Source organism: Plantactinospora sp. CNZ320 (genome assembly GCF_002846275.1).
In genome coordinates this window covers 4,807,810-4,921,726 of record NZ_PJMP01000001.1, presented here as the reverse complement: position 1 = coordinate 4,921,726, position 113,917 = coordinate 4,807,810, and the positions used below count along the sequence as shown (strand labels likewise).

Below are 113,917 nucleotides of genomic sequence, written 5' to 3'. Positions count from 1 at the left end.
GTCGATCGCCCGGAGCGCCTCGCCCAGCTCCAGGTGGTCGCGCGGGTTCTCGATCTCGGGCCGGGTGCCGACCTCGCGGAGCACCACGAAGTCGTCCTCGCCGCCGGGCGGGGTGCCCTGCTCGACGACGTTCGGGATCGCGTACTGCGCCTGGCGCAGCGCCGCCTCGGCCGCGCCGACCGCCGCCTCGGCCGCCTTCACCTCGGTGGAGAGTTCCTTGGTCCGGGCGAGCAGCCCGGCCTTCTCCGCCGGGTCGGCCTTCGGCATCCGCTTGCCGAGCTGCTTCTGCTCGGCCCGCAGCGCCTCGAAGCGCCCGACCGCGGCCCGCCGCTCCTCGTCGGCGCGCAGCAGGTCGTCGACCGCTGACTCGGACTGGCCACGGGCACGCTGGCTGGCACGTACGGTGTCCGGATCGTCGCGGAGCAGACGCAGGTCAATCACGGGAACCGAGCCTACCGGTGCGGGGCCGCGAAGGTGTATCGAGATAGTTCCGTCCGGCTCCCCGCGACCGGGGAGCGGCTCAGGACGTGAACGGCTTGGTCGGGGTCACCGTCAGGTCGATCGGCGGCGGGCGGCCGTCGTCATCGTCGGGTTCCTCCATCGCGCCGGCCGTGCGGGGGCGGCGCCACGGCCAGTCGGACTCCTCCGCCGGCACGGGACCGGTCGGGGCGCCCGGCCCGGCGGCCGGCGCCGGGTCGACCGCGTCGCGCCGGACGAACCGCCCGGCGAGCAGCAGCGCCAGCCCGAGCCCGCCGATGCCGACGTAGGCGAGTACCAGGCCCTGGCCGTACTCGATGACCATCCCGTCGAGCTGGCCGTACATCTGCCAGCGGTCGCCGAGGGTGTCGAGCGAGCCGGTGGTGGCGAGGAGTACCCCGAGGATCGCCCCGGCCGCGGCCAGCCCGGCGACCCGGGCGTTGTGGCGTATCCCGGCTGAGCCGAAGAGGACCAGCGCCAGGCAGCCGAGCACCCCGAAGACCCCGACCAGGTACGCCGTGCCGAAGCCGGACATGTCCGCCACCCCGCTGCCCAGCGCGACGACGTTCTCGGCCCCCTCGACAGTCATGCTGGTGACCGCCCAGTCGCTGATCAGCGAGGCGAAGACGGCTGCCGCCCCGGCGACACCGATCACCAGCACCAGGCGACTGTCCTGGCCGAGCCGGTGCAGGGCGAGCCCGGCCCGTCCGCCGGTACGCGGGCGGTCGCCCCACGACACGACGCTGGCACCGTCCGGTGTGGTTTCCGCCCCGTCCGTGGTCCTCGCCCCGTCGCCCGACCGGGCCGGTTCCGCCCGCCGACCGTCCCGACGGTCGTCCGGGGTGTCCTGGCGGGGGATGGAGACGTCGTCGGGCATCGCTGACCCCTTCCACGGCGGACTCCTGGATCGATGATGGCACAGCACCCGGGTGCCGGACCCGTACCGAGGTCGCGGTGGTCCCGCGTCTTGGCCGGGGTCGTCGCGCCGCCGGTCGCCATGAGCTAGCGTCGGCAGCATGCCTATCCGCACCGCATCCGCCCGCTGGCAGGGCAATCTCACCGAAGGTTCCGGCACGATCCGCACCGGCAAGGGCGGGTTCCAGGGGAACTACTCGTTCAAGTCCCGCTTCGAGGAGGGCGAGGGCACCAACCCGGAGGAGCTGATCGGGGCCGCGCACGCCGGTTGCTTCTCGATGGCCTTCTCCAAGGCCCTCGCCGACGCCGGGTTCACGCCGACCTCGGTCGAGACCACCGCGCAGGTGCACCTCGACAAGACCGACGCGGGGATGACGGTGACCCGGATCGACCTCGACACCGTCGGCGACGTGCCGGGGATCGACGAGGCCGAGTTCAACAAGCTGGCCGAGGCCGCCAAGGCGGGTTGCCCGATCTCCCGGCTGCTCTCGCCCGGGGCCGAGATCTCGCTGAACGCGCGCCTCTCCGCCTGATCCCGGCGAAACCCCTCCGACCGTCTCCCGGTCGCGGTGGTCAGGTCGCCGCTGCGGTACGTCGCCGAGAGCGGCGCCGCCGGCCCTGATCATCGCGACCGTCGACGCGGTGGCCCGACCGTCGCGGCCCGGGTACGGCACAATTGGCTGGTGCCGGTCGAGATGAGCCGCGAGCGTTTCGAGGAACTGGTCGCCGAGGCCCTCGACGAGGTGCCGGAGGAACTGCTCAACCTGATGAGCAACGTCGTCATCCTGGTCGAGGACGACTCGCCGGAGGACGGCCCCGAACTGCTCGGCCTCTACGAGGGCCACGCGCTGACCAGCCGGGGCTGGGACTACGCCGGGGTGCTGCCCGACCGGATCTTCATCTACCGCCGGCCGATCCTGCGGATCTGTGACGACGAGGACGACGTCGTCGACGAGGTCGCGATCACCGTCGTACACGAGATCGCCCACCACTTCGGCATCGACGACGACCGGCTGCACGACCTCGGCTGGGCCTGACCTGCGAGAACGGGTACCCCCGGAGGCTGTCTTGTTGCGCCGGTTGCCTACCCTCGGTCCTCCACCCGTCAGGAGGAAAGTGATGCGCAGCTCGCTGTTCTCGGCAGAGAACCTGGAGAAGGAGTCACACCAGCCCGGCATGCGGCTGCAGAACTCCAAGATGCTGAAAATCGAACTCAACGGCGAGGCAATGGCCCGGGTCGGCTCCATGGTCGCGTACCAGGGGCAGGTGCAGTTCCAGGCACTGGGCTCGGGCGGGCTCGGCAAGTTTCTCAAGCAGAAGCTGACCGGCGAGGGCGTACCGCTGATGAAGATCACCGGCCGGGGTGACGTCTTCCTCGCCGACTACGCGGCGGACGTGCACATCATCGACCTGGAGCCGGGCGACGCGCTGTCGATCAACGGCTCCAGCGTGCTCGCCTTCGACTCCACCCTCCAGTACGACATCAAGATGGTCGGCGGCGCCGGCATGATGTCGTCGTCCGGCCTGTTCAACTGCGTCTTCACCGGCTACGGCCGGATCGCGATCACCACCAAGGGCACTCCGGTGGTGCTCAACGTCGACGCGCCGACGTACGTCGACCCGCAGGCCGCGGTCGCCTGGTCGGCGAGCCTGCAGACCGGCTACCACCGGGCGGAGCAGCTCGGCCTCGGCACGCTGCTCGGCCGGCGTACCGGTGAGGCGTTCACGATGAGCTTCGCCGGCCAGGGATTCGTGATCGTCCAGCCGTCCGAGGAGCCGCCGATCCAGGGCATGGGCCGCCAGGAGCAGGGCGGTGGCGGCGGACTGCTCAACCAGTTGATGGACTGACCGGATGCCGGAGGCGCCCGTCCCGGACGGGGCGCCTCCGGCCCAGGCCGGTACGGCCGGTTCAGAACCGGCCGTACCGCCCGGCGGTGACCCCGGTCAACACCCGGGTCGCACCGGTGATGCTGCCGCTGTCGTGGTAGCCGCCGATGCCGGCGCCGCTCACGCTGCCCCCGGTGTAGATGTCGTACCGCTGGCCGTTCGTGATCCGGTTCGACGAGAAGACGACCTCCCGGATCGTCCGTGACGACCGGAACGACGCCAGTACCGTGCTGCCGGAGACGACGTGCACGATGGTGTTGGCGGCGAGGGTGGTGCTGAACCGGGGGGCCACCCAGCCCTGACCGGTGTTCGGCACCGTCCGGAACACGGCCAGCGAGGTCAGGCCGGCGCCCACCACCGTGCCGGCGGTGAAGGTGATCGGCCCGTCGGCGTCCAGCGCGCCCTCACCGCCGCCGATGGTGCTGGAGCCGTTCGCCACCACCGTGCCGCCCTCGAAGAGAAGCGACCCGTTGGAGTCGAAGCCGTCGGTCCCGCCGGTGGCCACGATCGTGCCGCCGGTGACCCGGATGAACGCGATCGTGGACGGGACCATGTGCCCGAGACCCTCCTCGGCGGCGTTCACCGCGTCGTCGCTCGCCACGACGTTGATGCTGCCGCCGCTGATCGTCGTCCGGAGTCCCTCCAGCGCCTCGGTCGACCTGGTCACGTTTATGGTGCCGCCGGTGATGTCCAGGACGTTCTCGCCCTTGACGGCGTCGTCGGCGACGGCTGCGGTGATGGTGCCGTTGGTGATGGTGACGACGCCCTTGCCGGCCTCGGTGTCGTTGGACTTGAGCCCGTCGCCGCCGCTCGACGTCACGTTGATGGTGCCGCCGTTGACGGTGAGCGAGTCCTTGCCCCGGATGGCGTCGTCGACCGCGTTGACCGTGATCGTGCCGGAGTCGATGACCAGGTCGTCCTTGCTGACGATCCCGTCGGCGTAGTTGGCGCGTACGTCAAGTGATCCGGTGCCGCCGATGGTCAGGTCGGCCGCGCTGAACAGCGCGGCGTCCGGCTCGCCGGTGTTGGTGTACGTCGACGCGTCGGTGAGACTGTTGCTGGTCCCGGCGGCCAGCGTGACGGTGACCGCGTCGGCGTTTGTGACGTAGAGCGGGGCGGATGTCGAGTTCGTGATCGAGGCGCCGCTGAGCACGAGTTCGACGTTTCCGGTGACGGTGCTGTCCACCTCGACGTAGCCGTCGTTGAGCGTGCCGCTGATCTGGTAGGAGCCGGGGGCCGTGATGGTGACGGCGCTGCCGGAGACGGTGACGTTGCTGCCCGAGACGCTCGCACCGGACCCGTTGAGGGTGATCGTGGCGTTCGGGGCGGCGACGGCCGCGACGGCGAGCGGGCCGGCCAGCAGGGCGGTGGCGAGCCCTCCGGCGAGGATGATCCGGCGTACCGCGGATGTCATGAGCGGTCCTGTCTGTCGGGGACGGAGGCTGGACCGAGGCGAGGTGGGGGTGCCTCGAACACCGGCGGCGGAACGTGAACCGCTGATGAACCAGGAGTGTCCATCGACAAGTGTAAATGAATGAGGGCGTCTTGGGCGATGCCTGACACCTCGCCGGATGTCGCCTGAGACTCAGCTGAGTTCGCCGGCCCGCAGCCGGGCGAGCCAGGCCGCCGCGTCGGCGTAGTCGACGTCGGAGAGCCCGGCCGGCGCCGGGACCGGCGCGTCGGCCACCGCCGTGGTCCCGCGATGCCTCGGGTACGACCCCAGGAAGCGCACCTCGGCGCAGATCCGGCGCAGCCCCTGGAGCGCCTCGCCGACCCGGTCGTCGGCGACGTGTCCGGCGCAGTCGAGGAAGAACGCGTAACGGCCGAGCGCCTCACCAGTGGGCCGGGACTCGATCCGGGTCAGGTTGACCCCGCGTACCGCCAACTCCATCAGCACGGCGAGCAGTGCGCCGACCCGGTCGTGCGCGATGTACACGGCGAGCGAGGTCAGGTCGTCACCGGTCCGGGGCGGCGGCGGTCCCGGCCTGCTGAGCAGCACGAACCGGGTCACCGCGTCGTCGTGGTCGGCGATCTTGTCGGCGAGTACGTCGAGCCGCTGCCGGGCGGCGCCGATCGGCGCGCAGATCGCGGCGTCCTGCTGGCCGTCGGTCGCGGCGAGCGCCGCCGCGGCGTTGGAGAGCACGTCCACCACCACGGCGTCCGGCAGGTGCTCGCGGAGCCACCGGCGGCACTGGGTGGACGCCTGCGGATGGGCCGCCACGGTCCGCACCTGCCCGAGGGTCCGACCCTGCGGGGCGGCGAGGACGAACTCGACAGGCAGCACCACCTCACGGGTGATCACCAGCGGCTCGCCGTCGACCATCTCGTCGAGGGTCACCGCCACCGCGCCGCCGATGGAGTTCTCCAGCGGCACGAGTGCGGCATCGGCGTCACCGGCCCGGACCGCGTCCAGCGCCTCCGGGACGCTGCGCGCGGGCGTACGGGTGCCGCGCTCGGCGGCCGGGATCGTCCGCAGCGCCTGCTCGGCGAAGGTCCCCTCGGGCCCGAGGTAGACGAATCGGGTCGGCGGTGTTCCGGGCATGCCGCCAGCCTACAAACCGCCGAAGACCGGCGGGGGCGCGTCACACACCGTCGTCCGGAGTGCGGCCGGCGCCTCGGCCCGGACGGTGATGGTGCAGACGTCGGTGCCGGCGGTGACCAGTCGCAGGTTGCCGGGACGACCCCGGGTCACCGCCTGCAACGGCTCCCGGTTCGCCACCGTCACGACGCTGTACTGCCAGTCCTGCACGCAGAGCGGCCCGGATTGGAAGGTGACCTGGCCGGACCGGGGCAGGTTGGCGGTACGCCGCAGCAGCGCGGTCACCTGGTCCCGGCTCGGCCGGCCGGCCGGGCAGGCGACCAGGGCGGTGGGGCTCGGTGCCGGCGTCGGCGACAGGCTCGGAGCGGGCGTCGGCGTACCTGTGGGACCGACCGTCGGGGTGGGGGTCGGCCGGGTGGGGGTGGCCCGGGGCTCCCGCAGCTCGGGCGGCACTCCACAGGCTGCCAGGGCGAGACAGCAGGTCAGGGTCAGGCAACCGAGCAGGGCGCCGACGGCGCGGAGCCGGCCCGTGGTGGGCTCGGGCGACGGGGAACGGGGCACGGCCGGATCCTCGGGCATAGGTGGCTGCCGTGGGTGGTGCGGGCGGATGGTCCGCCAATGGTAGGGCGTCGGCCTGACCGGGCACCCCTCAGGTGGTGATCCGGTGCCCGTACTGGCGCAGCGCCGCGAGCGCCTCGACGAGCCGTACCGAGGGGACCAGCAGATAGTCCGTGTCGAATGTCGAGAACGCCACGATGTTGACCCGGGCGTCGGCCAGCGGGACGACCAGCGAGGCGAGGATCCCGGTCAGCGCCAGGTCGAGCGGGCCGGCCACCTGGAGACAGCGCCACGGGGTCTCGACGGTGGCGTCGGCCGGAACCTGGTCGGCCCGGCAGATGATCGACAGTTCGGAGCCGCTCCGGGTCACCGACAGGACGCCGGAGTCCACGGGCGGGCTCAGCAGGCCGGCCGGCACCGTCGAGCCGGCGGGCAGCCGGCACACGGCGTACTCCTCCGGCAGCAGAGCGATGTCCAGCATGAGGAGACCTTACGGTCAGCGTGGTCGCGGTCCAACACCGCCGGCCGTCGATCGGCCCGATCGCGACGAGCGTCACCTGCCCGGCGAACGCCGCGAAGGGCACGCGGCACGGTCCGAGAGGCGCCGGTCACACTCCGCGCTGCTCAGACCTCGGCGACGCGGTGGTCAGACCTCGGCGAAGAAGGTGAGCGAGCCGGCGACCTGGCCGTCGGTGAGGATCGGGGTGGCGATCGCGTCCACGGTGGTTGCCTTCGGTCGCTGTGCCTCGGCGCGGCGCACCCGGAGCAGGCCCCGGGCGAGCCGGCCCGAGTGCAGGGCGAGCAGCGGAGGGATCTTCTCGACCTCCTGCTCGGTCAGCTCACCCCGGGCGGCGGTGAAGTCGAGCAGCCGCAGGTCGCTGTCGAGCAGCGGGAGGCCGAGCGCGTCGAGCGGGGCGCCGAGGCCGAGCAGTTGACAGCAGGACGGCGAGACCGCCGCGATGGTGGTCTCCCGGTCGATCAGCAGGCATGGCTCGGCGGCTGTCGAGACCGTCTCGGACCACCGGGTGAACCCGTCGAGGTGAACCCGTCCGTCGGCGTCGTCGAAGCCGGTGGGCCCGTGCCCCAGTGACGGGGTCACCGGCGTCGGGAACGCCTCCGAGATCGAGAGTTCGACGTGGGCCACCGCGCCTCCTATTTGCCACACCACGCCCCACGCTAGCCGGTGGTTACCGGGGGCGCGACCCCCGCGACCGCCGGCCGGTCGGGCATCCCGCAGTCCCCCCGTCGGCTCGGCCCACCCCTCGCGCACGCTCGGGCGGCGACGGGGCGCCGCCCGACGGGTGGCGTCGGCTGGTGACGCTACCGGCGACCGGCGTGCTTGTCAGCGGCCGTTCGGCCCTCCTCGTACCACCGGTAGTCCGCCGCTGACCGGTACGGTGCGTTGAGCCAGGTGGCGGGGGACTGGGCGACCCGGGAGAGCTTCTCCGCGGTGGCGGCGCTGATCCGGTTGCCGCCCGCGACGAGCAGCCGGTCGAGTTCCCGGTGGGTCGCCACCAGGCACTCCTTGGGCAGTCCGTAAACGCTGATCACCCCGGAGCCGACGAAGGTCAGCACCGGGGTGACCGGGATGTTCAGCCCGACGGCGTTGGAGAGCGCCTTGGCGGCCCGCTTCGCGTCCCGCCGCGCCTCCGACACGTACGCCGGGCGCTTGCCGTTGATCTGCACGACGTCTCCGGCGATCAGGACCCGGGACCGGCCGTGGTCGGCCACGGTGACCGCGAAGAGGCCACTGGGACCGATCGCGAGGAAGCCCGCGCGCTCGTCCCGGGAGCGGTAGTCCAGGTCGAGCAGGCTCGACTCGGTCAGCTCGGTGCGCGGCCACTCGACCACGTGCCACGATGGACCCAGATGGTCGAGTCGGCTCAGTGCCCGTGCCCCGGCCGCCTCGATGCGGCGGGCGTCCCGTTCCGCCCGGCGCCGACGGGCCCAGTCCATCGGCGTCGGCCGGACGGCCTCCAGGGTGGGAAGTTGGTTGACCGGCGCGGGCGGAAGGGCCCGGGCGGCGGGAACCGCTGATCGTGCAGAAAAGACAGTCATCGTGACCTCCGGCAAAAGGTCCCTCGAAGTTATCTCCTCACTACGGTACGTGGCCAGTACTAGGGAGCGGCAAGTCGAAGCACCGGAGTGAGTGTGGATGAATGCCCCATTCATCCGAAGCCCTTTTTCCCGGATGGTGCCAAGTGCTGCCCTACGCTGCGAGGATGACCCATTTCGTGGACAGTGAGGTCGGCCGGCTCGGCACTGTGCTTCTGCATCGCCCGGGACCTGAACTCGCCCGACTCACGCCCCGGAACAACGACTCGCTGCTCTTCGACGCGATCCCCTGGGTCGGACGGGCACAGGAGGAGCACGACGCGTTCGCCGCCGCGCTGACCGAGCGCGGCGTCGAGGTGCTCTACATCGGAACCCTACTCGCCGAGACGCTGGCCGTGCCGGACGCGCGGTCCGAGATGACCGAGCGGATACTCGCCGACACCCGTCTGGGTGACACGCTGCGCCGCCGGGTGACGGAGCACCTGTCGTACCTCGATCCGGCCGCGCTGGCCGACGTGCTGATCGCCGGGCTCGCCCACGAGGAGCTGCGGCTCGGCGGCCGTGGCGGCGGCCTGGTCTACCGGCTGATGGACCGGTTGGATTTCGTGATCGACCCGCTGCCGAACCTGCTCTTCACCCGGGACTCCTCCACCTGGATCGGTGACCACGTCGCGGTGACCAGCCTGGCCATGCCCGCCCGGGGCCGGGAGACCAGCCTGACCAACGCGATCTACCGGCACCACCCCCGGTTCGCCGGCACCTCCTTCGTGTACGGACCGGGCCTGGAGCACCTGGAGGGCGGCGACGTACTGCTGCTCGCCCCCGGGGTACTGGCGGTCGGGGTCGGCGAGCGCACCACCCCGGCCGGGGCGGAACGGCTGGCCCGTCGGGTCTTCGACGCGGGACTGGCGCACACCATCCTGGTGGTGCCGATCGCCCAGGAGCGGGCCACCATGCACCTGGACACCATCTGCACCATGGTCGACGTCGACGCCGTACTCATGTACGCGAACATCGCCGACACGCTCTCGGCGTACACGGTGGTGGCCGGTGCCGACGGCGATCTCCAGCTCGACGGGCCGGCGCCGTTCCTGCGGGCGGCGGCCGACGCGATGGACCTGGACACGCTCCGGGTGATTGACACCGGCCTGGATCCGGTGACGGCGGAACGCGAGCAGTGGGACGACGGCAACAACACCCTGGCGCTGGCGCCCCGGCTCTGCGTCGCGTACGAGCGGAACGTGGAGACCAACGCCCAACTGGAACGGGCCGGCATCGAGGTGATCCCGATCGCCGGTTCCGAACTCGGCTCGGGTCGGGGCGGTCCCCGCTGCATGTCCTGCCCGCTCGTCCGGGAGCCGCTGCGGCGGGGTTGACGGCCAGTCCTGGCCGGACCCGCCGGCGCCTCAGTGGCGGCGTGGGATCCAGTGCAGGAGCTGGCCGACGATCAGCGTGGGGTGCCGGTCGGGCAGCACCTCAAGTGCGCGGGCGAGGTGTGCACCGAGGTACATCATCAGCCCGACCCGGTCGCCCGCGAAGCCGACGAGCAGTGACAGTCGTGCCTGCGGGCAGGGCCAGGGATGCTCGCACTCGCGACAGTCGTAGGTCTCGGACGGGAAGTGCCCGCCGACCTCCCGCTCGCGCCTGCGTCGCCGGGCGGCGAACCGCTCCCAGCGCGCGTTCGGCCCGATCACCGGTCACGCCCTCGTGTTGGGCCGGGCGTGGTGTTTCCGCCCGAGGGAGTGGGCTCCGGGGCGGCCCGGCGTGACCTTGCGGCGGGTCTCATCTGTCTGCCTTCCGGTCCCAGGGATGTGGACGGGGGCGGCGCCGGTTCGGGTTCCGGCACCGCCCCCGTTGGTGTTCCGCCCGGGTGGAAGGTCACGGGGGGCCGGGCGGTTCACCTGCCTTCCAGCCTGGACTCCTGACTCCGGGTAGTGGAAGATGAGCGCCCAGCAATATAGACATCTGTAGCGTTCCCTCCTAGATGTGGGAGTAGTACGTGAATGAACTTCGGGAAGTCCTCAGAAGGCATCGGCTCGGCCGCCGGATGACCCAGGCGCAACTCGGCAGGGCGGTCAAGGTGAGCGCGTCGCTGATCGCCGCGATCGAGCAGGGCCGGCTCATCCCCCAACCCGAGACGGCCGCCAGGCTGGACCGGTTCTTCGACTGCGGAGACGAGATCCAGCAGGCCGCAGCCCGGGCCCGGCAAGATGCCCGACCGCCCTGGCTGCGCCCGTGGACCGAACACGAGGAACGCGCCACCCTGCTCCGCTGGTGGGAGCCGCTGCTCCTGCCGGGCCTGCTCCAGATCGAGGAGTACGCCCGGGCCGTGCTGCACGGTGGATGGTTGTCGGATGAGGTGGTCGACCGGGCCATCGACGTCCGGCGGGAGCGGCTGGCCGCCACCGTCGACCGCCCGAAGCCGCCGACGCTGTCGGCGATCGTCAGCGAGTTCGCGCTGACCTTCGGGCCGCCCGAGCTGCGCCGCGCACAACTGCAACACCTGCTCGAACTCAGCCAGCGACCGAAGGTCCAGGTTCTGGTGGTACCGCGCACCGCCGGCCTGCATGCCGGCCTGGCCGGTGCGTTCGTGCTGGCGACGCTCCCCGCCAACCGGCGGGCCGGCTACGTCGACGACCAGCTCCAGGGTCGGCTGGTCACGGACGGCGGAGATCTCGACCAGTTGGAAGTATCGTGGGAGATTGTCAGCGGGCTTGCCCTACCGGTGCAGCCGTCAAGGGACCTTCTCAAGAGAGCGGTTGACGATGACGAGTGACGTGGCGCCCCGGTGGCGCAAGAGCACCCGTAGCAGTTCCAACCAGGGTGCCTGTGTCGAGGTGGCTGACAACCTGCCCGGTCGGGTGTTGGTGCGGGACAGCAAGGATCGTGACGGAGGCACGTTGGCCTTCGGGCCGGCGGGTTGGCAGGCGTTCGTCGAGCTGGCGAAACAGATCGATCGGGTCGGCTGACCGTCCTGTCCCGACAGACGAGGCCCCCGGCGCTCTGCCGGGGGCCGTCTTCGTGTGCCTCGGGTCGGGCGCGAACTGCTACCCGGTGGTTCGCCGGGCGTACACCTCGATCTCGATTTTCATCCGCGGGTCGGCGAGGCCGCAGACGAGCATCGTGGCGGCCGGCCGGACCTCACCGAAGGCGCGACGCAGCGTCGGCCAGCAGGGCTCGAAGTCGGCCCGGTCGGGCAGCAGATAGCGCACCCGGACCACATCGGCGAAGCTGCACTTCGCCTCGGTCAGCGCGGCCTCGATGTTGCGCAGGCACTGCTCGGCCTGCTCCACCACGTCGTCGGAGATGGTCATGGTGGCGTAGTCGAATCCGGTCGTCCCGGACACGTGCACCCAGTCGCCGTCGACCACGGCGCGGGCATAGCCGATCTGCTCCTCGAAGGTCGAGCCACTGAGGATCGCACGTCGCTCCGTCATGCGCGGAAGGCTAGGCGGCCAGCGATCAGACGTCCAAATCGGCTGCCGACCGCCCGGGCGGGCGTGATGCCCGGTCGACGTGGTGCCAGGGTGTCACCAAGGTGACATCGTGGCACCACGCGCACCGGCAACAGCCGCCACGCCCACCGGCCGCTGCCCGTCACACCGGGTCGGGTCCGGTACCCCAGAACGTGTCGACGAGTCCCACGGACCGCAGGTATTCCTTGGCCGCGGACGGCTCACGCCGGACGTAGCCACGGTCGAGGCGCCCGTCGTACCAGTGCGAGGCGAGCCGCCACAGGGTGCCGAGGTCCAGCACACAGCCGCGCTTCGCGCTCGTCGCCCGACACCAGGAGTCGACACAGGACTCTGCGCAGAACAGGCGCTGGTGCCGGCAGGTGTGCACGACGTCGTCCCACATCCGCGAGGCCGGTACCAGAAAGTGCGCGACCTGGTCCCCGGCGGGTGGCCGCTCGGTGCCGACGTTCCAGGCGTGCGGGCGCGAGCACGCCGGGCATCTGGTCGAGACCAGGACCTCGCCCTCCTCGGGCAGCAGATGCGGCAGCGCGAAGGAGTCCCAGGCACAGCCGCCCCACCAGAGGGTCCGGGCGCCCATCACCGCGAAACCGAGCGGTACGGCGGAGAACGGGTGTGCCATCACGATCCGGCCGGCCCGGTCGAGAGCGAGGTGACGGGCCCGCGCCAGCTCCGTCAACCCGTCCTGCACCGTTCCGTTGTCGAGCCCGAACCGCTCGGCCAGCTCGTCGGTCCCGGGCGCACGGCCGAACCGGGCGAACGAGTGATAGACGGCGAGCCGTAGCTCCTCGAGATCCATTCCGGCATCTTCGCAGCAGGTGAATCCGGCTGGATCGATCAGCATGGGCAGATGAGTGTGCCGATCGCTCCGCCCGAGGTGACCGTACGCCCGGTCGTGCGCTGGTAGCGCCGGATGAGGTCCTGGCCGCGTGCCCGTCGGCCGATCCGGCGCTCGGCGCGCAGCAGCGGGTTGCGTGACGGCGGTGGGAAGGCGTCGGCCAGATCGGCGAGCACTGTCGAGGCGCCCACGCCGACGGCATCCAGCACCCACCGCACGCCGGGGTCGAGCGCGACGAGGCAGAGGGCGAGGTGCTCCGGCCGATGTTCGCGGTCCCGACGGGCGAGGGCGAGTCGGAGTGACGCCTCGTACGCGGCCTGGGCGTCGAGCCCCAGCGGTGGGCTCGTTCGGGCGCATCGCCGCCGTGCCTCGGCCGATCCGAACGGCAGCAGCGGCTCGGCTGCGGTCGCCCGGTCGAGTACGCCCGGAGTGAGCCGGGACAGAAGTCCGTCCACGTCGATGCCGAGGGGCGCCAGCGTGTCGCGGTCGGCGGCGGCTCCGGCGCCGAGCGGCGCGGCCCGGCGTACCGCTTCCCGGACGGCCGCCTCGGTGGCGCCGTGCCGGCCGAGGAGGGCGCCGATGGTGTGCCCCGGGGCGGTGAGGGCGAGCAGCAGATGCTCGCTGCCGGCCCGGGGGTGGCCGAGTTCACGTGCCACGCCCAGGGCGCGGGTCACCGTACGACGGAGTTCGGGGTGATCGCCTCGGAACATCAGCCCTCCTGGTCGTGGCGGTATTCGTCGTGGCGGTATTTCCGGTGCACGGTCTGCTTGGTGACGCCCAGCCGGACGGCGATGTCCTGCCAGGACCAGCCGGCCCGGCGGGCCGCCGCGACGTGCTCGGCCTCCAGTTGTTCGACCAGGCGCCGCAGCCGGGCGACGGCCCGCAGGGCGACGTCGGGGTCGCTGCCGTGCACGGCACGGTCGAGATCGGCCATCGCGGACATGTCGTCAGCATATGCTGACGCTGGCGCACCGTCAACATATGCTGACGGCGTCCGCCTTCTCGTCGGCCGGATCGGCGCTGGGCCGCCCCGGCAGAAGGGCGCTGACGGCCACCAGGACGACGGTCGAGCCGGTCAGGAACCAGTACACGGCGTGGAAACCGGCCAGCCCTCGGCCGGCGGTGTCCAGGACGAGCGCGACGACGGCGACGCCGATCGAACCGCCGAGCTGGTTGAGCATGTAGAGCACGGAACTGCCCTGCGGCACCAACGGACCCGGCAGGGTGCGATACAGCGAGCCCATCGCGGGCGGGCCGACGAAACCCAACCCGACCCCGACGGCCAGGCCGGCGACGACCAACCAGACCTCGCCGGTCTCCGGACCGACCCAGGTGAAGGTGTACGAGGCCAGCGCCGCCACGCCTGCACCGACCAGCGCGAGGTTCCGGGACCCGATCCGGTCGCTGATCCGGCCGGCCAGTGGCGCGGCGACGGCGGAGCCCACGCCGAGTGGTGCGACCAGCAGCCCGGCCACCAGTGCACCGTGCCCGCCGGCCTGGAGGAAGTGCAGCGGCAGCACCACCAGGTTGGCGAACATCGCCATGCCGGTGAGCGCCATGACGGCAACGCTCGCCGCGAAGCCGCCACGCGTGAACAGCCCGAGATCGACGAGCGGCCGGGTACTGCGTGCGGCGTGCACCGCGTAGAGGGCGAGCAGGGCGACACCGACCACCAGCGGGACGAGTACCGGCCAGACGAGGAACTCGGCTCGGTCGGCGGTCTGGGAGAGCACCAGCAGCAGGCCGGCGAAGCCGGGACCGAGCAGCGCGACGCCGAGCACGTCGAGCCGTACCCCTGACTGCTCCGGCTCCGGCGGGTCGGCGGGCATGACCCGACGGGCGAGGACGATCGCGAGCCCGGCGAGCGGCACGCTGAGCAGGAACATCCACCGCCAGCCCATCCCCTGGAGTACGACACCGCCGACGACCGGCCCCAGCACCGGGCCGAGGGAGAGGACGGCGGCCATCAGTCCCATCACGCGTCCGGCTCGACGCGGGCCGGCGGCGCGCACCAGCAGGGTCAACACGAGCGGGTCGAGGATGCCGGCGCCGATGCCCTGGAGCACCCGGAACCCGATCAGGCTCTCGACGTTCCAGGCCAGCCCACAGCCGAGCGAGCCGAGCAGGAACAGTCCGAGGCCGACGAGCCACATCGGCCTGCCACCGAAGCGGTCCACCGCCCAGCCGGTGACCGGAATGGTCACCGTGACCGCGAGCAGGAAGCCGGTCGACACCCAGCCGACCGTGGCGAGCGAGGTGGTGAACTCGCCGGCCAACTGGTCGATCCCGACCGCGACCATCGTGCTGTTCAGGATGCCCAGTGCCCCGCCGAGCAGGATCACTCCGATCCGGCGTCGCAGTACGGGATCGAAGCGGTCGTCAGGTGTCGTCGTCATGTCCCCGTCCTCGTCCCTGTCCATGGCTAGACTCGCCGGTCTGGTTTTCCAGTCCAGCGAGTTCGCAGACTAGCACGACTGATTAACTAGACTCATCAGTCTGGTTGAGTGAACGGTGGTTATGCTGACGAGGTGCGTGCAGCAGGTGCCGCCGCCTCCGCGCGGGGCCGGATCGACAAGCGACAGGCGATCCTGGACGCCGCATTCACCGTCTTCGCCCGAGAGGGCTACGCGCATGCCGGGGTGGACGTCATCGCGGCCGAGGCGGGCGTGGCCAAGGCCACCGTCTACAGCCACTTCGGCGACAAGGAGACCCTGCTCCGCGAAGCCGTCGCGGCCTCCGCCGACCAGGCGCTGGCCGAGAACCTCGCCGCGGTCGAGAAACTCGTCGGAGTCGAAAACCTCGCTGCGGTCGGGAAGCCCGCCGAGGGCGGGAAGCCCGCCGCGGTCGGGAAGCTCGTCGACCGTGGCAGCGGGGAGCTGCCTGCCACGCTGGAAGCCGTCGGCCTCCGGCTGCTCCAGTGCTACTGCGACGACCGATCCTGGGCGTTACGCCGACTGCTCGCCGCAGAGATCAACCAGTTCCCCGAGCTGCTCGACATCATCCACACCCGGGCGGTCGACCGCGTCACCGAAGCCCTGGCCGACCGGCTCGCCCGGCTCACGGTCGCCGGGCACCTGCACACCCACGACCCGCTCCTGGCGGCGGAACAGTTCTTCGCCCTGCTGACGGGTCCGCTGGACAGGCGCGCCCGGCTCGGTACCCGGCCCGTGACCGTCGCCGAACTTCGCACCCTCGCCGGAGCCGCGGTGCACACATTCCTGCGGGCGTACGCCGCAAAGCCGACCGACGCGGCCTGATACCAGATCTTCGGCGCTAGGCCACCGGCGTCGTCCTGTCCGCCTCCGCCACGGTCTGCGCCAGCCGGGCGAGGGCGTGGGCCTCCCGACTGCCCTCCTCGGCACTGAACACGTGCAGCACCAGGCCGGTCACGCCGGGACCAACCGGCACCTGCATCGTCGTGTAGTCCAGGGTGAGCGGCCCGGCCACCGGATGCCGCAGGCGCTTACGTCCAGCCGTGCACATCGTCACCACGCCGGCAGCCCAGATCCGGCGGAAGTCGGCGCTGCGTGCGGACAACTCGGTGACGAGGGCGGTCAGATCCGGGTCATCGGGGTACCGCCCGGTAGCGACCCGCAGTTGCCCCACCGTCTCGGTGGCCCGGTCCTCCCATTCGGGGTAGAGGTCGCGGGCGGCTGGGTCGAGGAAGAGGTACCTGGCCTGGTTGGGGTCGCGGCGGCGCGGCTCGGCCAGACCGCCGAGCAGCTCGGCGCCCAGCCTGTTCCAGGCCACCACATCGAGCCGGTCGTTCACGGCGACCGCCGGAGAGCGGGTGAGATCGTCCAGGAGCCGCCAGATCAGGGGGGCGGCTTCGGCCCGCGGAGCCGGACCGCGTCGGGCGGTGGCCAGGGTGCCGAGGTGCTGCCGCTCCGCCGCGTCGAGGCCGAGCACTCGGGCCAGCGCGTCGAGGATCTCGGCGGACGGTTGACCGGCCCGGCCCTGTTCCAGGCGTACGTAGTAGTCCACGCTGATCCCGGCGAGTTGGGCCAGCTCCTCGCGGCGCAGCCCGGGTACCCGGCGGCGTCGCCCGGCGGTGAGCCCGACGTGCTCCGGTGCGACACGCTCCCGCCGGGCCCGCAGGAAGCCGCCGAGTCCCCACCGGACGCCTTCGACTGCCATGGACTCAAGTATGCGGCGGTCCAGGTGAGGCACCGAACACGCATGACGGTGGTACTGACAACACCAGGATCACCGTTCCTCCGGTTGAACCGGGTCCTGGTTACCCGGCCCGACCTGACGGAATCTGGCGGCATGACCGAAGCCAACGCCGCCGTTCGGCGGAAGATCCTCATCGTCAGCGCCCATCCCGACCCCCGTTCGTTGACCGCCGCGCTGACCGCCTTCGCGGTCGAGCGACTGCGCGCGGCCGGACACGAGGTCCAGGTCTCCGACCTCTACGCGATGAAGTGGAAGGCACAGGTGGACGCGGACGACTTCCTCGACTACCTGCCGGAGCGCCGACTGGACGTGCTGGCCGTGTCGGGGGAAGCCACCCTGGCGGGGCGCCTGTCGCCGGACATCGCCGCGGAGCAGGAGAAGCTGCGCTGGTCGGACGCGCTGATCCTGCAGTTCCCGATGTGGTGGTTCTCGGCGCCCGCCATCGTGAAGGGCTGGATCGACCGGGTCTTCACACTTGAGTTCGCCCACGGTCCGACGGTTCCACCCCCCTACAGCGAGGGCGCTCTGGCCGGGCGCCGCGCACTCGTGTCGGTGACAGCCGGCGCCCGGGAGACGGCGTTCACCGACCGGGGCATCCACGGACGGCTGGCAGACCTGCTCTTTCCGATCCAGCACGGCCTGTTCTGGTTCACCGGTATGACTCCGCTCGAGCCGTTCGCCGTGTACAGCTCGCTCAAGGTGTCCGACGAGCAGTTCGAGGCGGCGAAGCAGGCGTACGGGCGACGGCTCGACGGGCTCTTCACGGACGAGCCGGTCGCCTTCCGGTCACTCGTCGGCGGTGACTACGACCATGACATGCGACTACTGCCAGGGGTGAAGGTGGCGGGAACGGACGGACTGCACCTGCACCTGCGGCCGGCTGGCTGAGCGACGATCGTTTCCGGGGTCTGATCGGCCGCTTTCGGTGCGGGTGGCGTCAGCGGAGGGTGAGCTGGCGGCCGAGCAGGCCCTGCTTGGCCCGGCGGCCGGCGGCGTCCAGCGGGGCCGGCTCGGCGAGGGCGGCGGCGTACCGCTTCGCGAAGTCCGCCAGCGGAGCCTCCCAGGAGTCGGGTGCGGCGTCCCGGGGAAGGTCCCAGACGGGTACCAGTCGACCGTGTGCCCTGAACATCCCGGCGAACTTCGTCTGCGGGCCGAGCGGCAGCTCACCGGCGGCGGAGATCCGGGAGAGGGCGTTCAGCGCGGCGTCCTCGTCGTCGGGGAGTACCCAGCGGACGTGGCTCTTGTCGCTGACCTGGCACCAGTATGCGGCTGGCGCGGCACCGAGCCGGACAGTCGGGTAGATGGAGGCGTCGGCGCGCTCCAGCGACGCCTTGACGTTGGGATCGTCGGCCGCACCCGGATCGAGCCAGAACTCGAACCCGTCGTGCAGGGTGATGTCCAGCGGCCCGTCGACGATCACGTCCGGCAGCCGGGGTCCCTCACCGGGCAGCGCCGGCACCGAGACCGTACCCCCCGGCTCGGTGCGCAGCGCGCAGAGCAGCGCCTCGGCCAGGTCCCGGGAGACGTCGCCGGACTGCACGTGGCGCTGGAGGCCGATCATGACCCGGCCGTCCGCCTTGCTGATCGCGGGGGTGGCCATCGGCAGCACGGTGGCCAGGGTGACCTGGCGGTCGCCGTACTCCTCGATCAGGTGTGGCGCCAGGGTCAGCGGGGCCGAGGCCGCCGGCACCAGCTCCCGGAGCGCGATCCACTCCACCTCGTCGGTCAGCCCTTCGAAGGGGCGGGGTACGAAGATGTCCCGTACCTTCACCCGCTTGCCGGTCTGGTTCTCCCCGCTGGCGGAGCCGCTGGCGTCCGCGACCGCGGACCGGGAACTCTTTCGACGCTTGCCCACGGCGAGACAGCCTAGCCAACCGGATCGCCGGGGGCGCGCTCGGCGGGACTGCTCCGAGCGGCGGTACTGCGCTGTGTGGCTTCGGAGGGCCGGGTGGCGTCGGGGTGCCGGGCGGATTGCGTCGCCGACCGGGCCAGGCGGAGCAGCCCGGACCGTATCCGTTCTTCGCCGAGTTCCGGCAGGAGTGCGGCCACGTGCTCGGCGGCCAGGGCGGCGAGCAGGGCGTGTGCGGTGTGTTCGGGGTCGGGCGTACTGGCGAGCAGGATCGCGATGTGCCTGTGCCAGAACTGGTACGCGCCGATCCGGTACCGGGCGCCGGGTGTCGCGGTCTCCGACATCCGGACCAGAGCCAGGTGTTCCAGCAGGTAGTCGAGGTAGGCGTCGATGAACGCGGCGAGGCGTTCGCCGGGCGGTGCGCCGGGACCGAGGGGTGGTGGTCCGTGCAGGATCGCCTCCTGCAGCACCCGTTCCCGGGCGTCCAGGAGCGCGACGGCCAGCCCGGACTTGTCGCCGAACCGGCGGAACAGGGTGCCCTTTCCGACGCCGGCCGTGGCGGCCACCTGGTCCATGCTCACCGCGTCGACCCCGTGCTCGGCGAAGAGCCTCGCGGCGGCCTCCAGCACGGCCAACCGGTTGCGTGCCGCGTCCGCCCGCTCCTTCGGCGGCGGGGTGCGCAGAAGCTCCAGCGGGGTTGCATAACTGGACTGCGGTCCGTTAATCTCGTCCGACACAAGCGGACTATAGTCCAATTTCCTCCGGAGGTAGTGGCATGACCACACTCATCAGCCGCGACGAGCTGAAGGCGGCGCTCGACGCGGGCGGCGTCACAGTGCTGGACACCCTGGGCGGTGACTACTACGCCAAGCAGCACCTGCCCGGCGCCATCCCGCTGGTCCTGGCCGACGTCGACGCCCACGCTCCCGAGTTGCTGCCCGACCGCGCGGCGGCGATCGTCACCTACTGCTCCAACCCGGCGTGCCCCAACAGCGGACAGGTCGCCGACCGGCTCACCGCACTCGGCTACACAAACGTCCGCAAGTACCGGGAGGGAATCGAGGACTGGGCACAGGCCGGGCTTCCGACCGAGTCCGCCTGATCCGTTCCGCGCTTCCCGGCGACGCGGTTGGCCGACGGCGGTGCCGTCGGCCGGCCACGGGTCCGGCAGGTCGGACCGGAGGTAGCGCGCGGCGGCGAGGCGTTCAGCGCAGGTGAGCAGGCCGGCTACGCGCCGCCTCGGGGTGCGTCACGCGGTCATGTGTCGGGGCTGACCAACCCGGTCTGGTAGGCGATGACTGCTCCAGCCCGCGCATCTGGGTTATCTGGGTCGTGGCCTGAATTCCGTCCACTTTCGGCATACGGATGTCCATGAGGACGGCGTCGGGGCGGGCGGAGCGGGCCTGTTCGACGGCTTCGGCACCGTTGGTCGCTTCTCCGACCACGGTGATGTCCTCTTCGACGTCAAGCAGCAGTTTGAACCCGGATCGTACGAGCCCTTCGTCATCGGCGAGCAACACCCTGATCGGGGTGGCGGCCGACGGTGCCACGGATACCGTGTTCACAGGCTCGATCCGGTCGGTGCGAGGGGCAGCCGGGCGGTGATCTCGAACCCGCCACCCGGAGTCGGCTTGGCGTCGAACTCTCCGCCGAGCAGTTGACAGCGCTCGCGCATGCCCAGGATTCCGCGGCCGGCGTTGGTCGACGTCTTCGTGCCCTCGCCGCACGATCGGTTCGCGGAAGCGTGGCCGGATCCGGTGCGGCGGCCCTCGTCGGTCACGCGAATCTCCAGGGCGTCGATCCCAGGGGTGAGCGCGACCGTCACTTGGGTCGGGCCGACATGACGGATCACGTTGGTGATCGACTCCTGAAGAATTCGGTAGGCGGCACTACCCACCGCGCTCGGCAAGGGCGTCATGGGCGAGGTCGCTTCGAGCGTGACGTCCAGGCCGGCCTCGCGTGCCTTGGCGGTGAGTTCGTCGAGTTGCTCCAGGCCAGGGTGTGGCACGCGGCCGTCGTTGTCGTCCCGGAGCACGCCGAGGATGGCCCGCATCTCTCGCAACGCCCGGGAGCTGGTCTGCTCGATTGCTTGCAACGCTTCGCGTGCCCGTTCCGGGCGCTTGTCGAGCACGTGCGCGGTGACCCCGGCCTGTACGTTGATGATCGCGATGGCGTGCGCGACGGTGTCGTGGACTTCGCGGGCGATCCGGAGCCGCTCGGCGTCGACCCGCCGACGCGCTTCTTCCTCACGGGTCCGTTCGGCCAGTTCCGCACGCTCCTGAGCTTCGGCCGCGATGACCCGTCGGGACCGGACGGACTCGCCGAGAGCAGCGCCCATGATGGACACGCCGATGCGGAAGAACACCCAGCCGATGGTGGCGCGTGGCTGGTCGGCCGCCGCGAACAGCCAGCAGATGGAGAGCACTGTGGTACCCACACCGGCGATCACCAATGACCAGCGTCCGTCCCCGAGGGCGGCGAGGGTGTACAGGGCGACGAAGAGCCCGAGCCAGCCGGGCCCGTCGGGAAAGTCGAGACCGTAATACAACAAGCTGGCGAGGGCGGTGGTGACGAACACCGTCTTCGGCCACCGGCGGCGGACGGTGACAACCAGGCCACTCACCAGCAGCAGCGCGAATCCGAGGTTGCCGAAGTCGGTGAGCGGGCGCGGTGCCCCCTCGACGGCAACGCGGGCGACCGTGCCCTGCACCTGCATCACGGTGACGAAGAGTGAGAGCACCACGTCTTGTGTCACCATGCGCAGGCGCGCCGACACGGTGCGGTGTGCCATGTAGTGATCTTACTTTTTCCGTAGGGACAACGCTTCGCCCGAGCGCGCGCCCGGCTACACCGACAGTTGTAGCCGGGCATGGATCAGGTACGCCCAATCGCGTAGACGCCGCCGTCCGCTGTCGGAGGCCACGGCGGCCTTGTTGGCGCGACGATCGCGGTCATGAGCGTTCACCCCCACCCATCTCGAGGAGCGCGCCATGCGTAGAGTCGTCGCCGTCCTGGCGGCCCTGCAGGTGCTGGCCATCGGCGTACAGTTCTTCCTGGCCGCCAGCGGTGCGTTCGACACGGCACCAAACGACGAGTCCTTCCAGCCACATCGCATGCTGGGTGTCGGAATCGTTCTGATCGCGGTCCTGGTGACCATCGTCGCCGCGATCGCCCGGATGCCCGGCCGGCTCATCGGGATGAGCGGCCTGGTCGCCGGGCTCGTGGTTGTCCAGATCGTGATCGCGGTGATCGCCAAGGCGTTCGACGGCACCGGCGGCAGCACGACCGCCGGCGAGCTGGTCTTCGGTCTGCATGCCGTCAACGGTCTCGCCATCCTGCTGGTTGCCGGGAGGATCGTCCGCCAGGCCGGACAGCTGCCGGAGCAAGCCACGCGGGCGCCGCAGACGCCATGACAACCAGGCTGTGGATCATCCTGGACCACGTCGTCGTGCTGCTGAGCATCGCCACATGGTTCGCGACCGGCGTGACGATGGCGCTCCGACGCACCCGGCTGGCGCTCACCGTCGGGGTCGTGGCGATGCTCGTGACGCTAGCCCGGATGGTCACCGTGGCGATACTGGCCGGCCGGGGCTGGTGGTTCGTGCAGGAGAAGGTGCTGCTGGGGCTGCCGATGCTGGCGGTCGCCGGGACTGGCGCCGTACTGCTCGCCGGCCGGCCACTGCTCGCGGCGAGGCGGGGGCGAGGCGACGGTTGGTCGACCGGCGGCGTGGTCTCGGTACTCACCGCGGCGTACGCGGCGTTGGCCGGCTTTGTGGTGACCTTCTTGGTCGGATACCCGCTCACCCTGAGCGCAGCCCTGATCACGGTCTCGCTGGTGTGCGCCGGTGCGTTACTGACCGCGCGAGTTGTCGCGCCTTCCGTCGAGAACACCACCGATGCGAGCGCTGCGCCGGTGCCGGCGGATCGACGCGCGATCTCACGCCGCCGGTTCATCGGCTGGACCGGTGGCGCGGTCGTGGTGACTGCGGCCGGTGCCGGCACCGGGCTGTCATTCCTACCCACAGAAACGGTGACCAGGGGAGGCGGACCCGGACCCTCGTTCCGAGCGCCCATTTCAGTGGCCGACCTGCGCGGCTCCAGCACACCCGCACCCGGTGGCACCGCGCGGCGGCACGTGCTCAACGCGAAGAAGGCCACCGTACGGCTTCCGTCCGGACGAGAGATCGACGCGTGGACCTACAACGGCGAGGTACCGGGTCCGGCGATCACGGCGGCCCAGGGTGACCTGATCGAGGTGCGGCTGCACAACGTCGACATCGAGGACGGGGTGACCCTGCACTGGCACGGCTACGACGTGCCGTGCGGCGAGGACGGCGCGCCGGGCGTGACCCAGCCGACCGTGGGACCCGGTGCGGAGTTCGTGTACCGGTTCCGCGCCGACCAGGTGGGCACCTACTGGTATCACACCCATCACGCGTCCCACGTCGGAGTGCGCAAGGGGTTGTACGGAACCCTCGTCGTGGCACCGCGCGACGAACGTCGAGCCGACGAGCAGGCCACGGCGGAGTGGGTGGACCTGACCCTCCCGGTGCACACCTTCGACGGTGTCGTCGTGATCCTCGGCAGAGACGGCCAGGCTGAACACCCCGCCACACCCGGTACGCCCGTGCGGCTGCGATTGATCAACACCGACTCGGATCCGCACCGGATCGTTCTCGTCGGAACCCGATTCCGGCTGGTGGCCGTTGACGGCCGAGACCTCAACGAACCCGGTGAGGTCGGCGATGTCGGGCTCCACCTGCCCGCGGGCGGACGATACGACCTGGTGTTCCGTATGCCGGAGACGCCCGTGGCACTAGTTGTCGACGGCGATCGTGATGGCGGAGTGCGCCTGCGCCCGTATGGTGACGCCCGCGGTGAGACGCCCGTCGAGGACACGTCCGACCTGCCGGAACTCGATCTGCTGCGGTACGGAGCTCCGGCCGCCGTGCCCTTCGACGCCCGCAACGCCGACCGGCACTTCACCATGGTTCTCGACCGCGGAGTCGCGATGGTCGACGGTCGACCGGCGTTCGCGCAGACGGTCAACGGTCGAGGCCATCCCAGCATCCCCGACCAACTCGTCACCGAAGGCGACATCGTCCGGTTCACCGTCGTCAATCGAAGCCTGGAAACGCACCCCTGGCACCTGCACGGCCATCCCGTTCTGGTGCTCTCCCGGGACGGGGCGCCGTCGACTGGCAGTCCGCTGTGGATGGACACGTTCGACGTTCGACCGGGCGAGACGTGGGAGGTCGCATTCCGTGCCACGAACCCCGGAATCTGGATGAACCACTGCCACAATCTGCCCCACGCGCATCAGGGCATGATGCTGCGACTCCGCTACGACGGCGTCACGACACCGTTCGACGGTGCGCACTCAGCGAGCCCGGGTCATGGCCACTGACCAGGTCCGCACCGGGGATGCCGTCCCTCTCCACCGCTGACCTGGCGGTCATCGACACGGCGCTGGAATACCTCGCCGAGTCGGTAGTTCTCGGTCGGCTGCCGAAACGCTCCATGCGACAGCGCACCTCTGCTGACGCGCATCTTTGACGCCGGAATGAACGAGTCGAGGAGTAGTTGATGACAATAGAGAAAGCCCGTACGGATGGAGTTCTGGCCGGACTGGCCCGGTTCTGTTACCGGCGCCGTCGCCTGGTCCTGCTGGCCTGGATCGTCGGCGTCGTCGCAGTGTCGTTCCTTGGCTTCAGATTCGGAGCCGCCCCCGACAACGATTACTCCGGTGGAGACTCCGATTCCGCCAGGGCGCAGGTTCTGATCGAGAGACATTTCCCCGAGCAGCGGGGGGACACCCTGACCCTCGCGATCAAGGCAGAGCGGGGGATCGACGACGCCGCCGCCCGGCAGAAGATCGAGAAGATCATCGCTGATCTGGACGCCTCACCCATCACCGGACCGGTGATCTCGCCCTATCAGGACGAGAGTCTGGTGACGGAGGATCGTCGTATCGCCCGTACGACCATCCCGCTGACCGAGAAGAATGTGGAGAAGACCAAGGTCAAGCCACTGGTGGACGCGGTCAAGGACGCTTCCGGCGACGGCGTGACGCTGGGGCTGGGCGGAGAGCGGGCGGAGAAGGCGGAGACGCCCCCGCAGGGCCCGGCCGAGGGTGTGGGCCTGCTGACGGCAGCGGTGATCTTGTTCATAGCCTTTGGATCGCTGGTGGCGATGGGCCTGCCGATCGTTACCGCGCTGCTGGCGGTCCTCGGCGGTGTCGCCCTGATGAAGCTGGTGGCGCACCTGGCCCCCTCGCCCGACTTCACGGTGCTCGTCGCCGTGATGATCGGGCTCGGTGTCGGCATCGACTACGCGCTGTTCATCCTGACTCGCTACAAGGACAGCCTGCAGGAGGGCGACGACTTCGAGAGCGCTACGGTCAAGGCCATCACCACCGCCGGTCACGCGGTGCTGTTCGCCGGCATCACCGTGATGATCGCGCTGTTGGGCCTGATCGTCATGGGGCAGAAGATGATGACCGGCGTGGCCATCGGTGCTTCGGTGACGGTGCTGGTGACGATGATCGCCGCCGTGACCCTGCTGCCGGCGTTCCTGGGCTTTGCCGGCAACAAGATCCACTCGCTGCGTACGCCCCGTCGCACGCCCCTCGGGCACTCGACCGACGGCATACCGGCCAGGGAACGTCGTACGCTCGCCGAGCGCTGGGCCGGTGTGGTCCAGCGCCGGCCGCTGATCGCCGCGGTTCTGGCGGGCGCCATCCTGCTGGCGCTGGCCGCTCCGGCGCTGTCGATGCGGCTGAGCCTGCCCGACGCCAGCGTCCAGCCCCACGACCGGAGCAGCTACACCTCGTACCAGATCCTCTCCGAGGGCTTCGGCCCCGGTTACGGCGCACCTCTGATCTTCGCCACCGAGGTCGACTCCACAGGGGCCGAGCTGAGTTCCGTCGTCGAGGCGGTCCGGCAGACCGAGGGCATTGCCTACGCCACGCCGCCTCGGTTCAGCCAGGACGGGCAAGCTGCCGTCTTCATGGCCTTCCCCGAGACCGGCGCACAGGAGGAGGCGACCGCCGCCCTGGTGCACGAGCTTCGCGACAACGTGCTGTCCCGAGCGGCCGGAGGGCAGGAGGTCTACGTCGGCGGCCCGAACGCCGGTGGGATCGACCTCGCCGAGGACACCAGCTCGCGGCTGCCGTTGATGATCACGGTCGTACTCGCGCTGTCCCTGCTGCTGCTGGTCGTGCTGGTTCGGTCGGTCACGATCGCGCTGCAGGCCGCCGTGATGAACCTGCTGTCGATCGGGGCCGCCTACGGCGTGCTGGTCGCCATCGTGCAGTGGGGCTGGCTCGGTTCGTTCCTCGGGTTCCCCACCGAGATGCCGATCACGACCTGGGTGCCGATGATGATGTTCCCGGTTCTGTTCGGCCTGTCGATGGACTACGAGGTCTTCCTGATTTCGCGAATCCGCGAGGAGTACGAGCGCACCGGCGACACCCGCAGGGCCGTCACCCACGGTCTGGCCCGGACCGCCAAGGTCATCACCGCCGCCGCGGCCATCATGATCGCCATCTTCACGACCGCGCTGCTCGGTCCCGACGTCTCGATCAAGCAGATCGGTCTGGGCATGGCCATCGCGGTGTTCATCGATGCCACAATCATTCGGATGATTCTCGTGCCTGCGGTGATGGAACTGTTCGGCAAGGCCAACTGGTGGATGCCCGGACGCCGGGCCCCGAAGGCGACGGCGGTCATACCGCCCAGGGTCAGCGAAGAGGCCAGCGTCTGACGCTTCCTCGCGTCGAGGTGCGGGAACCCGGTGGCGGGGTTCCCGCACCTTCGCCTAAGCGCCCTTGACCCGGGTGACGACGACCCGCCGCACCAACCCACGCTGTTTGCGGTAGTCGGACGACCGCGATGGCGGTAAGCGGTGCCCGGCTGTGGCGAGGCAGAACCTCACCGGACGGTGAGGGCGTGCCGGACCGGATGCACCAGCCGGGCCCAGACGCTCTGCCCCAGCCCGTCCCGCTCGACTCCCCAGTCGGCGGCGAGCGCGGCCACCAGGAAGAGCCCGCGACCGTCCGCCGCATCCGGCCCGACCTGCCGGACCCGGGGCGGGCCGACGGCACCACCGTCGGTCACCCGGATCTCCACGGTCTGTGCGGTCGGGGCGGTACGCAGCAGCCAGGTGAGTCGGATCATCCCGCCGGGCAGCGGCGGGGCGTGCCGTACGGCGTTGCCGAGCAGTTCCGCCGCCACCATCTCCGCGTCGGCGAGCAGGGCCGCCGGGACCGTACCGTCGAGTTCGGCGCCGAGCCGGTGCCGGGCGGTACGGGCACCCTCGGCGTGCTGCGGAACCAGCAGGCACCACGACCGTTCGGTCGAGACGCTCGAAACGCTCGACACTCCAGGTGCCTCCTCGACGGACCGACGGACTCCAGGTGCCTTCTCGACAGGCCACCCGGGTACGGCCCCGCCGGGCGTACTCGGGTCAGCCTCGGGGCAGCCGCACCTCTGCGACCGTACCGCCCCCGTCGCGTGGACGGAGCGAAACCCAGCCATTCTGTCGCTCGACGATTCGGCGCACGAGATAGAGGCCCAGCCCAGCGCCGGGATAGCGGCGTCGGTCACCCGACTCTCCCTGCCAGAACCGTTCGAATGCGCGCTCGACATGCTCGGGACGTACCCCGATTCCCCGGTCGCTCACCCGGAACGCCACCGTTCGCCGGTCGGCCTCCGCGGTGAGCAGCACCGGCGAGCCGTCCGGTGAGTACTTGCCGGCGTTCGTGGTCAGCTCGGTGAGTACCGTCGCCAGGCTGGCCCGGTCGCCGAGCGCCTTCGGCAGGTTCTCCGGAAGCTGTATGTCCAGCCGGTGGCGCAGCTCGGCGGGGAGGTCGGCGGCGGCGGCCCGGAGCGCGTCGAGCAGGTCGAAGGGGACCGGCGGGGCGCCGCCGACCGAGCCGGCGTCGTTCGTGGTGGCGAGCAGCCGGTCCACGAGTCGAGCCAGTTCACCGGCGCGTTGGCCGATCACGCCGGCCGCCTGCCGCCGGTCGGAGTCGGAGAGCGACTCCCAGTGCGTACCGAGCGTGTCGGCGTACCCCTTGATCACCGTGACCGGGGTACGGAGTTCGTGGCTGGTCACCGCCACGAAGAGGTCCCGGTCGTGGTCGCGGATCTGCTGGTCGCTGCTGTCCCGGAAGGTGACCACCCGGGAGGCGGCCGCACCCGGCAGGTCACCAGAAGTGATCTTGAGCCACTGCCCGTCCGGCAGCCGGTGGTCGAGCACCTGCCCCGGCGGCGGCACCGGAAACGGCAGCGGACGGTCGAGCAGTTCGGCGGCACGCAGCCCGGTGACCTTCTCGGCGGCCGGGTTCCAGAGCTGGACGGTGCCGTCCCGGGTGACGATCGCCAGCCCGTCGGCAAGCGCCGCGACCACCGTGCCGTCGCCGTGCACCGGCAGGCCGGCCTGGTCGCCGTACATGTGCGCGGCGGTGGCGGCCAGGAAGCCGAGTATCGAGTGGTGCTCGGGGTCGGCGGGGCGCTCGGGGTCCGGGTAGAGGGCGTAGAGGTTGCCGATCGCCAGCCCGCCGATCTCGACCCGGGCGGCGAGCATGTGTCGCAGGCCGCGCACGTCCAACTCCTCGGCCAGGTCCGCCGGGAGGATGTCGACGCTCATCGCGCGCACCCCCGGGCCGCAGAGCAGCTCGTCGGCGGGCTCGTCGAGGATCGGGATCGGCCGGCCGACCGCCCAGTCCAGCTCCCCGTGGCCGGAGACCACCCGGCCGCCGCTCGGACCGAACTCGACGAAGGCGACCCCGGGTGCCCGGAGCGCCCGGCCGGCGACCCGCAGCAGTCGGTTGAGCACCGGAAGACCCACCTCGCCCGCGTTCAGCATCTCCATCACCTCGGCGTGGCCGGCGATGAGGCAGGGGTAATCGGGGTGTTCCGGCATGCTCCGAGTCTGCCCGTTCGGCGGGTCTTTCGGCAGTACCGCCACCGCCGGCGCACGCCGGCCCAGGCCCGGCGCTGCGCCTCGTCCGGCCCAGACCCGGCGCGGTTCAGCGGGTCAGCCGGTCGAGGACCATGGCGGGCCGGTCGGTGATGATGCCGTCCACGCCGTAGGAGAGCGCCAGGTCCAGCGCGGGGGCATCGTTCACCGTCCAGACGTAGACCCGGTTGCCGGCCCGGTGCAGCGCGGGTACGAGCTGTGGACGGGTGCGGAGCAGCTTGAGGCTCGGACCGGCGATCCGGGCGCCGAACGGCAGCCGCCCCCGGCGCAGCCCGGGAGGCGCCATCTCCAGCAGCAGTACCGTCGAGAGCCGGGGCGCCAGCCGGCGGATCTGGCGTACGGCCAGCGGGGAGAAGGACATCACGGTGACCCGTACCGGATCGTCCGGGCGGGGGTCGGCCAGCCCGTGCCGGTCCAGCAGCGCGGTCAGCCGGCGCTCGACGCCGGAGCCGTACCGGGCGGGATGTTTCGTCTCGATCAGCAGCTCGACCTCGCGGTCGGCGGCGCGTACCGCCCGGAGCAGGGCGTCGAGGGTGAGCAGCCGGGTCCGTTCCGGCGCGGGCGGCAGGTCGTCGTCGGGTGCCGCCCCGCGATGCCACGAACCGTAGTCGAGCCGTTCCAGCTCGGCCAGCGTGTACGCCCCGACCGGTCCCCGGCCGTTACTGGTCCGTTCCAGCCGCCGGTCGTGTACGCAGACCAGGTGCCCGTCCCGGCTGAGCCGTACGTCGCACTCCAGCCCGTCCGCGCCCTCGGCCAACGCCTGGAGGTACGCCGCCAGCGTGTGCTCCGGCATCGTGGCGGAGGAGCCGCGGTGCGCGAACACCAGTGGCCGCCTCCGCAGCTCCGGCACCCCGCCCACCGGCTGCTCCGGCACCCCGCCGACCGGCTGCTGCCGCACCGCGTCGACCGGCTGCCGGCGCGGGGCTGGGGAACCCGGCTCGCTCCTCGCGCTCATGGCTGCCGACCGGGCGCTAGATGACCCGGGCCGGCTGCCCGTCCTCGCTGGCCAGCGGGCGGCCGGCGGCGGCCCACTGGCGCATGCCGCCGTCGAGGTTGCGGACGTTGTCCCAGCCGTTGCTCATCAGGTAGCCGACCACCTGGCCGGAGCGGCCACCGGAGCGGCAGACCACCACCACGTCGGCGTCGGTCGGGATCTCGGACATCCGCGCCGGCACCTCCATCATCGGCAGGTGGTGGGCGTCGGGCGCGTGCCCGGCCGCCCACTCGTCCGGCTCCCGTACGTCGAGCAGGTAGGCGTCGGCGGGTACCTCGGCGGCGGTCACTGAGGGAATGTTGGCTGCGAACACGGTTCCCAAGGGTAGAGCCTGCTCGGCACCTCGGCGGAATCTACAGCCGGTTGACCCATTTCGGGTTCAGTCGTACCCAGTTGTCCAGGTCTGCGGTGTGCATCGCGTCGAACAGGGTGTTCGCGGGCTCCTCCAGCAGGACGTACGACACCTCGTCGATCGTCTCGGCGTGGGAGGGGAGCTGGATCCCGCGCAGCGCGTCGGAACGGATCCGGCGCAGGCCGAAGATCAGATCTTCCAGCGGTACGCCGTTCGTGTCGACAGTGAACGACGAGCCGACGGCCCGGATCACCTGATCCAGCCGGAGCGGGTTGCGCAGCATGTCCGTGGTGGTGGCCTTGTCCATCATCGCCCGCAGCAGTTGCTGCTGGTGCCGCTGCCGGTCGAAGTCGCCGTTCGGCAGGTCGTACCGCTGGCGGGCGTAGTCCAGCGCCAGGGCTCCGCTCATCTGGTGGCAGCCGGCCTCGAAGACGTGCCGGGTGTGTATCGACCGGACCGGGGTGTCGACACACATCCGTACCCCGCCCAGCAGGTCGATGGCGCGCTGGAATCCGGCGAAGTTGACCAGGGCGGCGCCGTCGAACCGGATTCCGGTGAGCCGGCTGAGGGTGGCGGAGAGCAGCCGGGTGCCGCCCTGGCCGCCGCCGCCGTACTGGAACGCGGAGTTGATTTTGTCGGAGCCGCCGGGCCAGCCGCTGGCCGGGGCGGGCGGGATCTCGACGAGCAGGTCCCTGGGTACCGAGATCAGGTAGGCCCGGTCCAGCCCGGCCGGCAGGTGGGCGATCATGATCGTGTCCGACCGCTGGTCGGTGCCGGGGTCGGCCGTGGGGCGCTCGTCGGAGCCGACCAGCAGATAGTTGAGCGGGCCGGCGACGGCGCCCCGGTCTCCCCTGGCGGCCGGGTCGAGGAGCAGTTGCTTGACCACGCTGTTGTCGTAGCGGTTGGCCAGCATGTGCAGCCCGGCGCCACCGGCTCCGGAGACGAGCAGCAGGACCAGGCCGAGCCCGAGCGCCACCTTCGCCCAGACCGGCGCCTTGCGGCGGTGCCGGGACCACCAGACGGAGGCCGGTCCACCGGTACGCCCGGTGCCGTAGACGCGTCCTGGCCGCCCGGGTTGGCCCGGGACCGCCCGCTTGGGTGTGAACGTGACCCCTCCCCGGACCGGCTGAGTGAAGCTTTCTCACCCAGGCTAGGGGCCCGGTTTGAGCGTCTAGTGGCTTTTGGGATTTTCGTTGGCGAGCAGCCCCGCGCGGCGGCTACTTGCTCGGGGCGAGCACGGTCGGATTGTTGATGATGAAGTCGTCCAGTCTGTCGTTCTTGACCGCGGCGAACATCTGTTGACTGATCGGCTTGAGCGTCTCCCGGCCGCTGCCGTTGCCGGCGAAGTTGCCGTCGTTGGTACGCAGCAGCACCAGGTCGTTGGCGGCCACGCCCCGCATCGTGAAGATGAAGTCGGCGATCGGGGTTCTGCCGGTGTCCAGGATCAGCGCCTCGCCGGCCGCCTTCATCAACTGGTTCAGCTTGCCGATGTCGGTCATCACGCCGTCGCTCATGGCCTTCTTGGCCATCGCCTTGATCAGTTGCTGCTGGTTCTGCTGGCGGTCGTAGTCGCCGTGGGTGAGGCCGTAGCGCTGCCGGGAGTAGTCCAGCGCCTCCCAGCCCTCCATCTGCCGGCAGCCCTTCTTGTGCACCACCGGCTTCTTGACCCCGCTGACCTTGTCGGCCTCGTGGTTCCACATCGGCTTGCCGTCGACCAACTTCATGTGGTGCGACTTGACCTCCTGACGCACACACATCGGGATGGTGCCGAGGGCGTCGATGATCTTCTTGAAACCGCTGAAGTTGATGATCGCGGCGCCGTCGAAGCTGATCCCGGTCAGCTTGTTGACCGTCAGCGCCATCAACTGCGCACCGCCGGCCAGCCCGCCGCCGTTCTGCGCGCCGTGGTAGAACGCCTCGGTCGCCTTGGCGGTACCGCCGCCGTAGTTGCTCTTCTTGAACGCCGGCACCTGCACCTCGGTGTCGCGCGGGATGGAGAGCAGGTACGCCTGGTCGTGGGTGGCCGGGATGTGCAGCACGATGATGGTGTCGGCCCGGACGTTGTCGGCCTCCAGTCGGGCCCGCGCGTCGATGCCGAGCAGCAGCAGGTCGATCGGGCCCTCGAGGTCCTTGCCGCCCTCGGCGTCGGACTTGCTCGCGGCGCCGAGCAGGTTCTCCTGCTGGATGGTGCTGGTCGCCTGGTTGATCGCGGTCTGCATGCCGACGATGGCAACCCCGCTGGAGAGCATCAGCACGGCGCCGAAGACCAGCGTGAGGCGAGCCCAGAGCGGAGTCTTCCGGCGCCGGGCTTTCTTCCCCTTGCCCTTGCTCCCCTTGCCCGTCGGCCCGTTGCCCTTCCTGCCGTCGGTGCCGTTCGGCGCCTCCGCCCACTCGTCGAGCGGCGCTGCGACCGCTGCGGTCGCGCGGGAAGGTGGAACCGTCGAGGGGGGCCGTGGGGGACGTCGGCGGGATTGCACCGGCATGCCTGCTCCAGTGTCGGGGGTGCGGACGGGACGCGTGACATGATGCGGACACCCGCCAGTCGCCCCGAATTCAACTACGGTACCTGCTCCTGTTCAGGTACGGGTACGCGTGCGGATCGGTTCAACCGCCGGCGTGCGCGGTTCGGCCCCGAGGTCGCGGGTACCCGTCGGCTCAGCCGCCGTTGGCCGGTGTCGGGGTCGGTGCGACGTTCGCCGTGACCCAGTCGTCCATTGTGTCCGCAGCCATCGCCCGGTACATGCCGAGCGCCTTCTCCCGGTCCGACACCACCACCGACTCGCCGTTGATGGTCTCGCTGCCGTTGTGCGGACTGGTGATGAACTGGAGGTTCTCGCCGCGCAGGTTGCGGAACTGGATCGCCATGTCGACGAGCGAGAAGCCCTCGTCGACGGTGACCGCGTTGGTGACCGACTTGAGGAAGGCGTTCAACCTGCCCGGGTTGGACAGCGTGCCGGTGCTGACCGCCTTGTCCATCAGCGCCCGCAGGAACTCCTGCTGGTGGCGCATCCGGGCGAAGTCGCCGTCCGGGAACTGCTTGCGCTGCCGGATCCAGTCCAGCGCCTCGGCCCCGTTCATGTGGTTCACGCCCTTGGTGAACTTCCGGTACGGCTTGTGGATCGAGGTGATGTTCCGTTCCACCTTCAGTTCGACCCCGCCCAGCGCGTCGGTGACCTCCTTGAAGCCGGCGAAGTCGATTGCCATCACGTGGTCGATCCGGACGTCGGTGAAACACTCCACGGTGCGTACCGCCAGGGGCAGGCCACCGAACGCGAAGGCCGCGTTGATCTTGCCGCGTTTGCCGCTGCCACACTCCGACTTGGCGTTCTCCGGAATCGGCACGTAGAGGTCCCGGGGGATCGAGACCAGGTACGCCTTGTCGTGGCTGGACGGAATGTGCATCACGATGATGGTGTCGGCCCGCCACTTGCTGGCCTCGTTGATCGGGGCGTCCGGATCCCGGGAGTCGCTGCCGACCATCAGGATGTTCAACGCGCCGCTCACCGACTTCGGCCGGCCGTCGGCCAGCTCGGCGAACGGGTCGGTCCGGGCCAGGTCCTTGTCGAGCCCCCTGACGTAGAACCAGAGGCCGCCGCCGGCGAGCAGGCCCAGCACCAGCACCGCCACGCCGACGACCAAGGCGATCCGGCCCCACCGGGGGCGCGGGCCGCCCCGGCCGGGGGCACCGGGCAGACCCGGACCGCCGGGACCGCCGGGGCCACCGCCGCCGGGAGGTGAGCCGTAGGAGCGGGCCTGACCTGGTACGCCGGACACCTGCGCCCGGCCGGAGATCCGGCCCGGTCCGGACGCCTGGCCCGGGCCGGGCACGGAGGAGCGGCCGGTGGATCCGCCGGCCGTCATCCGGTACGAACTGCCGGTCGCGTTCGGGGGAGGGCTTGCGAACATGCCCTCAGGGTACGTAGCGGAACCAAGAAACCGCTGTGTGCCACGGCCGGGGCTGGCGTGGGCCGGCTATCCTCCGCTACCTCGCCAACCGCTGGCTGAAGTGCTCGATCGTCCGGCGCAGCCCCTCGACCGGGGTCACCTCGGGTTCGTAGCCGAGCCGCTCCCTGGCGAGGGTCAGATCCGGCCGGCGCATCTCCGGGTCGTCGGCGGTCCGGGTGACATAGGTCACCTGGGACCGGCTTCCGGTCAGCTCGGCGATCGTCTCGGCCAGCTCGCGCATCGACACCTCGTGCTCGGTGCCGCAGTTGATCGGGCCGGTCTCGGTGGAGTCGAGCAGCAGCAGGATGCCCCGGACCAGATCGCTGACGTAGCAGATGGACCGGGTCTGGGCGCCGGTGCCGTGCACGGTCAGCGGCTCGCCGCGCAGCGCCTGGGTGATGAAGGTGGGGATCGCCCGCCCGTCGTCCGGCCGCATCCGGGGCCCGTACGTGTTGAAGATCCGGACGATGCCGACGTCGAGCCCGTGGTAGCGGTGGTACGCCATCGTGCTCGCCTCGGCGAACCGCTTGGCCTCGTCGTAGACGCTGCGTACGCCGATCGGGTTGACGTTGCCCCAGTACGTCTCGACCTGCGGGTGCACCTGCGGGTCGCCGTACGCCTCGGAGGTGGAGGCGAGGATGAAGCGGGCCCGGTCGGCGACGGCCCGGTCGAGCAGGTGCAGGGTGGCCAGCGAGCCGACCCGGAGGATCTCGATCGGCAGCGTGGCGAAGTCGGTGGGGCTGGCCGGCGAGGCCAGGTGCATGATGGCGTCGAACCGCTCGGCCATCGCCGGGTGGTGCCCGGGAAGTCCCTCGGAGACGTCGGCCTCGACGAGGGTGAACCGGGGATGGTCGGCCAGATGGGCGACGTTCTCCTTGGAGCCGGTGACGAAGTTGTCCACCGCCACCACCGTGCAGCCCCGCGCGATAAGCGCGTCGACCAGGTGGGATGGGACGAATCCGGCACCGCCGGTGACGAGGATCCGGTGTTCCGCTCCGAAACGCTGGGCTACCACCATAAGCCCAGCCTACCCAGAAGGCTGATCTCCGGCTGGCCGAGGGATGCGCTCGGAGAGGGTCCGCACGGGAGGAGTCGAACGGGTGGTGCCAGGCCGGTTTCGGCCCGACACCACCCGTTGTGCCGATCTGACTGTGGGTGATCTTTCGCGGAGTCGCCGGTCAGTGCGCTCCGGCGCCGGTCAGCGAACGCACCTCCAGTTCGGCGTACTTGTCCGCGTCCGACTCCTTCGAGATGATCGTGCCGATCCATCCGCAGAGGAAGCCGATCGGGATCGAGATGATGCCCGGGTTGGAGAGCGGGAACCACTGCCAGTCCTGGTCCGGGAACATCGCGGTCGGCGCCCCGGAGACCACCGGAGAGAAGAACACCAACCCGACGGCGCTGATCAGACCGCCGTAGATCGCCCAGACCGCACCCGAGGTGTTGAACCTCCGCCAGAACAGGCTGTAGAGGATCGCCGGCAGGTTGCCGGAGGCCGCCACCGCGAAGGCCAGGGCCACCAGGAACGCCACGTTCAGGTTCTGCGCGAAGATCGACAGCACGATCGAGATCGCGCCGATGACCAGGGCGGAGACCCGGGCGACGTTCACCTCCTGCCGCTCCGACGCCTGGCCACCCTTGATGACGTTGGCGTAGAAGTCGTGCGCCAGGCTGGACGAGGAGGCCAGGGTGAGCCCGGCCACCACCGCGAGGATGGTGGCGAAGGCCACCGCCGCGATGACCGCGAGCAGCGCGGCCCCGCCGACGTCGCCGCCGAAGAAGTCGACCCCGAGCGCCTCGGCGAGCTGCGGTGCCGCGGTGTTGCCGGCCGCGTCCTGCGCGGTGATCGCCTCCCGGCCCACCAGGGCCGCCGCGCCGAAGCCGAGGGCCAGGGTGAACAGGTAGAAGGTGCCGATGATGCCGATCGCCCAGAGCACGCTCTTGCGGGCCGCCTTGGCGGTCGGCACGGTGTAGAAGCGGATCAGGATGTGTGGCAGGCCGGCGGTGCCGAGCACCAGGGCGATGCCGAGGGAGAGCAGGTCGACCTTGTTGTAGAAGGTCTTCGTCGCGTCCCCGGCGACCTCGACGCCGTACCTCAACCCTGGTTCGAGGAACGCCTGGCCCTTGCCGGAGGCGTTTGCCGCGTCGCCGAGCAGGGCGGAGAGGTTGAACTTGTAGTGCGCCAGCACCAGGATCGTCATCACCAGGGCGCCACCCATCAGCAGGAACGCCTTGACGATCTGCACGTAGGTGGTGCCCTTCATGCCACCCACGGTGACGTAGATGATCATGAGAGCGCCGACCATGATGATGGTGGCGATCTTCGCCGCGTCCGCGTCCATGCCGAGGAACGTGGTGCCCGGCCGGATGCCCAGCAGCAGCGCGACCAGGGCGCCCGCGCCGACCATCTGGGCCAGCAGGTAGAAGATCGAGACGGTGATCGTGGAGACCGCCGCCGCCGTCCGGACCGGCTTCTGCCGCATCCGGAACGCCAGCACGTCGGCCATGGTGTACCGGCCGGAGTTGCGCAGCAGTTCCGCCACCAGCAGCAGGGCGACCAGCCAGGCGACCAGGAACCCGATCGAGTAGAGGAAGCCGTCGTAGCCGTACAGCGCGATGATGCCGGCGATGCCGAGGAACGACGCGGCGGACATGTAGTCGCCACCGATCGCCATGCCGTTCTGGAACCCGGAGAACGAGCGACCACCCGCGTAGTAGTCGGTGGCCGTCTTGGTCTGCCGGCTGGCCCAGATGGTGATGGCCAGGGTCACCGCGACGAAGATCAGGAAGAGCGTGATGGTCAGGTTACGGGCGGTGTCGCCGCCCGCCTCCGCAGCCAGGGTGAACCCGGCGAGGACGTCTCGACTCATGAGGCTGCCGCCTCCTTCCGCTCGTCCGTCGCGCCGTTGAGCTCCTCACGGATCTTGTCGGCGACCGGGTCCAGCCTCCGCTCGGCGTACCGGGAGTAGAGCCAGGCGATCAGGAAGGTGGAGACGAACTGCAACAGGCCGAAGACGAGGGCCACATTGATGTTGTCGGCGAGCTCGTGACGCATGAAACCGCGTGCGTACGCCGAGAGGATCACGTAGAGCGCGTACCAGAGAAAGAACGCCACGGTCATCGGAAAGACGAAGCCGCGCAGCGCCTTGCGCAACCCGGCGAACTCGTCCGATCGCTGTGCGGCGACGTACCGGTCCGGGGGTGCGCTGGCCGGTGCGGGAGTGTCCGTAGACATGCTGGTCTCACCACCTTCGCAGGGGCAGGGGAGTTTCCGCGCACCGTATGGAGCCGTCCCGATATCGGAAAGCAGTGATCCGGAGCCTGGTCGCCGGCTGCGCCGAACGGGCCGGTGGCTGCGCCCAGTGACCTCGGTCACGCCGCTTGGCGACAGGCCCAGGCCAGGGCCGGCAGGATGGTCGTCGAGCTGGACGTCGCTATTCGGCCAGTTCGCGGTAGCGCCCACGGTGGTGCAGCAGCGGTGCCGCCGTACCGGACAGTTCGACCGTTTCCAGGGTGGCCTCGACCAGCAGCGCCCAGCCGTACTCCCGGGCGCTGTCCAGCCGGCAACCGGCCCAGCCGCCGATCCCGGCCCGCGTCCCGCCTGGCACCGGCCCGTACGGCGTACCCGTCCACTCGCCGGAGGCGAAGAGCCCGCCCGGAGCCGGGAACAGCCCGGCGAACCGGTCGGCGAGCTGCCGGTGGGCCGGGCCGAGCAGGGTCACCGCGAACCGGCCGGTGGCCGACGCCGCCGCCCACAGCTCCGACTCCTCGTCGACGAGTCCGAGCAGTCGACCCGGTTCACCGTCGGCGACCAGGGTGGACGAGACGGTCAGCCCGGCCGGGCCGGTCGCCTCGCCGGTCGCGGTCGTCCCCGCGTACGCCGTCCAGAGCGTCACCGGCGACGGCAACCGGCCGCGCAGCCGGCGCACCGGGGAGCGGTCCCGCTCCGGGGTGGCGAACGGGTCGGTGTGGTGGATCTGCCCGCCCGGCGGCTCGGCTCGGTTCACCGCCCCATTGTGCCGGTCGTGCTGCGGCGGATCAGGCGGTGTGCCGGCTTGACGGCAGCTATTCTCTCAGTGAATAGTGCCCCCCATGTCCACCCCGCACGTCCTGCTCGGGTTGCTCACCGCCGGCCCGAAGCACGGCTACGACCTCAAGCGCGACTACGACATCCGGCTGCCCAAGGCCAGACCCCTGGCCTACGGGCAGCTCTACGCCACCCTCGGCCGGCTGGAGCGGGACGGTCTGGTGGCCAGGGCCGGACAGGACCGGGACGCCGGACCGGACCGGACGTCGTTCGCGGTCACCGAGCCGGGGCGGGCCGCCCTCGACCGGTGGCTCGGCGCGGTCGAGCCGCCGCTGCCGCACCTGAACAGCGTGCTGCTGGCCAAGGTGATCATCACCCTGCTGGTCGCCGACATCGCCCAGGCCCGGAGCTACCTCGCCCGGCAGCGGCAGGCGCACACCGATCGACTGCGCGAGCTGACCGCCGTGAAGACCGACCCGGAGGCGTCGGCGACCGACGTGATCGCCGCCGACTACGGCATCGCCCACCTCGACGCCGATCTGCGCTGGCTGCGCACCACACTCGACCGCGTCGTCGACCTGCACGCAGAGGTGACCAACCCGTGAACACGCACCGTGAACCCGGTCCAGTGACGCTCCCGGACACCACCGAGACGGGCGGGGCAGCATGAGCATCCTGGTGGCCAGGGCGGCCGTGAAGTCGTACGGACCGACGCCCGCGCTGCGCGGCGTGACGGTCGGCGTCGCCGAGGGCGAGATCGTCGCCGTTACCGGCCCGAGCGGCTGCGGCAAGTCGACCCTGCTGCACTGCCTCGCCGGGATCCTGCGGGTCGACGCCGGTGAGGTGACCTATCGGGGGCGCCGGATCGACACCGCCTCGGAGGCCGAGCGGGCGAGGCTGCGGCGTACCGAGTTCGGGGTGCTGTTCCAGTTCGGGCAACTGGTGGCGGAGCTGACCGCGGCCGAGAACGTGGCGCTTCCGCTCCTGCTCGCCGGTGCCCGACGCCGGGAGGCGCACACCGCCGCGCTGGCCTGGTTGGGCCGGCTCGGGGTGGCGGACCTGGCCGACCAGCGTCCGGGCGAGATGTCCGGCGGTCAGCAGCAGCGCTGCGCGCTGGCCCGGGCCCTGGTGACCGAGCCCCGGGTGCTCTTCGCGGACGAGCCGACCGGCGCACTCGACTCGCTAGCCGGGGAACAGGTGCTCGGCCACCTGGTCCGGCTCGCCCGCGAGCAGGGCACCACGGTCGTACTTGTCACCCACGACGCCCGGGTGGCCGGCTACGCGGACCGCGAGGTGACACTCCGGGACGGCATGGTCGACCCGACCGGGCTGGGCATCGCGACGGTCGCTTCGTGAAGCCCACGACCCTGCTCCGGCTCGCCCTGGCCGGTGGACGTACCGACACCGTCCGGGTGGTGCTGACCGGGCTCAGCGCGGCGCTGGCCACACTGACCATCCTCGCCGCGGTCACCATGGTCGCCGTCCCGACCCGATACGACGGCGGCGCGAACGTCTCGACGCAGTACCGCAACCCGTTGATCGCCGAGCCGGGGCTGCGGGCCGGGGTGGTGATCGCCCTGCTGCTGCTCACCGTTCCGATCCTGGCACTGGCCGGCCAGTGTGCCCGGCTCGGCGCACCGGCCCGGGACCGCCGGTTGGCGGCGATCCGGATGGCCGGGGCCGAGCCCCGACAGGCGGTGGCGATCGCCGCCACCGAGGGGGCCCTGGCGAGCGGGCTCGGCTCCCTGCTCGGGCTGGCGCTGTACCTGACCGGCCGGCACCTGCTGCACCGGCCGGACCCGGACGGCCGGCTCGCGCTGCCGACCGACGTACTTCCACCGGTGTGGGCACTCGCCGCGGTGGTGCTGGGCATCCCGGTACTCGCCGGTCTGGTCGCCGCGATGCTGCTCCGCCGGGGCGCGATGGCCCCGTACGGCGTCGTGCGGCGGGTTCGGACCAGACCGCCGAAGCCCTGGCCGGGCCTGCTGATCGGGGTCGGGATCGCCACGGCCATGCTCGTGCTGCCGCTGCGGCGGTATCTGGCGCGGCGGGGCGAGAGCCTGCCGGACGAGGTGCTCGTGCTCGTCCTCCTGCTGGCCGAGCTGGCCGCCACGGTCGGGGTGATCGCCGGCACGGCGTGGATCTCGTACGTCACCGGGCGGGTCCTGCACCGCTACGCGCGCCGCCCGGCCGGGCTGCTGGCCGCCCGTCGACTGATGGCCGACCCCTGGACCGGCAGCCGTACCTTCGCCGCACTGCTCGCCGCCGTGCTGTTCGGCGCGGTCGCCGCCGGAGTCCGGTCCACCATGGTCACCGACTTCGCCGTTCGTCGCCGGATGGCCGAGGCGTCGGGCGACCCGTACTTCCCGCAGGACACCGACTTCTACTTCCGTACCTTCGACCTGGTCTACCTCGCCCTGGTCGTCGCGCTGGGCATCGCCGCCGCAGGCCTGCTCATCGCGCTGGCCGAGTCGATCGTGAGCCGGCGGCGGGCGCTGGCCGCGCTGGTGGCGACCGGGGTGCCGCGACCGGTCCTGGCCCGGGCACTCGCCTGGCAGACCGTCACCCCCGCCGTCTTCGGTATCGGGCTGGCGGTCGCCACCGGAACGTTCCTGCAACGCGGCACCTACGGCGGGGAGATCCGCACCGCCGGCGCCGAGGTGTGCCCGCCACCGCCCACCGAGTGCGTGTCGCCGGAGCCGGTCGGGTACCCCGTGCCGGTACCGGTCGCCGACCTGGCCGGATTCGCCGGCGGCGCGTTGGCGGCGGTGGTGCTGCTCCTCCTGGTCAGCTTCCTCTTCCTGCGGGGCAGTACGGCGATGGAGGAACTGCGTACCGGTTGACCGTGCCGGCTCAGAGCCGCAGCGCCTCCGGGGCGTGCAGCCGCAGCATCGTCGCGGCGACGTCGGTCGGCGCCCGGCGCCGGGTGGCCAGCGAGACGGTGACCATCACGGTGAAGGCCAGCGGCACGGTCCAGGCGGCCGGCTGGGCGATCAGCACGGCCGGCCAGCCGGCCAGCTCGGGCCCGATCACGGTGAACAGCACCGCGCCGACCGCCGCGCCACCGCCGGCCAGGATCCCGGCCGCCGCCCCGGCGTCGGTCAGGCCGCGCCACCAGATGCCGAGCACCAGCAGCGGGCAGAAGCTCGACGCGGCGACCGCGAACGCCAGCCCGACGACCTGGGAGACGTCCAGGCCGGAGACGTTCAACGCCAGCACCATCGGCACCACCCCGCCGAGGATCGTGGCGAGCCGGAAGTCGCGTACCGAGCCGTGGCCGAGCACGTCGGTGGAGAGCACCCCGGCCACGCTGGTGAGCAGGCCGGAGGAGGTGGAGAGGAAGGCGGCGAACGCCCCGGCGGCGACCAGCGCGGCCAGCAGCTGCCCGGTCAGGCCGTCGCCGAGTGCCGCACCGGGCAGCAGTACCACCACCGCGTCGGTCCGGCCGGTCAGCAGCAGTTGCGGGGTGTAGATCCGGCCGAGGACGCCGTAGAGGGTGGGGAAGAGGTAGAAGGCGCCGACCAGGGCCAGCACCACCAGGGTGGTACGCCGGGCCGCCGCGCCGTCCGGGTTCGTGTAGAACCGCACGAGCACGTGCGGCAGTCCCATCGTGCCGAGAAAGGTCGCCAGGATCAGCGAGTAGGTGGCGAAGAGTCCCCGATCGTCGTCGCCGGCCATGCTCGGCAGCAGCCAGTCCGGCCCCTTGGCGGCGTCGACGGTGGAGACCGCCGGCACCGGCTCACCGGCCGCGAAGGTCAGCTCCTCGCCGGGGCGTACCTCCCGGAAGGAACCGTCCGGCAGGGTGAGCTTCGCCGGCTCCTCGACCACGACGGTGGTGGCGGCCGGAAAGACCGGACCACCGACCGGGGTCACCGCCGGCCGGGCGTCCGACTGCCACTGCAACACCAGGAAGATCGCGGGTACGGCCAGCGCGGTGAGCTTGAGCCAGTACTGGAACGCCTGCACGAAGGTGACCGCCCGCATCCCGCCCAGCGCCACGTTCGCGGTGACCACCGTGCCGACCAGCAGCGCACCCAACTCGTAGGGCCCACCGGCGACAGTGGTCAGGGTCAGCCCGGCCCCCTGCAACTGCGGCACCAGATAGAGCCACCCGATGAAGACCACGAAGGCGGTGGCCAGTTTGCGCAGCCGGCGCGAGCCGAGCCGCAGCTCGCAGAAGTCGGGCAGGGTGAACGCACCGGAGCGGCGCAGCGGCGCGGCCACGAAGAGCAGCAACGCCAGATAGCCGGCGGCGAACCCGACCGGATACCAGAGCACGTCCACGCCGTACTTGAGGATCAGGCCGGCGATGCCGAGGAACGAGGCGGCGGAGAGGTACTCCCCACCGATCGCCGCCGCGTTCCAGGTCGGGCTGACCACCCGGGACGCCACCAGGAAGTCCGAGGTGGTCCGGGCCAGGGTCAGCCCGTAGAAGCCGATCGCCACCGTGACCAGGGTGACCACGATGATCGCCGGCACGGTGTAGGCGTTTCCCACCTCAACGCTCCGGCCGCTGGACCACGTCGGTGAAGTCCTGCTCGTTGCGCTCCGCCAGGTGCACGTACGCCCAGCCGACCGCGACCAGGAACGGGAAGGCGGCCACCCCGAGCAGCAGCCAGGGCAGGTTCACCCCGATCAGCTTCGCCGCGCCGACCTCCGGGGCGATCGCGAAGAGCAGCGGCAGGCCGCCGAGCCCGATCCCGACCACCAGCGACAGTCGCAGCGCGAGGGCGAGCTGGGCGCGGATCAGCCCCCGCAGCAGCGCCTCGCCGACCTGGGTCTGCTGGCTCAGCTCGGCCCGGGTCCGCTCGGCGCCGGTGCCGCTGCGGGCCACCTCGGCCAGTACCACCCGGGTCCGGCGCGGCGGTCCGGGCGGCCCCGGCTCCGGCTGCGGATCGATGGGGATGGCCATCCCGGCAGTCTCACCGGCTGGCCGGGAATGTCAAGTCACCAGCGCGTGGTCGGGCAGTACGTCCGGTTGGCGGGCGGGCGCTCGTCCATGATCCGCCGCGCCTCGATCCGGGCCAGGTTGGTCTCCCGCCAGTCGTCCGGACGCAGGTCGTCCTCGTACTGCCACAGCGTGCAGTCGCGCAGCTCGCCCGGCAGCCGGTCCAGCGCCGGTACGGCGTCGGCGGAGAGCCCGAAGAGATAGTCCGTGTCCACCCGGCCGGTCCGCTCGTACCTGTCGACGTTGTGCTCGGCGATCAGCCGGTCCGGGTTCGCCACCGCCAGGGCGAGCAGCGCGAGTACCGCCGTACCGACCGCCACCCCGGGCAGCCAGCGGGCGGCCAGCCGTACCCCGGCCACCGCGACCAGTACGAAGAGCAGGCCCAACCACGCCTCGCAGACGGCGACGAGCAGCCGCAGCCGGGTCGCGCCGTACGCGTCGGCGTAGACGTCCATCCGGAACAGTGCCGAGGCCACCACCACCAGGCTGAGCAGGGTGAGCCCGCCGAGCAGGATCCGGATCAGTGCCCGGTCGGTGCGGCTCTCCCGGGGCGCCCAGCGGGCGGCGGCACCGATCACCAGCAGGGTGAGCAGGGAGACGGCGAGCAGTTGCCAGAAGCCGCGCCGGGCGTACTCGGCGTAACTGAGGCCGGCGGTGCGCAGTACGTGCTCCGAACCGCCGAAGAGGGTGGTGATCTGAACCGCCACGAACCCGGCGAAGAGCACGACGAGCAGCCCGATCGGCAGTACCCAGTCGCCCCGGCGCAGCCGTCGCCGGTTGGGGCCGGACGCCATTCCGGTCAGGTCCGGCGGGGCCGCGAGCACGTACGCCGCACCGAGCAGTGCCGCGCCGACCACGCCGAAGAGGAACACCCAGCGGAACAGGGTGGCACCGGAGAGTTCCGGCAGGAGCCGGTCCACCAGCCCGGCGAAGGCCGCGTCGGCGGAGGAGAAGAGCAGGCCGAAGAGGACCAGCAGGCCGAGCGAGACCAGGACGCTGACCAGGGTACGGCCGACATTCGCCCCCCGCCCCGACCGCGAGGCACGGGCCAGTCCCTCGGTCAGCCACGGGATCGACCGGATCACGGCCGTCGGCGGAACCAGGGCGGAGAGCAGCATCGCGCGTACCGACCGGCCGTCCGCGAGGGTGAGCGTCGCGGTGACCGCCGAGGTGAGCAGGCAGAGTACGAACAGCCAGCCCGCCGCCCGGAACGTGCCGACGCCGAGCAGTGCGACGGTGCTGGCGGCCCAGAACGGCCGTACCCAGCCGATCCGCCGCCACCCACCGGTCGGCCGGGTCGCCGCCCCGGCCGGCGCGGCGGGGGCGTGCGTCGCGGTCCCAGCTCCGGCCGGCGCGGTCGGCGGTTGCGGCGACGTCGCCCCGGCCTGGGTCGGCGTGGTGCTCCCGACCCTTGGCGGCGTGGTGGCCTCGACCTTTGGCGGCGTGGTGGCTTCGACCTGGGGTGGCGGAGCGGTTCCGACCTGGGGCGGCGTGGTCGTCGGGCGTGCGCTGTCGGAGGGGTTCCCGGCAGATTCGCGGGGCCAGGCGGCGGTGACCAGGGCCGCCGTGCCAGCCGCGCCGGCGACGAGCCAGCCGACCCCGGGACGGCTCAGCGGAAGGCTCACCGCGGCCACGGCCGCCGCTACGGCCACTCCGGCCAGTACCGGCTGGGTCGGGCCGCCGGCCGGTGCCGGCCAGCGGGTCGCGATCCAGGACGGAGGCGGCGGCTGCAACGGCGGCGTCGGCGCCCCCCAGCCACCGGGCGCGGCGGGACCCTGCGGTCCGGGCTGACCGTGGCCCGGAGGTCGCCCCTGCACCGCTGATCGGTTCTGCGCAGCCGGTCGGTTCTGCGCAGCCGATCGGCTCTGCGTTGGGGGGCGGCTCTGCGTTGGGGGTCGCTCCTGTGCTGGCGGACGGTCCTGTGCTGGCGGACGGTCCTGGGTCGGCGTGTGGGCCGGACCGCCGGAGGCGACCGGTTCCGCCGCCGGTGCCGGCGTGGGTGCCGGTGTCGGCGCGGGGGTCGCTGCCGGCTTCGGGGTCGGTTCGGAGGTCGGCGGTTCGGTCGGCTGGTCGTTCATCGTCGGTTCCATCTCCTTCACCGCTGTTCCACGAGTACGGCTGAGTGCGCCCCGCCCGGCGGCACCACCATCGGCAGGCTCACCCGGATCTGGCAGCCGACCGGAGCGTCGGATCGGTGCGGCGTACCGGGCTGCACCAGGGGACGGTCGGCGACCGCGATGCTGCCGCCGTGCAGTTCCACCACCCAGTGCGCGATCGCCAGGCCCAGCCCCGTACCGCCGTCGTTGGTCCGTTCGCCCCGGGTGAAGCGCTCGAACACCTCCGGCCGGAGCCGGGCCGGGATCCCCTCGCCCTCGTCGGTCACCTCGAACCGCAGCTCGTCACCGACCCGCTGCGCGACGACGAGTACCCGGCCGCCGGGTGGACTGTGCCGGGCCGCGTTGTCCAGCAGGTTGGCGAAGACCTGGTGCAGGCGGCGAGGATCGGCCTGCACGGTCAACGGCGCGGACTGCTGGCGTACCTCGAACCGGACGTTGCGCCCGGCGCCGGCCGCGGTGACGGCGGCCTGCTGGATCACCTCGTCGAGGAAATCCGCCACGTCGAGGTTCTCCCGGCGCAGCGGCAGCACCCCGGCGTCCAGCCGGGACAGGTCGAGCAGGTCGGCGACGAGGTGACCGAGCCGCTCGGTCTGGGCGAGCGCGACCCGCAGCGTCGGCAGGTCCGGCTCGGCCACCCCGTCGACGATGTTCTCCAGCACGCCCTGCAGAGCGGTGATCGGGGTACGCAGCTCGTGCGACACGTTCGCGATCAGCTCCCGGCGGCGCCGGTCGGCCTCGGCCAGGTCACCGGCCATCTGGTTGAACGCGGCGGCCAGCGTGCCGACCTCGTCCCGGGACGTGGCCCGGACCTGCCGGGTGTAGTCGCCCCGGGCCATCGCCCGGGCCGCCGCCGTCATCTCCCGCAGCGGCGAGGTCATTCCGTGGGCCAGCACCTGCGAGGTGAGCAGCGCCAGCCCGATCGCCGTCACGGTGGTCCAGGGCGGCAGCCAGCCGATGCCGATGATGAAGACGGTCATCCCGGCCGCACCGGAACCCACGATCAGGATGCCGAGCTTCAGCTTGATCGACCAGATCGGGTCCAGCGGTCGGGGCAGCACGTCCATCGTCCGGTTGACTGTGGTCCAGAAGCTCGTCACGGCCGTACCTCCAACGCGTAGCCGACGCCGTGCACCGTGCGGATCAGGTCGGCGCCGAGCTTGCGGCGCAGGGCCTTGACGTGGCTGTCGACCGTCCGGGTACCCGAGCTGTCGGCCCAGCCCCAGACGTCGGCGAGCAGCCGCTCCCGGGGAAGGACCATCCGGGGCCGGTTCGCGAAATGCGTCAACAGGTCGAATTCGGTCGGGGTCAGGTGCGCCTCCACCCCGTCGCGCCGGACCCGCCGCTCGGCCTGGTTGATCTCGAGGTCCCCGATCCGGAGGATCTCGGCGCCGCTGCGTGCCGCGCTCGCGGCCCGGTCGACCCGGCGCAGCAGCGCGTGCACCCGGGCGGCGAGTTCGCGCAGCGAGAACGGCTTGGTGAGGTAGTCGTCGGCGCCGACGGCGAGCCCGACCAGCAGGTCCGTCTCGTCGTCCCGGGCCGTCAGCATCAGCACCGGGACCGGCCGGTCGGCCTGGATCCGCCGGCAGACCTCCAGGCCGTCGAAGCCGGGCAGCATCACGTCGAGTACGACCAGCTCCGGCCGAACGCTCCGGAACGCCTCCACGGCGCCCGGCCCGTCCCGGGCGATCTCCACCACGAAGCCCTCGGCACGCAGTCGGGCGGCCACCGACTCGGCGATGGTGCGCTCGTCCTCCACGACCAGGATCCGGCGTTCCGTCATGACCAGACTCTAGAAAGCCTGGGTGCGCGAATCTGGATCACGTTGTGAACAACCTGTGGAGAACCGTTCCGCCCTGTGGATAACCGACGTACCAGGAGAAAGAAGGCCGGAGAGAATTCGGTCCGGGAACGGCGGGCGGCTGCGGTAGGTTGAGCGCCCTGCGATCTGGCGGGCGAGAGGTGGGCATGCGGAACCGGGAACTGAAGCTCAACTCGGTGTCGAGGTACGCCAAGGAGTCGCCGCTGTTCATCCTGGAGGAGCACGGGCACTGTGAGGTGCCGGCCGGCTGCGGCGGTGTGGTGCTCCGCTGGCGTGACCCGCGCGCGGGGACACCGCTGCGGATCAGGCTCTACGCCGCCGGTGAGTGCCGGTTGCTGCTCGACGGTACGGAGCCGCCCTCGGCCCGCCCCGTCGTCCCGTACGGCGACCACGTCCTCGCCTTCACCCTCGCCGAGGTCGATCCCAGGTACATCGCGCTGATGTTCGCCGCCGTGCACCGTCCGGCCGGCGACTCGATGATCGACTCCACTCCCGAGCAGAGCGGGGAGATCTCGATCCTCTCCACGGTGGACGGCACCTGGCGGTGGTCGTCGACCGAGCCGGCGGACGACGGCTGGCCCCGGCCGGGCTTCGACGACAGCGACTGGGCGCCGATGGAACCGCGTGACGCGTACCCTCCGCCGCCGGAGGGCACCGGCTGGGACCGGGCCGGCCACCAGATTCGACAGCTCGGCGAGCTGGGCGCCGTCGGGCTGGGGGTGCCGGACAACGGACCGATCTGGGTACGCAAGACCTTCCAGCTGCTCCCGGACGACGCCCCGGACGGTGATGCCACGGACGGTGATGCCCCGGACGGTTCCGTCGACGGCGGGGTGGCACTGTGACGGACCGGGGAGACCGGGTGTCCCCGCTGGTGTTGATCCCCGAGTACTTCGGCAGCCTGGTGTTCGACCGCCGCACCTCGCGGTACCTGCCGTTCGACGCCGAGGCGACCGCGCTGCTGCGCCGGCTGGTCGACCGGCCGATCTGGGAACTGCTGGCGGAGGTCGCCGACGACGGGCGCCGCGACCGGATGCTCCGGTTCTACGAACACTTCTACGAGCTGGGCTTCTTCACTGTCGGGCACCGGTTCGCCGGGGTCGTGCTCGACGGTCCGGAGCCGCCCGCCGATCATCTGGCCGGGCCGCTCGCCGTACACCTGGAGGTCGTCTCGGCCTGCAACCTGAGCTGTACGCACTGCTTCGCCGGTGACCTGCCGCGCCGGGAGCAGCGGTTGAGTCTGGCCGAGATCGACCGGCTCTTCGCCGAGATGGCCAGCCTCGGCAGCTTTCGGCTCGGGCTGACCGGCGGCGAGCCACTGCTCCGCAAGGACCTCTTCCAGATCATCGACCTCGCCACCGCACACGGCCTCGCACCCTGCGTCACCACCAACGGGCTGCTGATCACCGAGGAGATCGCCCGGGAGTTCGGCCGGCGGGAACTGGTCTGGCTCAACGTCAGCCTGGAGGGCGCCACGGCCCGGACCAACGACCGGGTACGCGGTGCCGGCACCTTCGAGAAGGTGCTCGACCGGTTGGCGGTGCTGCGCCGGTACGCCCGGTTCACGCTGGCCTTCACCATCATGCGGTCGAATGTCGAGGAGGTCGAGGCGTGTGCCCGGCTCGCCCGCGAGGTGGGCGCGGACACGGCGGTCTTCCGGCCGCTCTACCCGGTCGGGGTGGCGCAGCAGCACCTGGAGCTGATGCCGAGCTTCGCGGAGTACAACACCGCGCTGAACACCCTGGCCCGGATGGACGACGACCGGATGGAGCTGCGCCAGATCGACCCGTTCGGCCCGCAGACCCGGCGGGAGAAGCAGTCGGTGGTCCAGCAGAACTACGGCTGCGGGGCCGGCAACCTGGTCTGCTCGGTATCGGTCTCCGGTGACGTCAACCCGTGCAGCTTTCTCGGCCCCCGGTTCGTGGCGGCGAACGTCCGGGACCGGTCGCTCGCCGACATCTGGCGGCACAGCTCCGGGTTCCGGACGATCCGGGCACTGCCGCACAACGAGCCGACCAGCACGCGGGGCGGGACCGCCACCTTCGGCGGCGGCTGCCGGGCCCGGGCGCTGGTGCTGAACGGCTCGGTGAACGCGCCGGACCCGTGGATCGAGGGCCAGGTGGCGCTGGAGCGGCATTCGCCGGATCCGGTACGCAACCCGCTGGCCGTACTGGACGTGTCGGCCGGGGCTGGCCGGGCCCGGCCGGGCTGTGCAGGCTGACCGGGATGGATGCGACCGAGGAGTGGCTGCGCGCCGAGCAGGCGGCGACGGGTGGGCCGGTGCCGCTGCGCCGGCTGGCCCGCGAGCTGGTACGCGGTGGCGACCCGCGAGCCGCCGCGGCGGTCTACGACCGGGCGTACGCCCTCGACCCGGGTGACGCCGACCTGGCCGGGGAACGCGGTGAGCTGCTGGACCGGTTGGCCGTCGAGGAGCACGGCCTGACCTTCCGGTACGTCCCGGCCGGCACCTTCCTGATGGGCTCGGAGACAGCCGACCTGGACGAGTGGCCGGTGCACCGGGTGCGGCTGGACGGCTACTGGCTTTCCGAGACCCCGGTGAGCTGGTCGGCGTACTGCCGGTTGATGGGTTGGCTGCCGCCGCCGGACGGGTACCCGCCGAAGGACGACGACGCCGGCACTGTCGACAGGCGTGCGTTGTTCACGCTGGACGGGGCGAACCGGATCCGCCTGCAGTACTGCGAGGACGAGAGCACCCGGGCGATCGACTGGCACGCGCACGATCCTCGGATGAGGCTGACCCGCGGCGACGAGCCGGTGGATCCGGTGTCCGTGTTCGGCGTACCGCCCCGGGCGAACCCGGACCGGCCGTTCGCGTACGACCAGAAGCCGATGGTCTGCGTCGCCGCGCAGGACGCCGAGGAGCTCTGCGAGCGGATCTCCACCGAGGCGGTCCGTTACCGGCTGCCCACCGAGGCCGAGTGGGAGCGGGCCGCCCGGGGTGGCCTGGTCGGCCGCCACTATCCGTGGGGGGACGAGCCGCCGACTCCGCAACGGTGCGACTTCGACAGGTTCGACGAGTTCTCGATCCTGCCGATGCGCCGGCACCCACCCAACGGCTACGGCCTGTACGGGATGGCCGGCTCGGTCTGGGAGTGGACCGCCGACCGGTACGACGCCGAGTACTACCTGGAGAGCCCGGTGGAGAACCCGACCGGCCCGGTCGACGGGGAGCAGCGGGTACTCCGGGGAGGTTCCTGGGCGGACTGTGCCGGCGCGGTGAGCGTCTCGTTCCGGATGTCCCGCGCCTGCACGAGTTGGCGGGACGGCGCCTGGGGTGGGCACATCGCCCCGAACATCGGCTTCCGGCTCTGCCGCACCGAACTTCCGGCGGCGCAGGAGTCGGGACGGGCGGTCACGGGTCGAGGTCGGCCGGGGTGAGCAGGTAGTTGAGCCGGAGTTCCGGCACCGTTTCCGGTGTTACCTCGGCGACCAGGCAGGTGGTGCCGAGGATGCTGGCTCCGCGTCGGGCGGCGATCTCGTGCAGGGCGCGTACCTGGGCGCCGCTGGCCACCCAGTCGTCCACCACGAGTACCCGGTCGCCGGGGGCCAGGTGCCGGTCGCGTACCCCGAGAGCCAGCCGGCGGCCCCGGTAGTCGGCGGCGGTCCAGGCCCAGGTGGTCGGCTCGGCGATCCGCCGCTCGCCGGTGTTCTTGTACGCCGGCACGAAGCCGACGCCCAGCGCGGTCGCGACCAGCGGACCGAGCAGCAGGCCGGTGACCTCGGGCGCGACCACCACTGTCGGCGGGTCCGCCCGGAACGGCTCGGCCAGGGCCGGACCGATCCCGGCGAGGATCTCCGGGTCCCGCCACCAGCCGGAGACGTCGCTGACCAGGTGCGTGCTCTCCGGCCCCGGGTCGATCCACCGGAACGCCTCGACCAGCCGTCTGCACAGTTCAGGGCGCACGGGGACCATCTTGCGGCATTGCCTGACGCACCCGGGTACGGGCACGACCGACCCACTGCGGGTCGGATGATCGGCTACACGTTTCACCACATAATCGGGCGAAAGCAAATGATCACGTTGACTTCCGAAGTGCCAACCTCGTTACGGTTCGACCCGATCTCTGTTGTTCCTACGAGAGGACGGTGCGGTGGCTGGGAAGCATGCCCGAATTCGGATCCTGCGCTGGCCGGCCGGCGTGGTGGCGGCCGGTGCGGTCGCCGTCGCGGTGATCGGGGCGGGCGCGGCCGGGGTGGTGACGTTCGGCACCGAGCCGACCGCCAACTCCGCCCCTGCCCTGGTCGACGTCACCACCCCGGCCACTCCGGAGGCGCCGGTGACGACCGCACCCACGCCTGTCCCGGACGCGGTCACCCCCACACCGACCCGGTCGCCCGAGCGCGCCTCGCGGGCCAGTTCCCGCCCCTCGCCGAGCCGGACCACCACCCCGAAGAAGCCCGCCACCAAGCGGCCGGCGACCAGCCCGGCGTCCCGGGTGGTGCAGACCGGCTCGTGCGGCGCCTCCTACTACGACCAGGGTCAGGTCACCGCGAACGGTGAGGCCTTCGACCCGAACGCGCTGACCGCCGCACACAAGACGCTGCCCTTCAACACCCGGGTCCGGGTGACGAACCCCGACAACGGCCGGTCGGTGGTGGTCCGGATCAACGACCGGGGGCCGTTCATCGAGGGCCGCTGCATCGACCTGTCCCGGGCCGGCTTCGCGGCGATCGCCGCGCTGAGTGCCGGCCACATCGACGTACGGTACGAGGTGCTCGGCTGAGCGGTACGACGACCCGGTGACCGGGCGAAGGCGCGATGTGAGGTACGTGATCCAAGAATGTTCATTCGACTTGCAACGGTTGGCTGACTCGGCGACAAGATCCGGCGGATCCGGACCTGTGGGCTACGCCAGGTGGCCAGAACGCGATCGGACGAGGAGTCAACTTCGTACAATCGCGGTCGTCGATCAGGCATGCTGTTCCGCGTACCCATGCGACTGATGCCCTCGGGTCCTCGCCCGCTGAGCCAAGGTTCCCGCGCCGGTCTCGGCGCGGCCCTCGTGCTGCTCGCACTCGTCTCGGTGGTGGAGTTCGCCGACGAATCCAAGGTCAACTATGTCGGGCTGGTCGCGGCGGCCCCCTTCCTGGCCGCCGCCTTCGCCTCCTGGCGGGTGGTACTCGCGGTCGGTGTCATCGCCACCGTGCTGGCCGCCTCGCTGGCCTGGGGCGGCCGGGTCGTGCCGCTGGCCAGCACCGTCAACCTGGTCGGCGTGGTGTTGGCGACGGCGATCGCGGCGCTCTTCGCGGTGATCCGCCAGCGGCAGGAGGAGCGGATCGCCGAACTGTCCAAGCTCGCCTCGGTGGCCCAGCAGGCGGTGCTGCGCCCGATCGGCCCGCAGGTCGGCAGCCTGGCGGTGGCCGGTCACTACATCTCGTCGACCGCCGCCGCGGACATCGGCGGCGACCTGTACGAGGCGATCGACACCCCGTACGGGGTGCGGATCATCATCGGCGACGTCCGGGGCAAGGGGCTCGACGCGGTACGGCTGGCAAGCATCGTGCTCGGCTCCTACCGGCACGTGGCGTACGAGCGGGCCGACCTGCGGGCCATCGTGGCCGATCTGGACCGGGCGGTGGCCCGCAACGTCGGCGACGAGGATTTCGTCACCGCCGCGCTGGTCGAGGAGCGGGGCGGCACGCTCACGATCGTCAACTGTGGTCATCCGGCCCCGCTGCTGCTCCGGCGCGGTCAGGTGATCCCCTTGGAGCCGCCGGCCCCCGCGCCGCCGCTCGGCTTCATGCCCGTGGTCCGGCCCCGGGTGGAGCGACTCGAACCGGGCGACCGGCTGCTGCTCTTCACCGACGGGCTCGGCGAGGCCCGCCGGGACGGGGAGTTCTTCCCGACCGTGGACCGGGCCTGGCAACTGCTCGGCCACGGCACCGTCGCCGACGGCCTGGCCTCGCTGGAGACGGCCCTGGTCGAGTGGGTACGCGGTCGGCTCGACGACGACATCGCGCTGGTCCTGATGGAGTACCCGGGACCGCACTCGGCAACCGCGGCACCGGTGCCCAGCTGGGAGGTCGGCGCCCCGGACAACTGACGGCACCCTGCATAAGGTTGCCGTCAGTGTGGCGCGGGTCACTGGGGCGGGCGCTCCGCAGCGACTTACTCGCTAGTAATATAGCTTCTGTTACTGCCGGGTAACCTGTGTTCGTGAAGTCCGGGGGGCAGAGGCGTATGACCCACTACAGGAGCAATCGGCGAGACCTCGAGTTCAATCTCTTCGAGGTCTTCGGCGCGGACGAGGCGTTCGGCGTCGGCCCGTACGCCGAACTCGACACCGACACCGCGCGCAGCGTGCTCGCCGAGGTGGAGCGGCTGGCCCGGGAGGACCTGGCGACCAGCTACACCGAGGGCGACCGCAACCCGCCGGTCTTCGACCCGGCCACGCACAGCGCGCCGCTGCCCGAGTCGTTCAAGAAGTCCTTCCAGACGATGATGGACTCCGAGTTCTGGCGGATGGACCTGCCGGCCGAACTCGACGGCACGATGGCGCCCCGCGCCCTCTGGTGGTCGGCGGCCGAGCTGATCCTCGGCGCCAACGCACCACTGTGGATGTACGCCGGTGGCCCCTCCTTCGCGCACACCCTCTACCGGGAGGGGACCGAGCGGCAGAAGAGGTGGGCCAAGCTCTTCGTCGAGAAGCAGTGGGCCGCCACCATGGTGCTCACCGAGCCGGACGCCGGCTCGGATGTCGGCGCCGGCCGGGCCAGGGCGATCCCGCAGCCGGACGGTTCCTGGCACATCGAGGGCGTCAAGCGCTTCATCACGAGTGGTGAGCACGACCTGACGGACAACATCATCCACTATGTACTCGCCCGGCCGGTCGGGGTGGAGGGGGTCGGCGGCCCCGGCACCAAGGGGCTGTCGCTGTTCATCGTCCCCAAGTTCCACTTCGACTCCGAAACCGGCGAGCTTCGCGAGCGCAACGGCGTCTACGCCACCAACCTCGAGCACAAGATGGGGCTGAAGGTCTCGAACACCTGCGAGATGACCTTCGGCGAGCACGGCGTACCGGCCAAGGGCTGGCTGCTGGGCGACGTGCACGACGGCATCCGGCAGATGTTCCTGATCATCGAGTACGCCCGGATGATGGTCGGTACCAAGGCGATCGCCACGCTCTCCACCGGCTACCTCAACGCCCTCGAGTACGCGAAGAGCCGTGTGCAGGGCGCCGACCTGCTCCGCTCGACGGACAGGAACGCACCCCGGGTCACCATCACGCACCACCCGGACGTACGCCGTTCGCTGATGCTGCAGAAGGCGTACGCCGAGGGCCTGCGCGCGCTCGTCTGCTACACCGCGACCTGGCAGGACCGGATCAACGTCGCCGAGGCGAATGGCGACGAGGCGGGCGCCAAGCTCGCCAAGGGCGTCAACGACCTGTTGCTGCCGCTGGTGAAGGGTGTCGGCTCGGAGCGCGCCTACGAGTTGCTCGGCCACGAGTCGTTGCAGACGTTCGGCGGTTCCGGTTTCCTCCAGGACTACCCCCTGGAGCAGTACGTCCGAGACGCGAAGATCGACACCCTCTACGAGGGTACGACCGCGATCCAGAGCCTCGACCTGTTCTTCCGGAAGATCGTCCGGGATCGCGGTACCAGCCTGATGGCGGTGGCCGGCGAGATCACGGCGTTCGTGGAGTCCGGCGGTGGCACCGAGGCGGCCGCCGGGGACTCGGCCGGGCCGGGCGACGGCCAGCTCAAGGAGGAGCGGGCCGCGCTGGGCCGGGCGCTCGGCGAGGTCCAGGCGATGGTGGGCACGATGACCGGATGGCTGGTCGAGGCCCAGGGCGGCGAGGCCCGGGCGCTCTACAAGGTCGGGCTCAGCAGCCGGCGCTTCCTGCTCGCCGTCGGTGACCTGGTGGTCGGCTGGCTGCTCCAGCGGCAGGCCGAGGTCGCGCTGCGGGCGCTGGGCGGCGAGGTGACCCCGGAGGACAAGGCGTTCTACACCGGCAAGCTGGCCGCTGCCCGGTTCTTCGCCCGGGAGGTACTGCCCCGGATCGGCGCCGACCGGCGGATCGTGCAGGCCGCCGACCTGGAGCTGATGGACCTGCCCGAGGAAGCCTTCTAGGCGTCCGCCCGGGGGGCGGAAACAGGACGCTTTTCGGCGGCCGGTGGAGCTGTTGCTCCCCGGCCGCCGCGCTATTGTTGAGGCGGTGCTAGGAGCAGTTTGACCGGATTTGTCATGAAAGCCCACGACCCATCGCACGGGGGAGTGCAGCGGACATGGGCATCGGTACGGGAATTTTCCTCATCACCCTGGGAGCCATCCTGACGTTCGCGGTCAGGGCGAACGTCTGGTGGCTCGACCTTCGCGCGGTCGGCTGGGTCTTCATCCTGGCCGGGGTCGCGGTGCTGGCCACCACGCTGTGGTATTGGCAGGACCGCAAGAAGCGGGCACGGACCCTGATTGTGGAGGAGAACCGGCTGTCGCATCCGACGGCGATGATGCCGCCGCCACCGGATCCGCCGCCACCGAGCGCGCCACCCACCTGATCCGCCGGTCAGCCCCGGTCAGCCCCGGGCGGTGTGCCACTTGACGATCGGGCCGGCCTGGGCGCTCACGTCCGCCCACTCGCCGTCGATCCGGTGAATCACGATTCCGCTGGTACGCAGCCCGTCCGGGTCGGCGTGCACCGGATCGAGCAGAGTGGACAGCTCCGAGATCGCCGGGTTGTGCCCGACCAGCAGCAGCGTGCCCGCCTCCGGGTCCGTACCGCGGACGAGTTCGAGCAGATCCGCCGCGTGCCCGTGGTAGATCCGCTGGTCGTACCGGACCGTCGGCACCGCGTCACCGCCGGCCTGGCCGGTCGGGGCGGAGCTGGTCGGTGCTGGGGCGGTCTGTCCGGCCGGGACGCCGAGCGGGCGGATCGGCGGTGCCGCCATGCCCAGCGCCACGTCGTGCCAGGTCTGTCGGGTGCGCTTGGCCGGCGAGCAGAGCACCACCGCCGGCAGGTAGCCGCCGTGGCCCAGCCAGGCACCAGCAGCGGCCGCGTCAGCGTGCCCACGGGCGGTGAGCGGGCGCTCCGCGTCCGGCCCGGTGGTGGGCCGCTCGGCCTTGGCGTGCCGGAGCAACACCAGGCTCCGCCCGGGTACGTCGGGCCGCCGCGCGCCGATCGGATCGCCCTCTGCGCCGGTTCCGCCGGCCGCGCTGGTCTCCGTCACGTTGCTCTCCCTGGTCGCCTGGCGTCTGCGTCTCGTCGATCCCGTACCGGCTGACCGCGCCCCTCCGATGCGGGCGCCCTCGGGCCGGCTCGGCCGTTCTTGGCCGGTTCGGCACGCTCTCGGTCGGTTCGGCACGCTCTCGGCCCGGTTCGGCACCGACAACGCCCCGCTCACCAGCTTGCCGGATTCGGATTTGAAACGCCTGGGTATGTCGATGGATGCCGCGACCGTAGCCGGGACCGGCGCGAGCGGTACCAGTCGACAGCCTAGGAGGGCGATCCAGTGGGCATCGGTGGAAGCATTTTTCTCATTGCTCTCGGCGCGATCCTCGCCTTCGCGGTGAACGTCGAGGCGGGTTGGCTCAACCTGAACGTCGTCGGCTGGGTGCTGATGTTCGCCGGCCTGGCCGGGCTGGTGATGACCAGTTACCTCTGGCGCAACCGTCGCCGTACCGTGGTCACGCCGGTGGTCGACCCGCGAGCGCCCGTGCGCGAGGAGCAGATCGTCGAGGAGTACCACGACGTGCGGCGCCCCGGCCCCCCGCTCTGACCCGACGACCCGACGGCGGCCTGGCGACGGCTCAGGCGAACAGGGCGAAGTAGATCCCGACGTGGTGGCAGATGGCCGCGACCAGCGTGCAGGCGTGGAACAGCTCGTGGTGCCCGAAGACCGTGGGCCAGGGGTTGGGGCGGCGCAGCGCGTAGCAGACGGCACCGACGCTGTAGGCGGCGCCGCCCGCGACCAGCAGCGCGAGTACGGCGACTCCGCCCCGGTCCAGGATGTCCGGCAGCACCGCGACGGCGACCCAGCCCAGTGCGAGGTACAGCGGCGCGGAGACCCAGCGGGGCGCGTGCGGCCAGACCAGTTTCAGGGCCACCCCGGCGACCGCACCGCCCCAGACGGTCAGCAGCAGTATCGCCGCGCTCTTCGCCGGAAGCAGCAGCAGGCAGAACGGTGTGTAGGTGCCGGCGATGAACACGAAAATCATCGAGTGGTCGAGGCGGCGCATCAGCCGATAGCCGCGCTCGGACCAGACCCGCCGGTGGTAGAGCGCGCTCGTGCCGAAGAGGCCGCAGACCGTCACGCTGTAGACGAGGCAGCTGACCAGGGGCGTCCAGCCCGGCCGGGTGGCGGCGATCGCGCAGAGCACGACGCCGGCCACCACCGCGACGAAGAAGGCGTACGCGTGCAGCCAGCCTCGCATCCTTGGCTTGCCCAGGTCGACGGGGCGCAGCCTGATCGGTGCGGAGGTACTCACAGAATCAGGTTACGGCACCGTAGGTTACCCGGTGGTAGTTGTTGGGCAGTGGTTCCGATCACGCCCTCCGCCGGCCCTGGATCAGCTGTCCAGCCCGCGCAGCACCAGCGGCAGCCGGTGCACGCCGTCCGGGGTGATGCGCACCGGTACCCCCCAGTCCTGGCGGGTCAGGTGACAGGCGGCGTGCTCGGCCTCGGCGTCGCAGGTGGCGGCCTGCGCGACGACCTGGAGCACCCCCGAGCTGACCTGGTCGTTGAGCACCAGGCGGCGGGACAGCTCGGTGCTCACCCCGGCACCGTCGAGCAGCAGTTCGGGCGGGGAGGCGGAGACCTCCAGCCGGGTGGAGGGGCCGAACGAGGTGTCCAGCTTCTGCCCGGGCGGCGGCTCGAAGATGACGTCCAGGGTCAGCTCCCCGGCGGCGAGATCGGTGGGCGGGCGCTCCGTACGGTGCCGGCTCCCGGCGACCGTGCTGGCCCCGGCGGCGGAGAGGGCGCCCGGCGCCAGGCGGCTCAGCCGGTGTGCCGCCGACTCGACCACCAGCACCTCGCCGTCCCCGGTCAGCAGCACGTCACTCGGCTCGGCCAGCCCGACGGCGACCGTCGAGACGATCCCGGTCTCCGGGTCGAACCGCCGTACCGCCCCGTTGTAGGTGTCGGCCACCAGCACCGAGCCGTCCGGCAGCGCGCCGACCCCCAACGGATGCTGCAACAGCGCCTGCTCGGCCGGGCCGTCGACGTGGCCGAAGTCGAAGAGCCCCTGCCCGACGGCGGTGTGCAGCACCCCGTCGGCGACGAACCGCAGCGCACTGGTCTCGCTGTCGGCGATCCACAGCCGACGGCCGTCGGCGGAGGTCGCCAGCCCTGACGGCTGAGCCATCCAGACGTCCGGCAGCGGTCCGTCCCGCAACGCCTCGACCGTGGTACCCGCGTAGACGCCGACGGTCCGCTTGATCGGGTCGAACCACCACAGCTGGTGGATGCCGGCCATCGCCACGATCACCCGGTCGTCGTACCAGGCGAGATCCCAGGGGGAGGAGAGGTCGGCGGCGAGCGCGTCGTGCGCGTGGTCGTCCACTGTCGAGCGCCACTGCCGGCCGGAACCGGCCACCGTGGTCACCTCACCGGTCGCCAGCCGCACGCCCCGGAGCAGATGGTTCACGGTGTCCGCGACCACGATGTCGTAGCCGGCCACCTCGGCGGCGTGCGTGGGCAGCCGGCACAGGCCCTGCGGCTCGGCGAACCGGGCCACCTCGGCGGGCCCGTCCGACCGGCCCCGCTCGCCGGAGCCGATCCGCCGCAGCACGGTCTCGCCGTCCGGGGCCAACTCCAGCAGCGAGTGCCGGGCCGAGTCGGAGACCAGCAGGTTACCGCCGTCCAACTCGATCGCCTTGCCGGGAAACCGCAGCGGGGTCTCCGGCTCGGCCGGCGGCACGTACGGGCCCTCGCCCCGGTGCAGCGTGCCCTTCGCCTCGTGCGTGGCGATCAACTCGTCGAGCAGTCGGGAGAGTCCCTCGGCGTGGCCCTCACCGGCCATCGCGGCGACGACGTACCCCTCCGGGTCGATCACGTTCAGTGTCGGCCACGCCCTCGCGGCGTACTGCTGCCAGACCGCCATGTCGGCGTCGTCGAGTACCGGATGGGCGACGCCGTACCGCTCGACGGCGGCGGCCAGAGCCTCCGGGTCACGCTCGTGCTCGAACTTCGGCGAGTGCACCCCGATCACCACCAGGGCGTCGCCGTACTTCTCCTCCAGCGGGCGCAACTCGTCCAGCACGTGCAGGCAGTTGATACAACAAAAAGTCCAAAAGTCCAGAATGACTATCTTGCCGCGAAGGTCATGCAGTGTCAGATCCGCTCCACCGGTGTTGAGCCACCGGCGACCCTTCAGTTCGGGCGCGCGGACGCGGGGCGAAGTAGCCATGGGCCAACCCTGCCATGCCGTCACCGGGACCGCCCCCGGGCCCCGGGCAATGTGGTACGCCGAACCGCCCCACCCCGACCGGCATCCGGCGGCGCGCCGGACCGGAGACGACCAGCGCCCCGCCTCGGAAGCCGGGCGGGGCGCTGGTATCGACTCAGCCGTCTGGGCCGCTATCCGCCGGCGGCAGCCGCCGCCGGTTGCAGGCAGAGCACTTCCTTGCGATCCGGTACGACGATCGTCTGCGGGGTGTCCGCCGGGCACTCGCTCTTGTCGGTCACCTTCGAGGCGACCTTGAAGACGCCCTGCTCGGCGCAGTCCGCGACCACCGGCGTGCCGCCGGAGTCCTTGACGCAGGCGCCCACCGCCGGGTTGAACGGCGGCGGCGCCGCGTCGTCGCTGCCGATCTTGCCGAGCAGCCAGAGCGTGCCCAGCGGGACGGCCAGCAGCAGTACCGCCGCGACCAGGACCAGGAACAGCACCTTGCCGTTGCGCACCTGTGGCGTCGGCGGTTCGGTCTTGGACTCCGACTCGGCCGGCTCCGGCTTGAACGAGTCGAACCGTCCTGGCTGACCGTCGTCCGAGCTGTCCCAGCCCGGTCCGCTGGACGCCGGTGAGCCGTACTGGGGCGCGCCGCCGGGCGGTGCCCCGTACGTCCCCGGTGCCGCCCCGGGCGCTCCGTACGTCGTCGGCCCCGGGCCGGCCTGTCCGGGCCGGCCGAAACCGGGCCCGTCCCCGTCCGGCGGCGGACCGAAGCCCGGTCCACCCGGCGGCGGACCGAAGTCGGGCTGTCCGGGCGGCCCGCCGAACCGGTCGCTGCCGGGTGGTCCACCGAACCCGTCGCTGCCGGGCGGCCCGCCGAACCGGTCGGTGCCGGGCGGGGCGGAGGCGCCGAACTGGCCGGGAGCGGCCTGGCCGGCGCCACCCGCGGCGGGGCCGCCGAAGCGGTCCCCGTCGAAGGGCGCCGCTGCCCCGAACTGACCGCCGGACGGACCGGAGCCGAACCTGTCCGGCTCGCCCTGCCCGGACCCGCCGAACCGGTCACCGTCGAACGGGGCGGGACCGCCGAACCGATCCTGCTCGCCCTGCCCGGGCCGGCCGAAACCGTCCTGTCCACCGTGTCCGGGCCGGCCGAAACCATCCGGCTCGCCCTGTCCAGGCCGGCCGAAACCGTCCTGTCCACCCTGGCCGGGCCGGCCGAAACCGTCCTGATCGGCCTGTCCGGGCCCGCCGAAGCGGTCGCCGTCGAACGGCGCCGGCCCGTTCGGACCGGGACCGTCCACACCCACCCCGCCCGGCCCGTGCCCGGGCATGCCGCCGGGACCGGCCAGATCCGCGAAGGGTGACGCGTTCGACGGGCGGCTCGGCGCGTCGGCCTGCGGTGTCCGGGCGCCGGGAACGGCCACCCGGGTCGCCGGAGGCTCGTCGGGAAAGCCGTCACCGTGCTCGCCCGGCCCCGGCGGGACCGGCGGCGCACCGTAGACCGTCGGCCCGGCCCGGCGCGCGTCCGCGCCACCGGGCCGCTCGCCGTCCCAACCGGCTGGGCCGGCTGGGCCGGCTGGCGATCCTGGTTGGCCGTCGTCCCAGCCGCCCGGTCCGCTCGCCGGACCCGGCTGCTGGTCGGGCTCGTCCGCGCCGGCCGGGCGGCCGTACACCCGGGGTTTGGGCGCCGGTACCGAGGCTGCGGCGGCGAGGTCGGCCGGCGGCAGTACCCGGCTCGCCGCTGGTACGGCGGCACTTCCGGCCACGGCCCGGCCGGTGGCCCGGTCCGGTGTGCCCGACGACTCCGAGGTCCCCGACACACCGGGTACGGAGACCCGGCCGGCAACCGCCGAGTCGGTCGGAACCCTCGGCTGCGGTACGACGGGTGCGGCGCCGGGGGTCGGTGCGGGCGACTGTGGTGCCGCCTCGGGTACCCCGGGCCCCCAGCCGCCCTGGTCCCGGGCCGGTGAGCCGTACTCGCCGGCTGGCGGGCGACCGCCGGACGGCGGGTAGTCGGCCGGTGGTGCCGCCGCCAGACTGGCTCCGGGGATCCGGGTCTCCTGCGGCGGCAGCGGTACGGCGTTCCCGGGCGAGATCCCCGGCGCCGGACCCGGCTGGTATGCCGGCCCGTTCGACTCACGCCGGTCGAATTCGTGACCGCGCCCGTCGAACTCCGGTCCCCGCCGGTCGAACTCGGGTCCGCGCCCGTCGAACTCGGGTCCCCGGCGCTCGAACTCCGGCTCCCGCCTGTCGAATTCCGGCCGGGACGGCTCGAACGGGCCGGGCCTGCCCTCGCCGGACCCTGCCGACCAGGTCGGCGTCTGGGGCGCCCAGCCCGATGCCTGCGGCGCACCGCCGTGCGACGGCTCGGCCTGGTGGGAATGGTCGGCGGGGTGCTGTGGATAGTCGCTCGGCGGACCACCGGCGTCCGGGCGGGACCCGGGATCCGGGCGAGAGCCCGACTCCGCGCGGGGCGATGCCGCGCCCCAGGCCTCGGCCGCCGGCCAGGGCTCAGCCTCGGGGATGGTCGGCCGGCTGACCGGTGGATAGCTCGGCGGCTCGGCGGGCTGGGCCGGGCTCCCCGGTGCCGCAGACGGGTAGCCGGGGGCACCGTACTGCTGGCCGGGGTAGCTCGGACCACCGCCGGGCGCCGGGTCCGGATAGCCGGACGGCCCGCCGGGCTGGCCGGGGTGGTCGGGGTAGCCCTGTGAGCCGGTGGACGGGCCGGCGCCGGGCGGATATCCCGGGGCGCCGCTCGACGGCTCGGCGGGCTGACCGGCACCGGCCCAGCGCGGTGGACCGGACTGGCTGGGCGGGCTTCCCCACTCCGGCGGGAAGCTCGAGTCCTCCGAGGGCGCCGGCGGTGCACCGGCGGACTCCGGCGGCGGGCCCCACGGGCTGTCCGGCCTGGGGGCGACCGCGCCCGGGGCTTCGCCCGGAGCTGCCCAGCCGGCCGGGCCGGGGTGCCCCGGGGCGCCGGGTGATTCGTTCCAGGCCACCGGTGCGCTGGCCCGTCCCGCGGGTGGCGGCGGGGCCCAGCCGAAGTCGGCCGGTGGCGTACCAACGGATCCCTGGGGCGGGAACCGGTCGTCGTGTTGTGGTGCGGGGTTGCCGTACGGGGCTGGGCCTGCGGCGCCCGGCGCAGCCTCGTCCGGCCACCGGCCGGGGTGCTGCGGATCCTCGGACGTCATGCGCGCGCCTCCTCCATCACATGTCGGCCGCGCCGGTCTCGTGCGCCGGTCGCCAGCCAGGTTGCCGGCGACTCCGGTGCGCGACACCGGGCTGGGCAAGCTCCCCGCACGTTAGCCGGTCCAGACCGGCAGCGCTCGGGCAGCGCGGGTCGCCGGACCCGGTCGTCCAGGACGAGTCGAACTCACATCCGCTCGGCGTACGTCCTGCCGGCCGGTCGGGCGACGACCGTGCCTCACCGTACCGGGCGGTGTCGTGGCGGCGGTACTCCGGTGGCGTACGCGTGGAAACACCGACGGCCCGTCCGGAGCGCTCCGGACGGGCCGTCGGTGTGGTGCGGAGGAGGTGAGGAGTCTGTCGAGGTCAGCCGTAGAAACGCTGCGCGGCGATCAGGATCTCGTCACGGACAGCCGGCGAACTGGTCGCCCGCAGTGCCCGCTCGATGGCCCGCGCCCGACGCGCGCTGTCCCGGCGGTTACGAAGTCGGTTGAGCATGCTCATGGTGTTACGCCCCCTGGCTATTCGGTTGTCTCCGCGTCTGATGTCCATTGAACCTCGCGAACAGCCCTATCGCCACAGATTATTAGGTGAGCTGGGACACCAGCCTAAGAATCAAAGGTAGAGCAGTCATCGTAACGATGATTCTTCGTAACCATATGGATACGGCCGGTGTGCCCGGGAGTAACCCGGAGCACACCGGCCGCTTCGTGCCAGGTGTTCGTGCCGTACGGAGGTCAGGTCCAGCCGAGCAGTGCCGCCTCCGGGTCGGCCAGGAAGTCGCCGACGTCACGCAGGAACTTCGACCCCAACTCGCCGTCGATGATCCGGTGGTCGAAGGAGAGCCCGAGGGTGGTCACCTGGCGCACCCTGACCTTGCCCTTGTGCACCCAGGGCATCTCCCGGACCGCACCGAAGGCCAGGATCGCCGACTCGCCGGGCGGCAGGATCGGGGTACCGGTGTCGACGCCGAAGACGCCGACGTTGGTGATGGTGAGCGTGCCACCGGTCATGTCCGCCGGAGCCGTCTTCCCCGCCTTGGCGGTCTGCACCAGCGCCGTCATCGCGTCGGCCAGCTCCCGCAGGGTGAGCCGGCCGGCGTCCTTGATGTTCGGCACGATCAGGCCGCGCTCGGTCGCCGCCGCGATGCCGAGGTTGACGTACTCCTTGACGATGATCTCCTCGCCGGCCCAGGTCGAGTTGACCATCGGGTGCCGCCGGACCGCCAGCAGCACGGCCTTGGCGACCAGCAGCAGCGGGGAGACCCGGACGTCCTGCCACTCCCGGCGCTTGCGCAGCCGGTCGAGCGCCTTCATCGAGCGGGTCACGTCGACCGTCAGAAACTCGGTGACGTGCGGCGCGCTGAACGCCGACGCCACCATGTTCTGCGCGGTCAGCTTCCGCACGCCCTTGACCGGGATCCGCTGCTCCCGGTCCGGCCCGAAGGCCGGCGCCGTCGCGGCAGCGGTCACCGGCGCCGGCTCGGCCGCCGTCGCCCCGCCCGCCGCCGCCAGGTGTACGTCGTCCCGGGTGATCGAGCCGAGCGGCCCCGACCCGGTCAGGGTACGCAGGTCGACCCCGAGATCCTTGGCGAGCTTGCGCACCGGCGGTTTCGCCAGCACCAGTCCACCCGTCACGGCGGCGGTCCCGCCGGTCAGGGGCGCCGGTGCGGCGGCCGCCGGACGCACCGGCTCGGGCGCCGCCGGACGTACCGGTTCGGGTGCTGGCGCCGCCACCGGAGCCGGCACCGGGACACCGTTCGTGGCAGGTACCCCGGCGCCCTTGCGCGGCCGACGCTTCGCGGCACCGGTGCGCGGGCCGTACCCGACAAGCACCGCCGTCCGGCCACCCGGAGCGGGCCCGCCGATCAGGCCGGGCTCGACGGCGCCCTCGGCGGGCGCGAGTTCGACGGCGGCCAGCGAGGCCGCCGACGGCTCCGGCAGGTCACCGGCGCCCGGGTCGGTGTCCACGGCGAAGATCGGCGAGCCGACGTCGACCACCGTGCCCTCGTCGTGGAAGATCGCGGTGATCTTCCCGGCCCACTTCGCCGGGATCTCGACCGCCGCCTTCGCCGTCTCGACCTCGACCACCGGCTGGTTCAGTTCGACGGTGTCGCCGACCGCGACCAGCCACTTGAGGATCTCGCCCTCGGTCAGCCCCTCGCCGAGGTCCGGCAGGGGGAACTCCCTGACTCGCGACATCCCGCTCACCACCCGAAGGTGCGGTCGACGCCGTCGAGCACCCGGTCGAGGTTGGGCAGGTAGTCCTCCTCCAGCCGGGCGGCCGGATAGGGCGTGTCGAAGCCGGTGACCCGCAGCACCGGGGCCTCCAGGGAGTAGAAGCACTCCTCGGTGATCCGGGCCGCGATCTCGGAACCGAGCCCGAGGTTGCCGGGTGCCTCGTGCACCACCACGCACCGCCCGGTGCGCTTCACCGACTCGTAGGCCGGGCCGAGGTCCAGCGGCGAGAGGGTACGCAGGTCGATGACCTCCAGGTCCCGGCCGTCCTCCTCGGCGGCACTTGCCGCCTCCATCGCGGTACGCACCATCGGCCCGTACGCCAGCAGCGTGGCGTCCCGGCCCGGCCGGACGACCCGGCTGGCGTGCAGCGGGTACGCGTCACCGAGCGGGGCGTCCAGCTCCACCTGCCCCTTCTCGTGGTAGCGCCGCTTCGGCTCCAGAAAGATGATCGGGTCGTCGGAGGCGACCGCCTGCTGGATCATCGTGTACGCGTCCTGCGGCGACGAGCAGGCCACCACCTTCAGCCCGGCGGTGTGCGCGAAGTACGCCTCCGGGGACTCCGAGTGGTGCTCGACCGCGCCGATGCCACCGCCGAACGGGATCCGGATGACCATCGGCACCCGTACCTTGCCCTGCGAGCGGTAGTGCATCTTCGCCACCTGCGACACGATCTGGTCGTACGCCGGGTAGACGAAGCCGTCGAACTGGATCTCGCAGATCGGCCGGTACCCCCGGATGGAGAGCCCGACCGCAGTGCCGATGATGCCGGACTCGGCGAGCGGGGTGTCGATCACCCGGTTCTCGCCGAAGTCCTTCTGGAGTCCGTCGGTGATCCGGAAGACGCCGCCGAGCTTGCCGACGTCCTCGCCCATGATCACGACCTTGGGGTCGCTCTCCAGTGCGCGGCGCAGGCCACGGTTGATCGCCTTGCCCAGGGTGAGGGTCTCGGTGGCCATCAGTGCACGCTCCCCTCGAACGAGTCCAGGTAACGGGCGGTGAACTCGCGCTGCGCGTCCACCTCGGGCGAGCCGTTCGGGAAGACGTTGTCGAAGAGGGTCAGTGGCTCGGGGTCGGGCATCTCCAGCACCCGTTCCCGCAGCCGCAGCGCCTCCTGCTTGGCCTGCTCCTCCACCTCGGCCAGGAACGCGTCGTCCGCGATGCCCTGCCTGGTGAGGAATGCCTTGACCCGTGCGATCGGGTCCTTGGCCTGCCACGCCTCGACCTCGCTGGCGATCCGGTAGCGCGTCGGGTCGTCGGTGGTGGTGTGCGCGCCCATCCGGTAGGTGTACGCCTCGATCAGGGTGGGGCCCTGACCGTGCCGCGCGTTGTCCAGCGCCGCCCGGGTCACCGCGTACGTGGCCAGCACGTCGTTGCCGTCCACCCGTACGCCGGGGAAGCCGAAGCCGGCGGCCCGCTGGTAGAGCGGGATCCGGGTCTGCCGTTCGAGGGGCTCGGAGATGGCGTACTGGTTGTTCTGGCAGAAGAAGACGACCGGGGAGTTGAAGACGGCCGACCAGATGAACGCCTCGTTCACGTCCCCCTGCGCGGAGGCGCCGTCGCCGAAGTAGGCGATCACCGCCTCGCCGTCGTCGGTGCCGGTCCGGCCGTCCATCGCCACGCCCATGGCGTAGCCGGTGGCGTGCAGGGTCTGCGCACCGATCACGATCGTGTACATGTTGAACTTGAACTCGTTGGGGTCCCAGCCGCCAAGGTCGACGCCGCGGAACAGGCCCAGCGGCATGATCGGGTCGATGCCCCGGCAGTAGAGCACGCCGTGCTCCCGATAGGTCGGGAAGGCCATGTCCTGCGGCCGTAGCGCCCGACCCGAGCCGACCTGTGCCGCCTCCTGACCGAGCAGGCTGGCCCAGATGCCCAGCTCGCCCTGCCGCTGCAACGCGGTCGCCTCGGCGTCCAGCCGGCGGACCAGCACCAGGTCCCGGTAGAGGCCGCGGTATTCGTCGTCGGTGAAGTCGACGCTGTATTCCGTACCGTCCGACCAGGTCACCTTGTCGATCCGGTCGCCCTCGGGCGTGAGTAGTTGCACCAGGTCAGTGCCTGGGGATTTCCCACCAGACCGTGCGGACCGGGGTGTGGCTCGCCTGCCGCGGGCCGTGCCCGCGGGATCGCCCTTCGCCATCCCTATCTCCCTGTCGTTCGTGCGTCGGCACCGGGGGTGTCCCGACCGCGCAGCTCGTGCGCCCGTCCGGCTGGTGCCGGACCGGGGGTGGCTGCCGCGCCTATCCCCGGTAGGGGGTAGCCACGCGGCGTGGACCAGATTCTGGCCGAGCCTGGTCCACCGAGCGTCGGCATCACGTCCTGCCTGCCGCGGGGGTGCGCGAAGGTCGCGGCCGCGTTGCCGTCGGCTCCATATTCGCAGAGCAGACCGGTACCGCTACAGGTCGGCCTCCGTCGGATCAGGGTCGCCGCCGGCTTCGCACCACATCAACCGATTTGATCGGGTACGCAGGTCGAGCCGAACAAAACTAGACCGCTGACACGCTGTGTGACGCTGGCCAACGTACGGTTACTCCGCCACTGTAGGTAGCGGCGACGTGACCGTTGCCGCGACCCGTCCCATCCGGCCGCAGCCTGGCCCGCGCCGCGAACGACGAGGAGTTCTCCGTGCCCAACCACGGTTGCGAGCCACCGCCTCCGGTGCTGGTGGCCCGGCACCGCCGGTCCGGTGGCGCCCACGTCGGATATCGGAGGGTGACCGGGATACACCGGGCGGAGGGGCTGGGCGGCCCGGCCCGGCGGTACCTGTTCACCGTCGCACTGCTGGCCGGAACCTCCTCGCTGCCGATCCTGGCGGCGATAAGCAGCGGTTCGGCGACGGTTTCCGACGGGATGCGCCCGGCCGACGCCACCCCGTTCGTGCCGCCCCCGGCCGGCGTGCCGCCGCAGGTGGTGCCGGGGCAACCGATCGTGCCGCCGGTGGTGGAGCCGGGACCGGCCGGTACCGGCGCCAGGTCCGAACGGACCGGCTTTCGGCCGTTCCCCGTTCCGCCCGGCGCCGTGCCCGACCGGACCGGCCCGTCCGGAAGCGAACCCGGCCCGTTGCCGCCGCCGGTCGACGCCCCGGGTGGCGACGAGCCGGGTGCCAACGAGCCGGGAGTGCCGGTGCCGCCGACCGCCGGGCCGCCGATCCAGTCGCCGGAACCCAGCCCTCCGGTGTCCTCGCCCTCGCCCACGCCGTCGCCGGGCGTCCCGACCGGGTCGCCGTCCGCCGCGCCGACCTCGTCGCCCGCGCCGCCGTCCGGCACCGCCGTGCCGGCCCCGACCGGGCACTCCGGCTCGCCGACGCCGACCGACGCCGCGCCCACGCCGGGCCCGACGGCCTCGGCCGGACCGCCTCCCGCCGCTCCGGTACCGAGCGTTCCGCCGGCCACCACCGCGCCGACCCCGGCACCGACCCCCGCCCCGGTACCCAGCAGTCCGCCGCCCGCCACCACCTGACGAGCCCGATCGGCGCGGCTGCCGGTACGACGCTCAGCTCCGGTTCACCGCCGGACGGAGCATCGGCGGGTGCAGCAGTTCGGCCGGGCCGCGCCGGAAGAGCTGGGCGGGGCGTCCCCGGTCCCCCTCGGTCACCCGGCCGGCCGGCTCGACGAAACCGGGGGTACTGGTGACCTTGCGGTGGAAGTTGCGCGGGTCCAACGAACTGCTCCAGACGGTCTCGTAGACCGTTCGTAGCCGGGCGATAGTGAACTCCGGTGGGCAGAACGCGGTGGCCAGCGGGGTGTACTCCAGTTTGGCCCGGGCCCGCTCCAGCCCGTCGGAGAGGATGACCTCGTGGTCGAAGGCGAGTTGGGCGTCGGCGACCCGGGACACCGGGAGCCACTGCGCCGCGGCCGCGTCCGTACCGGCCACCGGTGCGGGTAGGTCCGGCAGCAGCGCCAGGTACGCCACCGTCACCACCCGACCCCGGGGGTCCCGTTTCGGCGACCCGTACGTGCCGAGCTGTTCGAAGTGGCCGATCGGCTCGGGAATCCCGGTCTCCTCGGTCAGTTCCCGGGCGGCGGCGTCCGGCAGGTCCTCGTCGAACCCGACGAACCCGCCGGGCAGCGCCCAGCGGTCCTGGTACGGCGGCACGCCCCGGCGTACCAGCAGGATGCAGAGCTCGTCGGCCCGGACGGTGAGGACCACCAGGTCGACGGTCACGGCGAACGGCGGATACTCGGCCATCGGAATTATCACCACCTTGACGAGAAGCTACCACAGTGCTTATCGTCAATAGGACGAGAAAGGATTCGGCTCCGGGCCTGACGGCCGGACCGAACTACCGGGACAAGGTCGTCGACCGGCAACGACGGCCTTCGGCGGCGCCGGCCTCCGGGTCGGCGCCGCCGCTCCGATCGGCTGGCGGGGGGCCAGCCCGGCCGGTGGTGCCGGCGGGCCCGGCCTGCTCTCCCAGGTCGCGGCCTGCCGGTCGCCGGCCGATCATTCGCGTCGATGCCGCCCTACCGGCCGGTAAGCAGACTCGTGTGGACTATTCACCAGCCAGTGACGCGTAGCTATGCTGACCTCCCTCGATAAGACCGGAAACCCCGGTGACCCGACAGGGAGGCAGCGTGGGTCGCACCAGCAAACGGTGGAGCCGTGGCCTACTGGCCACCACGCTCGTCACAGCGCTCGCGGTGGTGGCGGCGCCAGCGCCGGCACAGGCCAGTTCCGGCCTCGGGAGCCTCGGCTCCTGGGTGCTGCGCAAGGCGGTCACGGCCAAGGGCGTACAGAAGCACCTCAAGGAACTACAGAAGATCGCGGACCGGAACAACGGCAACCGCGCCTCGGGAGCGCCCGGATACGACAGGTCGGTCGACTACGCGGAGAAGGTGTTCCGCAACGCCGGTTACCGGGTCACCCGGCAGGCGTTCGACTTCCAGACCTTCCTGATCAACAATCCGTCCGAACTGGAACGGGTCTCGGCCCCGGCCGGCGACCTGCCACACCGGATCATGAGCTACTCGGGCAGCGCCGACGTGACCGCCCGGGCCAGCGTGCCGACCGGGGACTTCCAGGGCTGCAACCCGGGCGACTACGGCCCGGCCAACGTCGGCACCATCGTCGTGGTCAGCCGGGGCACCTGCCCGTTCGGGCAGAAGGCGAGTACGGCCGCGGCGGCCGGCGCGGCGGCGGTGATCATCTACAACAACATCCCGGGTGACCTCTCCGGAACCCTCGGCAACGCCTACACACTGGACTTCGCCGCCCTCGGCGTCTCGCAGGCACTCGGTCAGGAACTCGTCGGCCAGGTCGCCGGCGGTCTCACCCTGCGGGTCTTCACCGACACCTTCCGGGGCCAGGCCACCACCGAGAACATCTTCGCCGAGTCGCGCTGGGGCGACCCGGGCAACGTGGTGATGGCCGGCGCCCACCTCGACTCGGTACCGGAGGGGCCGGGCATCAACGACAACGGCAGCGGCAGCGCGGCGCTGCTGGAGATCGCCGAGCAGATGCGCTGGTTCCCCACCAAGAACAAGGTCCGGTTCGCGCTCTGGGGCGCCGAGGAGGCCAACCTGGTCGGCTCGACGTACTACATCGCCAACCTGCCGCAGGCGGAGCGGGACAGGATCGCCCTCTACCTGAACTTCGACATGGTCGGCTCGCCGAACTACGTCCGGTTCGTCTACGACGGCGACAACTCGGCCTTCCCGCCCGGCACCGGCTCGGCGGCCGGCCCGCCCGGCTCGGGAGCGATCGAGAAGCTCTTCCACGACTACTTCCGGTCGCAGCGACTGGCCTCGGCCGAGACGCCGTTCTCCGGACGCAGTGACTACGGACCGTTCATCGCGGCCGGCGTGGACATCCCGTCCGGCGGCCTCTTCACCGGGGCCGAACTGGTCAAGACGGCCGAGGAGGCCCGGGTCTACGGCGGTACCGCCGGTGTCGCCTACGACCCGTGCTACCACCAGGCCTGCGACGACATCGACAACATCAGCCTGAAGGCGATCGACGAGATGTCCGACGCGATCGCGCACGCACTCATCACGTACGCCTACGACACCCGCAGCCTCAATACCCCGCTGACCAGCCCGACCGGCGGCACCACCGCGCCGGCCGGTGGCGGTGGCGGGCTGCACGACGACCACGAGGTCGCGAGCTGATTCCACGAGTACGCGGACGACGGGGCGGCGCACTCGCGCCGCCCCGTCGTCGTTACGTGAAACTGTCGGTGCTCTCCGTTAGCGTGGCGCCCGTGAACGTCCCACCCGTAGCCTTGACCTCGTGGCTTCCCCGACCGATCCCGGAGGTTCTCCGATGAGCGCCGCCCCGATCGCCCTCGACCGGCCCGGCCCGCACGGCTACACCACGGCAGACCTGCACGCCCTGCCCGATGACGGCCGGCGCTACGAGCTGATTGACGGGAGCATCATCGTGTCCCCCTCGGCCACGATCGACCACAACACCATCGCCCGCTGGATCGCCAACATCCTGGAGGATTCGTCTCCTTCCGACGACTACGCGGTCGGCACCGACCAGTCGACCACTGTCGACCCGCACAACGAGCCCCGGCCGGACGTGGTGGTGACCCGGGCGGAGCACCTGCGGCGTACGCCGTTCCCGATCACCGACGCGCTCTTGGTGGTCGAGGTGGTGTCGCCGACCTCGGCGCTGCGGGACGCCGAGACCAAGCGGGCCCTCTACGCCCGGGCCGGAGTCCCGGCGTACTGGATCGTGGTGCCGGAGGAGGAGAAGCCGACCATCTCCCTCGCCGAGCTGGTGCTCGACCCGGGCAGCCGGAAATACCGGTACGTCACCCACTACACCACCGAGGCGTTCTCGACCGGGCACCCGTGGCCGGTCCGGGTGGACCTGCCGGCGCTGACCGCCCGCCGGGCGAAGCTGTTGGGCGAGTCGACCGGGCAGAACTGACCGGCGGGAGCGGTGCAGCGGCGCCCGGCTACACCGGGTCGTCGTCCAGGCGCTGCCGGTTCGCCTCGATCCAGGCGTCCAGTGCCGCCGGGTCGCTCGGGTCGACGCCCTCGGCAATGAGCTGGGCCACCGCCGCCGTCGCCGGGCTGCGCCGCTCCCCTGTGGTGTAGAGCCGGACGAACTCCGGCACCATCTCCTCGACCGAGGTGTCGGTCTGGGTCGCCGCCTCGGCCGGCAGTCCCCGCAGCCGGCCGGCGTACGCGGCCCAGCTCCGGACCACCCGGGGCAGCATCGCCGCGTCGTCCATGTCGAGTACGGCCCGCCGGTGCACCCAGTCGAGCAGGAACAGGCCGGCCACCGCAGGGCTCCAGCGCAGCGGGTCCGGGTCGGAGAAGCTCGCCGAGTGGTCGAGGATCAGGCTGAGGCAGAAGTGCAGCGACGCGAGGTCGGCCTCGGGCACCTCGGGCAGCCCGAACCTGGCCGCCTCCGGGGAGGCGAGGAAGGCCCGGACCAGCCGGTCCCGCTCGGCAGAGGAGAGCGGCTCCGGCTCGTCGACGGTGCCGTCGGCGGTCGGCGCGGGCCGGGGCAGCAGCGCCAGCCGGGCACCGACCAGGGTGCGATCGGTGGCCAGTGAACCCTCGTCGGGCAGGTCCCCCAGCTCGTCGGTGATGTCCAGGTGCCGGGCCACCTGGTCGCGCAGCCGGGCCGGATCCTCCTCGCGGAACCAGGTGAGCGCGTCGCCGGCACACATCTCCCGGACCTGTCCGAGGATCCGCTCGGCGGGACCGCCGACGAAGACGTCCTTGGTGATCCCGATGTTGTGGTCTACCAGGGCCACCACGGCGTGTTCCGGCCCGCCCGAGGTGGTGTCGTCGTAGGCGAAGGTGGCGAGGTAGGAGGTCTGGTCGCCGTACACGTCGCCGTAGGCGTAGCTGCCGGTCAGGCGTACCTTGCCGAGCTGGCCGGACCAGGACGGCGCCTGCGTGCCCGGCTTGACCGAGGCGGCACCGGCGGCGTCCGGCACCAGGGCGGCGAAGACGGTCCGGATCGTGGTCGCGGCAGCGGTACGCCGCCGGGAGGTCGCGGAGAGGAAGTCGCCGACGAAGTCCCGTACGGCGTTGTTGCGGTCTTCCTCCGCGATCGCGTAGACGCTGCCCAGCAGGGCGGTGCCGAGCATCTCGGCGTCGAGCGCGCAGTCGAGCTTGGTCACGTCGCGGGCGGCATGCAACACGGCGTCAAACGGGGTCCGAGGCGAGGCCATGGATCGACCCTACGCCCGTCGGCGGCGGTCCAGCATCAGCAGCGCGCCGGGACCGAGCACCCCGAGCAGCAGCGTCCCCCGGCTGGCGAGCAGATCGGCGCTGCTCAGCGTCCCGGCGTGCACCAGGTGGAAGACCAGATGCACGGTACTGAAGATCAGCAGCCCGGTCAGCACCACGGCGGTGACCCGTCGATCGTCGAACCCGGCGGCGACCAGCAGCATCACCCCGAGGGTCAGGAACGCCGCCCCGACATCCGTCATCAGGTGCGCGTTGTACGGCGGGTAGCCGGCCGTCCAGGCCAGGCCGAAGCCGGGAAAGTTGTCGAAGAACCAGCGCGGCGCCAGCACGGCGGGGACTCCCCAGCAGACGTGCAGTACGCCGAGCAGCGCCAGCCCGCCCCGGACCAGCACCGGCCGCCACCTGCCGAGGGTCGTCGACCCGCCGCCGTTCGTCGGGGTGCCGTCGGTCATCGGCGACGCGCCGACGCGACAGCGAGCGCGGACCGCGCCTCGGCGTACGCCCGCAGCACCTCGCGGACCGGGGTCACCACGTAACTCCGGGCGGCCTCGGCCACCGCGTCGTGCATCCGGCCCTCGGCCCGCCACCGGGCCCGCCGGGCGGCCCACCTGATCACAGGCTTGACCAGCAGCGAGAGCAGCGCACCGCAGAGCAGGCCGCCGAGCAGTGCGACGGTGGGCAGCGGCACCGACCCGACCAGCGGATAGTTCAGTTCCGGCAGGCCGAGGGCGCGTACCGCGTAGCCGAGGAGCAGCCAGCCCAGGCCGACGGCGGCGGCGACGGTGACCAGCCACTGCACGACGTTGACCAGGCGCCACCAGACCGGCCTGCGCTCCACCCCGAGGTCTGTGGTGGCGACGGCCCGGTCGAGCGCGTCGGGCAGGTCGGCCAGCCGGGACCGGGACGCCGCGGTCACCGCCGCCGGCCACGGGGCGGGCAGGGTGGCACCGGCCCGGTCGGCGACCGCCCGGACGGCCAGCCCGACCGCGGAACGCTGCGCCGCGCTCGGCTCGGGCACCGAGGTCGCGGCCACCGGCGAGAGGTCGAGGCCGAGCAGGCCACCCGGCTCGGGTACCCGTTCCGGCTCGGCGGGCCGCTCGGCCAGGTGCAGCCGGCGCAGCGGGTCGGGCCGGAGCCGGCGCAGGCCCCGGGCCAGCGGCCAGCCGGTCGCGGCGACCGCCCGGTGCCGGTACGCCAGCTCGGTCGCCTCGGCTACCGCCGGTACCCCCGCCGCGCCGGCCAGCGCGTCGATCAGTCGGCGGATCGTCGGCCGGTCCACGTCGTCGTCGGCCCGCCCGGAGTCGACCAGGTCGGCGAGCCCCTCCACGACCGTGTCCACGTCGCCGGAGAGCCGGCGCAGCGCCGCCTGCCGCTGTGTGACCGCCTGCTCAAGGGTGGCCCGCAGCGGTGCCGTACCGGCGTCGGTGAGCGCCGAGGTGGCGAGTACCGGCACCCCGTCGAGTTGGTCGGCGTCGACCAGCCGGCGCAGGTCGGCCAGCACCCGGGGCAGTTCGTCAGGTGCCAGCCGGTCGGCCTGGTTGAGCACCACCACGGTGACGTCCCGGTGCCTGTGGAACTCGCGCAGGTAGCTGCGGTGCAGCACCTTGTCGGCGTACTTCTGCGGGTCGAGCACCCAGACGACGAGGTCGACCAGGCCGAGCAGCCGGTTCACCTCGGCGCGGTGCGACCACTCCACCGAGTCGAAGTCGGGCAGGTCGAGCAGGACCAGGCCGTGCAGGGCCGCCTCGTCGGCACCGTCCAGCGCGCTCTCCCGGACGAACCGGTGCCGGGGCAGTACGCCGACCCAGTCGAGCAGCCGGGTGGCGTCGTCCAGCGGCCCCCAGACGCAGGCGTGGGTGACCCCGGTGGTCGGCCGGCGCACCCCGACCGGTGACATCTCGAACCGGGCCAGCGAGTTGAACAGGCTGGACTTGCCGCTGCCGGTGGCACCGGCCAGCGCCACCACCGTGTGGTTGCGGGAGAGCGCCAGCCGGGTGCCGGCCCGCTCGATCAGGGTGTGCGCCGCGACCAGCCGTTCGTCGGGCAGGTGCCCGTCGACGGCGCCGAGGAACCGGTCGACCGCGTGCAGGCGCTCGATCAGCCGGTCCGGGTCGGCCCGCTGGTCGGGGCGGATCGCGTCCCGGACCCGGCCCAGGATGTCGGTCATCGGGTCGCCTCCGCTCCGGCTGCCCCGCCCGCGTCGCCCCGGGCGGCGTCGACCAGCCGGGCCGCCTCGCGCAGCTGGTCGCCGTGCACGGCGTCGACACCGGCCGCCGCGGTGCGGGCCAGGTAGCGGGCCAACTCCTCGTCGAAGAGCCGGTCGACCATGCCGAGCAGGTCGGCCCTGGCCCGGGTGGCCAGGGTACGGATCGCCTGGTCGCCGAAGATCGCTTCGAGTACCTTCTGCGCGGCGACCGTGGTGCCACCGGCCGCCGCCACCTCCAGCCCGGTCGGGATGAACGCGGTGGAGGCGAAGACCGCGATCATCACCGCCAGGCCTGTGGCGTTCACCGCGTACGCCGCGCTGCGGGCCACGAACCGCTTGTCGCCGCCCTGGGCACGGACGAGTTCCAGTACGCCGCGCTGCCAGTCCCGGACCAGTCGCTCGGCCCGTTCCGGCAGGTCCTCGGCGGGCCGGGACAGCTCGGGGGTGAGCAGTGCCGCCCCGGCGGGATGGGTCTGCCAGGCAGCCGCGGTCTGCTCGGCGGCGGTGGCGGCGGTGTCGCGCAGCAGCGTGACGAGCTGCGACTCGATCGCGCTGTGCAACTGGGCGTTCGGGACGGGCCGGCCGGTCAGCGCGGCGACGACCCGGTCGCGGAGCTGGCCGACCCGGGCCTCCAGGGTGCGGAAGAGCTCCCCGGTGCCGACGAACTCCTGCCAGCGGGCCAGCACCTCGCCCCGGAGCAGCCGGCCGTCCCGCAGCGCCTCCTCGACCGAGCGGCGGGCGCTCCGGTAACTGCCGCGGACCCGTTCGTCGAGTGCCTGTGCGGCGTTGGCCTGCTGGTCGGCGGCGGTGGCGAGACTCTCGACGGCCGGGACCAGTGCGGCGACCGCGCCGTGCAGGGTCTGCCGGATCACCGCCGCCCGGGCCTCCGAGTCGGCGGCGAGCCGGCCGAACCAGGAGCGCAGCGGCTCGGTCAGCCGTCCGGGCAGCAGTCCCTGGCCGTCGACCACCGTCTCCGGAAGTACGAAGAGCGGTGCGGCGCCGAGTTGGTGTTCGGCGAGCATCTCGGCCAGGTGCGCGGCCACCTCCTCGGTGGCGGCCGGTGGTACCCGGTCGAGGACGAGTGCGATCGCCGTGCCGCGCAGTCGAGCGGTGCGCAGCAGTTCCCAGGGCACCGCGTCGGCGTACCGGGCGGCGGTGGTGACGAAGAGCCAGAGGTCGGCGGCGGCGAGCAGTTGGGCCGCGAGTGCCCGGTTGGCGTCCACCACCGAGTCGATGTCGGGGGCGTCCAGGAAGGCCAGCCCGGCGGGGAGGGCGGGCGCGGTGACCAGGTGCAGGGTGTCCGGCTGGTCCCCGGGGGTGGTGGTCCGGGTGAGCCCGGGCAGCAGGTCACCCTGCCGGAACCACGCCGAGTCGAGTGGGCTGCACACCAGCACCGGCGAGCGGGTGGTCGGCCGGAGCACTCCGACACTGCTCACCCGGGCCTGGACCAGGCTGTTGACCAGGGTCGACTTGCCGGCGCCGGTGGAGCCGCCGACCACCACCAGCAGCGGCGCGTCGAGCCGGGCCAGCCGGGGCAGCAGGTAGTCGGCGAGCTGGGCGCGCAGGGTCGAGCCGAGCTGCCGGGCGTCGTCCGCCCCGGGCAGCGCCAGCGGGTAGGCGGTGACGTCGATCGCGGCGCGCAGCCGGGTGAGCGCCCAGCGCAGGTCCGACCCGTCGCCGGCCGGAGAGTCTCCGGCGGGGCCGGCTCCGGGCGGCACGGGGGCGGTCGGCAGGCGCTCCGTCGCGGCGCCCGGGTCGCCGGCCGGTGGGCGCCGGGGACCGCTTTTGGCCCGCTCGCGATCCGCGTCGGCGATGGGTGTTTCCGGGCCGACCAGAGGCGTGCCGAGGCCGATGGCCGGTTCGCCGTGGGTCGTCACGGGGTAAAGACTGCCCGATCCCTGCAACACAGACAACAGGCACGGTTGGTCGCGGATCAGCGCGGGGCCGGCCGCCGGTTTCCAGGCCGGCTGTCGGAATCCCCGGCGACCACCGTCGATCCCCGGCCGGGTGGCGGGATTCGCGGTGCTGAGGGCCCGCTGGTGGGTTGCGTCGATGTGACTCAAGTCCGACTTTGCAGGTACGACGGATCGTGGCACTATTGAGTCCGGTCCACTCAACTTGTGGTGGGTGCGCTGCGGGCGGTGCCCGTCACCTGCCTTGTAACGAAGCGAGGAAGCGAAGATGGCACGTGCGGTCGGAATCGACCTCGGCACGACGAATTCCTGCGTCAGCGTTCTCGAGGGCGGTGAGCCCACCGTCATCGCGAACGCCGAGGGCTCGCGGACGACTCCTTCGATCGTCGCGTTCGCCCGCAACGGCGAGGTGCTCGTCGGTGAGGTCGCCAAGCGTCAGGCGGTGACCAACCCGGACCGGACCATCCGGTCGGTCAAGCGGGAGATGGGCACCAACTGGTCCGTCGACATCGACGGAAAGAAGTACACCTCGCAGGAGATCTCCGCCCGGACGCTGATGAAGCTGAAGCGGGACGCCGAGGCGTACCTCGGCGAGCGGATCACCGACGCCGTGATCACCGTTCCGGCGTACTTCAGCGACGCGCAGCGGACCGCCACCAAGGAGGCCGGGGAGATCGCCGGCTTCAACGTGCTGCGGATCGTGAACGAGCCGACCGCGGCGGCGCTGGCGTACGGGCTGGACAAGGGCTCCAAGGAGCAGACCGTCCTGGTCTTCGACCTCGGTGGCGGCACCTTCGACGTGTCGCTGCTGGAGTTGGCCGAGGGCGTCATCGAGGTCAAGTCGACGAGCGGTGACAACCACCTCGGTGGCGACGACTGGGACGAGCGGATCATCGACCACCTGGTGAAGACCTTCCGGGGCCAGCACGGGGTCGACCTCTCCCAGGACAAGATGGCGATGCAGCGGCTGCGCGAGGCGGCCGAGAAGGCCAAGATCGAGCTCTCCGCCGCCACCACCACCAGCATCAACCTGCCGTACATCACCGCCGGCCCGGCCGGTGGCGACGGTGCCCCGTCGGCGCCGCTGCACCTCGACGTGACGCTGACCCGGGCGGAGTTCCAGCGGATGACGCAGGACCTGCTCGATCGCTGCAAGGGCCCGTTCGACCAGGCCATCAAGGACGCCGGGGTCAAGGTCTCCGACGTCGACCACGTGATCCTGGTCGGCGGCTCGACCCGGATGCCGGCCGTCTCCGAGCTGGTCAAGCAGCTCACCGGCCGCGAGCCCAACAAGGGCGTCAACCCGGACGAGGTCGTCGCGGTCGGTGCCGCGCTCCAGGCCGGTGTGCTCAAGGGCGAGGTCAAGGACGTCCTGCTGCTCGACGTGACCCCGCTGTCGCTGGGCATCGAGACCAAGGGCGGCATCTTCACCAAGCTGATCGAGCGGAACACCACCATCCCGACCAAGCGCTCCGAGGTCTTCACCACCGCCGACGACAACCAGCCGTCGGTGCTGATCCAGGTCTTCCAGGGCGAGCGGGACATCGCGGCGTACAACAAGAAGCTCGGCACCTTCGAGCTGACCGGCCTGCCGCCGGCGCCGCGGGGCGTACCGCAGATCGAGGTCACCTTCGACATCGACGCGAACGGCATCGTGCACGTCAACGCGAAGGACCTCGGCACCGGCAAGGAGCAGTCGATGACGATCACCGGCGGCTCGGCGCTGCCGAAGGACGACATCGAGCGGATGATGCGGGACGCGCAGGACCACGCCGACGAGGACAAGCGGCGCCGGGACGAGGCGGAGACCCGCAACCAGGCCGAGCAGCTCCAGTGGCAGACCGAGAAGTTCCTCGCCGAGAGCGGGGACAAGCTGCCGGCCGAGCCGCGCGACAAGATCAACGAGGCGCTCGGCGACCTGCGCTCCGCGCTCGGCGGTACCGACCTGGAGAACGTCAAGTCGGCGCACGAGAAGCTGCTCAAGGTCTCTCAGGAGGCCGGTTCGCTGCTCTACGCGCAGCAGCAGGCCGAGCAGCAGGGGCAGCCGGGTGCCGCCGGTACCGGCCCGGAGGCCGGGCCGACCGGTGCGAAGGGCGGCGCCGACGACGTGGTGGACGCGGAGATCGTCGACGAGGACGACAAGAAGTGACGACGCGTTCGGCGCGTACCCGGGCCGGCCATGAGCACAACGGATCGAGGTAATGGAATGACGGACAAGCCACGAGCCGCCGACCCGGAAGCCACCGGGTCGGCGCCGGGTGGCTCCGCGACCGCTGGCCCTGCCTCGGGCACGGCCGGCGAGGGCGTCGTCATCCGGAACAACCGGAAGATCAATCTGACCGACGACCAGCCGGGCACCGGCGGAGCCGACCCGGAGGGTACGACCGACGGCACCAGGCTGGCGGCGAAGGACCCGAACCCGGATCCGGAGCCGCCGGGCGACGCCGAGCCGGTGGTGGCGGCCGGAGAGGTCGACGACACCGGGTCGAGCGGCGCCGCCGCCTCGGTGGACGACGCGAAATCGGCCGAGGACGGGCCGGAGCTGGCCGACGGTGCGACCACCGAGCCGGGCGAGGCGACCACCGACGAGGGCGAGGCCGCGACCACGGACCCGGCCACCCTGGTGGTGGACGAGGCCGAACTCGCCGAGGTACTGGCGGAGGAGACCCCGTCCGGCACCGAGGGGCCGGTGGTCGACGCCCCGGCCAAGCCGGTCACCGAGGCCACGGCCGAGGCCGACGGGCCCGGACCGCTCGGCGCCGAACTGGGTGCGCTGCGGGCCGAGCTGGACGAGCGGACCAGGGACCTCCAGCGGGTGACCGCGGAGTTCGCCAACTACCGCCGGCGGATGGACCGGGAGCGGGCCAGGGACGCGGACCGGGCCACCCGGGTCGTACTCGCCGCCCTGCTGCCGGTCCTCGACGACCTGGACCGGGCGCGGGAACACGGCGACCTGGTCGGGCCGTTCGGCACGGTGGCGGATCAGTTGATCGGGGCACTGGCCAAGTTCGGACTGACCCCGTTCGGCGAGAAGGGTGACCCCTTCGACCCGAACCTGCACGAGGCGGTCGCACACCAGACCTCGGCCGAGGTCACCGAACCGACCTGTGTGGAGGTGCTGCGTCGCGGCTACCAGGTCAACGACGCGCTGCTGCGGCCGGCGATGGTCGCGGTGGCCGACCCGGAGTGAGCGCTCCGGCGCCGAGGGAAACCGGGTCGGAGCGAGGTTGAGCCGGTGCGTCGCGGTCGAGGTGTCACCAGTACGCCGTCCGTCGGATGGGGTGCGGGTGGCACCTCGACCGCGCCACAGGGGAAGGGGGTGGACGACCGATGAGTTCCAAAGACTGGCTGGAGAAGGACTTCTACGCCGTGCTGGGGGTGGCCAAGTCCGCCTCCCCTGACGAGATCAAGAAGGCGTACCGGAAGCTGGCCAGGGAATCGCACCCGGACCACAACCCGGGTGACGCCCAGGCCGAGGAGCGGTTCAAGGCCGTCGCCGAGGCGTACGACGTACTCGCGGACGCGCGCAAGCGCAAGGAGTACGACGAGATGCGCTCGCTCTTCGGGTCGGGCGCGTTCCGCCGCAACGCCCGGTCCGGCGGGCCCGGCGGCTATCCGTTCGACGTCTCGGACCTCTTCGGCGGGGTCGGCCAGCCGGGCGGCGCGGGTGGCGACCGGCGGTTCGGCGGGGCGGGCTTCTCCGACCTGTTCAGTTCGATCTTCTCTGGCGGCGGTCCGACCCGGACCCGCGGCCCGGCCCGGGGTCGGGACGTGGAGGCCGAGGTCATGCTCGACTTCGGCGACGCGGTACGCGGGGTGACGGTGCCGTTGACGCTGCGCGCTCCCGGCGTCTGCGACACCTGCAACGGTGACGGCGCCAAGCCGGGGACACTGCCGCAGACCTGTCCGCAGTGCCGGGGCGCCGGAGTCGTGACCCGCAACCAGGGGTCGTTCAGCTTCTCCGAGCCGTGCCGGGAGTGCCAGGGTGTCGGCACGATCGTGGAGGAGAAGTGCCCGGAGTGCCGGGGCACCGGCGGGGTGACCAAGTCCCGCACGCTCAACGTGCGGTTTCCGGCCGGGGTCGCCGACGGCCAGCGGATCCGGCTCGCCGGCCGGGGTGAGCCCGGCGAGCGGGGCGGCCCGCCCGGCGACCTCTACGTCCTGGTCAAGGTCCGCGCCGACGACATCTTCGGGCGCAGCGGCGACGATCTGACCCTCACCGTGCCGATCACGATCGCGGAGGCGGTGCTCGGAACGGATCTGCGGGTGCCCACCCTGGACTCGGCGGTGACCCTGCGGGTGCCGCCGGGGACCCCGAGCGGCCGTACGCTGCGGGCCCGGGGCCGGGGTGTGGTCAGGCGGGACGGCCAGGCCGGTGACCTGCTGGTGACCGTGGAGATCGTGGTTCCCGAGCAGCTCTCGCCGGAGGCCAGGAAGGCGCTGGAGGAGTTCGCCGCGCAGACTCCGGCGGCGGCACGGGAACATCTCGACGCCCGGGTGCGTCGTTTCAACTGAGCTGTTGGCAACGCGGAGGTGATCGAAGGTGGCCGAGGAGTACATCGTCGTCTCGGTCGAGCAGGCGTCCGACGCCAAGGTTCTGATGATCTCGGTCGCGGCCCGGATGGCCGGCATGCACCCGCAGACGCTGCGGCAGTACGACCGGATGGGGCTGGTGCAGCCCGGCCGCGCCCCGGGCGGCGGGCGCCGGTACAGCGTCCGTGACGTCGCGCTGCTGCGTGAGGTGCAGCGGCTCAGCCAGGACGACGGGGTGAACCTGGCCGGCATCAAGCGGATCATCGTGCTGGAGCAGATGGTCGACGAGTTGCAGCAGCGGATCGCCGGGTTGCAGGCCGAGTTGGAGGCCGCCTACCGCCGGATAGCCGAGCTGGAGTCGCTGGGCGGGCTGCCTCGCCGGGACCTGGTGCCGACCAACCGGCCCTCGACGGCACTGGTCGTCTGGCGCCCCCGCCGCAGCACCGACCCGTCGGCCTGACCCCGGCCTACCCGGCCCCGTGTGCCCCGGTGCGTGTCCGGCGCTGCTGGGTGCGCCCGGTGCGCGCCCACCCCGTCGGGCCCGCCCCGTGAGCTGCTCTCGGGGCCGGCCCCTCCCGCATCACGGGACCGCCGGGTACCCGTACCGGGTGTCCGCAACCATTACTCCGGGTGTTTCGGGAACATTACGCCCGATTCTCGGAATCTATTAGCGAGAAGGCTCGGAAATCATTACCCCGGGTAGGCCGCGAGCCATCACCGTACATAGCGGTGACGTCGGGGTCCGGTGGTCTGTTGATCGCCGGATTTTTTCGTCGTACGGCCAGCAAAGGTCAATAAGCGCCCTGTCCGTCCGCCCCGGCAAGTGGGGGTACGGGCGACAGGTCGCCGAGTAGTGCCCCGGTGCCGCGCTATGACGCGGTCCTGCGGATGCCTGTGATCTGATCAAACACAATTGATCGACAGTTTTTGAAATGCTCTCTCGGTTACAAGATTGTTTTATTGACGACTATCAATGTCGTGACTATGGTGGGCTGCGGGCGCGACCGCATCGCGACGACCGGAAGGGAACTACCATGTCCAACGTGATGGCTGTCGGCGGCGTACTCGCGGCATTGTTTGCCTCGACGGTAGCTACCGAGCCTTTGGTGACGCCTGCCGAGAGGGTCACCATCAGCGTGGAGACCGTCAATGGATCCGGCTGCCCGGCGGGGACGGCCGAGGTGAGTACCGCAGCCGACAACACGGCCTTCACGGTGAGCTACAGCGACTACTACGTCCTGGCCGGCGCCGGGGCGAAGCCGACCGAGTTCAGGAAGAACTGCCAGCTCAACCTGCGGGTCAACATCCCCCAAGGGCTCACCTTCGCGGTGTCCCAGGTGGATCTGCAGGGCTTCGCCTACCTCCAGCGGGGAGCCAGCGGCTCGCAGCACTCGCACTACTACTGGATGGGCAGTTCGTCGACGGCGCAGACCAGTCACGAGTTCACCGGGCCGTACGTCGGCGGCTGGCGTGTCTCCGACCGGGCCGCCTCCCTGGTCTACGCACCCTGCGGCGAGTCGCGCAACCTCAACGTCAACACCGAGCTGCGGGTGGACGGCGGCAACGGCGACAACGGCACGAGCTTCATGGTGATGGACTCCAGCCGGGGCAGTGTGCGCAGCGTCTACCACCTCAGTTGGAAAGAGTGCTGATCGCGTCGCCGTAATCGCGGCCCCTACGTAAGGTCCGTGGGGTCAACGCGAATCAAAAGGCCCCTGGGTCGGCCGATGGAATTGTGAAAGTCCATCGTGCCTGACCCGGGGGCCTCTCTGTGTATCTGGCGTCAGGTTGTCGTACCAGCTTTTCGGCCAATACGCATTCAACTTTAGGACATTGACGAACATCAATAAATAGAGTTAGGGTGTGCCTGCGCGCGCGACATTATCGCCACGATCGGGAGGGAACCCATGATCAGTGTGCTGGCCATTGGCAGTCTCGTTGCCTCGATGCTCGGCGGGATTGTCATCCCGACGGATCCGCCCGTGGAGCCTCCGGAACAGCAGATTGTCATCGACGTCATTACCATCAATGGCTCGGGTTGCCCGGCCGGGACCGCGGCCGTCGCGGTCGCCCCCGACAACACCGCCTTCACGGTGACCTACAGCGACTATCTCGCCCAGGTCGGCGTGGGGGCGCGACCGACCGACGCCCGGAAGAACTGCCAGCTGGCCCTACAGGTGCACGTCCCGGAGGGCTTCACCTACGCCATCCTCCAGGCCGACTACCGCGGCTACGCCTACCTGGCCAACGGCGCGACCGCGGTGTCGCGGGCGAACTACTACTTCCAGGGCTCCTCGCCGACGACGTACAAGAACCACAACTTCAGCGGCCCGCTGGACGACAGTTGGCAGACGACCGACACCTCGGAACTCACCTCGGTGAGCTACGCGCCCTGCGGGGAGATGCGTTTCCTCAACATCAACACCGAACTGCGGGTGAACGTCGGGACGTCCAACCCGGCGACCACCACCAGTTTCATGGCGATGGACTCGACGGATGGTGGCATCAACACCATCTACCACTTCGCATGGAAGAAGTGCGAACAGTCCTGACGTGAGGCCTCCGGGTTGGGATGCGGGAATTTGCTCCGGCATCCCGGCCCTGGGGGCGGGGCCCGCCCGGTCGGGATTGTCCGGGCCGTGCGGGCACCGGCGAAGAGGGCCATCCGATCGATGGATGACGTTTGAAACATCGCGCGGGCAACGGCCCGCGCGACGGTGACCGAAGGGAGCCCCGGAAATGTTGCACACATTAGTCATCGGCAGCCTGGCGGCGTCGTTATTGGGTCTGCCGGTACTCGACGATCCCGTGCCGACCACGAATCCGCCGGCCGAACGCATCACCATCGAGGTCAAGACGGTCAACGGGTCGGGTTGCCGGCTCGGGACGGCGGCGGTCGCCACGGCGCCGGACAACACGGCCTTCACCGTGACCTACAGCGACTACCTCGCCCAAGCCGGCGCGGGTACCGCACCGACCGACTTCCGGAAGAACTGCCAACTGGTTCTCCAGGTGAACGTCCCCGGCGGGTTCACGTACGCGATCCGGCAGGCCGACTACCGCGGCTTCGCCCACCTCGAACGCGGTGCCAGCGGCATGCAACGGGCGAGCTACTACATTCAGGGAACGTCGCCGACGGCGACCGAGACGCACACCATCCCGGGACCGATCAGTGACAGCTGGCAGACCACCGACGTCACGGACATGGCCGAACTGGTCTACGCCCCCTGCGGCGAGGTCCGGCTGCTGAACATCAACACCGAGTTGCGGGTGAACCGCGGCACGTCGGATCCGAAGACCACCAGCTTCATCATGATGGACTCCACCGACACCAGCGTCAGCACCACGTACCACTTCAACTGGATGCGGTGCGAGTAGTCCTCGCCGGGACCCGGTCCCGGCCCGTACCAGGCAGGGCGGGCACCACGTGCACCGGTACGGCAGCCGCCGGCCGGCGTCGTGACGCTCCGAGCGAAGAACTCCGCTGGCGCTCGTCGAGAGGTACTTCGAGCGCCAGCTCTTCCTGTCCGCCCGGCCCGCCACCCCGCGGCTGGTGAGTGGGGAGTCCCGGGGGCGGTCTCCGGGATCGGGTCAGCTCAACCGGCGAGCCTGCCGCACCAGACCGCCCTCGCACCAGTCGCGGTAGTCGAACAGCTCCGGCCTCGCCTGGAGCATCCGGGTGTTGTGCGCCCAGATGGCCATCGGCTCGTCGCCGAGCCGCTCGGCCTGCTCGACCAGCTTGCGCAACCGTCGCTTCGGATGAGCCTGGAACTTGGTCCGGATGCCGTCCGCGGCGTAGATGTAGAGGCAGTGCAGCGCGAAGCGCCGGGCCGGACAGGACGGGTCCATCGCCAGGTCGAAGAGGGTGCCGATCAGCCGGTCCCCGGAGACGAGCAGGTCCCAGTCCTTCGGCATCGTGTGCAGCGGTACCGAGTCCGGCTCGTAGGCCCAGGCACGAAGCTCGGCTGGGGACGGGTCCACCGGGTTGGCAAAGCCCTGGAACGCGGAATCCTGCACGCTCAACGGGCCGCCTTTCCGCTCACGCGGCTGCCGGGCGCACGCCGGCCCCGCTGGTACCTGTGGCTACTGGGGCGACACGGTAACGCGCTGTTGCCGACCTGCGAAAGGGTCGTCACGTGCTATTTCATCAACCCGTTACGCGTCGATGAATCGGCCGGACGGTGATCCCGGTATGTGGGGCGCGGGCGGTGTCCGCCGCGCCCCGACTCACTCCGTGACCGCGGCCGGTGCCGGTCCACCGGGGGCGGCCCGGCGGCGCAGCCACCGCTTGAACCAGGCGAAGTCGGGCAACCGGGCCAACATCGGGCCGGTCACCACGGTGATCAGCACGTACGCGGTGGCCAGCGGGCCGAGCTGCGGATTGACCACGCTGGTGGCGACGGCCAGCCCGGCGATGACGATGGAGAACTCGCCGCGCGGTGTCAGGGCGAACCCGGCCCGCCACCGGCCCGGCAGCCCGATGCCGACCCGTTTCGCCGCCACGTAACCGGTAAGCACCTTGGTGGCCATGGTGACCACGGCCAGGGCCAGCGCCGGCAGCAGCACTGGCGGGATTGCCCGGGGATCGGTGTTCAGTCCGAAGAAGACGAAGAAGACGGCGGCGAAGAGGTCCCGCAGCGGCGAGAGCAGCTCGGTCGCGTTGTGCGCCACCGGCCCGGAGAGGGCGATGCCGACCAGGAACGCACCGACCGCCGCCGAAACCTGGAGCCCGGCCGCGATGCCGGCGACCAGCAGGGTCAGTCCGAGTACGCCGAGCAGCAGCGCCTCCGGGTCCTTGGCGGAGAGCATCCGGGAGATGAAGTGGCCGTACCGGATCGCCACCACCAGCACCACGACCACGGTGAAGACCGCGACGGCGAGTGCGATGCCGCCGCCGAGCAGGCTCTGACCACTGAGGATCGCGGTGACCAGGGGCAGGTACAGCGCCATCGCGAGGTCCTCGATGACCAGTACCGACAGGATGACCGGGGTCTCCCGGTTACCGACCCGGCCGAGGTCGGCCAGTACCTTGGCGATGACGCCGGACGAGGAGACCCAGGTGACGCCGGCAAGTACGACCGCGCCGATCCAGCCCCAGCCGAGCAGCAGCCCGAAGGCCGCGCCGGGCAGGGCGTTGAGCAGCCCGTCGACCAGCCCGGCCGGTGCGGCGGCGCGCAGGTTGCCGACCAGTTCGCTGGCGGAGTATTCCAGGCCCAGCATGACCAGCAGCAGGATCACGCCGATCTCGGCGCCGACCTCGAAGAACTCCTCGCTGGCCGAGAGCGGCACCAGGCCGCCGCGCCCGAAGGCGAGCCCTGCGAGCAGATAGAGCGGGATCGGCGAGAGTCCGATCCGCCGGCTGAGCCGGCTGAGCAGTCCCAGGGCGAGCAGCAGCGCGCCCACTTCGATGAGCAGGACAGTGGTGTGGTGCATACGCCTCAGCCGTCCGGATCGGTCTCGGCGAGGATCGCGGTGACACCGTCCAGTCCCTGGCGGGTGCCGACCACGACCACGACATCGCCGGCTTCGAACCGGAAGGTCGGATCGGGTGAGGCGATCACCTCGCGTTCCCGGAGGACCGCGACGATGGATGCGCCGGTACGGGTGCGAGTCTGCGTGTCGCCGAGCCGACGGCCGACGTACCGCGAGCCGGCCGGGATGGCGATCTGCTCGGTGAGCAGCCCGGCAGCCTGCTGGCGCAGCCCGGAGAGCTGGCCGAGCATCAGGGAGGCGCCGAGGATGTCGGCAAGCGCCTCCGCCTCGTCGTCGGTGAGCGGGACGTCTGCGGTGCAGGAGTCCGGATCATCTGGGTCGTAAAGCACCAGATCGCGTCGGCCGTTGCGGTGCGTGACCACACCGAGTCGGCGGCCAGAGGCGGTGATCACGTCGTGACGTACGCCGATCCCGGGCAGCGCCGTCTGCTCAACACGTACTCGCACGGAGCCCACCGTACCCGTTGTCGATCGTGGGCTGGTACCGGTGCCGGGCGGGCGGGGAACCGCCCCGCCGGTTGACGGCTCGTGCTCGCTGGAGGTGACCGATGCGTATCTCGGAAGGTCGTACCAGACGGCTGCTGGCGCCGGTTCTGGCCGTCGCGGTCATCGGCGGCTGCACCGCCGGCCCGGTCGGGGAGATCCGGCGGACCGCCCCCGCCCGGCCGGCCGACCCGGCCCCGCCGGTGGATCCGGCTCCGCCGGTGGAGTCGCGCACCGTGCGACTTCCCGTCCCGCCGAACGCCGTGCCGCACCAGATCGAGTTCCTGGACGCGGCGCGCGGCTACGCGCTCTTCGTCGCCAACGGCGCGCAGACGGCCTCCGCCGACCCGGCACCCGAACCGTCCGGGCCGAACTCGACCTCGCTGCTCTTCGGCACTGCCGACGGTGGGCGCTCCTGGCAGCGTCTGCGCCATCCGCACCCGGCCGGCTTTCCGCAGATGTACGCCGGCAACGGCCGGCTGGTGCTCTGGGTCGAGCCGAACTGGTACGTCTCCACCGACGCCGGCCGGACCTTCCAGCGGCACGTGGGCGAGCGGCCACCGACCAGCTACCACCCGACGCAGGGGCTCTACCAGGTCTGCTGCGAGGGCGACGAGTCGCCAGCGGTGGTCCGGTGGACCGGTGCGGACCTCCGGAGCGTGCCGGCCCAGCCGCCGATACCGGGGCTCTGGAGCGTGGCGTACGCGGGTGACCGGCTGCTCGCCGCCGGGTTGGCGGACGGCCGGGCGTACGTGGCCGGCTCGCCGGACGGCGGGCGGAGCTGGCAGGCGACCGGGTTGCCGTCGGTCGACGGCGGTCTGTCGGCCGTGCTGCCGATGATGGCGCCCGACGGCGACGCCTGGCTGGCCGGGCACGCCGACGACCGGACCCGCTTCCCGCGGCTGTGGCGGCGGGCCGGCGCAGGGAAGCCACCCGGCTGGGTACCGGCCGATCCGGTGAACCCGCCGGAGCGGTTCAGCTCGGCGGTGCCGCTCGGTGCCGGGCGGCTGGCGGTGACCTCGCGCCGGGGCGTGGAGCTGGTCGAGCGGGGCCGGTTCGTGGAGCTGTCCTGGCCGGTCGGGGACAATTACCTGCGGGTACTGGCCGACGGGACGTTGTTCGCCGCGCACCCGCCCAGCGGTGAGGCGTGGCTCGGTCTCGGCGCCGGTACGGACCGGCGGTGGGTCGCGCTGCGGTTGACTTGATCGAGGGTGTGGGCTGCCGGACGTGGTGTCGGAGGGCTGCTGCCGGAAGGTCGTCAGCGGGGCGACGAGCGACGAATGTGACTGACCTCACGCCGTTAGAGTTGAGTGGAATAGACTCAACTCTGATTGTGTCGTTCGTACTGGAGGTGGTGTCGCCGGGCGGCGGCGTCACCGACCGCCACGCTGCCGATGCCGGCCAGTGCCACGGCCGGCGGACCGTATTGGGAGCCCATGAACGCCGAACGTCTCACCACGAAGAGCCGCGAAGTCATCACCGGCGCCGTCGCGACGGCGAACCAGCGCGGCCACGCCACAGTCGAACCGTGGCACCTGCTGCTGTCCCTGCTGGACACCGGCGGCTCCACCGCGGCCGGCCTGCTGCGCGCGGTCGGGGCGAATCCGGCCGACATCCGGCGAGCCGCCGCCCGAGCCGTGGAGAACCAACCGGCCGCCCGCGGGTCCAGCGTCGCCGAGCCGAGCCTGTCCCGGGAGTTCGTCAACGCGATCGGCGCGGCCGAGCAGATCGCCCGGCCGCTCGGCGACGAGTACACCTCCACCGAGCACCTGCTGGCCGGGCTGGCCCGGGTCGGCGGGGCGGTCGCCAGCGCCCTCAAGCAGGCCGGCGCCACCGAGGAGAACCTGGTCGCCGCCTTCCCGGCGGTACGCGGCGGCGACCGCCGGGTCACCACCGCCGACCCGGAGCAGACCTACCAGGCGCTGGAGAAGTACGGCGTCGACCTGACCGCCAGCGCCCGGGACGGCAAGATCGACCCGGTGATCGGCCGGGACGCCGAGATCCGCCGGGTGATCCAGGTGCTCTCCCGGCGTACCAAGAACAACCCGGTGCTGATCGGCGAGCCCGGCGTCGGCAAGACCGCGATCGTCGAGGGGCTGGCCCAGCGGATCGTCGCCGGTGACGTCCCCGAGTCGCTGCGGGACAAGAAGCTGGTCTCGCTCGACCTCGGCGCGATGGTCGCCGGTGCGCAGTACCGGGGGCAGTTCGAGGAGCGGCTCAAGTCGGTGCTGGAGGAGATCAAGAACTCCGACGGCCAGGTCATCACCTTCCTCGACGAGCTGCACACGGTGGTCGGCGCCGGCAAGGGCGAGGGCTCGATGGACGCCGGCAACATGCTCAAGCCGATGCTGGCCCGGGGCGAGCTGCGGATGGTCGGCGCCACCACCCTGGACGAGTACCGCGAGCACATCGAGAAGGACCCGGCGCTGGAACGGCGCTTCCAGCCGGTGCTGGTCGGCGAGCCCACCATCGAGGACACCATCGGCATCCTGCGCGGGCTCAAGGAGCGCTACGAGGTGCACCACGGGGTACGCATCACCGATGCCGCGCTGGTCGCCGCCGCCAGCCTCTCCGACCGGTACATCACCGACCGGTTCCTGCCGGACAAGGCGATCGACCTGGTCGACGAGTCCGCCTCCCGGCTCCGGATGGAGATCGACTCCCGGCCGACCGAGGTCGACGAGATCGAGCGGGCGGTACGCCGGCTGGAGATCGAGGAGATGGCGCTGGCCAAGGAGCCCGACCCGGCCTCGGCCGAGCGGCTCGCACGGCTCCGCAAGGAGCTGGCCGACAAGCGCGAGCAGCTCACCGCGCTCAGCGAGCGGTGGCGGCTGGAGAAGGAGCACATCACCCGGATCTCCACCGCCAAGGAGGAGCTGGAGCGGCTCGGCGGCGAGGCCGAGCGGGCCGAGCGGGACGGCGAGCTGGAACGCGCCGCCGAGCTGCGCTACGGCCGGATCCCCGAGTTGAAGGCCGCGCTGACCCGGGCCGAGGGCGAACTCGCCGGGCTCCAGGCCGACGGGGCGATGCTCAAGGAGGAGGTCGGCGCCGACGACATCGCCGCGGTGGTCGCCGCCTGGACCGGCATCCCGGCCGGCCGGCTGATGGAGGGCGAGACCGCCAAACTGCTCCGGATGGAGTCGTCGCTCGGCGCCCGCGTGGTCGGCCAGCCTGAGGCGGTGGCAGCGGTCTCCGACGCGGTACGCCGGGCCCGCGCCGGGGTCGCCGACCCCGACCGCCCGACCGGCAGCTTCCTCTTCCTCGGCCCGACCGGCGTCGGCAAGACCGAGCTGGGCAAGGCGCTCGCCGAGTTCCTCTTCGACGACGAGCGGGCGATGGTCCGGATCGACATGAGCGAGTACGCCGAGAAGCACTCGGTGGCCCGGCTCGTCGGCGCCCCGCCCGGCTACGTCGGGTACGAGGAGGGCGGGCAGCTCACCGAGGCGGTGCGCCGCCGGCCGTACTCGGTGATCCTGCTGGACGAGGTGGAGAAGGCACACCCGGACGTCTTCGACGTACTGCTCCAGGTGCTCGACGACGGCCGGCTCACCGACGGCCAGGGGCGTACCGTCGACTTCCGCAACGCCATCCTGATCCTCACCTCCAACCTCGGCTCGGCGGTCGTCTCCGATCTGACGCTGGGCGAGGAGGAGCGCCGGGAGGCGGTGCTGGCGGTGGTCCGCTCGCACTTCAAGCCGGAGTTCCTCAACCGGCTCGACGACATCGTGGTCTTCGCCTCGCTGACCGGGCAGGAACTGCGCGGGATCGTGGACATCCAGCTCGACCGGCTGCGGCGGCGACTCGCCGAACGGCGACTCGGGCTGGAGGTCACCGACGCGGCCCGCAGCTGGCTCGCCGAGCACGGGTACGACCCGATCTACGGTGCCCGGCCGCTGCGCCGGCTGGTGCAGTCGGCGATCGGCGACCGGCTGGCCAAGGCGTTGCTGGCCGGCGAGGTGCGCGACGGCGACACCGTCCGGGTCGACATCGCCGACACCAAGGAGTCGCTGACCGTCGCCCGGGTCTGAGCGGGCATCCTGCGGGGCCGGTCCGAACATCGGGCCGGCCCCGTCGTCCGTGCGGGCTGCCGAGGGGTACGGCGGGCTGCCGGCGAGCGCTCCGGGCCGGATCGGGTCACCATTGACGGCATGAGCGAGTTACCGGGACGGGACGACCAACTGGCGACGGCGGTACGCGAACTGGCCGGCGCCGACGTCGTCGCGTTCGGCGGGGTGGGCCTCGCCGGCCAGGTGTTGCCGCCCACCGAGGCGTACCGGACCGTTGAGGCGGCCCTACCGGAGCAGGCTGCGGAACTCCGTCCCCGGCTGGCCTGGTTGCTGGCGAACGGCTCTCCGGCCGGCAAGGCGTACGCGGCGACGTTGCTCGACCGGCTGGACCCGGCGGCGGCCCGGGAAGCCTGGCGGGGACTGCTCGACGACCGGGCCGAACTGACCACCTTCAGCGGCTGCCTGATGGACCAGACCACCCTGGGCGAGTACGCCGCCAGCCGACTCGGCCGGGACTGAGGCTCCGGCCCGCTCCGGGCGACGGCTGAGAGGACTCCAGCCCTCGCTCCGGGCGGCGCGCGAAGGGCTCCGGCCTGCTCCGGGCGGCACCGCCAGCGGCGGTTCACCCCGGATCGGCGGGACCGATACCGATACGGTGGTCCGGAATCTGGGAAGTGTGTCCTGGGAACGTTCGATCCGCACAACCCGATCCCGGGACTCCCCGCGCCGGGGGGACCCGAGCCAGGAAAGGAGAACCGTGTCGGAACCAGCCAGTTCCGGGCCGACCGCGAGGCCGCGCCCGAGCACCGTCACCATCGCCAGTTACCTGCTGTATCTGGCGGCGGCCATGATCGTCGTGTCGTCGGTGGTCAGCCTCACCACGCTCGGAACCGTCTCGACCATCTTCCGTGAGGAGTACGCCGGGACAGCCGTCGAGGGTGCCGAGGGCTTCGCCGTCGGTTTCACCGTGTTCAGCGTCGTACTGCAACTACTGATCGCCATCGGCCTGGTGGTGCTGGCCCTGCTGAACAACCAGGGCCGAAACGGTGCCCGGATCGCCACCTGGGTGGTCGCCGGGGTCGGGGTCTGCTGCGTCGGGCTGGGTGCCGCTGGCACGGCGCTCTCCGGGGTGGGCACCGGAACCTCCACAGCGGACGGCCCGGACAACGCCGAGATCCAGCGCCGGCTCGAAGCGGAGCTGCCCTCCTGGAGCGCGCCGCTCACGACGATCTGCTCGATCATCGCGCTGCTGGCGTTGATCGCCGCGATCATCCTGCTCGCGCTCCCGGCGTCGAACGAGTTCTTCCGCAAGCAGCCGGCCGGCTGGGAGCCACCGGTACCGGGTGCGACGTACCCGGGCCAGCAGCCGCCCTACCCGGGCCAGTCGCAGGCCTCCGGCACCGACCCCGGGTACCCGCAGTACCCGTCGACCGAGCCGCCGTCGAACCCGCCCGGCAACCCGCCGTCGAATCCGTCCGGCAACCCGCCGAGCTGAATCCCCGCAACAGCCCGGATCCCCCGGTCGGCACCGGCCGCCGGGGGATCCGGCGTTTCCGGCGGCCGGACCACTGCCTTCGGGTGGTGACGCCGGGTGCGGCACCGCCCCCGGAGCCTCGCCCGCCGGGTGAGTCCTTTTCCGATTCCGGACGTTCCGCTACCTTGTGGGAGCGGTACCCCTGTGTCGTCGAGGTGAGGAAGTCAGTGGCAGCAGCCGTTCCGCCCTCGGGCACCGGACCCGGCGGGCCCGCCGGGCCGGACCGGCGCGGGGCCCGGCGCGCCCTGATCACCGGCGCCACCGCCGGGATCGGTGCCGCGTTCGCCCGACGACTCGCCGCCGACGGCTACGACCTGCTGCTGGTGGCCCGGGACGCGCAGCGGCTCGCGGAGTCCGCCGCCGAGCTGACCGACCGGTACGGCAACAGGGTCGAGATCCTTCCGGCCGATCTCGCCACCGACCAGGGCTGCGGCTCGGTCGAGGAGCGGCTCTCCGACGCGTCGGCACCTGTCGACATGCTCGTCAACAGCGCCGGGATCAGCCTCAACCGTTCGTTCCTGCGCTCGACGGTCGCCGACGAGTCCCGGTTGCTCCGGCTGAACGTGCACGCCGTACTCCGGCTGACCCTTGCCGCCCTGCCCACGATGGTGGAGCGGCGCCACGGAGCAGTGATAAATGTCTCTTCCGTCTCAGGCTTCGGGCCGGTGATGCCCGGCTCGACGTACCCGGCGAGCAAGGCGTGGGTGACCAACTTCAGCGAGTCGGTGGCCCAGTCGGTACGGCCGATGGGCGTACGCGTGCTGGCGCTCTGCCCCGGCTACACCCGTACCGAGTTCCACGACCGGGCCGGCATCGACATGTCGAAGACCCCGGACTGGATGTGGCTGCGCGCCGATGACGTGGTGCGGGACGCCCTTCGTGACCTGGATCGGAACCGCATGGTGAGCGTCCCGGACTGGCGCTACAAGGTGGCGGTCTTCGGCCTGCGGCACGCACCGGGCCGGATCTGGCGGGCGGTGGCCAGGGACGCCCGAGGACGGACCGGTCGCGGCGAGTTGTGATCCGGCCGGTGTGGAGGACCCGGCCCGCCGACGGCTGCGGTGACCGCGCCCCGACCGTGGGCAAGATTCAGTGCGGAGAGTAGCCGATTTCTTGTCCCATCGGCCACCGTCAGACCGACTCGAACGGCCCTCCCACCGGGTCGGCCATTCGGCTCTCACCTTGGCGCAGTACCCTTACCGGCCATGGGCGACCACGACGACCTGCGTAAATTCATCACTGACCTCGCCGTCGTGCATGGTCGGGTGGTGTTGTCCTCTGGTCGTGAGGCGGACTGGTACGTCGATCTGCGGCGCGTAACACTGCATCACGCGGCGGCACCGTTGGTCGGCCGGGTCATGCTCGACCTCACGGCGGACTGGGACTACGACGCGGTTGGCGGCCTGACGTTGGGTGCGGACCCGATCGCCGTTTCGATGTTGCACGCCGCCTCGGCGACGTCGCGTCGACTCGACGCTTTCGTGGTGCGCAAGGCCGGCAAGACGCACGGGTTGCAGCGCCGGATCGAGGGTCCGGAGCTGGGTGGTCGTCGGGTGTTGGCGGTGGAGGACACCTCCACCACGGGAGGCAGCGTGCTGACCGCAGTGGAGGCGTTACGAGAGGCCGGAGCCGAGGTCGTGGGCGTGGCGGTTATTGTTGATCGTGGTGCGGGCGACGCCGTACGAGCCGCCGGACTGCCATACCGGGCAGCCTATACGTTGGCTGACCTCGGCCTTGTGGCCTAAAAGTTTGCCGATTCGGATCTGCTGATATGCAGGCGGGTCGATGCTGCTGGTGGAAGGATGGAATACGTGGGAACTGCGTTGGCCGAAATGACTATGCCTCAGATCTCGCCGCTTGCCGGCGAGCCGATCGAGCGCGCCGACGCTGAGCGGCTGGCGGGGGTCCTCAAGGCCCTTGCCGACCCCGCTCGGCTTCGGCTGCTCAGCCTGATCCAGTCGGCACCGGAGGGCGAAGCGTGCGTGTGTGACCTCACCGCGCCGCTTGGCCTCTCTCAGCCGACGGTCAGCCACCACCTCCGTATCCTCACCGAAGCCGGCTTGCTGGAGCGGGAGAAGCGGGGCGTGTGGGCTTACTACCGGCTGGTGCCGACGGCGATCGCCACGATCGCCGACCTGCTGACCCCACCGCGTAAGCGGGCCACGAAGAAGGCCCGCTGAATCAGCGTATGGCCCGTCTGGCGGCCGCCCTGCACAGGACGCCGTCAGACGGTCCAACCGCTGTCGACGCGGTGGGACGGGGTGGGCTTCCGGCGTGAACTATCTCCGGGGAGACCTGCGGGATCAGCTCGCGTACGTCGGGCAGGACGTCGTCCGGACCGGTCTTGTGGTCGGTTCCGGCGGCAACCTGTCCGCCCGGTTGCCCGACGGCGATTCCTGCTGGGTGACCGCTGGCGGCACCTGGCTGGACCGGCTTGACCGTTCGTCCTTCGTCCGGGTGCGCATATCGGATGGATCCGTGAGCCCGGACCATCAGGGTCACTCGGACGATCCGTCGTGGCCGTCGGACGTACCGACCGCCGGTGGTGTCACCGCGTCCGTCGGGGTGCCCGATGCCGCTCCGGTGGCGGTGCGGGGCGACTCCGCGCTTCCGCGCGCCCGCAACGCGGGCGACCCGCCGGAGCCGCAGACCCGGCAGACCGGTCCGACCAGCGAGGTCGAACTGCACCTCGCCACCTATCGGGCCCGGCCGGACGTCAACGCGATAGTGCACCTGCACCCGCAGACAGTCCTGCTGCTCGACGCGCTCGGTGAAGACGTCCGGCTGGCCACCACCGACCACGGCTTCTATCTGCGCCGGGTCGCCCGGGTGCCGTTCCGGCTGCCCGGCACCACCGAACTGGCCGAGTTGGCCGCCGACGCGACCCGGGACGGGACCAACTGTCTGGTGTTGAGCCGGCACGGCTGCTCGGTACTGGCCGACAGTGTGGAGCTGGCGCACAAGCGTGCCGCGAACCTGGAGGAAGCGGCCCGGCTGACGTACCGTGCGCTCGCCGTCGGACGGCTGGCCGAGCTGCCGGAGCTGCCCGCCGAGTTCCTGACCCGGATCGACGGCGGCGCGACCAGCGTGTGACAGGCCGCGCCTCGCCCGTTGCCACCGGCGAGGTCCGCTTGCCGTTGCCGGCCCGCCGCCGGGGATCCCGCCGGCTCAGTAGCCGCGGCGGTGCCGCTGGGCCTCCTGGGCCGCGTGCTCCAGCTCGGCCCGCTCGGCCGGGGTGGTGCCCCGGCGGGCGGCCAGCCGGGCCCGGAGCAGCTCGATGATGATCGGGACCACCGAGATGAAGACGATGGCGATCAGGATCAGCTCGATGTTCGCCTTGACGAACGGGATCTGGCCGAGGAAGTAGCCGAGCACGGTGACCCCGGTGCCCCAGAGGATGCCACCGATCACGTTGTAGATGACGAAGGTGCGGTAGCGCATCCCGCTGACCCCGGCGACGATCGGGGTGAAGGTACGGACGATCGGTACGAACCGGGCCAGCACCACCGAGCGGGCGCCGTACTTCTCGAAGAACTCGTGCGCCTTGAGGAGGTTCTCCTGCTTGAACAGCCGGGAGTTGGGGCGGCGGAACAGCGCTGGGCCGACCTTCTTGCCGAACGCGTACCCGACCTGGTCACCGGCGATCGCGGCGATCGTGATCAGCAGGCAGACCAGCCAGAGCGGGTAGGTGATGTACTGCCCGTCGGCGGTCAGCAGGCCGGCCGTGAACAGCAACGAGTCGCCGGGCAGGAAGAAGCCGATCAACAGCCCGGACTCGGCGAAGACGATGGCCAGGATGCCGAGCAGCCCGAAAGTCGAGATCAACCACTCCGGATCCAGCCAATCCGGACCCAGGGCCAGCGTGGTGGTGGGCGTCGGCACGAGGAGACCTCCGGAACTCTCGGCATGGGCCGGGGAAGGGGCCGCCAACATGGTGGCGGGTACCACAGCAGTCTAGGCGGACGTTCCCGACAGTCGCCGCGCGATGCCGCCGCCGGGGCGTGGAGGAGCGCGATTCGCCCCGCCCCGCCCCGGCCGGCGTCGGGGTCGACCCGTCGCCGACCAGGGCGGACGTCGCCCTAGAGTCGGGGATCGACCGGTTCCGACTCGCAGGCGAGGATCGCGAAGACCAGCTCGTGCCGCCGCCACAGCGGAGCACCCTCGGCCAGCCGGTCCAGCGCGGCCAGGCCGAGCCCGTGCTCGCGCAGGGCCAGCCCGCGCTTGCGGCCCAGCGACCGGTGCCGGAGAGCCGCCAGCTGCTCCGGTTCGGCGTACTCCGGGCCGTAGATGATCCGCAGGTAGTCCCGGCCCCGGCACTTCAGGCCCGGCTGGAGCAACCGGCCGTCGGCGTCCCGGGCAGCGAGCCCGGCGTACGGCTTCACCACCATGCCCTCGCCACCGGCGGCGGTCAGCTCCAGCCACCAGTCCGTCGCCGCCGACACCGCCGCCTCGTCGGCCAGCTCCACCACCAGGCGCCGGGTCGGGGTGAACAGCTCCGGGTCGGCGTCGTGCAGCCGGTCGGCCAGGGCCAGGTGCCAGCCGTGGTCCCGGCCGGCGTGTGAGACGCCCTCGCTGGCGAGCACCGCGAACGGCGCCAGGGTCACCCCGGCGAGGCCGTCGGTCGGCCGGACGTAGCTGCGGTACGCCTCGGTGTAGCGCTCCAGGTCGGTCGCCCGGCGGGCCATCCGGGCCCGGAGGTCGCCGACCGGCAGGTCCCGCCCGGCCGCCCGGCCCAGCGCGTCGAGTACCGCCGGCAGCGCGGCCCGGCCCGCCGCACCGACCGGGGCGTACTGCTCCCGGATCAGCGCACCGGCCTTGGCCGACCAGGGCAGCAGTTCACAGTCGAGCAGCAGCCAGTCGGTGTCGAGTTCGGCCCAGAGTCCGGCGCTGCCGACGGCGGCACGTACCCGGGCCAGCAGTGCCCGGTCGAGCGCCCCGCCGAAGAACGGCCGGCCGGTCCGGGTGTAGACCACCCCGTCACCCGGCCCGAACCGGCCGGTACCCGTCGGCTCCGTTTCGTCCCGGCGGACCAGCACCACCGCCCGGGATCCCATGTGCTTCTCCTCGCAGACCACCCGGTCGACCCCGGCCCGCCGGTAGTCCTCGAACGCCTGTGCCGGGTGTTCCAGGAAGCCGTCGACGGTCGAGGTGGAGCAGGGCGCCATGGTCGGCGGCAGCCAGGGCAGCCAGCGCGGGTCGACGGCGAACCGGCTCATCACCTCCAGCGCCGCGGCGGCGTTCTCGGCCGGTACGGTCACCGTGCCGTAGCCGTAGTCGACGTGCCGCCGCCCGGTGATGTCCCGCAGGTCCAGCCCGAGATCGTCCCGCCCGGCGGCGGCCGACGGGCCGGCTGCCCCGGCCGGTGCCGACAGCGGGGCCGGTACGGCGGTCAGCGGCCGGGCCGGCGGGTAGTACTCCTTCGCCGCCGGCACCGAGACGAGCTCCTTGCTCGGGTAGCGCAGCGCGGTGAGCGTGCCGCCGAAGACGCAGCCGGTGTCGATGCAGATGGTGTTGTTGACCCACTCGGGGACCGGGGTGGGGGTGTGGCCGTAGACGACCATCGCCGAGCCCCGGTAGTCCCGGGCCCACGGGTAGCGCACCGGCAGGCCGTACTCGTCGGTTTCGCCCGTGGTCTCGCCGAAGAGCGCGAACGCCCGGACCCGGCCGGACGCCCGACCCTGGTATTCGGCCTTGAGGCCGGCGTGCGCGACCACCAGCCGGCCGCCGTCCAGCACGTAGTGGCTGACGAGGCCGTCGACGAACGTGGAGACCTCGGCGACGAAGCCGGGGTCCTCGGTGTCGAGCTGGGCCAGCGTCTCGGCCAGGCCGTGCGACACCGTGACGTTGCGGCCGCGCAGCTTGCGCAGCAGCTTCTGCTCGTGGTTGCCGGGCACGCAGAGCGCGGTGCCGGCGCCGACCATCCCCATCACCAGCCGGAGTACGCCGGGCGAGTCCGGCCCCCGGTCGACCAGGTCACCGACGAAGATCGCGGTACGCCCCTGCGGGTGCGTCGCGTTCACCGGACGCCCGACGCCGTCCCGGTGCAGCGTCCAGCCGAGCTGGAGCAGCAGCGTCTCCAACTCGGCCCGGCAGCCGTGCACGTCGCCGATGATGTCGAACGGCCCGGTCAGCTCCTTCCGGTCGTTGAAGAGCTTCTCGTAGCGGATCTCGGCGGCCTCGATCTCGTCGACGCCGCGCAGCACGTGCACCTTGCGGAAGCCCTCCCGCTCCAGCCGCCCGACGCTGCGCCGCAGGTCCCGCTGCATCCGGCCGAGTACCTGCCGGGCGAAGGTCCGGTCCGGCCGGGCCTGCGTACGCTCCCAGCAGAGCGGTTCGGGCACGTCCAGCACGATCGCCACCGGGAGTACGTCGTGTTCCCGGGCGACGGTGACCAGCCCGGCCCGGGCGTGCTGCTGGAGGTTGGTGGCGTCCACCACGGTCAGTCGGCCGGCCCGCAGCCGCTTCCCGGCGACCTGGTGCAGGATCTCGAAGGCGTCGGCCGAGGCGGACTGGTCGTTCTCGTCGTCGGCCACCATCGCCCGGAAGGTGTCCGAGCTGAGCACCTGGGTCGGCGCGAAGTGCCGGCGGGCGAAGGTCGACTTGCCCGAGCCGGAGACGCCGACCAGGGCCACCAGGGCCAGTTCGGGAATGTCCAGGGTGCTCATCGGGCACCTCCTCCGTTCTCGGTTGCACCGCTGTCAGTGCCGTTCCCGGTGTCGGGTCCGCTGCCGGCGCCGCCGGGGGCGGTGCGGGTGAAGACCGCGAGCTGGGTCGGGCTGCCGACCTCGGGGTCGTCGGCGCCGACCCCGCTGATCGTGACCGTGTAGCCGTACCCGGCGGCGACCGAGCCGGCCCAGTCGGCGAACTCGGCCCGGCTCCACTCGAACCGGTGGTCGGCGTGCCGGAAACCACCGGCGGCCAGCCCCGGGTACCGCACGTTGTACTCGACGTTCGGGGTGGTCACCACCACCGTCCCGGGGCGGGCGTGCCCGAAGACGGCCGCCTCCAGCGCCGGCAGGCGCGGCGGGTCGAGGTGCTCGACCACCTCCATCAGCACGGCGGCGTCGTACCCGCGCAGCCGGTCGTCCCGGTAGGTGAGCGCGGACTGCCACAGCTTGATCCGCTCCCGCTGCCGGGGCGGCAACCGGTCCAGCCGCAGCCGGCGCTCCGCGACCGTCAGGGTCCGGGACGAGACGTCGGTGCCGACGATCTCGGTGTACCGCCGGTTCTTGACCAGCTCGGTCAGCAGCGCGCCCCCGCCGCAGCCCAGGTCGAGGACCCGGGCGGCGCCGCAGGCGTCCAGCGCGCCGAGTACGGCGGCCCGGCGCAGCGCCGCGAGCGGCTGCCGGTCCACCGTCGCCGGCAGCCCGGCCTCCTCGTCCGCCCCGCAGTCCGGAGTCTCCACGATGGAGTCCGGGTCGGTGGGCTCGTCGGCCAGCCGCTGCTCGGCGAGCCGGGCCAGGGCGGCACCGGCCAGTGCCCGCCGGTGGGCCAGGTAGCGGCGGGTGATCAGACCCCGTTCCGGATGTTCGGCCAGCCAGCCGGCACCGGCCCGGAGCAGCTTGTCGATCTCGTCCGGCGCGACCCAGTAGTGCTTGGCGTCGTCCAGCACCGGCAGCAGCACGTAGAGGTGGTTGAGGGCGTCGGCGAGCCGGAGCGTGCCGGTCAGGGTGAGGTCGACGTACCGGCTGTCGCCCCAGTCGGGGTGGGTGGGGTCGAGCGGGATCGGGGCGGCGGTGACCGTCCAGCCCAGCGGGGCGAAGAGCTTCCCGGCCAGGTCGGCTCCGCCCCGGCAGCGCAGCGCCGGCACCCGCAGCTCCAGCGGGATCGGGGTGGCCGCCAACTCGGGCCGATCCTTCGAACTGCCGCGCAACGCCGACCGGAACACAGTGGACAGTGCCGAGGAGAGCAGGCTGGAGGCGGCGTACGTGCGGTCGTTCACGTACTGGCCGAGGGTGAAGCCGTCCGGCGTCGGGCTGCCGCCCCGGCCGGACCGTCCCCGGCGTCCCCGGCCGGCGCCGGAGAGCGCCAGTGGGTCGATGTCGAGCAGCAGCGCGGCGGTACAGCGTTCGGTGCCGGCCTCCGGATACACCACGTACGCCGTACCGGTGGGCATCTCGAACGTGTGCACCCGATCGGGATGCTTCACGAGCAGGTAGCCGAGGTCGGTGGCTGGCTGGTGGGTGGTGGTCACGGTGATCAACACGTCGACAATGCTGACAGTTCACCGGCGTCCCCGTCGCCTCGATTAAACGCAATCTTCCTGCCCCGCACTTCCGTCTATAGGAAGGAGAGGCCCCGGAGGTGCCAGTGACGTACGAGGAGTTCGCCGACTCCAGGCTCACCGCGCTGCTGCGCTACGCGGTGATGCTGACCGGCGATCCCCATCTCGCCCAGGATCTCGTGCAGGAGACGATGGTGCGGGTCCAGCTCAACTGGCGCCGGGTGACCCGGGCGGACGCGCCCGAACGGTACGTACGCCGGATGCTGACCAACCAGTACCTCGACTGGCAGCGCGGCTCCTGGGTACGCCGGGTACTGCTGCGCGGGGAGCCCGACGAGACGGTGCCGGTACGCGTCGACCACGCCGAAACCACCGTGCAGCGGGACCAGGTGTGGAGCTGGCTGTCCCGGTTGCCCCGCCGGCAGCGGGCCGCCCTGGTGCTGCGCTACTACGAGGACATGCCGGACGCCGAGATCGCCGAGGTGCTCGGCTGCGCCGTCGGCACCGTCCGGTCCATCATCTCGCGCGCCCTCGCCACCCTTCGTGCCGAATTCGTGGAGGCCTGAGAATGAGCGACGACGACATCCGGGTGTTCGACGACTCGTCCGGGTCGGACGAGTCGGGCGCCGGCCCGGACCCACGACCGGTCGAGGACGAGTTGCGGGCGACGTTCGCCCGGCACGCGTCGCTGACCCCGCAGGCCGGGCCGCTGCGGGCGGCGATCGACCGCCAGGTCTCCCGCCGACGCCGCCGACGGCGTGCCCTCCGGATCGGCGGGGCCGCCCTCGCCATCTTCGGCGTGCTCGCGGTGCCGACGTTGGGCCGTACCGTCGGGGTGCCGCAGGTCTCCGAGGTCGTCGGGCCGCCGATCGCGGCCCGGCCCGCCGACCGGGCCGAACCGCTGAACTTCCTGGTCCTCGGCATCGACGGCGGGGCCGGCCGGAGCAACGGCCACCGCGTCGACACCGTACTGATGGTGCACGTGCCGGCGGACCGCAGCCGGCTCTATCTCGTCTCGGTACCCCGGGACCTCGGCGTCGAGGTGCCCGGACACGGCTTCGGGAAGCTGAGCGCGGCCTTCTACCTCGGCAGCCACCGTCCCGGGAACCGGCCGGACCTGGCCGCCGGTGCCGCGCTCACCGAACGGACCGTCACCGCGCTGACCGGGATCAGGTTCGACGCGACCGCGACGCTCACCCACACCGGCCTGCGGCAGCTCACCGACGCCGTCGGCGGGGTACGGGTGTGCCTGCCGCGGCCGGTGCGGTCCCGGCACACCACCCGGGTCTTCCCGGCCGGCTGCCAGCAACTCGACGGCGCCGCCGCGCAGGACCTGCTCCGCCAGCGGTACGGCCTGGCGCAGGGGGCGCACGACCGGGACCGCAACGGGCAGCGGTTCGCCGAGGCGCTGCTGCACGAGGTCACCGACCCGGCCAACGGGCTCAACCCGGTCCGGGTCGCCGAGATCGTCCGGGTGCTCGGCCGGAACCTGATCCTCGACCTGGACGGGACGACCCCGCAGGAACTGTTCGGCGTGCTGCGCACGGTGGCTGCGGCGGACGCCGTCGGGATCGGCTGGACGTACCGCCCGGACCGGGGGTCGGTGGGCGACATGGAGAGCCTGGATCCGGCCCAGAGTCGCAGCCTCTTCGACGCGTTCGCCCGGGACACCCTGGCCGACTGGGTCACCAGACACCCGGACCGGGTCACCCGCTGAACCGGCCCGACCGGTTCCGTCGCGCGCTGTTCACCCCCGCGTCATCTCGTTCCCGCCCTGGTCACCGGGGTCGGCTCGTACACTCGCCGGGTCCGTGGGGCGGGTGCGTGGGACGGAGCCGAACGATGACGCCGGACGATGCCGGGCCGGGCCGCCGGGTGCGGGGCCGGATCGTCATGCTCGTCGACAACGGTGTCACCGGGGACTCCCGGGTGCAGAAGCAGGCCCGCTCGGCGGCCGATGCCGGCTGGGAGGTGATCCTGCTCGGCCGGTCGCCGAGCGGTACGCCCCAGGGGTGGCAACTCGGCGGGGCGCGGGTACGGCTGCTGCCGATGCCCGAGCCGCTGTTGCGCAGGCGGCACCAGTACCGCCGTGCCTGGCTGCGCTGGCCGCTCGGCTATCCGCCGAACGGGATCGCCGAATACCGGTCCCGGCAGGTCGACGCGTGGCGGGCGGACCTGCGGTTCCGGGGCGCCCAGCTCGAACTGGCGGCCCGGACGGGCCAGCCGGACCGGGCGGCGGAACTCTGGCTCCGGCTCCGGCTGCTGCTGGCCGACCTGGCCGGCCGCTGGGTCTGGGTGCGCACGAAGATGCACAACCGGGGCCGCTACGCCCGCCGGTACCGCAACCCCTGGGACCGGGCGTACACGCTGTTCTGGCAGTTGACCATGGGCGACGGTGCCTGGCGCCGGCTCGAACCGGGACTCTGGGACTACGAGCTGGCGTACGGGCCGGTCGTCGACGAGCTGGCCACGGACCTGATCCACGCCAACGACTTCCGGATGCTCGGGGTGGGCGCCCGGGCCAGGATCAGGGCAGCGGCCGCCGGCCGGGCGGTCAGGCTGGTCTGGGACGCCCACGAGTTCCTGCCGGGGATCCGGCCGTGGCAGCCGAACATCCGCTGGCTGCCGGCGATGCGGGCGCACGAGCGCGAGTACGCCCGGTACGCCGACGCAGTTGTCACCGTCTCCGAGGCGCTCGCCGACCTGCTCCGCGCCGAGCACCAGCTCGCCGAACGGCCGGTGGTGGTGCTGAACGCGCCCACCGCCGAACACGCCCCGGCCGGGCTGGGCGGGTCCGTTCCGGACCTGCGGCAGCGCTGCGGGATCGGGCCGGAGGTGCCGCTCGTGGTCTACAGCGGCAGCGCCGCCGAGCAGCGTGGCCTGCGGACCCTTGTCGACGCGCTGCCGGAGCTGCCCGGGGTGCACACCGCGCTGGTGGTCGACCCCGACCTCCAGTACGTGCGCAGGCTCGTCAGGCACGCCCACCGGATCGGTGTCGCCGACCGGCTGCACGTGCTGCCGTACGTCGAGCACTGGCAGGTGGTGCCGTTCCTGGCCGGCGCGGACGTCGGGGCGATCCCGATCCACCACTGGCCCAACCACGAGATCGCGCTGATCACCAAGTTCTTCGAGTACGCGCACGCCCGGCTGCCGATCGTGGTCAGCGACGTACGCACGATGGCCGGTACGGTCCGGTCGACCGGTCAGGGCGAGGTCTTCCGGGCCCGGGACGTCGCCGACTACGCCCGCGCGGTCCGGGCGGTGTTGGCGGACCCGGGGCGGTACCGGGCCGCGTACGACCGGCCGGGGCTGCTGGCGGGCTGGACCTGGGCGGCCCAGGCGGAGATCCTCACCGGGATCTACCGCCGGCTGCTCTCCGAAGCACAGGAAGGGGCACAGGACCCGGCCGGGTCACCGGTGCCGGCCGATCAACCGGCAGTCGCCTCCGGCCGATCAACGGCGGTCGCCTCCGGCCGGATCAGCGGTAGTCGTCGTCCGCCGGCCGATCAGCGGTAGTCGTCGTCGTCCGAGCCGACGACCTGGGCCTGCTCCAGGGCGTCCCACTCGCTGACGTCCAGGCCGCGCTGGACGGCCGGCGGGTCCTCGGTGTTCGGGTCCGCGACGGTCGCCTGCTCCAGGGCGTCCTCGGCCGGCGCCTCCGGGTCGCGCTCGTCCGGGGTGAGGTGGTCGCCGGGGGCGAAGTCCTCGTCGGGCTGGCCCATGTCCTACTCCTGCCGGTCGGGTGCCGCTGTGTTTCACCGTACGGGTTGATCGGACGGTCGGTACCCGGAGCACCGTGCCCGATCCCGGAGCCGGCCAAACCGCCCGTCCGGCTGCGGGTCGCGTGCCACGATGATGCGATGGGCTTCCTGATCCGGCTGGTGATCAGCGCGTTGGCGCTGTGGATCACCAGCCTGGTGGTGCCCGGCATCGAGCTGACCGGGCGGACCACCGCGCAGGACGCGCTGACGGTACTCGTCGTGGCGTTCATCTTCGGCGCGGTGAACGCGGTGCTCAAGCCGATCATCCGGGTCGTCGGCTGCGTCTTCTACGTGCTCACCCTGGGGCTGTTCGCGCTTGTCGTCAACGCGCTGCTCTTCCTGCTCACGGACTGGATCGCGCAGGTGTTCGACCTGCCGTTCCAGATCGACGGCTTCTGGCCGGCCTTCTACGGGGCGATCGTGATGGCTGTGGTGAGCTGGCTGCTCGGTGTCGTCTGGCCGGGCCGGTCCGAACGCTGAGCCGGGACCGGGTGGGTTGAATTGGCGCGAGCGGGCTACGGGATACTTCGGGGCGGAGGACAGCGCGGTCCGGGCGCACCCAGCGAGTCTTTTCCCACCTGAACCGCGCGGCGCCCGCGCATCGACCCTCACCCGGGGACCACGGACCACGGGCCGCGAGGGGAGGTGGGAGAGGTTCATCCAGACAGCGGCCGTGTAGGCCGAGAGCGGTTAGTAAGGAGCGTTTCACATGCCCATCGCTTCCCCCGAGGTCTACGCCGAGATGCTGGACCGCGCCAAGGCGGGCCGGTACGCCTACCCGGCGATCAACGTGACGTCCTCGCAGACCCTTAACGCGGCGCTGCGCGGCTTCGCCGACGCGGAGAGTGACGGCATCATCCAGGTCTCCACCGGCGGCGCCGAGTACCTCTCCGGCCCGACCGTGAAGGACATGGTGACCGGGGCTGTCGCGTTCGCCGCGTACGCCCGGGAGGTGGCGAAGAACTACCCGGTCAACATCGCGCTGCACACCGACCACTGCCCGAAGGACAAGCTCGACAAGTTCGTCCGGCCGCTGATGGCGATCTCCAAGGAGCGGGTGGCCCGGGGCGAGGAGCCGCTGTTCCAGTCGCACATGTGGGACGGCTCCGCCGTACCGGTCGGGGAGAACCTGGAGATCGCGGCGCAGCTGCTCGACGAGGCGGCGGCCGGGCACATCGTGCTGGAGATCGAGGTCGGCGTGGTCGGCGGCGAGGAGGACGGCGTCGAGAACGCGATCAACGAGAAGCTCTACACCACCGTCGAGGACGGCATCGCCATGGTCGACGCGCTCGGCCTCGGCGAGAAGGGCCGCTACATGGCGGCGCTCACCTTCGGCAACGTGCACGGCGTCTACAAGCCCGGCAACGTCAAGCTCCGCCCGGAGATCCTCAACGAGATCCAGCAGGCGGTCGGCGCCAAGTACAACAAGGGCGACAAGCCGCTCAGCCTGGTCTTCCACGGCGGCTCCGGCTCGCTGCTGGAGGAGATCCGCGAGGCGCTCGACTACGGCGTGGTGAAGATGAACATCGACACCGACACCCAGTACACCTTCACCCGGCCGGTGGCGGACCACATGTTCCGCAACTACGACGGGGTGCTGAAGGTCGACGGCGAGGTCGGCAACAAGAAGATGTACGACCCCCGGGTCTGGGGCAAGGCGGCCGAGGCGGGCATGGCGCAGCGGGTCGTCGAGGCGTGCGAGCACCTGCGCTCGACCGGTACCACGCTGGCCAAGTAGTTCCGGAGGTCCGTTCCGGCTGCTCCCGCCCCGGCTATCGGGTGGCGGTGAGCAGCCGGACGGCCTCGTGCACGTCGTCGGTGACGTACACCGAGCGGGCCAGGTCACCGGTGGGTGCCAGCGCCAGCAGTGGCCGCAGCAGCGCCTCGATCGGCAGGGTCCCGGTCCAGAACGCGCTGTCCAGGAAGACGTACGGCCCGCTGTCGCCGTCGGTGCCGTAGAACGTCTTGGTGGCGGCCTGGAACACCTCCTGCACCGTGCCGGCCCGACCGGCGGCGAAGACGATCCCGCCCCGGGCCAGCCGCAGGATGGTGTCCTCCCGGATCGCGTTGGAGAAATACTTGGCGATCCGGCCGGCGAAGAGGTTCGCCGGTTCGTGCCCGTACAGCCAGGTGGGGATGGCGAGCCCACCGCGCCGGGCCCACCCGTCCGGCCCCGCCGCCCGGTGACCGTTCCCGTTTCCGTTCCCGTTGCCACCGCCGTTCCCGTTGTCGCCACCGTTGCCGGTGCGGGGCTGCGGTACCGGCGGTCCGAACCGGGCCCGCACCGTCAGCGCGGCGGCGGTGTACGGCTCGTGGTCGGTGAAGTCCGGCGCGGTCGCCAGCAGGTCGATCGCCGAGGTCAGGTCGGCGGTGGACCGCTCGGAGAGGTAGGCGCCGAGGTTGGCCGCCTCCATCACCCCGGGACCGCCGCCGGTCACCACCAGCCGGTCGGCCCGGGCCAGCTCCCAGCCGAGCGTCGCGGCCAGCCGGTACGCCGAGCTGCCCCGTGGTACCGCGTGTCCGCCCATCACCCCGACCACCGAGGCCGGGCCGTGTCGGGCCAGCCAGGAGCGGGTGGCGTCGGCCAGCGCGTTGTCGACGGCGTGGTCGTGCAGTCGTTGCGCCAGCGCCTCCCGCAGCTCCGGCAACGCGCCGCCGTGCGCCCGGAAGTGCTGGTAGACCACTGTGTCGTACATCCCGGCGAAGCCGCCGGTGTCGAAGCCGGCGGCCAGCTCGTCGGCGGTGTAGAGCCGGGACGGGTGCGTCGGGTACGGCATCGCCGCGAACGCGGGTACCACTGTCGCGCCGCGCCGGACCAGTTCCGCCTCCACCTCCCGGGACCCGAACCGGCAGCCGACGAAGAGGGTGTCGGTCACGTCGACTCCGGTCAGCTCCGGTACCGGATCGAGATCCAGTCGGAGCCCCTGCACGGTCAGCCCGGCGAGGCTGCCGGCTCTGAGGTGGAGATCCAGTTCCTCGCGCGACTCGATCTCGTCGGCGGTGTCGTCGTGTGGTTCGAGTACGTCGGCGGGGGGTGGGGTGGGCACCCCGTCATCCTGCCCCGGCCGGGCAAGTCGGTCCGCGCCGGACCGCGCGACACGGAGGGTAACCGGCATCGCGGGGGCCGAAACCGGCGAGAGCCCGGCGACACCAGGTCGCCGGGCTCTCTGTTACCGGTCCTGGGGAGGCTCCGGATCTCCATTTGTAGTCGAGTCCCCTCCGACCCGCACCGGCCGCACGCGTGACAAATGATCAGCCGTTCAGCCAGCTCACGTGACGCACCCCGCTCGCCGGAGCAGCTGCCGGCCGGGTTGAATGGTCCGATGCAGAACCTCTTGCCCGAACCGCCGGCCACCCTGTTGCCGGGAGACGACGACGCCGAGGCGGCGCTCGCCGCCGCGCGGGAGACGGATACCGACGAGGCGTACGCCTCGGCCGCCGCGCAGCATCCGACGTTCAGCGCGGCCTGGGCTGCCCTGGCCACGCGGGCGCTCGACTCCGGCCAGGTCGTCGCCGCCTACGCCTATGCGCGCACCGGCTACCACCGGGGCCTGGACCAACTGCGCCGCAGCGGATGGAAGGGACACGGTCCGGTGCCGTGGAGCCACGCGCCGAACCGGGGCTTCCTGCGCTGCCTGTACGTGCTCTCCCGGGCGGCCGGGGAGATCGGCGAATCCGACGAGGCGGCCCGCTGCGCGCAGTTCCTCCGCGACTGCGACCCGGCGGCCGGTGACGCCCTCGCCAGCAACTGACGAGGGCGGGACAAGCGCCGGTCCGGCGTTGCCGGCCGGGGGACGTTCACCGACCCCTGGCCGGCGACGAGCCGTCGTGAACCGGGTCAGAGCCCTTCGGCCACCGACGCCGCGATCTTGAGCCAGGCGTCCCGGGTCGCGGACGAGAGCTGGGCGTACCGGATCGGCTCGCCGGTGTCGATCAACCGCTCGTACGGCGCCAGCAGCACCGCCCTGGTGCGGGCGGCGAAGTGCCGCTGGATCGCCGGCAGGTCGATCTCCTTGCGGGACGGTGGCATGGAGACCACCGTCACCGCCTGCCGGACGAGTCGCTGCCGACCACTCTGCTCCAGGTGGTCGAGCATCCGGGCGGCCGTCTCGGCGGAGTCGTTCCTGGCCGACATCGTCACCACGAGCTGGTCGGTGGCGTCGATCGCCGCCTGCCAGTTCTGGGCCCGGACGTTGTTGCCGGTGTCCACGAAGATCAACTTGTAGAACCGGCTGACCACCTCGCGGATCTCCGCGAAGGCGGTGGCGGTGAGCATCTCGCCGCCGGTCGCCGACTCGTCCGAGGCGAGTACGTCGAACATCCCCTCGCTCTGCGAGCGCACGTACTGCGACAGGTCGCCGACCCGGCCGTGCGCACCCTTGAACTGGTAGAGGTCGCGCAGCATGTCCCGCACGGTCCGGGAGTGGAAGTCCTGCTGGGCACGCATCCCCAGGGTCCCCTGGGTCTCGTTGTTGTCCCAGGCCAGCACGTATCCGCCGCGCTTCTGTCCGAAGGTCATCGCCAGCAGCAGGATCGCCACCGTCTTGCCGGCGCCGCCCTTGGGGTTGACGACCGTCACCTGCCGGAGCCCGCCGAAGTTCCGGCGGATCATCTCGATGTCCTGCTTGATCTCCTGCTCGTGCCGGCCCGGGGCGAGCTTCACCAGCCCCAGCGTGGTCTTGTTGACCGCCGCGCGTATCCCGGTCTGGGCGACGGGGTCGGCGGGACGTACCGCCCGGCGCCGGGCGAAGTCCTCCGCGGTGGGCGTACCGGAGTCCGGTGTCCAGAGCGGGTCGGGGTAGGCGTTGCCGGGTTGCGCTGGTACCCGCTGCACCCCGGCCGACTCGGCGTACGGCTGCTGCGGTACCTCGGTCACCCCGGGCGGGACCGGCGGGACCGGCGGCGGTGCCCAGCCGGGCTGCGGGCCGGTCACCGGCGGGGGCGGATAGCTCGGGTAACCGGGCTGGCTCGGATAGCCCGGCGGACCGGGCTGGTCCGGCGGCGGCGGATAGGCCGGGTGCGTTGCCACCGGGGGTGGTAGCGGCGGGTGCGGCGGGACCGGCTGCTGGGGCGACGGCGGCGGATAGGCCGACACCGGATGCGCCGCCGAGTACGGGCCGGGCGTGATCGTCGGCGGATACGGGCCGACCGGCGGCGCGGGTGCGACGGCCGGACCGGGCCCGGGACCGGAGACGGGCTGCACCGGTGGCGGTGGCGGCACCGGTTGTGCTGCCACCGCCGGGGCGCCGTGCTGCGGGCCGACCGGCCGCTGCGGCGGCTGTGCCCAGGGTGACTCGGCGGGCGGCCGGGCGGGACCGCCGTCCGGCTGGGCCCGGCTGGAGGCGGGCAGCGTCGCCCGGCCACGAGCCGGCTCGGCGGCTCGGACGCCTTCCGCCTCCTCGGCCGGGTCGGCGGTCCGGGCGGCGCCCGGCTGCTCGGCTTGTTCGCCCTTCGGCTCTGCCCCGCCGGCCTCGGCCGCTGCGGGGGTCACCGCCGACCTGCCCTGCTCCGCCCCGGAGCCGGACTCGGCGGCCCCGGTGCCCTGTCCGCCACCGCCAGCGGCCCCGCTGACCGGGATCGCCCCGCCCGCAGCCCCGCTGACCGGGATCGCCCCGCTGGTCGAGGCCGGCCCGCTGACCGGAGCCACCCCGCCGGTCGAGGTGGCGCCGTTCGTCGGGATGGCGCCGCTGCCCGGTTCGGCGCCGCTGACCGGTTCGGCGCCGCCGGCCGGGGCCGCACCGCTCACCGGCTTCACCGTCGCCTTGCCGGCGGCCGGAGTGACGGACGCCTTCCCGGCGGACGGGCTCACCGGGTTGACCACTGCCTTGCCGGCGGTGGGGCTGACGCTGGCCTTGCCGGCGGCTCGCGGCTCGGCCGTACCGATGCCGCCGGTGCGCTCCTCGCCGGTCGTCGCCAGCCGGTCCGGGGACTCCGGCCGGGCCCGCCCGACCGCGTCCTGGCCGCCGGTGTGCTCCGGTCGGCCCGCCGCGTCGGGGCGGCGGACGTCTCCGGTGTTCACCGAGGCCCGGCCCTGGCTGGGGGCGACCGTCGGCCAGACCCGGGTCGGCGAGTGCACCGCGGACTCGGCCGGGCCGCCGTGCGCAGCCGGACCGGGTGGAGGCGGCGGCGCCGGCACGGGCGGGATCGGCGGATGCGGCGGTACGGCGGTCACCGGCTGGGCGGCCACCGGCTGGACGGGCGGCGGCTGGACGGGCGGCGCGACGGGTGGGATCGGCACGGGGCCGAACGAGTGCGGGACCGGCGGCACCGGCACCGCGGGTGGCGCAGCGGGCCGCGAAGTGGACTGGTAGGGCTGGTGTGCGACGGGCTGCGGAACGCCGGCCATCGGGCCGGGCGGGGTCGCGTCCGGAGGTGGTGGCGGAGTCGGTGCCCAACTGATCGGATTGGACTCGTCACGCGGCTCGGCGACGATCTCGTCCGGCGGCCACAGCGGCTCGGCCTCCTGCGGCGCTGGTGGCCCCTGGCCCGGCACGTACACCCGGTCTCCATGATTGTTCACCACGACCTACCTCCTCCCTCCCACACCGAGGATATGCCCGCCGATCGGCCTCGCGCCGGGCACGGAGGTCCCCACCTACAGCCTTCCACAAGAGATCAGTGGTCGTACACCGCCCATGCCTCCGGCTCGATCCACCACGATCGCTTGCGGTTGAGGGTCCCCGTTACCCCGTCGTCCAGGAACGGAACCTCCGGATCCCGGGGCGTCACCGCCACCGCACGGCCACGCGCCCGCCTGACCTCGAGGCGTACCGTCCGGCGACCCCAGCGGGACCGCTCGGTCACCGGTACGGCCACTGCCACCTCGACCGTGCCGTCGGCCGGGTCCCCGGTGGAGAGCAGGCGTACCCCGCCCAGTTCGGCGTACCCGCCCGCGTTGCCGATCGCGCAGGCGAGGAGCGGGTCGTCACCGGCCGACAGCACGGTGTCGTCCACCTCCACCCGACCGCGCCAGGCCAACGGGGTACCGGCGTCGTTGGCGGCACCGAGCAGCGCCCCGTCCAGGGTGACCGAACCACCGTCGTTGCGGAGCAGGTCGAGTCGGCGTACCCGGCCGTCGAGCACGGCCGAGGCGACCGCCGCCGGTTCGCGGGGCAGGCCGAGTTGGCCGGCGAGGTCCCGGGGCGGCTGGGACCCCGCCGACCGGCTCGGATCCAGCGGCAGTACGCCGATCGCCGGCAGGTCGGGCACGGTGCGGTTGGCGGCGAGGTCGGCCGGGCGGCGACTGGGCGGCGGGGCGTACCGGCGGACCAGTCGGCGCATGACGGCGCGTAACTGTGCGTCACTCGCTGTAGCGACGACGAGCCGGACCTTGCCGTCCGGGTCGGGCCAGTCGAGCCCGTCCGGCCGGGGTGGGCCGTCGAGCCGGGCCAGCACGGAGTCGATCTCCCGATCCGACCGGGCGGTCACCGTCTCCACCCGGGCGCCGCGCTCGGTCAGCGCGTCGGCGCAGGCCAACACGGGTACCCGTGGAGTCTCCGCGCACTCCGCCCGGTCCGGTGCCGCACCCGGGGAACAGCAGTCGCCGCCCGCGCCGCAGCCCGTCGAGGTGTCCTCACCCCGGGCGAGGGTGAGCAGTACCACGTCGTACACCGGGAGTCGCCTCCTGCCGCCAGCCGGCCTCTGCCGGCCGGGTCGTCACTTTTTGTTAGCCTGACACCCCGGGCTCGCCACGCGGTCGCCACCTGGCACCCGAGCCCCCTGGAGGCGGGTTTAGAGATGCCGGCGATCGTGCTCATCGGGGCGCAGTGGGGCGACGAGGGCAAGGGCAAGGTTACCGACCTGTTGGGTGACCGGGTCGACTACGTCGTCCGGTACTCCGGCGGCAACAACGCCGGACACACCGTGGTGACCCCGGACGGCCAGAAGTACGCGCTGCACCTGATGCCGTCGGGCGCGCTCTCGCCGAGCGCGGTGATCGTGATCGGCAACGGGGTGGTGGTCGACCCGAAGGTGCTGATCTCCGAGATCGACGGGCTCGCCGAGCGGGGCGTCGACGTCTCCCGGCTGCGGATCTCCGGCGACGCACACCTGATCATGCCGCACCACCGGGCGCTGGACCGGGTCGTCGAGCGCTACCTCGGCTCGTCCCGGATCGGCACCACCGGCCGGGGCATCGGCCCGGCCTATGGCGACAAGGTGGCCCGGATGGGCATCCGGGTGCAGGACCTGCTCGACCCCGGCATCCTGCGCAAGAAGCTCGAACTCGCACTGCGGGAGAAGAACCAGATCCTCTTCAAGGTCTACAACCGCAAGGCGCTTGACGTGGATGCGGTGACCGAGGAATACCTCGGCTACGCGGAGCGACTGCGGCCGTACATCGCGGAGACCCGGGTGATCCTCTGGGACGCCCTGGACCGGGGCGAGACGGTACTGCTGGAGGGCGCCCAGGCCACCATGCTCGACATGGACCACGGCACGTACCCCTTCGTCACCTCGTCCAACCCGACGGTCGGCGGCGCCTGCGTCGGCTCCGGCATCCCGCCGATGGCGGTCAACCAGGTGATCGGGGTGACGAAGGCGTACACCACCCGGGTCGGGTCGGGGCCGTTCCCGACCGAACTCTTCGACGAGAACGGTGCACACCTGCGCAAGGTCGGCGCCGAGTACGGCACCACCACCGGCCGGGAGCGCCGGTGCGGCTGGTTCGACGCCGTGATCGCCAGGTACGCCGTCCGGCTCAACGGCATCACCGACCTGGTCGTCACCAAGCTCGACGTCCTCTCCGGACTGGAGAAGGTGCCGATCTGCGTCGGGTACGAGATCGACGGCGAGCGGTACGACGACATGCCGATGACGCAGACCGCGATCCACCACGCCAAGCCGGTCTACGAGGAGCTGGACGGCTGGTGGGAGGACATCTCCAAG

The 113,917-nt window shown here is 71.7% G+C and carries 105 protein-coding genes and 2 pseudogenes (2 of these 107 running past the window's edge); 48 read left to right on the top strand and 59 right to left on the bottom strand.

The window, feature by feature from the left end:
• On the bottom strand, positions 1–441 hold the beginning of the coding sequence (gene serS / locus CLT71_RS21935; RefSeq protein WP_101368758.1) for a serine--tRNA ligase. 816 nt of this gene lie to the left of the window's left edge; only the first 441 of its 1,257 coding nucleotides appear in the window; it begins with the start codon at positions 439–441; its stop codon lies beyond the left edge, outside the window.
• Between the two features lie 79 nt (positions 442–520).
• Positions 521–1,354, bottom strand: coding sequence for a hypothetical protein (locus tag CLT71_RS21930; RefSeq protein ID WP_101368757.1), 834 nt, complete (start codon positions 1,352–1,354; stop codon positions 521–523).
• 139 nt (positions 1,355–1,493) lie between these two features.
• Here CLT71_RS21930 and CLT71_RS21925 point away from each other — a divergent pair, with 139 nt between their 5' ends.
• The 3 genes from CLT71_RS21925 (at position 1,494) to CLT71_RS21915 (ending at position 3,240) form a co-directional block, all read left to right on the top strand.
• Complete coding sequence (locus tag CLT71_RS21925) at positions 1,494–1,925, top strand: OsmC family protein (protein ID WP_101368756.1); 432 nt, start codon at positions 1,494–1,496, stop codon at positions 1,923–1,925.
• Between the two features lie 162 nt (positions 1,926–2,087).
• On the top strand, positions 2,088–2,429 hold the full coding sequence (locus CLT71_RS21920) for a metallopeptidase family protein (protein WP_101371675.1): 342 nt from the start codon (positions 2,088–2,090) through the stop codon (positions 2,427–2,429).
• Positions 2,430–2,511: 82 nt separating this feature from the next.
• Positions 2,512–3,240 (top strand): AIM24 family protein, encoded by a 729-nt coding sequence (locus CLT71_RS21915; RefSeq protein ID WP_101368755.1) that lies wholly within the window; start codon positions 2,512–2,514, stop codon positions 3,238–3,240.
• A gap of 61 nt (positions 3,241–3,301) precedes the next feature.
• Here CLT71_RS21915 and CLT71_RS21910 read toward each other — a convergent pair whose 3' ends face one another.
• From CLT71_RS21910 to CLT71_RS21885, 6 genes are all read right to left on the bottom strand, one after another.
• A complete protein-coding gene (locus tag CLT71_RS21910; protein WP_101368754.1) occupies positions 3,302–4,693 on the bottom strand; it encodes a carbohydrate-binding domain-containing protein in 1,392 nt (463 codons plus the stop codon).
• Positions 4,694–4,864: 171 nt separating this feature from the next.
• Positions 4,865–5,821, bottom strand: a complete 957-nt coding sequence (pheA, locus tag CLT71_RS21905) for a prephenate dehydratase (RefSeq protein WP_101368753.1) — start codon at positions 5,819–5,821, stop codon at positions 4,865–4,867.
• 9 nt (positions 5,822–5,830) lie between these two features.
• Positions 5,831–6,379, bottom strand: coding sequence for a hypothetical protein (locus CLT71_RS21900; RefSeq protein WP_486483387.1), 549 nt, complete (start codon positions 6,377–6,379; stop codon positions 5,831–5,833).
• 88 nt (positions 6,380–6,467) lie between these two features.
• Positions 6,468–6,857, bottom strand: a complete 390-nt coding sequence (locus CLT71_RS21895) for an ACT domain-containing protein (RefSeq protein WP_101368751.1) — start codon at positions 6,855–6,857, stop codon at positions 6,468–6,470.
• Positions 6,858–7,022: 165 nt separating this feature from the next.
• Positions 7,023–7,520 (bottom strand): hypothetical protein, encoded by a 498-nt coding sequence (locus CLT71_RS21890; RefSeq protein ID WP_101368750.1) that lies wholly within the window; start codon positions 7,518–7,520, stop codon positions 7,023–7,025.
• A gap of 176 nt (positions 7,521–7,696) precedes the next feature.
• Positions 7,697–8,434: a hypothetical protein gene (locus CLT71_RS21885; protein ID WP_101371674.1), complete on the bottom strand. Its 738-nt coding sequence runs from the start codon at positions 8,432–8,434 to the stop codon at positions 7,697–7,699.
• Between the two features lie 164 nt (positions 8,435–8,598).
• Between CLT71_RS21885 and CLT71_RS21880 the strand changes: the two genes are divergently transcribed.
• On the top strand, positions 8,599–9,807 hold the full coding sequence (locus CLT71_RS21880) for an arginine deiminase (RefSeq protein WP_101368749.1): 1,209 nt from the start codon (positions 8,599–8,601) through the stop codon (positions 9,805–9,807).
• A gap of 30 nt (positions 9,808–9,837) precedes the next feature.
• On the opposite strand, the gene CLT71_RS21875 is transcribed toward CLT71_RS21880, so the two are convergent.
• On the bottom strand, positions 9,838–10,125 hold the full coding sequence (locus CLT71_RS21875) for a flavin reductase (RefSeq protein WP_101368748.1): 288 nt from the start codon (positions 10,123–10,125) through the stop codon (positions 9,838–9,840).
• Between the two features lie 305 nt (positions 10,126–10,430).
• Here CLT71_RS21875 and CLT71_RS21870 point away from each other — a divergent pair, with 305 nt between their 5' ends.
• The gene (locus CLT71_RS21870; protein ID WP_143743533.1) at positions 10,431–11,207 is read left to right on the top strand and encodes a Scr1 family TA system antitoxin-like transcriptional regulator; all 777 of its coding nucleotides are present in this window, start codon (positions 10,431–10,433) and stop codon (positions 11,205–11,207) included.
• Positions 11,197–11,400, top strand: coding sequence for a DUF397 domain-containing protein (locus CLT71_RS21865; RefSeq protein ID WP_101368746.1), 204 nt, complete (start codon positions 11,197–11,199; stop codon positions 11,398–11,400). The genes CLT71_RS21870 and CLT71_RS21865 overlap by 11 nt, the downstream gene beginning before the upstream one ends.
• A 78-nt stretch (positions 11,401–11,478) precedes the next feature.
• Here the strand turns inward: CLT71_RS21865 and CLT71_RS21860 are convergent, their stop codons facing one another.
• From CLT71_RS21860 to CLT71_RS21840, 5 genes are all read right to left on the bottom strand, one after another.
• The gene (locus CLT71_RS21860) at positions 11,479–11,868 is read right to left on the bottom strand and encodes a RidA family protein (protein WP_101368745.1); all 390 of its coding nucleotides are present in this window, start codon (positions 11,866–11,868) and stop codon (positions 11,479–11,481) included.
• Between the two features lie 160 nt (positions 11,869–12,028).
• The gene (merB, locus tag CLT71_RS21855) at positions 12,029–12,703 is read right to left on the bottom strand and encodes an organomercurial lyase (RefSeq protein WP_101368744.1); all 675 of its coding nucleotides are present in this window, start codon (positions 12,701–12,703) and stop codon (positions 12,029–12,031) included.
• Positions 12,704–12,741: 38 nt separating this feature from the next.
• The gene (locus CLT71_RS21850; protein ID WP_101368743.1) at positions 12,742–13,452 is read right to left on the bottom strand and encodes a Clp protease N-terminal domain-containing protein; all 711 of its coding nucleotides are present in this window, start codon (positions 13,450–13,452) and stop codon (positions 12,742–12,744) included.
• The gene (locus CLT71_RS21845; RefSeq protein WP_199187675.1) at positions 13,452–13,685 is read right to left on the bottom strand and encodes a helix-turn-helix domain-containing protein; all 234 of its coding nucleotides are present in this window, start codon (positions 13,683–13,685) and stop codon (positions 13,452–13,454) included. Before CLT71_RS21845 ends, CLT71_RS21850 begins: the two co-directional genes overlap by 1 nt.
• 31 nt (positions 13,686–13,716) lie before the next feature.
• Positions 13,717–15,138: a DHA2 family efflux MFS transporter permease subunit gene (locus tag CLT71_RS21840; RefSeq protein ID WP_101371672.1), complete on the bottom strand. Its 1,422-nt coding sequence runs from the start codon at positions 15,136–15,138 to the stop codon at positions 13,717–13,719.
• A 132-nt stretch (positions 15,139–15,270) separates the two neighbouring features.
• Here CLT71_RS21840 and CLT71_RS21835 point away from each other — a divergent pair, with 132 nt between their 5' ends.
• Positions 15,271–15,999 (top strand): TetR/AcrR family transcriptional regulator, encoded by a 729-nt coding sequence (locus CLT71_RS21835; protein ID WP_101368742.1) that lies wholly within the window; start codon positions 15,271–15,273, stop codon positions 15,997–15,999.
• Between the two features lie 16 nt (positions 16,000–16,015).
• Here the strand turns inward: CLT71_RS21835 and CLT71_RS21830 are convergent, their stop codons facing one another.
• Positions 16,016–16,879 carry an MmyB family transcriptional regulator gene (locus tag CLT71_RS21830; RefSeq protein ID WP_101368741.1) on the bottom strand — a complete coding sequence of 288 codons (864 nt, stop codon included), beginning with the start codon at positions 16,877–16,879 and terminating at the stop codon, positions 16,016–16,018.
• Between the two features lie 132 nt (positions 16,880–17,011).
• Between CLT71_RS21830 and CLT71_RS21825 the strand changes: the two genes are divergently transcribed.
• Positions 17,012–17,806: an NAD(P)H-dependent oxidoreductase gene (locus CLT71_RS21825; RefSeq protein WP_101368740.1), complete on the top strand. Its 795-nt coding sequence runs from the start codon at positions 17,012–17,014 to the stop codon at positions 17,804–17,806.
• 49 nt (positions 17,807–17,855) lie between these two features.
• Here the strand turns inward: CLT71_RS21825 and CLT71_RS21820 are convergent, their stop codons facing one another.
• Together CLT71_RS21820 and CLT71_RS21815 are read right to left on the bottom strand one after the other, a co-directional pair.
• Complete coding sequence (locus tag CLT71_RS21820; protein WP_486483386.1) at positions 17,856–18,773, bottom strand: DUF5926 family protein; 918 nt, start codon at positions 18,771–18,773, stop codon at positions 17,856–17,858.
• Positions 18,774–18,784: 11 nt separating this feature from the next.
• The gene (locus CLT71_RS21815) at positions 18,785–19,504 is read right to left on the bottom strand and encodes a TetR/AcrR family transcriptional regulator (RefSeq protein ID WP_486483385.1); all 720 of its coding nucleotides are present in this window, start codon (positions 19,502–19,504) and stop codon (positions 18,785–18,787) included.
• A gap of 38 nt (positions 19,505–19,542) precedes the next feature.
• On the opposite strand from CLT71_RS21815, the gene CLT71_RS21810 reads away from it, so the two are divergent.
• Positions 19,543–19,869 carry a rhodanese-like domain-containing protein gene (locus CLT71_RS21810; protein ID WP_101368739.1) on the top strand — a complete coding sequence of 109 codons (327 nt, stop codon included), beginning with the start codon at positions 19,543–19,545 and terminating at the stop codon, positions 19,867–19,869.
• Between the two features lie 220 nt (positions 19,870–20,089).
• Here the strand turns inward: CLT71_RS21810 and CLT71_RS21805 are convergent.
• Positions 20,090–20,317 (bottom strand): annotated as a pseudogene (locus tag CLT71_RS21805) (response regulator); the annotation flags it as partial.
• Between the two features lie 11 nt (positions 20,318–20,328).
• Positions 20,329–21,558, bottom strand: a complete 1,230-nt coding sequence (locus CLT71_RS21800) for a sensor histidine kinase (RefSeq protein WP_101368738.1) — start codon at positions 21,556–21,558, stop codon at positions 20,329–20,331.
• Between the two features lie 235 nt (positions 21,559–21,793).
• Here CLT71_RS21800 and CLT71_RS21795 point away from each other — a divergent pair, with 235 nt between their 5' ends.
• From CLT71_RS21795 to CLT71_RS21785, 3 genes are all read left to right on the top strand, one after another.
• Positions 21,794–22,180, top strand: coding sequence for a DUF6220 domain-containing protein (locus CLT71_RS21795; RefSeq protein ID WP_486483384.1), 387 nt, complete (start codon positions 21,794–21,796; stop codon positions 22,178–22,180).
• Positions 22,181–22,398: 218 nt separating this feature from the next.
• A complete protein-coding gene (locus CLT71_RS21790; protein ID WP_486483383.1) occupies positions 22,399–24,174 on the top strand; it encodes a multicopper oxidase family protein in 1,776 nt (591 codons plus the stop codon).
• Positions 24,175–24,353: 179 nt separating this feature from the next.
• Positions 24,354–26,531 (top strand): MMPL family transporter, encoded by a 2,178-nt coding sequence (locus CLT71_RS21785; protein WP_101368735.1) that lies wholly within the window; start codon positions 24,354–24,356, stop codon positions 26,529–26,531.
• A gap of 167 nt (positions 26,532–26,698) precedes the next feature.
• Here CLT71_RS21785 and CLT71_RS21780 read toward each other — a convergent pair whose 3' ends face one another.
• From CLT71_RS21780 to CLT71_RS21730, 11 genes and pseudogenes are all read right to left on the bottom strand, one after another.
• On the bottom strand, positions 26,699–27,106 hold the full coding sequence (locus tag CLT71_RS21780) for an ATP-binding protein (protein ID WP_199187938.1): 408 nt from the start codon (positions 27,104–27,106) through the stop codon (positions 26,699–26,701).
• A 127-nt stretch (positions 27,107–27,233) separates the two neighbouring features.
• Entirely contained in the window at positions 27,234–28,694 is a 1,461-nt protein-coding gene (locus tag CLT71_RS21775; protein WP_101368733.1) for a PAS domain-containing sensor histidine kinase, read from the bottom strand.
• 106 nt (positions 28,695–28,800) lie between these two features.
• Positions 28,801–29,706 carry a glycerophosphodiester phosphodiesterase family protein gene (locus tag CLT71_RS21770; protein WP_101368732.1) on the bottom strand — a complete coding sequence of 302 codons (906 nt, stop codon included), beginning with the start codon at positions 29,704–29,706 and terminating at the stop codon, positions 28,801–28,803.
• 16 nt (positions 29,707–29,722) lie between these two features.
• Entirely contained in the window at positions 29,723–30,058 is a 336-nt protein-coding gene (locus CLT71_RS21765; protein WP_101368731.1) for a rhodanese-like domain-containing protein, read from the bottom strand.
• Between the two features lie 40 nt (positions 30,059–30,098).
• A complete protein-coding gene (locus tag CLT71_RS21760) occupies positions 30,099–31,073 on the bottom strand; it encodes an LCP family protein (protein ID WP_486483382.1) in 975 nt (324 codons plus the stop codon).
• Positions 31,074–31,314: 241 nt separating this feature from the next.
• A complete protein-coding gene (locus tag CLT71_RS21755; RefSeq protein WP_101368730.1) occupies positions 31,315–32,580 on the bottom strand; it encodes an LCP family glycopolymer transferase in 1,266 nt (421 codons plus the stop codon).
• Positions 32,581–32,752: 172 nt separating this feature from the next.
• Positions 32,753–34,003, bottom strand: coding sequence for an LCP family protein (locus CLT71_RS21750; protein ID WP_101368729.1), 1,251 nt, complete (start codon positions 34,001–34,003; stop codon positions 32,753–32,755).
• A 76-nt stretch (positions 34,004–34,079) separates the two neighbouring features.
• A complete protein-coding gene (locus CLT71_RS21745) occupies positions 34,080–35,060 on the bottom strand; it encodes a UDP-glucuronic acid decarboxylase family protein (RefSeq protein WP_101368728.1) in 981 nt (326 codons plus the stop codon).
• 160 nt (positions 35,061–35,220) lie between these two features.
• Positions 35,221–36,912, bottom strand: coding sequence for a sodium/solute symporter (locus tag CLT71_RS21740; RefSeq protein ID WP_101368727.1), 1,692 nt, complete (start codon positions 36,910–36,912; stop codon positions 35,221–35,223).
• A complete protein-coding gene (locus CLT71_RS21735) occupies positions 36,909–37,277 on the bottom strand; it encodes a DUF485 domain-containing protein (RefSeq protein ID WP_101368726.1) in 369 nt (122 codons plus the stop codon). Before CLT71_RS21735 ends, CLT71_RS21740 begins: the two co-directional genes overlap by 4 nt.
• A 199-nt stretch (positions 37,278–37,476) precedes the next feature.
• Positions 37,477–38,031, bottom strand: a pseudogene (locus CLT71_RS21730) (flavin reductase family protein); the annotation flags it as partial.
• A gap of 103 nt (positions 38,032–38,134) precedes the next feature.
• Here CLT71_RS21730 and CLT71_RS21725 point away from each other — a divergent pair.
• From CLT71_RS21725 to CLT71_RS21715, 3 genes are all read left to right on the top strand, one after another.
• Positions 38,135–38,674, top strand: a complete 540-nt coding sequence (locus tag CLT71_RS21725) for a helix-turn-helix transcriptional regulator (protein ID WP_101368724.1) — start codon at positions 38,135–38,137, stop codon at positions 38,672–38,674.
• Positions 38,675–38,735: 61 nt separating this feature from the next.
• Positions 38,736–39,425, top strand: coding sequence for an ABC transporter ATP-binding protein (locus CLT71_RS21720; RefSeq protein ID WP_101368723.1), 690 nt, complete (start codon positions 38,736–38,738; stop codon positions 39,423–39,425).
• Positions 39,422–40,912, top strand: a complete 1,491-nt coding sequence (locus CLT71_RS21715; RefSeq protein ID WP_101368722.1) for an FtsX-like permease family protein — start codon at positions 39,422–39,424, stop codon at positions 40,910–40,912. Before CLT71_RS21720 ends, CLT71_RS21715 begins: the two co-directional genes overlap by 4 nt.
• A 10-nt stretch (positions 40,913–40,922) precedes the next feature.
• Here the strand turns inward: CLT71_RS21715 and CLT71_RS21710 are convergent, their stop codons facing one another.
• From CLT71_RS21710 to CLT71_RS21690, 5 genes are all read right to left on the bottom strand, one after another.
• Entirely contained in the window at positions 40,923–42,566 is a 1,644-nt protein-coding gene (locus tag CLT71_RS21710; protein ID WP_101368721.1) for a sodium/solute symporter, read from the bottom strand.
• A gap of 1 nt (position 42,567) precedes the next feature.
• Positions 42,568–42,981, bottom strand: a complete 414-nt coding sequence (locus tag CLT71_RS21705; protein ID WP_101368720.1) for a DUF485 domain-containing protein — start codon at positions 42,979–42,981, stop codon at positions 42,568–42,570.
• A gap of 35 nt (positions 42,982–43,016) precedes the next feature.
• Positions 43,017–44,834, bottom strand: a complete 1,818-nt coding sequence (locus CLT71_RS21700; protein ID WP_486483381.1) for a DUF4153 domain-containing protein — start codon at positions 44,832–44,834, stop codon at positions 43,017–43,019.
• Between the two features lie 278 nt (positions 44,835–45,112).
• Complete coding sequence (locus CLT71_RS21695; RefSeq protein WP_486483380.1) at positions 45,113–46,231, bottom strand: sensor histidine kinase; 1,119 nt, start codon at positions 46,229–46,231, stop codon at positions 45,113–45,115.
• Entirely contained in the window at positions 46,228–46,914 is a 687-nt protein-coding gene (locus CLT71_RS21690; protein ID WP_101368719.1) for a response regulator transcription factor, read from the bottom strand. Before CLT71_RS21690 ends, CLT71_RS21695 begins: the two co-directional genes overlap by 4 nt.
• A 185-nt stretch (positions 46,915–47,099) precedes the next feature.
• On the opposite strand from CLT71_RS21690, the gene CLT71_RS21685 reads away from it, so the two are divergent.
• The 3 genes from CLT71_RS21685 to CLT71_RS21675 are packed head-to-tail and all read left to right on the top strand — an operon-like array spanning position 47,100 to position 50,352.
• Complete coding sequence (locus tag CLT71_RS21685) at positions 47,100–47,798, top strand: hypothetical protein (RefSeq protein WP_101368718.1); 699 nt, start codon at positions 47,100–47,102, stop codon at positions 47,796–47,798.
• On the top strand, positions 47,795–49,174 hold the full coding sequence (locus CLT71_RS21680) for a radical SAM protein (protein ID WP_199187674.1): 1,380 nt from the start codon (positions 47,795–47,797) through the stop codon (positions 49,172–49,174). Before CLT71_RS21685 ends, CLT71_RS21680 begins: the two co-directional genes overlap by 4 nt.
• Before the next feature lie 5 nt (positions 49,175–49,179).
• Positions 49,180–50,352, top strand: coding sequence for an SUMF1/EgtB/PvdO family nonheme iron enzyme (locus CLT71_RS21675; RefSeq protein ID WP_101368717.1), 1,173 nt, complete (start codon positions 49,180–49,182; stop codon positions 50,350–50,352).
• Here the strand turns inward: CLT71_RS21675 and CLT71_RS21670 are convergent.
• On the bottom strand, positions 50,327–50,878 hold the full coding sequence (locus CLT71_RS21670; RefSeq protein ID WP_101371665.1) for a phosphoribosyltransferase family protein: 552 nt from the start codon (positions 50,876–50,878) through the stop codon (positions 50,327–50,329). The two genes, CLT71_RS21675 and CLT71_RS21670, sit on opposite strands and share 26 nt — an antisense overlap.
• A 187-nt stretch (positions 50,879–51,065) precedes the next feature.
• On the opposite strand from CLT71_RS21670, the gene CLT71_RS21665 reads away from it, so the two are divergent.
• The 4 genes from CLT71_RS21665 (at position 51,066) to CLT71_RS21650 (ending at position 55,473) form a co-directional block, all read left to right on the top strand.
• Positions 51,066–51,698, top strand: coding sequence for a septal ring lytic transglycosylase RlpA family protein (locus CLT71_RS21665; RefSeq protein ID WP_101368716.1), 633 nt, complete (start codon positions 51,066–51,068; stop codon positions 51,696–51,698).
• A 192-nt stretch (positions 51,699–51,890) separates the two neighbouring features.
• Complete coding sequence (locus CLT71_RS21660) at positions 51,891–53,018, top strand: PP2C family protein-serine/threonine phosphatase (RefSeq protein WP_101368715.1); 1,128 nt, start codon at positions 51,891–51,893, stop codon at positions 53,016–53,018.
• 137 nt (positions 53,019–53,155) lie between these two features.
• The gene (locus CLT71_RS21655) at positions 53,156–55,048 is read left to right on the top strand and encodes an acyl-CoA dehydrogenase (RefSeq protein ID WP_101368714.1); all 1,893 of its coding nucleotides are present in this window, start codon (positions 53,156–53,158) and stop codon (positions 55,046–55,048) included.
• A 155-nt stretch (positions 55,049–55,203) separates the two neighbouring features.
• Positions 55,204–55,473 (top strand): DUF6458 family protein, encoded by a 270-nt coding sequence (locus CLT71_RS21650; RefSeq protein WP_101368713.1) that lies wholly within the window; start codon positions 55,204–55,206, stop codon positions 55,471–55,473.
• Between the two features lie 18 nt (positions 55,474–55,491).
• Here the strand turns inward: CLT71_RS21650 and CLT71_RS21645 are convergent, their stop codons facing one another.
• Complete coding sequence (locus CLT71_RS21645) at positions 55,492–56,094, bottom strand: histidine phosphatase family protein (RefSeq protein ID WP_101371664.1); 603 nt, start codon at positions 56,092–56,094, stop codon at positions 55,492–55,494.
• 330 nt (positions 56,095–56,424) lie between these two features.
• Here CLT71_RS21645 and CLT71_RS21640 point away from each other — a divergent pair, with 330 nt between their 5' ends.
• Positions 56,425–56,691, top strand: a complete 267-nt coding sequence (locus CLT71_RS21640; RefSeq protein WP_101368712.1) for a DUF6458 family protein — start codon at positions 56,425–56,427, stop codon at positions 56,689–56,691.
• Positions 56,692–56,722: 31 nt separating this feature from the next.
• Here the strand turns inward: CLT71_RS21640 and trhA are convergent, their stop codons facing one another.
• The 7 genes from trhA to pdhA all read right to left on the bottom strand — a co-directional run bounded on the left by trhA (position 56,723) and on the right by pdhA (position 66,862).
• Positions 56,723–57,400 carry a PAQR family membrane homeostasis protein TrhA gene (gene trhA, locus CLT71_RS21635; protein WP_101368711.1) on the bottom strand — a complete coding sequence of 226 codons (678 nt, stop codon included), beginning with the start codon at positions 57,398–57,400 and terminating at the stop codon, positions 56,723–56,725.
• A gap of 81 nt (positions 57,401–57,481) precedes the next feature.
• Complete coding sequence (locus CLT71_RS21630; RefSeq protein WP_101368710.1) at positions 57,482–59,320, bottom strand: NHL domain-containing thioredoxin family protein; 1,839 nt, start codon at positions 59,318–59,320, stop codon at positions 57,482–57,484.
• 170 nt (positions 59,321–59,490) lie between these two features.
• Positions 59,491–62,490, bottom strand: coding sequence for a hypothetical protein (locus CLT71_RS21625; RefSeq protein WP_101368709.1), 3,000 nt, complete (start codon positions 62,488–62,490; stop codon positions 59,491–59,493).
• Positions 62,491–62,851: 361 nt separating this feature from the next.
• Entirely contained in the window at positions 62,852–62,983 is a 132-nt protein-coding gene (locus CLT71_RS38150) for a hypothetical protein (RefSeq protein ID WP_486483761.1), read from the bottom strand.
• 239 nt (positions 62,984–63,222) lie between these two features.
• A complete protein-coding gene (locus CLT71_RS21620) occupies positions 63,223–64,686 on the bottom strand; it encodes a dihydrolipoamide acetyltransferase family protein (protein WP_101368708.1) in 1,464 nt (487 codons plus the stop codon).
• 5 nt (positions 64,687–64,691) lie between these two features.
• Positions 64,692–65,681 (bottom strand): alpha-ketoacid dehydrogenase subunit beta, encoded by a 990-nt coding sequence (locus CLT71_RS21615; RefSeq protein ID WP_101368707.1) that lies wholly within the window; start codon positions 65,679–65,681, stop codon positions 64,692–64,694.
• On the bottom strand, positions 65,681–66,862 hold the full coding sequence (gene pdhA / locus CLT71_RS21610; RefSeq protein WP_101368706.1) for a pyruvate dehydrogenase (acetyl-transferring) E1 component subunit alpha: 1,182 nt from the start codon (positions 66,860–66,862) through the stop codon (positions 65,681–65,683). Before pdhA ends, CLT71_RS21615 begins: the two co-directional genes overlap by 1 nt.
• A gap of 485 nt (positions 66,863–67,347) precedes the next feature.
• On the opposite strand from pdhA, the gene CLT71_RS36555 reads away from it, so the two are divergent.
• Positions 67,348–68,181: a hypothetical protein gene (locus CLT71_RS36555; RefSeq protein WP_143743531.1), complete on the top strand. Its 834-nt coding sequence runs from the start codon at positions 67,348–67,350 to the stop codon at positions 68,179–68,181.
• A gap of 33 nt (positions 68,182–68,214) precedes the next feature.
• Here CLT71_RS36555 and CLT71_RS21600 read toward each other — a convergent pair whose 3' ends face one another.
• Positions 68,215–68,910: an NUDIX hydrolase gene (locus CLT71_RS21600; RefSeq protein WP_101368704.1), complete on the bottom strand. Its 696-nt coding sequence runs from the start codon at positions 68,908–68,910 to the stop codon at positions 68,215–68,217.
• 386 nt (positions 68,911–69,296) lie between these two features.
• Here CLT71_RS21600 and CLT71_RS21595 point away from each other — a divergent pair, with 386 nt between their 5' ends.
• Both CLT71_RS21595 and CLT71_RS21590 read left to right on the top strand, forming a co-directional pair.
• Entirely contained in the window at positions 69,297–70,829 is a 1,533-nt protein-coding gene (locus CLT71_RS21595; RefSeq protein WP_101368703.1) for a M28 family metallopeptidase, read from the top strand.
• Between the two features lie 154 nt (positions 70,830–70,983).
• Positions 70,984–71,598 carry a Uma2 family endonuclease gene (locus tag CLT71_RS21590; RefSeq protein WP_101368702.1) on the top strand — a complete coding sequence of 205 codons (615 nt, stop codon included), beginning with the start codon at positions 70,984–70,986 and terminating at the stop codon, positions 71,596–71,598.
• A gap of 28 nt (positions 71,599–71,626) precedes the next feature.
• On the opposite strand, the gene CLT71_RS21585 is transcribed toward CLT71_RS21590, so the two are convergent.
• From CLT71_RS21585 to CLT71_RS21570, 4 genes are read right to left on the bottom strand one after another with little or no spacing between them, the layout of a single operon-like run.
• Positions 71,627–72,859 (bottom strand): hypothetical protein, encoded by a 1,233-nt coding sequence (locus CLT71_RS21585; protein WP_101368701.1) that lies wholly within the window; start codon positions 72,857–72,859, stop codon positions 71,627–71,629.
• A 9-nt stretch (positions 72,860–72,868) separates the two neighbouring features.
• Positions 72,869–73,330: a hypothetical protein gene (locus CLT71_RS21580; protein WP_101368700.1), complete on the bottom strand. Its 462-nt coding sequence runs from the start codon at positions 73,328–73,330 to the stop codon at positions 72,869–72,871.
• Positions 73,327–75,045: a GTPase gene (locus CLT71_RS21575; protein WP_101368699.1), complete on the bottom strand. Its 1,719-nt coding sequence runs from the start codon at positions 75,043–75,045 to the stop codon at positions 73,327–73,329. The genes CLT71_RS21580 and CLT71_RS21575 overlap by 4 nt, the downstream gene beginning before the upstream one ends.
• Positions 75,042–76,961 (bottom strand): ABC transporter, encoded by a 1,920-nt coding sequence (locus CLT71_RS21570; RefSeq protein WP_486483379.1) that lies wholly within the window; start codon positions 76,959–76,961, stop codon positions 75,042–75,044. Before CLT71_RS21570 ends, CLT71_RS21575 begins: the two co-directional genes overlap by 4 nt.
• A 304-nt stretch (positions 76,962–77,265) precedes the next feature.
• Here CLT71_RS21570 and dnaK point away from each other — a divergent pair, with 304 nt between their 5' ends.
• The 7 genes from dnaK (at position 77,266) to CLT71_RS21535 (ending at position 84,908) form a co-directional block, all read left to right on the top strand.
• Complete coding sequence (gene dnaK / locus CLT71_RS21565; RefSeq protein WP_101368698.1) at positions 77,266–79,146, top strand: molecular chaperone DnaK; 1,881 nt, start codon at positions 77,266–77,268, stop codon at positions 79,144–79,146.
• Positions 79,147–79,203: 57 nt separating this feature from the next.
• Positions 79,204–80,187 (top strand): nucleotide exchange factor GrpE, encoded by a 984-nt coding sequence (gene grpE, locus CLT71_RS21560; RefSeq protein ID WP_101368697.1) that lies wholly within the window; start codon positions 79,204–79,206, stop codon positions 80,185–80,187.
• A 140-nt stretch (positions 80,188–80,327) separates the two neighbouring features.
• The gene (gene dnaJ, locus CLT71_RS21555) at positions 80,328–81,512 is read left to right on the top strand and encodes a molecular chaperone DnaJ (RefSeq protein WP_101368696.1); all 1,185 of its coding nucleotides are present in this window, start codon (positions 80,328–80,330) and stop codon (positions 81,510–81,512) included.
• Between the two features lie 85 nt (positions 81,513–81,597).
• Entirely contained in the window at positions 81,598–81,990 is a 393-nt protein-coding gene (locus CLT71_RS21550) for a heat shock protein transcriptional repressor HspR (RefSeq protein WP_101371662.1), read from the top strand.
• Positions 81,991–82,636: 646 nt separating this feature from the next.
• Positions 82,637–83,182, top strand: coding sequence for a DUF4360 domain-containing protein (locus CLT71_RS21545; protein WP_486483378.1), 546 nt, complete (start codon positions 82,637–82,639; stop codon positions 83,180–83,182).
• A gap of 255 nt (positions 83,183–83,437) precedes the next feature.
• Positions 83,438–84,082: a DUF4360 domain-containing protein gene (locus CLT71_RS21540; RefSeq protein WP_101368694.1), complete on the top strand. Its 645-nt coding sequence runs from the start codon at positions 83,438–83,440 to the stop codon at positions 84,080–84,082.
• A 187-nt stretch (positions 84,083–84,269) separates the two neighbouring features.
• Entirely contained in the window at positions 84,270–84,908 is a 639-nt protein-coding gene (locus CLT71_RS21535; RefSeq protein WP_101368693.1) for a DUF4360 domain-containing protein, read from the top strand.
• A gap of 213 nt (positions 84,909–85,121) precedes the next feature.
• On the opposite strand, the gene CLT71_RS21530 is transcribed toward CLT71_RS21535, so the two are convergent.
• From CLT71_RS21530 to CLT71_RS21520, 3 genes are all read right to left on the bottom strand, one after another.
• Positions 85,122–85,553: a hypothetical protein gene (locus CLT71_RS21530; RefSeq protein ID WP_101368692.1), complete on the bottom strand. Its 432-nt coding sequence runs from the start codon at positions 85,551–85,553 to the stop codon at positions 85,122–85,124.
• Between the two features lie 204 nt (positions 85,554–85,757).
• The gene (locus CLT71_RS21525; RefSeq protein WP_101368691.1) at positions 85,758–86,963 is read right to left on the bottom strand and encodes a cation:proton antiporter; all 1,206 of its coding nucleotides are present in this window, start codon (positions 86,961–86,963) and stop codon (positions 85,758–85,760) included.
• Positions 86,964–86,968: 5 nt separating this feature from the next.
• Positions 86,969–87,469: a cation:proton antiporter regulatory subunit gene (locus CLT71_RS21520; protein ID WP_101371661.1), complete on the bottom strand. Its 501-nt coding sequence runs from the start codon at positions 87,467–87,469 to the stop codon at positions 86,969–86,971.
• Between the two features lie 101 nt (positions 87,470–87,570).
• Here CLT71_RS21520 and CLT71_RS21515 point away from each other — a divergent pair, with 101 nt between their 5' ends.
• The 8 genes from CLT71_RS21515 to CLT71_RS21480 all read left to right on the top strand — a co-directional run bounded on the left by CLT71_RS21515 (position 87,571) and on the right by CLT71_RS21480 (position 96,139).
• A complete protein-coding gene (locus CLT71_RS21515) occupies positions 87,571–88,710 on the top strand; it encodes a hypothetical protein (protein ID WP_101368690.1) in 1,140 nt (379 codons plus the stop codon).
• Between the two features lie 231 nt (positions 88,711–88,941).
• The gene (clpB, locus tag CLT71_RS21510; protein WP_101368689.1) at positions 88,942–91,533 is read left to right on the top strand and encodes an ATP-dependent chaperone ClpB; all 2,592 of its coding nucleotides are present in this window, start codon (positions 88,942–88,944) and stop codon (positions 91,531–91,533) included.
• A gap of 120 nt (positions 91,534–91,653) precedes the next feature.
• Positions 91,654–92,031 carry a hypothetical protein gene (locus CLT71_RS21505; protein ID WP_101368688.1) on the top strand — a complete coding sequence of 126 codons (378 nt, stop codon included), beginning with the start codon at positions 91,654–91,656 and terminating at the stop codon, positions 92,029–92,031.
• Positions 92,032–92,269: 238 nt separating this feature from the next.
• Positions 92,270–93,007, top strand: coding sequence for a hypothetical protein (locus tag CLT71_RS21500; RefSeq protein WP_101368687.1), 738 nt, complete (start codon positions 92,270–92,272; stop codon positions 93,005–93,007).
• 284 nt (positions 93,008–93,291) lie between these two features.
• Positions 93,292–94,068, top strand: a complete 777-nt coding sequence (locus tag CLT71_RS21495; RefSeq protein ID WP_486483711.1) for an SDR family NAD(P)-dependent oxidoreductase — start codon at positions 93,292–93,294, stop codon at positions 94,066–94,068.
• 183 nt (positions 94,069–94,251) lie between these two features.
• A complete protein-coding gene (pyrE, locus tag CLT71_RS21490) occupies positions 94,252–94,791 on the top strand; it encodes an orotate phosphoribosyltransferase (protein ID WP_101368685.1) in 540 nt (179 codons plus the stop codon).
• Positions 94,792–94,848: 57 nt separating this feature from the next.
• Positions 94,849–95,226, top strand: a complete 378-nt coding sequence (locus CLT71_RS21485) for an ArsR/SmtB family transcription factor (RefSeq protein ID WP_007073957.1) — start codon at positions 94,849–94,851, stop codon at positions 95,224–95,226.
• Positions 95,227–95,320: 94 nt separating this feature from the next.
• Positions 95,321–96,139, top strand: coding sequence for a class II aldolase/adducin family protein (locus CLT71_RS21480; protein ID WP_101368684.1), 819 nt, complete (start codon positions 95,321–95,323; stop codon positions 96,137–96,139).
• A 75-nt stretch (positions 96,140–96,214) separates the two neighbouring features.
• Here the strand turns inward: CLT71_RS21480 and CLT71_RS21475 are convergent, their stop codons facing one another.
• The 3 genes from CLT71_RS21475 to CLT71_RS21465 all read right to left on the bottom strand — a co-directional run bounded on the left by CLT71_RS21475 (position 96,215) and on the right by CLT71_RS21465 (position 101,252).
• On the bottom strand, positions 96,215–96,928 hold the full coding sequence (locus tag CLT71_RS21475; protein WP_101368683.1) for a VTT domain-containing protein: 714 nt from the start codon (positions 96,926–96,928) through the stop codon (positions 96,215–96,217).
• A 197-nt stretch (positions 96,929–97,125) separates the two neighbouring features.
• A complete protein-coding gene (locus CLT71_RS21470) occupies positions 97,126–99,711 on the bottom strand; it encodes a polynucleotide kinase-phosphatase (protein WP_101368682.1) in 2,586 nt (861 codons plus the stop codon).
• On the bottom strand, positions 99,708–101,252 hold the full coding sequence (locus CLT71_RS21465) for a 3' terminal RNA ribose 2'-O-methyltransferase Hen1 (protein ID WP_101368681.1): 1,545 nt from the start codon (positions 101,250–101,252) through the stop codon (positions 99,708–99,710). The genes CLT71_RS21470 and CLT71_RS21465 overlap by 4 nt, the downstream gene beginning before the upstream one ends.
• A 104-nt stretch (positions 101,253–101,356) precedes the next feature.
• On the opposite strand from CLT71_RS21465, the gene CLT71_RS21460 reads away from it, so the two are divergent.
• From CLT71_RS21460 to CLT71_RS21450, 3 genes are all read left to right on the top strand, one after another.
• Positions 101,357–101,836 carry a SigE family RNA polymerase sigma factor gene (locus tag CLT71_RS21460; protein WP_101368680.1) on the top strand — a complete coding sequence of 160 codons (480 nt, stop codon included), beginning with the start codon at positions 101,357–101,359 and terminating at the stop codon, positions 101,834–101,836.
• Between the two features lie 2 nt (positions 101,837–101,838).
• On the top strand, positions 101,839–102,987 hold the full coding sequence (locus CLT71_RS21455; protein ID WP_101368679.1) for an LCP family glycopolymer transferase: 1,149 nt from the start codon (positions 101,839–101,841) through the stop codon (positions 102,985–102,987).
• 176 nt (positions 102,988–103,163) lie between these two features.
• Positions 103,164–104,786: a glycosyltransferase family 4 protein gene (locus tag CLT71_RS21450; RefSeq protein WP_101371660.1), complete on the top strand. Its 1,623-nt coding sequence runs from the start codon at positions 103,164–103,166 to the stop codon at positions 104,784–104,786.
• Here the strand turns inward: CLT71_RS21450 and CLT71_RS21445 are convergent.
• Positions 104,777–104,992 (bottom strand): hypothetical protein, encoded by a 216-nt coding sequence (locus tag CLT71_RS21445; protein ID WP_101368678.1) that lies wholly within the window; start codon positions 104,990–104,992, stop codon positions 104,777–104,779. The two genes, CLT71_RS21450 and CLT71_RS21445, sit on opposite strands and share 10 nt — an antisense overlap.
• A gap of 138 nt (positions 104,993–105,130) precedes the next feature.
• Between CLT71_RS21445 and CLT71_RS21440 the strand changes: the two genes are divergently transcribed.
• Positions 105,131–105,511 (top strand): phage holin family protein, encoded by a 381-nt coding sequence (locus CLT71_RS21440; protein WP_101371659.1) that lies wholly within the window; start codon positions 105,131–105,133, stop codon positions 105,509–105,511.
• A 229-nt stretch (positions 105,512–105,740) separates the two neighbouring features.
• The gene (gene fbaA / locus CLT71_RS21435; protein ID WP_101368677.1) at positions 105,741–106,769 is read left to right on the top strand and encodes a class II fructose-bisphosphate aldolase; all 1,029 of its coding nucleotides are present in this window, start codon (positions 105,741–105,743) and stop codon (positions 106,767–106,769) included.
• Positions 106,770–106,803: 34 nt separating this feature from the next.
• Here fbaA and CLT71_RS21430 read toward each other — a convergent pair whose 3' ends face one another.
• The gene (locus CLT71_RS21430; protein ID WP_486483377.1) at positions 106,804–108,078 is read right to left on the bottom strand and encodes an LOG family protein; all 1,275 of its coding nucleotides are present in this window, start codon (positions 108,076–108,078) and stop codon (positions 106,804–106,806) included.
• A 276-nt stretch (positions 108,079–108,354) separates the two neighbouring features.
• Between CLT71_RS21430 and CLT71_RS21425 the strand changes: the two genes are divergently transcribed.
• Positions 108,355–108,783: a DUF3151 domain-containing protein gene (locus tag CLT71_RS21425; protein ID WP_101368675.1), complete on the top strand. Its 429-nt coding sequence runs from the start codon at positions 108,355–108,357 to the stop codon at positions 108,781–108,783.
• An 86-nt stretch (positions 108,784–108,869) separates the two neighbouring features.
• Here the strand turns inward: CLT71_RS21425 and CLT71_RS38145 are convergent, their stop codons facing one another.
• The gene (locus CLT71_RS38145; protein ID WP_486483710.1) at positions 108,870–110,852 is read right to left on the bottom strand and encodes a MinD/ParA family ATP-binding protein; all 1,983 of its coding nucleotides are present in this window, start codon (positions 110,850–110,852) and stop codon (positions 108,870–108,872) included.
• Between the two features lie 794 nt (positions 110,853–111,646).
• Positions 111,647–112,642, bottom strand: coding sequence for a hypothetical protein (locus CLT71_RS21410; protein ID WP_101368673.1), 996 nt, complete (start codon positions 112,640–112,642; stop codon positions 111,647–111,649).
• Between the two features lie 126 nt (positions 112,643–112,768).
• Here CLT71_RS21410 and CLT71_RS21405 point away from each other — a divergent pair, with 126 nt between their 5' ends.
• On the top strand, positions 112,769–113,917 hold the 5' portion of the coding sequence (locus tag CLT71_RS21405; protein WP_101368672.1) for an adenylosuccinate synthase. It continues 147 nt past the right edge of the window; 1,149 of the gene's 1,296 nt are visible here — the first part of the coding sequence; the start codon lies at positions 112,769–112,771; its stop codon lies beyond the right edge, outside the window.

What these genes read in the sequence shown, in the direction of transcription:
- clpB (WP_101368689.1), top strand. Translation starts at nt 88,942, where the DNA reads ATGAACGCCGAACGTCTCACCACGAAGAGCCGCGAAGTCATCACCGGC.
- CLT71_RS21630 (WP_101368710.1), bottom strand. Translation starts at nt 59,320, where the DNA reads ATGGCTACTTCGCCCCGCGTCCGCGCGCCCGAACTGAAGGGTCGCCGG.
- CLT71_RS21540 (WP_101368694.1), top strand. Translation starts at nt 83,438, where the DNA reads ATGATCAGTGTGCTGGCCATTGGCAGTCTCGTTGCCTCGATGCTCGGC.
- CLT71_RS21915 (WP_101368755.1), top strand. Translation starts at nt 2,512, where the DNA reads ATGCGCAGCTCGCTGTTCTCGGCAGAGAACCTGGAGAAGGAGTCACAC.
- CLT71_RS21575 (WP_101368699.1), bottom strand. Translation starts at nt 75,045, where the DNA reads ATGACCGACATCCTGGGCCGGGTCCGGGACGCGATCCGCCCCGACCAG.
- CLT71_RS21785 (WP_101368735.1), top strand. Translation starts at nt 24,354, where the DNA reads ATGACAATAGAGAAAGCCCGTACGGATGGAGTTCTGGCCGGACTGGCC.
- CLT71_RS21745 (WP_101368728.1), bottom strand. Translation starts at nt 35,060, where the DNA reads ATGGTGGTAGCCCAGCGTTTCGGAGCGGAACACCGGATCCTCGTCACC.
- CLT71_RS21600 (WP_101368704.1), bottom strand. Translation starts at nt 68,910, where the DNA reads ATGGCCGAGTATCCGCCGTTCGCCGTGACCGTCGACCTGGTGGTCCTC.
- CLT71_RS21840 (WP_101371672.1), bottom strand. Translation starts at nt 15,138, where the DNA reads ATGACGACGACACCTGACGACCGCTTCGATCCCGTACTGCGACGCCGG.
- CLT71_RS21880 (WP_101368749.1), top strand. Translation starts at nt 8,599, where the DNA reads ATGACCCATTTCGTGGACAGTGAGGTCGGCCGGCTCGGCACTGTGCTT.
- CLT71_RS21655 (WP_101368714.1), top strand. Translation starts at nt 53,156, where the DNA reads ATGACCCACTACAGGAGCAATCGGCGAGACCTCGAGTTCAATCTCTTC.
- CLT71_RS21720 (WP_101368723.1), top strand. Translation starts at nt 38,736, where the DNA reads ATGAGCATCCTGGTGGCCAGGGCGGCCGTGAAGTCGTACGGACCGACG.
- CLT71_RS21580 (WP_101368700.1), bottom strand. Translation starts at nt 73,330, where the DNA reads ATGACCGACGGCACCCCGACGAACGGCGGCGGGTCGACGACCCTCGGC.
- CLT71_RS21865 (WP_101368746.1), top strand. Translation starts at nt 11,197, where the DNA reads ATGACGAGTGACGTGGCGCCCCGGTGGCGCAAGAGCACCCGTAGCAGT.
- CLT71_RS21750 (WP_101368729.1), bottom strand. Translation starts at nt 34,003, where the DNA reads ATGTTCGCAAGCCCTCCCCCGAACGCGACCGGCAGTTCGTACCGGATG.
- CLT71_RS21535 (WP_101368693.1), top strand. Translation starts at nt 84,270, where the DNA reads ATGTTGCACACATTAGTCATCGGCAGCCTGGCGGCGTCGTTATTGGGT.
- CLT71_RS21850 (WP_101368743.1), bottom strand. Translation starts at nt 13,452, where the DNA reads ATGTTCCGAGGCGATCACCCCGAACTCCGTCGTACGGTGACCCGCGCC.
- CLT71_RS21740 (WP_101368727.1), bottom strand. Translation starts at nt 36,912, where the DNA reads ATGAGTCGAGACGTCCTCGCCGGGTTCACCCTGGCTGCGGAGGCGGGC.
- fbaA (WP_101368677.1), top strand. Translation starts at nt 105,741, where the DNA reads ATGCCCATCGCTTCCCCCGAGGTCTACGCCGAGATGCTGGACCGCGCC.
- CLT71_RS21705 (WP_101368720.1), bottom strand. Translation starts at nt 42,981, where the DNA reads ATGGCCATCCCCATCGATCCGCAGCCGGAGCCGGGGCCGCCCGGACCG.
- CLT71_RS21585 (WP_101368701.1), bottom strand. Translation starts at nt 72,859, where the DNA reads ATGGCCTCGCCTCGGACCCCGTTTGACGCCGTGTTGCATGCCGCCCGC.
- CLT71_RS21650 (WP_101368713.1), top strand. Translation starts at nt 55,204, where the DNA reads ATGGGCATCGGTACGGGAATTTTCCTCATCACCCTGGGAGCCATCCTG.
- CLT71_RS21505 (WP_101368688.1), top strand. Translation starts at nt 91,654, where the DNA reads ATGAGCGAGTTACCGGGACGGGACGACCAACTGGCGACGGCGGTACGC.
- CLT71_RS21660 (WP_101368715.1), top strand. Translation starts at nt 51,891, where the DNA reads ATGCTGTTCCGCGTACCCATGCGACTGATGCCCTCGGGTCCTCGCCCG.
- pdhA (WP_101368706.1), bottom strand. Translation starts at nt 66,862, where the DNA reads ATGGCGAAGGGCGATCCCGCGGGCACGGCCCGCGGCAGGCGAGCCACA.
- dnaJ (WP_101368696.1), top strand. Translation starts at nt 80,328, where the DNA reads ATGAGTTCCAAAGACTGGCTGGAGAAGGACTTCTACGCCGTGCTGGGG.
- CLT71_RS21550 (WP_101371662.1), top strand. Translation starts at nt 81,598, where the DNA reads ATGATCTCGGTCGCGGCCCGGATGGCCGGCATGCACCCGCAGACGCTG.
- CLT71_RS21800 (WP_101368738.1), bottom strand. Translation starts at nt 21,558, where the DNA reads ATGGCACACCGCACCGTGTCGGCGCGCCTGCGCATGGTGACACAAGAC.
- CLT71_RS21685 (WP_101368718.1), top strand. Translation starts at nt 47,100, where the DNA reads ATGCGGAACCGGGAACTGAAGCTCAACTCGGTGTCGAGGTACGCCAAG.
- CLT71_RS21930 (WP_101368757.1), bottom strand. Translation starts at nt 1,354, where the DNA reads ATGCCCGACGACGTCTCCATCCCCCGCCAGGACACCCCGGACGACCGT.
- CLT71_RS21830 (WP_101368741.1), bottom strand. Translation starts at nt 16,879, where the DNA reads ATGGCAGTCGAAGGCGTCCGGTGGGGACTCGGCGGCTTCCTGCGGGCC.
- CLT71_RS21810 (WP_101368739.1), top strand. Translation starts at nt 19,543, where the DNA reads ATGACCACACTCATCAGCCGCGACGAGCTGAAGGCGGCGCTCGACGCG.
- CLT71_RS21725 (WP_101368724.1), top strand. Translation starts at nt 38,135, where the DNA reads ATGTCCACCCCGCACGTCCTGCTCGGGTTGCTCACCGCCGGCCCGAAG.
- dnaK (WP_101368698.1), top strand. Translation starts at nt 77,266, where the DNA reads ATGGCACGTGCGGTCGGAATCGACCTCGGCACGACGAATTCCTGCGTC.
- CLT71_RS21440 (WP_101371659.1), top strand. Translation starts at nt 105,131, where the DNA reads ATGGGCTTCCTGATCCGGCTGGTGATCAGCGCGTTGGCGCTGTGGATC.
- CLT71_RS21625 (WP_101368709.1), bottom strand. Translation starts at nt 62,490, where the DNA reads ATGACGTCCGAGGATCCGCAGCACCCCGGCCGGTGGCCGGACGAGGCT.
- CLT71_RS21920 (WP_101371675.1), top strand. Translation starts at nt 2,088, where the DNA reads ATGAGCCGCGAGCGTTTCGAGGAACTGGTCGCCGAGGCCCTCGACGAG.
- pheA (WP_101368753.1), bottom strand. Translation starts at nt 5,821, where the DNA reads ATGCCCGGAACACCGCCGACCCGATTCGTCTACCTCGGGCCCGAGGGG.
- CLT71_RS21455 (WP_101368679.1), top strand. Translation starts at nt 101,839, where the DNA reads ATGAGCGACGACGACATCCGGGTGTTCGACGACTCGTCCGGGTCGGAC.
- CLT71_RS21925 (WP_101368756.1), top strand. Translation starts at nt 1,494, where the DNA reads ATGCCTATCCGCACCGCATCCGCCCGCTGGCAGGGCAATCTCACCGAA.
- CLT71_RS21590 (WP_101368702.1), top strand. Translation starts at nt 70,984, where the DNA reads ATGAGCGCCGCCCCGATCGCCCTCGACCGGCCCGGCCCGCACGGCTAC.
- CLT71_RS21895 (WP_101368751.1), bottom strand. Translation starts at nt 6,857, where the DNA reads ATGCTGGACATCGCTCTGCTGCCGGAGGAGTACGCCGTGTGCCGGCTG.
- CLT71_RS21825 (WP_101368740.1), top strand. Translation starts at nt 17,012, where the DNA reads ATGACCGAAGCCAACGCCGCCGTTCGGCGGAAGATCCTCATCGTCAGC.
- CLT71_RS21615 (WP_101368707.1), bottom strand. Translation starts at nt 65,681, where the DNA reads ATGGCCACCGAGACCCTCACCCTGGGCAAGGCGATCAACCGTGGCCTG.
- pyrE (WP_101368685.1), top strand. Translation starts at nt 94,252, where the DNA reads ATGGGCGACCACGACGACCTGCGTAAATTCATCACTGACCTCGCCGTC.
- CLT71_RS21425 (WP_101368675.1), top strand. Translation starts at nt 108,355, where the DNA reads ATGCAGAACCTCTTGCCCGAACCGCCGGCCACCCTGTTGCCGGGAGAC.
- CLT71_RS21910 (WP_101368754.1), bottom strand. Translation starts at nt 4,693, where the DNA reads ATGACATCCGCGGTACGCCGGATCATCCTCGCCGGAGGGCTCGCCACC.
- CLT71_RS21450 (WP_101371660.1), top strand. Translation starts at nt 103,164, where the DNA reads ATGCTCGTCGACAACGGTGTCACCGGGGACTCCCGGGTGCAGAAGCAG.
- CLT71_RS21845 (WP_199187675.1), bottom strand. Translation starts at nt 13,685, where the DNA reads ATGTCCGCGATGGCCGATCTCGACCGTGCCGTGCACGGCAGCGACCCC.
- CLT71_RS38150 (WP_486483761.1), bottom strand. Translation starts at nt 62,983, where the DNA reads ATGCTCAACCGACTTCGTAACCGCCGGGACAGCGCGCGTCGGGCGCGG.
- CLT71_RS21620 (WP_101368708.1), bottom strand. Translation starts at nt 64,686, where the DNA reads ATGTCGCGAGTCAGGGAGTTCCCCCTGCCGGACCTCGGCGAGGGGCTG.
- CLT71_RS21885 (WP_101371674.1), bottom strand. Translation starts at nt 8,434, where the DNA reads ATGACTGTCTTTTCTGCACGATCAGCGGTTCCCGCCGCCCGGGCCCTT.
- grpE (WP_101368697.1), top strand. Translation starts at nt 79,204, where the DNA reads ATGACGGACAAGCCACGAGCCGCCGACCCGGAAGCCACCGGGTCGGCG.
- CLT71_RS21775 (WP_101368733.1), bottom strand. Translation starts at nt 28,694, where the DNA reads ATGCCGGAACACCCCGATTACCCCTGCCTCATCGCCGGCCACGCCGAG.
- CLT71_RS21770 (WP_101368732.1), bottom strand. Translation starts at nt 29,706, where the DNA reads ATGAGCGCGAGGAGCGAGCCGGGTTCCCCAGCCCCGCGCCGGCAGCCG.
- CLT71_RS21525 (WP_101368691.1), bottom strand. Translation starts at nt 86,963, where the DNA reads ATGCACCACACCACTGTCCTGCTCATCGAAGTGGGCGCGCTGCTGCTC.
- CLT71_RS21690 (WP_101368719.1), bottom strand. Translation starts at nt 46,914, where the DNA reads ATGACGGAACGCCGGATCCTGGTCGTGGAGGACGAGCGCACCATCGCC.
- CLT71_RS21470 (WP_101368682.1), bottom strand. Translation starts at nt 99,711, where the DNA reads ATGAGCACCCTGGACATTCCCGAACTGGCCCTGGTGGCCCTGGTCGGC.
- CLT71_RS21675 (WP_101368717.1), top strand. Translation starts at nt 49,180, where the DNA reads ATGGATGCGACCGAGGAGTGGCTGCGCGCCGAGCAGGCGGCGACGGGT.
- CLT71_RS21735 (WP_101368726.1), bottom strand. Translation starts at nt 37,277, where the DNA reads ATGTCTACGGACACTCCCGCACCGGCCAGCGCACCCCCGGACCGGTAC.
- CLT71_RS21445 (WP_101368678.1), bottom strand. Translation starts at nt 104,992, where the DNA reads ATGGGCCAGCCCGACGAGGACTTCGCCCCCGGCGACCACCTCACCCCG.
- CLT71_RS21860 (WP_101368745.1), bottom strand. Translation starts at nt 11,868, where the DNA reads ATGACGGAGCGACGTGCGATCCTCAGTGGCTCGACCTTCGAGGAGCAG.
- CLT71_RS21755 (WP_101368730.1), bottom strand. Translation starts at nt 32,580, where the DNA reads ATGCCGGTGCAATCCCGCCGACGTCCCCCACGGCCCCCCTCGACGGTT.
- merB (WP_101368744.1), bottom strand. Translation starts at nt 12,703, where the DNA reads ATGGATCTCGAGGAGCTACGGCTCGCCGTCTATCACTCGTTCGCCCGG.
- CLT71_RS21515 (WP_101368690.1), top strand. Translation starts at nt 87,571, where the DNA reads ATGCGTATCTCGGAAGGTCGTACCAGACGGCTGCTGGCGCCGGTTCTG.
- CLT71_RS21485 (WP_007073957.1), top strand. Translation starts at nt 94,849, where the DNA reads ATGGAATACGTGGGAACTGCGTTGGCCGAAATGACTATGCCTCAGATC.
- CLT71_RS21790 (WP_486483383.1), top strand. Translation starts at nt 22,399, where the DNA reads ATGCTGGCGGTCGCCGGGACTGGCGCCGTACTGCTCGCCGGCCGGCCA.